Consider the following 114,866-nt stretch of genomic DNA (forward strand, 5'->3'; position numbering starts at 1 on the left):
GGGGTATTCGACTTGGAATACGGCCTGACGCGCCGCGACGAGCACGGCGTCAGCCTCGGCGACGCGCTGGAGCGCATCGGCTACGCCGGCGAGTATCCGGTGGGCGGTACGCCGATCCATGCCGCCTTCGAGTTGCACATCGAACAGGGGCCGATTCTGGAAGCGGAGCATCTCGACATCGGCGTAGTCACCGCCGCACAAGGGCAGCGCTGGTATGAACTGGAGGTCGTCGGCTTCAGCGCCCATGCCGGCACCACGCCGATGGATCGGCGCCGCGACGCCCTGCTCGGCTTTGCGGCGCTGGTCACGGCGGTCAACCGCATCGGTTGGGATTTCGCGCCCGACGCGCGCGCCACGGTGGGCATGGCGCAAATCACCCCCAATTCGCGTAACGTGGTGCCGGGGCGCGTCTTTTTCAGCGTCGAATTCCGCCATCCGCAGGAGGCTATTCTGGCGCAGATGGAGCAGCGCCTACTGGCGGCGGTAAACGAGGTCAACGGCGGCGGCCTGGCCGCCCGGGCCGAGCGCATCTTCCAGTATCCCCCGGTCGCCTTCGATCGGGGCTGCATCGACAGCGTGCGTCACGCCGCGCAGGCGTTGGGCTATCGCCATCGCGACATGATTTCCGGCGCCGGCCACGACGCCTGTTACCTTAATCGCGTCGCCCCGACCGCCATGATCTTCATTCCCTGCGTGGACGGCATCAGCCACAACGAGCGGGAAGATATCACCCCCGCCTGGGCCGCCGCCGGCGCCGATGTGTTGCTCAACGCCCTGCTGGCGCACGCCGACGCCTGATCCTCGCCCCGGTTTGGCGCCGGGGCAAAAAATATTCAACAAAACGGTTGAATATTAGCCCGCCTGATCTATATTCAACCATATGGTTGAATTATCTTCCTCACAGCTGGACGCCATTTTTCATGCGCTGGCCGACCCGACCCGCCGCTCGATGTTACGCGCGCTGGCCGGCGGTGAACGCAGCATCGGCGAACTGGCCGCGCCGTTGCAGATGTCGTTCGCCGGCGCCTCCAAGCACGTGAAAGCACTGGAACATGCGGGCCTGGTGCAACGCACCGTGCAAGGAAGAAACCATATCTGCCGGCTCGAACCCGAGCCTATGGCGCAGGCCATGCACTGGCTGCAAACCTATGAACATTTCTGGACTGAACGGCTGGATGCGCTCGAACAGGCGCTGCTGCAGCCCGAACAGCTTCCTCCCAAGGAGTGAACCATGAATGATTACGGCATGATTATCGAACCCGGTACGCTGCGCATCCAGCGGTTGCTGCCCGGCCCCATCGAGCGGGTGTGGGCTTACCTGACCGAATCCGACAAGCGCGCCACCTGGCTGGCGGCCGGCGCCATGAAGTTGGAAAACGGCGCGCCGCTGGAGCTGGAGTTTCGCAACTCCGATCTGGCGGGCGAGCACGAGCAACCGCCGGCCAAGTACAAACAGCACGGCGGCTGCGTCAGCAACCGCGGCCACATCACCTGCCTGTTCCCGCCGCGCCTGCTGAGCTTTACCTGGGCCGAACAGGATCAGGGGCGCCCTTCCGAAGTGACCTTCGAGTTGACGGAACAGGGAAACGCGGTGCTGCTGACGGTCACCCACCGGCGCCTGGCTAACCGCGACGAGATGCTCAGCGTCGCCGGCGGCTGGCATACCCATCTGGATATTCTGCTGGATCGCCTGCACGATCGGGCGCCGCAGCCGTTCTGGAGCACCCATGCCCGGCTGGAAGAAGAGTACCGCGCCCGCCTGTAATTACGACTCGTCCCTGCGCCTGAACGCCAGATAACCGGCGATCAGCGTGAAACTGCCGACCAGCAACACCAGCAGGATAAAACCGTGGTGATTGCTGGCCAGCGGTATGCCTCCGACGTTCATGCCGAAAAAACCGGCGACGATGTTGATAGGCAACGCCAGCACGGTGATCACCGTCAGGGTGTAAAGCGTGCGGTTATTCTGCTCCATCAGTTTGGCGCCCAGCTCTTCCTGCAGCAGCCGAATGCGTTCGGTCAGGCTGGCGAGATCGTTCAACACCACGGTGAACTCTTCGGTAAACTGCCGCAGATCCTGCACCACCTCACGGCTCAGCCAGCTCGGCGGCCGGTTCAACAGGCGAAACAGCGCGGCCGGCTCCGGCGCCAACAGGCGCTGAAAGCGCAATAGCATGCGGCGCATGCGCCCCAGCTCGGCGCGGTTGCGTTTAACGCGGCTCGTCAGCAGACGATCCTCGATGGTATCGACATACTGGTTGGCCTGCCGCACCACCTGCTCCAGCACATCCTCCTGCTCTTCCAGCAGGTGCGCCAGCAGTTCGGTGGACGACGCCAGCTGCAGCGCCGTCAGGCGGCCCAGCAACCGCTCGATCAATCGCACCGGTTTATGACGCACCGTCACCACCAGCCCACGGCGGCAATACAGCCACAGCGTCGCCGTTTCCGGGTTGTTGTCTTCAGGGTGGAAGATCACGTCGTTGAGCACGGCGAACAGATCGTCGCCCTGCCGCTCGATGCGAGTAGTGTGGGAACCGTGGCGAATTTCGTGAAAGAAAAAATCGGAAATGGCGAAATGGTTTTTCAGCCACTTCTCCGCCGCCGCGTGGTTGAGATTGAGGTGCAGCCAGATAAAACCGTCGCCGGGCGACAACGTTTGGTAAGCCAGGCAAGCCTGCTGCGAGTTCAGGCGCGCCGGCGGCTCGCCGGAGCGAAACGCATGGCCGTAGATCAGCCCGGTCACTTCATCATCAAAATCCAGCTTGTGCATCTTTTCCGCTGCCCTTTGCACCATAACGCCTTATCCTGCCTATTGCCGTTAGCCCAGATCGTCCACGCTGTTATAACAATCTTTATCGCTCGGCGTTAATGATTTTCAACGCTCTTGCTCATTAATATTTCCGTCATAAAAACGTCATTTCATTTTAAAAAGTTTTCATCCCTTGCCCGTTCAGCAACCGCACAATGGCTAAATGAATATAGCGGCTGATACCCTCCATCATGCAAGACACATTCATTTAAGGAACACGCTCAATAAGGAGACAACGACAATGAACAAGTTTATTACGGGCGGATGGAGCCAGTCTCTGGCTGGCCAACCGCATAAAGCGTTCGATGTCATGATGTACGGCATGGTAACCAACCTTGATGGATTAACCACAGGCACCTCAGCCCAGCCAGGATGGAGTCCGGAAAAACAAAACAAACCCGATACGCTTCCCGGCTTTAACGGAAAGACGCTATGGGTTTACGGCGGCGGCGGATGCTCCCCGCAGCAAAAGCCGGCCAATGAGGATGAAGTGTTGAGGATCGTCGCGGCCACGGTCGATCGGGGCTGGGATGGCGTCGATTTTGATGACGAATGCAATATGAACACCGAACGGGTCATCGAAGCCATGAAACGGCTAAAAGAGGCCGGGAAAGAGACCAGCTTTGGTTTTATTGCCGGTTATTCTTACAACCACCCCAATACGGAAAATGGCAACAAGCTCAACGAGAAAGTCAGAAAAATCATTCAATCAGACCAATGCGACCGCTTTATCCATTACTGTTATGCGGCAGCGATGTGGAGCAATGACGATATTCTCGCTAATGTGATCCCGGCATTAAAACAATCGTTGGCGAACGGGGCCGAAAATAAAAAATGCATTCTGGCCCTGACGACCAAAGGATTGACCGACTGGAATTTAAATTACTTTATCGATCAGGTTTTGGACTTTAACCTTGGCGGATTATTTATTTGGAATTACGCTAACCTGACGGATGAGCACGATAAAATTATCCAGCGCCGGCTAGGCAATTAGCGCAGTTCGATTTGTCGCCGCACAACAAGCGGCCGCATTCGCGGTCGCTTTATCAGCTAAAGAAAGGGCTATTCAATAAATCCCAGTTTAAACTGCGCCTTGCCCGCCAGCGACATCAGGCTCGCATCTTCAGGATAGGTCGCCAGCAGCGGGAAAAATACTGCGCCGCCGATAATGCTGCGGCGCTTTGAATCTGCCGGGCGCAGCCCCCAGATATTCTGGTACGTCATCGGCACAACCTGGCCGTCAATGAGCGCATTGCCGATATACAGCATGATATGGCCCGGAATGTAAACCAGCGTGGTGAAGGGTTTGCCGTGATCTTTGAGATAGCGCAGCCGTTCACTGGTGTTCGCTTGAGCAAGATCAACCACCCGGGTGGCCGCCTGTATCTGCGCGGCGGAATTTCTGGGAAGAAAGAGGCCAAAAGGCATCAACAGACTGCGCAGTTCGGCGGAGCAGTCATTATTGAAGTTATAGTTCCCCCAGCCATAAGGTCTGCCGCTCATTGACCGCATCAGTACGGCAAGATGTTCGGGCGTCATTTTCCACGGCATGGCGGCAAATTCCCCCTTCTTGACAACGACCCGGCGCATCTGTGCGCGGCCATCCTCTCGGCGTACCGGCACGGCGACCACAAAAAGGCCCTGTCGGTGACGGTAAAATGGCAGAATCGTGCCGTGGCGCGCCGTAAAATAAAACTGGCCGCCCGTTTGCACCGAAACCGGCTGTTTAATGAATGCCCCCAGATTTTTCCCCGCCAGCGCCAGCCATTCTGAGACAAACCGCTGATCCGCCGCCGCGATGTCTTCGCTATGCACCCAACCGATCACCGTAGGCGACATGACGTATTTCCAGCGTTTATCGCGGCTTTGCGTAATAACGTATACCGGAGTGCCGGGGCGGATAGACGAATCCTGCAAATTATCAAAGGGATAACCTTGCCCAGCCAGGCGAGGATCGTCATAAGCCGGATCGTCCGTCGGCAGGATCCTGACCAGCGTCTCCCTGACCGCAATGCCTCGGGCCGAAGAATGATAAACCTGGCTAATGTCCGTAGAAGCGTTATCTCTGACTTGCTGTTTCCAGCGGTCGGTGTGAGTCCTGAAGTTTTCCCCCCAGGAGACACTTCCACGGCCAAGGTATTTATCCATTGCGGCATCACGGTGGCTTTCCGCTTCGCGGTTCAGGACGGCAGCGATGTAATGCGGATTCCAGGGGGACTCATCGTTCGGCCCCATGCCAAAATAGTGAGATTTGAGGGCGGAAAAATGACGTTGCTGCGTGGCGGCATCCATCACGGGCACCCGCCGCTGCGGGCCGGGCGGCAACCATTTATCGACAGACTGCGAATAGTTCCCCAGCGGGAACAGCGATTTGGTGGCATCGATAGGGGCTGTCGCCATGGCGTCTTGAGGGGGCTGGCTGACCGGCGCGCTGTGGCAGGCCGACAGCAGCAGAAGAGTCATCAAAACAAAGGGTTTTATTCCATTAGGCATTTTTCATCATCTCCGTGACAGGTGAAAATTTCTTCTTTATCCTGACCAGAAATGATTGCAAATGATACTCAATAACACTACTGATTGACGCCAGGTTGAGGAACAAAACGCAAAAGCAAGCTGACCGGCTTGCTCCTGCTCATTCATATTTTCACCATGTCAACAGGCGATCCAGCGCCGCCACAGTATCTTTACGGCCGTTAAACGCCGCCCGATACCAGACAGTGTCATGTGCGGTCACCAGTTGCTCGCTAACCCAGCGTTGCCGAGCCACATCGCGCAACGCGCGCACGCTGTCGACGGTTCTGTACACCAGCCAAACGCCAAACAACGCGCCGGCCAAGGCTACCCACAGATAAGTCGCCGCCGCCAACTGCGCGATCAACAACAGCAACAGCGCCATCTGCAATACGGTTTTACCGGCGAAGGCGCGCAGAAAAAAGATCTGCATCGGGTATTCCAGGGCAAAACAAGGATTGGTTAACACCTGACGGGTTTCCTGTACCGGAATGCCCTGCACATAGACCATCCAGTGCGAATCCCGCCGGGGATTCATCGCCAGGCCCTTTTCCGTCAGTTGATGCAGCCGTATCGAAACGGCGACCGGCCACACAACCCCGAGCAGCAGGCAGTAAAAAATTGCCGCGTTAACGCCACACAGCCCCAAGCCGAGCGCAGCCAGCACCGCCAGCAGAACCTTGCCGGAGTAAAACCAAAATGGCACCACCTGATAATTCATAAAGCTCCCTCTTCGGTGAATTCACAGTTCTGGTAGATTACGCCTTTATCAGGACGATAACCGCTGCGGAACAAAAATTTTCGCTATCGCGCAGAACGCGATCCTGCCGCCTGTTCCGCGCCGCCAAACCTGTTACGCTGCGGGTTTGTTTTTTGACAGGAGTCCTCCATGCGCCAACGCATCATTGTCTGCCCGCTGATTGAAAACGATAACGCCTTCCTGCTGTGCAAAATGGCCGCGCACAAGGGCGTATTTCCCGGCCAGTGGGCGCTGTCCGGCGGCGGCGTCGAGCCGGGTGAGCAGATAGAGCAAGCTCTGCGGCGCGAAGTGCGCGAAGAGCTGGGCCCCGCACTGATCCTCGACAGCATCACGCCCTGGACCTTCCGCGACGATGTGCGCATCAAAACCTACGCCGATGGCAGCCGGGAACAAATCTACATGATTTACCTGATTTTCGACTGCCACGCCGCCAACCGCGACGTGACGATCAACGATGAATTCGACGACTACGCCTGGGTGCCGCGCGAACGCCTGGCGGACTACGATCTGAACGAAGCCACCCGCTTCACGCTGCGGCAAAAGGGATTGCTGTAACAGTTTGAGCGATTATCACCCTATTTCCTTCACATTTGCCGGGCAGACTCTTTTGATATTTTTTAATCACTTAGGGTCACTATTGCCGTCGCTATGCTTTTATTTCTCCCTGTTCTCCGTCTGTCCGTCCGGCGCTTCGGCGCCGCCGCCCTGTTCAGCCTGCTGTTCGTTTTGGCACCCGCCCATGCCGCCGCGGCGCCATTGGTGTTGAATGCCAAATCGGTGCTGGTCGTCAATCAGCGTACCGGAAAAACGCTCTATCAGAAGCAACCGAACCGCGTGCTGCCGATCGCGTCTCTCTCCAAGCTGATGACCGCCATGGTCGCCCTGGACAGCAAACGCCCCATGGGCAGTCAACTCAAAGTCACCGCCGCCGATCGCGATCTGCTGAAGAAAACCCATTCGCGGCTGACCATCGGCTCGGTGCTCAGCCGCCGCGATATGCTGCACATCGCCCTGATGTCTTCGGAGAACCGCGCCGCCGCGGCGCTGAGCCGCAGTTATCCCGGCGGGCGCAAGGCCTTCGTGGCGAAAATGAATCTGAAAGCGCGCGCCATCGGCATGAAACGCGCCCGTTTCTACGATCCGACCGGGCTAACGCCGCGCAACGTAGCCACCGCCAGCGATCTGCTGAAAATGGTCAATCACGCCTATCGCTATCCATTGATTCGCCGCTTCAGCACCGACAAGCAGCAGATCGTGCGTCCTGGCCGCGGCCAGCTGGTCTATCGCAGTTCCAACGGTCTGATCAACAACCCGGCCTGGAAGATCCAGCTGCAGAAAACCGGCTTTACCGACGAGGCCGGTCACTGTCTGGTGATGCGCACCACCATCAAAGGGCAGCCGGTGGTGATGATCTTGCTTGGCGCGCAGCCGCGCTACGGCCACTACCGTGACGCCATTCGTCTGAAGGCCTGGCTGGAGCGGTAAAATCGCGGCGCTTTACCGTTATGCGCATATCCAAATCCGTTTTGGATCAATGGAATATCCTATCGCCAATCAGTATTAAGCCGCGCGCCGCCCGCATGGTATTTGTCAGGCATATCTGATGATGAAAGGAGCGGGAAAAATGGCTTATGCCTTGAGCATATTGGAAAAAAGTCCGATCGCCGACGGGGAAAGCGCCGCGCAGGCGCTGGCGCGCACGCTGCAGCTGGCGCAACGGGCGGAACGCTGGGGGTATCGGCGTTTCTGGCTGGCCGAGCACCACAACACGCCGCAGCTCGCCTGCCCGTCGCCGGAAGTGCTGATCGGCTACCTGCTCGGCCAGACGACGCGCATTCGCATCGGCTCCGGCGGCGTGATGCTGCAGCACTACAGCGCCTACAAGGTGGCCGAAAACTTCAACCTGCTGGCGGCGCTGGCGCCGGGACGCGTCGATCTCGGGGTGGGCAAAGCGCCCGGCGGGCTGCCGCTCGCAACCCAGGCGCTGCAGGCCGCCCACGATCGGCAACGCAAGCCGGACTTTCCTCAGCAGCTGTCGCAGTTGACCGCCTATCTGAACGACGACGCCGAGCCCGGCCTGAGCGCCACACCGCTGCCGCCGCAGGGCGCACAGCGTTTTCTGCTCGGTGCCAGTAAAGAAAGCGCAACGCTGGCGGCCGAGTCCGGCTGGGCCTTCGTGTTCGCCGCCCATTTGAACGGCAATCCGCAGGATATCCGCGACGCGCTGGAGCACTACGCCGCACACAGCGGCGGCCGCAAGGCGCTGCTGGCGGTGGCGGCGATCGTGGCCCCCAGCGAGGAACAGGCCGCGGCATTGGCGGCCGACATTCGGCAATACCGCGTGCACGTTGCCGGTGAGCAGAGTGTGACCGTCGGCAGCCTGGCGCAGGCGGAGAGTTTCGTGCAGCAGGCCGGCGCCACCGACTACCGCATCGAGCCGCGGGAAAGCCATATTCTGCTCGGCACCGCGCAGCAGGTGCATCAGCAACTGGCGCAGCTGCAACAACAGTACGGCGTGGAAGAGTTCATCATCGACACGCCGATCGCCGAACCGGCCGCCCGGTTAGCCTCGCTGCAGTTACTGGCGGAGGAGAGTTTGACGCCGGCTTAGTTGATCGCCGCCGCCGCCCGCATGGCTTCGGACAGATCCTGCGCCAGCGGCGCCAACTGCGACGGCGTGACGTTCGCCAGGCTGACGCGGAGCGCCGGACCACACTTCAGGCGGAAAGGTTCACCGCCCTGCACCAGCCACCCCCGCTGCGCCATCAGTTGCGCGGCGGCGGTTTCCGAGCGCACCGGCACCCACAGATGCAGCCCTTCACCTACCGCCAGCGCCGTGTGATTCAACGCATTGAGCCGCTGGGCCAGCTCATCCCGTCTGGCCTGATACGCCTGTTGCGCCCGCTGCAATTGCCCTTCCTGCAAGGCTTGTTCCCACAGTCTGGCGGCGATCTGCTGCAAGATATGGCTGACCCAGCGTTCGCTGATGTACTGATCGGCGCGCATCGCCTGCAGCAAGGTCGGGCTGCCGCAGGCCAACGCGATGCGCAGATCCGGGCTGAGAAACTTGCTGAGCGACAGCACGTACAGGCCGCGATCGCCGTCGAACGGCAGATGCAGCGGCTGTTGCGACAACGGCCCCCAGAAATCGTCGACGATCGCCAGACACTGCGGATGGCCGCGCAGAAAACCTCGCCACTGCTGCGCACGTTGCGCTGAAAGCGAAGCGCCGGTCGGATTATGGGCGCGCGGCGTCAGGATCACCGCGTCAGCCGCGCCACTCTCCGGCAGCCGACAGCCCTGTTCATCCACCGCCAGCGGCAGCGGCCGCAGGCGCAGGTGACGCAGCAGCGTCAATAGCGGCGGCCAGCAGGGATCTTCCACCCACACCGCCGCCCCAGGCTGGGCATGGCAGCGCAGCGCCTTTTCCATCGCGTCCAACGCGCCGGAAAACACCGCCGGTTCCCCCAGGGCCACGCCCTGGCGCCCGAGCCACTCACGCCCGAGACCGGTCAATACCGGCAGGTCGCCGCTGATGTCATAGCCGTTTTGCTGCGGGAACACCTCCGCCGCGCCGAGCCTCAGCGCCGGCAGCAAAGCGGCATCCAGGTTGCCGCTGGCCAGATCGCACATCCCCGCCGGCACCTGGCGCGGCGCATAGGCCGCACTCACCGCCGCCAGCGGCCGCTCCAGCACCACCGTACCCGCCCGCCCGCGCGTCGCCACCAGGCCCGCATCGCGCAATCTGGCGTATGCACTGGCCACGGTATTCGGATTGACCTCCAGCTCCGCCGCCAGCTGGCGTACCGGCGGCAACAGTTCGCCCGGCCGCAGCGCGCCGTTTTTGATGCGTGCTGCGATCTGCTCGGCAATCTGGACAGCGCCGCCGCCTTTTGCATACAATGAAGTCATACATAAATCCTTTTGTACTAGTTCAAATAAGATTAGCAGTTTCTGCGGCCAAAAGTAAGGGGTTCCATGGATAAACATTACGTGCTCGACATTCAGTATGCAGGAAAAGCCTTTGCCCGCCTGCAGCTGTTCACCCCGTGGGCAGCCGATCAGCTGGAGCAGGCCTGCGCGCTGTTCCCGGCCGCACAGGGTTATCAGGTGCAGCTCAGCCAGGTCAGCGAACGCCGCATCGTCTACCAGAGCGGCGCGCAGGGCATCACGGTGCTGGGCGAGTCGCTGGCGCTGATCCCCTTCACTCACGCTAGCGAGGTTAAACAATGAAAAAAGCCGTCGCCATTCGGCACGTCAACTTTGAAAACCTGGGCATCCTCGGTTCCCTGCTGTCACTGCGCGGCTATCAGATCGATTATTACGATGCCGGCCGCGATGATATTCGTGCTATCAATAATGAAGAGACCGATCTGTTGGTGGTGCTCGGCGGGCCGATCAGCGCCGCTCAGCACTTTTCCGGCGAGCAGCGGTATGATTTTCTCGACCATGAATTCGCGCTGGTCAAACAGCGCCTGGCGCAGCGGCGGCCGACCCTCGGGGTCTGCCTCGGCGCACAAGTGATCGCCCAGGCGCTGGGCGCTGGGGTTATTTCGCTCGGCGTGAAAGAGATAGGCTTCGCCCCGCTGACCACGCCGCCGGCGGAAGAGGAGTCGGTGCTGGCGCCGCTGGCCGACACGCCGGTACTGCACTGGCACGGAGATATGTTCATGATCCCGGACGGCGCCCGCTGCCTGGCCGGCACGGCGGTATGCCCGCATCAGGCCTTCGACTATCAGGGGTTCGCGCTCGGCCTGCAGTTCCATTTGGAGGCGGATTATCGCGATATCGAACGCTGGCTGATTGGCCATGCCTGCGAGCTGGAACTGGCCGGCATCGCGCCCCAGACCCTGCGCGACCAGGCCGCGCGCCACGGCGCGCAGCTGGAACAGCGCGCGCGGCAGGTGTTCGCGCGCTGGCTGGATAACAACGAACCAAGGAAGTAACTCATGCAACAGGCTTCACCTTTGCGGTCACCGTCTATCGACGTGATCAGCATTCAATCTCAGGTGGTCTACGGCAGCGTCGGCAACGGCATCGCCTACCGCGCTCTGCTGAAAAAGGGACTGGAGGCGCTGCAGGTGCCCAGCGTGCTGTTCGGCTGCCCGCCCTATTACGGCAAACCGCACGGCGGCGTCATCTCCGGCGATTGGTTCGGCGGTTTTCTCGACGACCTGATCGCCCGCGGCGTCATGAAGCGCACACGGGCGGTGATCGTCGGCTACCTGGGCGACGTGATGCAGTGCCATATTCTGGCCAACTGGCTGCAGCGGGTGCGCTCGCTCAATCCGCAGATAAACATCTATATCGATCCGGTGATGGGCGATTACGGTGAAGGGATCTACGTGGATGAACGCATCGTCAACTGCTATCGCTCGCCGTTCCTGCGGCTGGCCAACGGCCTGACGCCGAACGGTTTCGAACTGGAGCAGCTGTGCGGCCGGCAACTGAGCAACCGCGAGCAGACGCAACACGCCGCGCAGGCGCTGTTGAACGACACCACCGAATGGGTGTTGGTCACCAGCGCGCCGGGCGTAGCGCAACACGAAGACGAAGTGGGATTGATGCTGGTCACCCGGCAGGAAACGCAGTGCTTTACTCATCCGAAGGTCAAATCGGCGGTCAAAGGCACCGGCGATTTGTTCACCGCGTTGCTGGTCAGCCATCTGCTGCAGGGCGCTGCGCTCGACGCGGCAGTGGTTGCCGCCGGCGATGAAGTGTGCGGCGTACTGGCCGAAGCGGCGCATTTCGGTTGGGAAGAGATCGGCAGCCTGCGGGCGTTAACCTAAACCCTGACCTGGGGCAGCCTGCTGCCCCGCCTCTCCCGTCTTGATTGTTTACCGTGGCAATCATTCCGCTGTGAATTTTATTTATTACTCCGTCAATGATGCGCACAGTAATGCTAAATTAATTCACTATATATAAAAGATTAAACAACTAATGATTAGTGCTATTTAAAACCATAACCATACTCAACACATTGATTTATTAAAATTAAAGCCAACAAGAAAATAGAAACCGCAAAAAACATTCTGTTTTTTTGATTTTTGAAACTATTCCTCTTCTTTTACAACGCCGTGATTTTATTGATTATCTGTTATGCAAGAATAAACACTTAATTTATTTTTATGTATGTGTTGCTTTTTCAAGCGCCATTGCTATTGTTGAATGTGAGTAAAACGCGGCAACAAAGCGATTCACCACCTCCTTTTTATACCATCCTGCGTATAAGGATCTGACTATGCCTATTAAAAAGTATGTCATTCTTGATAGCGCACCCAAAGCTGTCGGCAATTCCGATTTTATTCTATTAGGGTTAAAGAGCGAAGGTTTTGCCAGAGGTTGTCCGATGTTATTTGGCGGCACCGCCGATGCTAAAGATGGCCCGGTCGATGGAAAAAACTTTGCGTTGAATGTAATAAAAAGAGAAACCTGGGAAGAAACCAATCAGAATATTGGCGTGGAACAGGTGGTAAGATATCAGGTTTACCCCAATGACATCAGCGTTTATACCAGTAAAGACTTCACTTTCACCGGAAAAGTGGCCATTGGCGGTGAGTTTGCCTGGATTCGAAAAGTAAGCAAAGGAAAAATAAAAACCTATTTTAAAAACAAACCCGCTGCCACTAAAGACATGTTTGCTCAAGAGCTTTACGCAATGACGCTGGATGTCGATATTGAACCCACCGATGCGGAGTTCGAACAGTATTTATCTTCAGATTGCCTGAGCGCCATTTACGCTTACTGTAAAGAAACCTGCAAATAACGTCTATTAAAACGATGGGCACGCCATGATGATGGCGTGCATCTCTGGCAATGCCATTAATTTATTGGGGCCGATATTATGCTCGCAAAAGATTATACGTCAGATGAGAAACGCATCGTAAAAAACGTTATCGACCGATACGAGAACAGCGGCGTATTTCTTATCGAGCCAGACGATCCGGTTTTAACCGAATTTTATGATATTCAATTAAAACTGGCCGGCGTCACCGCAGCCGCCGCACCGCAATTCAGCCAACTTTGGCAGCAGACGAAACGCGTCAAACGGGTAGCGGGCCGGATGAGCGAGGCCAACACCGGCGGCGCTCAGCCGGTGTACAGCATCGTCAGGCTGGATTCCACCGACGGTAAACGTTATCAAACCGACGCCATCGGTTCTCTGCCGGTTCAGGCGACCAATGTGACGCAAACCCTCGGCCTGTTCGACGGCGGCGCCGATAACGTCGGCAAGGTGGAATACAAAAGCGACTACGTTTACACGGCGGACTGCACCATCGGTGCCAGCGGTGACTATCCGCAAAGCCAGACCGGCGGCAGCTTTCCGGTTACGGTGATCTATACCTTCGCACAAACGGTCGGCCAGCAAACCGTTTACGGCGCCGAAATCGTCACGACGCAAAGCTACCCGAAAGAAATGATCAATGATTCCCCCAGGAATCTGTATAACCAGCGCATGATTAAGATTTGCCTGACGCGTGACGATGGCGACTGTGATTATCGCACCGGCTACGATCAGGACGGCACGGTTAAAGTGCCGATAAAAGGCAATATCACCTATTTTGGCAATATTGATCTCAGCAATGGCAAGCCGGTCAACGCCAGCAATACCATTTATCTTATCCGCACCCGCGCCGGTGGCGATCCGATCACCCCTTACGGCGGCTATAATATTTTTAATTCTGCCGCAACCCGAATCAGCGGGAATAACATCACCTGGGATCTTGACTGGCTGAAATTCAACCGCGTCGATTTTGAATCCGGCGAGATGGTTTATTACGTTTTTAAAATTACGCTTGATGTTGAAGGCCGCAGTATCGCCGCCTTTATTACTAACGCACCCAAAGAAAGCGATCCGGATCGCCGTCTGCTCAATACCGTACAAATCAAACCGATGCAGATTATTTATGGCTGCCTGGCAGAGGGTACATTGATTTTAATGCAGGATGGGACAGAAAAGCCGATCAATGCTCTCACGACGGATGAGTTCGTTATTTGCGGAAATAACCAACCCAAGCGAATTGAGAATATCACCACGGGGCAGGAGCAGCATTACATCGACATTACCGCCCGCGACCAGGCGGCACGTGAATATCGTATAAAAGCCAGCCTGGGGCACCCTTTCGTCACCGCAAACGGTATTTTTCTCGCCCGTGAATTGACCTCAGGCATGTGTCTTAAAACCCGGCACGGTGAGTGCGAGATTACCGCCATCTCTCTCCAGCCCGGTGAGTTAACCGTTTATAACCTGCAACTCGGCGCTGACTCTCCGCTGCAAAAAAACCAATGTGCCCTCAGTACTTTTTATGCTAACGGCGTGTTGGTCGGTGACGCGCTGGTTCAACACCTCTATGAAGACGAATATCACCAACGCCCAAAAAACGTGCTGAAAACGCTACCCGCCGAGTGGCACCAGGATTACCACAATATGATCAATGCAGCGGACGAATAATATCATGTATGAAGGCTATCCCGACTTCCAGCGCATTATTATCTGCGATGATCAACGTTTCGTCGCCGCGTATCGACAAAACGACGCCTATTATTTATATCCGCAGGCGCTCAGCATTCTGGCGGCCGACCCTTTGGCTTTCTCGCTGGATATCGTGCGTAGTTACAGTACCGATAGCCTCTACGGCTGGCTGAATTTCACCACGCAATTGCAGTTCGCCGGTGAACAAAGCCTGCAGGTATTTAAGCAACAGTATCCGGATTGCGCGGTGAAGGCGCTGCCGGTCTTGCCGGGCAGCCTGGGATTCGACGTGCCCATCGATTACCACAGCGATCTGTACGGCCGGCACTACGACACCACCTGGTATTCAGCACAGTGCAGTCAATTCATCATTCTGCTCAATGCGACAAGCACTCAGTTGATCGAGCGCACCCTGCTCGATGAGACGATAGGCTTCAACGCGCGTCTTGACGGTTTCGTCGAAGGCGTATCACCGCGTCTGGCCTACCGGGTGGAATTTGATGCCCGTGCGCTGATCCTGGCCCTGGCCGCCGGCGTGGAGGGCGCCCATGCCGTGGGCGATACCGGGATTGTCTTTCCCTACGACGGGCTGACCCTCTACCTCAGCCGCAACCTCACCCGCTTGCCGCTCGACATCGACCCACCGCCGCCGGCGAACGATCCGGCCGGCGATCTGCTGCTCAGCCAGGCTTTACTCGATCGGCTATACAACCTGTACGGTGCGCCGTCTGTCGGCCCAGCCGCCGGCAATATGGCACAGATCCTTCTGACGCCGCCCCCGCATGCCGGCCGGACCCGGTGCGATCTGGCCAATGTCGCGCTGACTCAGCGGCCGCTTTGCTTCACGCTGGATCCGTTCGCCGCCGCGCAGCAGATCGCCAAAGTTTCGCCCGATACCATTATCCATCGCACCACCGCACCGCCGCTGCCGGCGGGAGAGCGAGAGATCAACGTCTTTTACGCCTATCCGCTGGGGTTGCAATCCGGCGTTTCGATCGATATTCAGCTGACCGTACCGCCCGGCAATATCTACCCGATCGAGCAAACGCAAACGCTGGCGCTGCGGCCCGACCGCTCCTGGTTAACCTTCAAGTTTCACAACAGCGCGCTGGATGCACAGCCGTTTTTCTACCAGATCCGCGTGAATTACCCGCAAGACGGCGTTTACCGCACGCTGCCCGGCGAACAACGTCGCTGCGACGAGGATAACCTGGTACTGGATTACGCCGCGCTGCCTTGCCGCTTCCTGACCCTGTATCTCGACCCAACGTTCGCCCAACAAAGCCGACTTGGCGGCCTCTATCACTCCGCCGACTGGCGCCAAACGTGGACGCTCAGCGCATCGGCGCCCTATTTCAGCGCACCGATCCTGGGCGATCCTACTTTTGCCGAAGCGACCGCCTATTCGCTTTCCGGCGGCGGCGCCGTCCCGTTACCCGCCCCGATCGTGCAAAACGCCACCATCGGCGCCTACAGTTTTCCGCAGTTCGGCGCACAACAGGCGACGATCACCGTTCGGCTGCCGCCGCAGTTGCTCAGCGCCGTATTGAGTTTTCAGCCGCAGGACAGCGAGCGCACCAGCGAGCGCACTTTTACGCATTCGCAGCCGAGCTTCGTCTACAAATGGAACGTCACCTCCATTTTCGCCGCCGGCTTCCGCTACAAGACTCCCACTGGCCCCTGGTCGCCTTATGTCACCGGCGACCAAACGATCGATATCAAGGGTGATACACCATGACCGACGAATTGGATCCACAACGTACGTTGCAAAACTTCTTTCTTCTTGATCGCGCGCTGGCGTTTCACGACCAAACGCGCCCCAGCGGCTGTTACACCTACGGCAGCTATACGCCGCAGGTGGTGCAGGAAACGCCGGCCGGCAAGATCAGCTCGTTGCATTTGCTGACCAGCCCCGGCGGCGGCCTGGCGACCTTCATTGCACCGAAGCTGCCGGTCGACAGGACTGCGATCGAGGACTATATCCGCCGCCATTTCGTTCCCGCTCCGGAAACCATCACCCTGGAGCAGGAGGAGATCCAGCAATCGCTGTGGCTGCACTTCGCGCAACGGCCGGCTACTGCCGCCTACAGCGTCGAATTTGAACAGTCAAAAATGGCGTTGACCCATGAGGAGTCTGGCCGGCTGGCGGGCGCGATCCAGGGAACAAAAGACCAGGTCTATTTTCTCACCCGCAGCCGATTCAGCGTCGACAGCCGCGTCAATGCCCGTTTGCAGGCCGATTGGGTCGCGTTTGTCACCCTGGCCTTCAACGAGCAGGCGCGGCAACCGGAAGCGATCGCCAGGCTGCTGAACCAACAAATCGACGCCGGCGTCGTCATTGTGCAAGCGCAGTTCGACAATGCGCCTTCAGAGCAGACGCAAGCTCGCGTTCGCCAGGCGTTGGTAAACACCGCCTCACTGCTGATTGCCAACACGCTACGCAACATCTCGTCGCCAGAACAAATCCCCAACAAGCTGAATTACCAAATCGAATACGACGACACCGTCCCCCAACGCTATCTGCTGGAGCAGCAACGTGACATTGCTGAATTGCTCAATCGGCTGCCGGCCGACGGCATCATCTCCTTTACCGCTACGCCCCTGCCGGAACCCAGCAGGCCGGATAAGCCGATCGAGCCTCAACGCTGCACCGTCAGCCTGGGATTTGATCCGAAAGGCTTCAATATCATGGCGATAGAGCTGCGCTGGGCAGATCAACAGATGCCGATGGCGTGGCCCAGCTTCCCGCCAGTGACGCTGGAAACGACAGCGGCGGTGAGCGATATCGCACTCAAGGTGACCTTCGCCGATTACACCAGCTTCGAGAGCCGGCTGGCGTGGCAGAACGCCATCGCGCTGACGCCGCAGGATGTAGGTTTCTATAGCCTGCTGTTCGACGCCGAGTCTCTGAAGTCCGAATTCAAAACGATCTCCGGCAGCGCCAGCTATCTCCCGGCGGGCCAGGGCAAGAAACAAAGCTTCACCTTCGCCTTTTCCGCCGCGCAGTGGCAGGCCACCTGGTGGATCAACGCCCATGCCGCCGGCCTCAACGGCCGGGTGGACTATCGCTGGCAAGGGAAAACGGCGGCGCTATTCCCCAAAAACTACGACTCCGGCCCCCTGCAGGCCACCACCGGCCCCATCAAACTGCAATACCACAAGTGACATAAACAAGAGGACCGCCCTATGTTAACCACCGCTTTGCAGCAATCGATAAAAATCGACGTCACCGAGTATTTGGGCGTCAAGGAATACGCGTATACCTGCTACGGCGACAGCGACAGCAAGGATATCTTCTATGTGGTGCCGGAGATCCCGGTGTTTGCCAAACGGGATACCAATACGCCGAGCTTCATGTTTTACAAATACCGCAGCGAAGATACCCAAGGCGGCTACGCGCAATTCACCGTGCAGCTGCCGCAGCCGAATGCGGAAATGAAAGACCGCATCCGCCTGCAGCTGTATAACGGCCTTGGCAGAAAAGACGGCCCGCTGGATAAAAAATCCAAGCTCATTGTCGACTACATCAAGGCGAAACAGGCCTATGAAGCGGACCCGGAAAACAACACCAAGAAGACCGCGATGGACCAGGCGCAGAAGAATACCGGCCTGAGCGATGAACAGCTCAACCGGTTTGTCGCGCTCTACGACGCCAACAAGGGCGACGATCAATTCCTCAGCGAACTGATGCCGGCGGACGCTGCAAAAATCGAACTGATGCAACCGCGCTACACCTCGGCGCAGGCCATGCTGATCCTCGACGGCAACGATAAGTTCTATCGCCAGATCCCAACACCGCTGTCCCCCTCCGGCCTCGGCGACAACAATACCGTATTCAGCCTGTCGCTGACCGGGGAAGGCGCCACGCTGTTTGAACAGGTACTGAAAGGCACCGATAAAAACGCCAGCGTCGGCGTGCGCTTCGATCTCTCCCTGGATGCCTCCATGTCGGCGGCCAAAGTGATCGTCACCTACAACAGCGAGCAGGCCAAGTCCGTAGCGCAAACCATCAACTACCACACCTGGTCCGCCGACGAGAAAAAGATCGAGCAGGAGTTTTACGCCAAGGAAGCGATCAAGGTGGACGTGCAGATCGGGTTGACGGCGCAAGAGATGGGCATGGAACCCGGCGCCTATGAAAAATGGAAGGAGAGTCTGCGAAACTGGGGACAACAGCAGGTCGAGCAGATCCTGAGCAGCCAAACCGGCATCGACATGAGTCTCAATTTGCTGAACGACGCCGGCAGCTTTGAAAAATTCGAGTCCAAAATCTCGCAAACTCAGAGTTTCACCCGCGAATATGAAGAGAACGCCGTGGTGTCCTCCACCATTTACCCGCAAACTCAGCTGCCGTCGATACGCTCAATCGTCGGCGAAGCCGATTTGGATCAGTACTTCAAAGAGTACGATCTCCACGACCCGTTCTATCAGTACATCCAGCCGGAGTTCTTCGTCACCGAAGACATGGCCAAGTATGATATCGCCAATATCGTGGTCACCGCGGTGTACGACGACGATCTCAAGAGCACGCTGACCTTTACGCCGAAGGATCCGGGGCCGAAGAAAACCGACAAGTGGTTTATCAAACCCGAGCTCGGCCGCGCCTACCGTTATCACTACACCGTCAACTTCACCGGCATGCAGGCCAAGCCTTACCTGTCTGGGGACATCCAGGTCAAAGACGATCTGGTGGTCACCATCAACGCGGCGCAAAGCGGCATCGTTTATGCGGATATCTCCACCCTGCTCAATCCGCTGGGCTGGGAGGTTTTCAGTCAGGTCGTGGTCACAACCCTGTACGAAGACAAAGAACATCACGTGTCGCCCAAGCAACACACCCAGGTGATTAGAGTCGATAATCCGCCGGTGCCGTTTATTTATCCGATCGGCACCAACGTGGAAAAGCCGCTTTATTATTCGGCCGACTACTATGCGCTGGACGGCGACAGCCTGACCTACCTCCCGCCGGGCGTGGAAAGCAACCCTCAGCTGCCCGGCTATGGCGAAACGCGCGGCAATCAGATCCTGATCGCCAACGCCCTGCCGAAGCAGCAGAAATACACCATCATCTTCAAACCGTCGCAAAAAGACGTTTCGCTGATCACCTTCGAGATGACGGTGAACTACCCGAAATGGGACTTCTCGCAAACGCAGCCCATTGCGTTAACCGAGTTCGACACCAAGTCGCTCACGCAGTACCTGACATTCAACCTGATGCAGCAAGAGAAAGGCAACGAGCCGCAGATCAACTACGTCGCCACGGTCTATTACGGCGATAACCAGGAGAAAACCGTCACCAAGCCGATCACGGGCACCAGCACCATCGTGGTCGTGACCTTCTGACGGCCGGTCTCCGCCGGAGCAAGCCTGCCTTGCTCCGGCTCCCTCTTCGATGACGTGGGGTTGCCGCTATGCGCGATCAGGTAATCATGCAAGACATCTGTTTTATTCGAGCGGACCCGGATCGGCCCGTGTATTACTACTGTGCCGCCGCGCCGAGCGTACAGGTCGCCGCAGGCAATCAACCCGATGTCCAACTGCAAATTTTCAGAAACCTCAACCAACCGGACGATCTTTACTACGCCACGCTGTCGTTGCAGACCCAGCTGGCCAGTTCGCCCGAAGCGGCGCAACGCGCCGCCGACGCCAGCCCGGACATACCGCGCAGTGCGATCTTATTGCCGCTGCAGGCGATCGCCTGCAGCGCGACGCTGAATATCCCCGATCTTATCCCCGGGCAGACCAGCAAAACCTCGCTGAGCGACCAGCAATATTGCTACCTGTCCGCCAAACTGGACGACGACGACGATATCCTGCTGCTGGCGAGCCTGATGCGCACGCCGGCCTCGACGCCGATCGCCGTCAGTTACAAAATCGACTACCTGCAGCAGCTGCCGCCGGCCACCTTCGAGCTGGAAGCCAACTGGGACCAGGTTTACCGTTACCTGCAGCGCTCGATAGGCTTTAACCTACTGATCTTTAGCGTCGGTATCGAGCAGACATCCACCCAGTTGATCAGCGAGAAAATCGTCACCGTCAAAGTCAGGGACACCGACCCCGACGGCCATATGGCGCAGGCGGCCGCCGAACTGACGCAGATCCTCACCAGCCAGTTCTTCACGCCGGTTATCGCCAACGAACCGCAGCAGACAAGCCCCAAAGCCGGCTTTTATCTGCAACAGGTCTCGGTTGAAAACATCGACCAACGTCGCCTGAGCGGCAAGATCAGCGAAACCACCGTCGTGCAGCGTTCGCTCTATCCGCAGGCCCTGTTCGCCCAGTTGGTCAACGGCACGGACTATCAGGCCGATCGCGCGATCGTCAAACGCGATCTGCAGGATGACTTTTTCGCCTATCGCGAGGTGCGAGTCAGCCTGCTGTCGGATGCCCTTGACGCCAATATCCTGCTGGTGACGGCCCGGTTGCGCTATGGCTCAAACAGCCGACAGCTGAAATTCACCCGCGACGACTTCGGGCCCAAACCGTTTAAGGAACCCAGCCTGATCGACCCGAAAACGGGAAAAATGCTGTGGCCGGTCGAGTATGACTTTACCGTGTACTTCAACCAGTCGATAGGCGGCGTAACTTCGGTCAGCTCCGGTAGCCTGCAAACGGAGATGAGCGAGGTCTTTCTGGACGTCGAGTCGCTCTACGGCCGCTATGATTTCGCGATCGAAGCGGCGCAACAATTTGACTGGCAGCGCTATCAATCCGTGCTGGTCACGCTACGCTATCGCCACCGGCAACAGGCGAACAGCAGCGTGTCGCGCAGCTTCCAAATTGACCATGCCAACCCGCGGGCCCACTACCCGGTCATGCTGCCGGAGCCGGACGAATACCAATTCGACGTCAACAAAACCTACAGCGCCGCCGTCAACTCACCGCATATTTCCGCCGAGCTGCAAGAACCGACCGGCCAGGACGTCTATCTATTCTCGACCCTGTATCGCCAGCGCGTGCTGACGCTGTCGGCCGACATGGACTGGCGCCGGGTGGAAATGGTCATCGTTTCCGCCAGCTACGCCTGCACGCCGGCGGAAACGCTGCAGCAGGTGTTTCAATTCACCGAATCCGACGCCGCCCCGCGCTGTTTCAGCGCCGATCAACTCGATCCCAAGCAGCTGACCGTCGATCTGGATATCTGGTTTACCTATCTACCCGGCGAAGGCGGCGATCGGCCCGAAAACGTGCAGTGCTCGACCGACGCCAACGCTCTCGATCTCGCTACCCTCGGTTAACTAAGGAAACGCCATGTTATTACTCAGAGCCAAAACCGCCACCATCAACAACATCACCTTCTTCGCCGACGATTCAGACGATAACCAGTTCTGGTATCTGCCCGGCGATATCCACATTGCGCAAAAGTCGGGCGAACCGGTGTTTTCGTTGATCAAATACACCGGCGACGCCAGCGACCCGCAAGGGGGATACATCAACTTCGAGGTCAATACGGCGATCGACGAGGCGGTGTTGAACCGTGCCTTTAACGACTATCTGCGCAAACTGAACGTTGATCCCAAGAACGCCCGCAAGGCCCAGGTACCGTATGATAAAGGCACGGTGAACTTCTTCGTGCTCGACGCGGGTGCCGCCAACGGTGAGCTGATCAGCGCCCCTTGCCCAAGCCTGTTCGGCAACAACAGCGCCATTTTCAGCGCCAAGCTGACGCCGTCCCAGGCGGTGATCCTCGAGGCCGCGTTCACCCAGGCCAAGGCGCCGGCCGCCGTCGCCTATAACCTCAGCTTCACCGGCATCACGCCGGCGCTGAAGGTCGAAGTGACCGCACAGTTCGAAAGCATCTACAAAGAGTTCGATCTGAAATTCGGCGCCAACATTCCCATCCCGGTGGAGACGCCGGCCAGCTTCTGGCTGGGCTTCGACAGCGTCATCAAAAAACTGCAGCAGGATCAGAAACTGGTGATCAAGGTCACCGAAAGCATGCCGGGCGACGAAGAGGCCAAAGAGAAAGAGTGGGCGCTGCAGTTCGTCAAGGAAGAGATCCTGAAAAGCTTTTTCAGCGCCACGCTCAAACCTAACGACGACAGCAACCCGCAGGCGAAATCCGCCAGCGACGCCATTCTGGATTCGCTTATCGCCAGCGACAAGAAAGAAGGCGAAGAAGCCGGCAAAGGCGGCCTGTTCCCCAGCGCTTCGCTGGAGATCAAGCTGGTACGGATCGAGGAAACCAAAAGCCTGAACTTCAACTACACCTCGTCGAAAGCCCTCAGCCAGTCCGCCGTGCCGCAAAACTTCATCGGCAGCGATATCCTGCACGCCCAGAAAACCGCGCCCTACTTTATTCAGGTCAACGTCAACGATCCGTTCTTCCAGCAGCTGGATTTGACCGTCCTCGGACCGGACAGCTTCGAGGAGTATGGGATCAAGGCCGCCACCTTTAACATCCGTTACAACAACCAGGTTTATACCGGCGCGCCTTTCACCAACGATGACGGGACATGGACCAAACGCATCGCCCGCAGCAGCGATAAGAACGAGCTGTTCCATGTCACCAGCGAATTCGCTTTCAAATCCGTAGCCTCCTCGGGCTGGGAAGGCAGCAGCAACTATCAGTCGCTGTCCGAATCGGCCTCGACGCTGCTGAACATGGATCCCGGCTCAGTGCTGTCGTTCAACGAGATCAGTATCTTCCTCGATCGCAAATTCTCTTGGGAAAACTGCAACCAGGTCATGGTGGAACTGAGCTATCAGGATGACAAAGGAAGCCGCAAGATCAAGAAATATACCTTTAACCAAGACGCGCACGAGAGCCAAACGTTCAAATACCGCTGTCTGACGGAGAAGCCCTGGGCGGTCAATTACACACTGATCTACTTCCTGGTAGGCGGGGAAACCGTCGAACGCAGCGGCAGCGAAAACCCGCCGGCGATCGTTATCCCCAATCTGGTTTAGGTGTGCGCCATGACCGATCGCAACGCAGTGTTACCCGCGGCATGGAACGCCCTGGTCAGCGCCCTGTGCAAGGAAGCGCCCCATTTGCAAAACACGCTGGCCCCGGACGTCGCCCGCTTCAGCCGTATGAAAGCGACGCCCGGCGGTTTGTCCGCCGCGTTTACCACCAGCCTGCTCGGTTATAACGGCAGCCCGTTGGAGTTCACCGTGTCGTCGGCCAAACCGCAGGGGCTCGCCTGCACGCTGGATCCCTTTTTACCGCGCTACGCGCAGCGGCGCGGCGTCGAGGCGTTTGTCCGACACAGTCAGACGATCACCGCAGCCCCGCTCGCCGATCCCGCCAACAGCCTGGAGGCGGTACGACGCATGCAATGTGCAAGCGTTCAGCCGTTGCGCTTCGGCGCCTGGCTTGGGCGAAAATACGCCCCGGATGCGATCAAAACCAAAGTCTACGTTGAAACCCCCACTGACATGGCGGCCGCGCCCAATGGATTGCAAGGGCCGCTCGCCGCCGAGGCCCGCCGCGCGGCGGGATTGACGCTGCTGATGGTGGGGTATTACCCGGAGTCTGCCGACTCTCCGCGCGAATATTACTACCAGTGGCACAGTGCGCGGATCACGCGCGACGATATCCTCGCCGTCATGCGGCTGTTCGAGGGAGAAAGCCGTTTTTCCGCCCTGATGCCGCTGCTGGACCGCGCGCTGCAGCAGCAGGACAGACGGGACTTCCCCCTGACCACCTACGGGTTCAGTCTGGGATACGCGCCGGACGGCAATTTGGAGAGTTTTACGCTGTTCGCCATGGCGGCAAGTTTTTTCGGCGACAACCGCCGCGTTTTTGACGGCATCACCGCGTTGCTGGCGCCTGATGGCCAAACCCTGCCGCTGCTTAACCGCGCGGTGAGCGAGCAGGTTCCGTTGCAGTACAACGTCGTCGGTTTTTCCTGCGATCGCCAGGGCAATCACAGCGTCAGCTGCACGTTCAGCCCGCAACACGCGCATTTCGAAATCCTGCCATGCAAAGCGCGCGAAACGGCACCGCTTGTGCCATTGCCGTTGGCGGAGCTGCTGGCGCAGCAGTGTGCCAGCGGCGCCTTTCCCTCTCATGTCAGAACGCCGGATGGCCGCTGGCACAAGGATGAAAATGCTTTTGTCACCGCCCAGGTGCTCCGCACGCTGGATTATAGCGCCCAGACCGCGCCCCATATCGAACTGGCGCTCGACTTCTTGCTCGGTTGCGAGAGCCGCCCGCATCACTTCCATTTTTGGCCTGCCGGCAAGCACCCCACCTGGATGGCGGGCCAGCGGATCGACGCTGACATCGACGATACCGCCATTATCACTGAGCTCTTGTATCGATTTCATCGGCGCTCGTTGGCGCAAGCCAAGCAAACGCTGGCGCAGATGCAGGCTTATCAGGTACAGCGCGTCGAACGGCGGCTGAAGACGACGCCCTATCCCTGGGCCGAGTGTTACGCCTTTCACACCTGGATGAAAGACGACGGTGATATCACGCAGTTGGACTGCTGCGTGAATACCAACGCGCTGATTTTAATCCATGCGTTGACCGCCGCTCACGGCAGCCCGCCGCCGGCCTATCCGCGCATTATCCAAATGCTGAATCAGGCGGTGAGCTGGAGCGACGGCGATTACAACCGCCTCAACGCGTTAACGCCCTATTATGCCCACCCGCATGAGTGGCTGAGTACGCTGGAATACGCCAGGCAGCACGGGGTGCCGCAGCTTTCACCGGCGATCGATGCGCTGGCCGCCTGGCGCTTGCCGGCGACCAATGACGAAAGCCCGCTCTATCGCCGTCACGACGGTCATTTTCTTTGGACTTCCGCCTGCCTGAACCAGTTCAGACATCTGGCACGCCTTTCTTCCCTGGAGGATCGCTATGAACATCTTTCTCAATGATCTGGTGACGCTGAACAAGGTCATTTTGGACAACGCGCGCGAACAGTTTCCCGACGCCGAAGCCCCCCGTCTGCGCTACCGCGCCGCGCCCGCGCCGGTGGCCGACGAACTGCAGGCCGATGTTTGTACCGAAGTCGTCTCGGGAGAGACGCGCTATCGCATCGCTACCACCAGTGACGGTACGCGCTGGCATATGACGGTGGATTTCGCGCTCAGCCGCGCCGTTCAGCAGGTGCCCTACGTGGTGCTGACCTTCAGCACTTTCGGCAAGGTCGAAGAAATGATCTTCGAACAGGTTTTGCTGGACGCCCCGCCGACCCGCTACCGCGCCCAGCTCGACCTGGACCGCCTGGAACAGCGTGACGCGCTGCTGCGAGCGCTGTCGGATTATGACTCGCAAACCACGCTGGTGGTCGCCATCGTCACCGATAACGGGCTCCTCAACACCATCACCTCGCCGAAAGTCTTCTACTTCGCCGAGAACTACTATCCCTATATCTATCAGGGCATCCTGCCGCCGCCGCCGCGCCTGCAGCTGATCCTCACGCCGCTGGCCTTCGGGCATCTGTGGTACAACTACTATCAGGACTATGTACGAAAAAACTATCTTTATTACCTGCCGGATACTTTCCTGCTGGCGACCAACGCCGCCGAGGACGACAAACCGATGCTGTCTATCTCGTTTTCTGCAGCGCCGCACGCGACCTCGCTCAACGATGTCGAAGTGACGTTCGACTATTTCCTGTCGCCCAAGGTCAATCAGGCGCGCATCGGCGACGCCACCACACAGTTCACGCAGATGCAACCGGACGGCAAGCTGGCACCGTTCGCCAACGCGGACACCCTGACGCTGCAGCTGGGGCTGCCGGACGGAAAAACGGAGGAAAAAAACGCGCTGATCAATCTGCAGAGCGGCATCGTGGATTCATTCACGCTGCCCGCCAACCAATTTGGATTGATTTGGGATGCCTTCTTCGATCGGTCGCCGCAAAACCTGCTGCTCAAGGGATATCTGGCGGTGCAGTTCACCGGCTTCAACCCGGATAATCTGCCCGTAGCGCTGGCGCTGGATGCCAAATACCAGAACAGGCTGCCGGATTTCATCAAGCAATCCGCACCGGCGGACATCAATAAGACCGTGGAATTCCGCAGCGACGCAGGCGCCTACGATCCTGCCGGACCGCGACCAATCAAGCGCATGCTGGTCAGCATCGACAACCAAACCATTGAGCTGGACAAGGAACATCCCGTTCAATCGGTTAACGTGAAGATTTCCGTGCTGGAACTGATCCTGCATCCGGACAAGAAGCTGGTGTATCACTACGATTTGCAGATTATCTACGTCGACGGCGGCAAAAAGTCCTCCTACGACAATACGTCCAGCTTCGAGATTATTTACGTCCCCTGAACGGGGAAAGAATGGCGGCGCGGCCGGGCGGCATCCAGCCCGGTGCGCCGGAACAGAGGATCAGCGTTTTTTCTTTTTGTTGAAATCCAGCTCGAAGGCGAACACGGCGCTCTGAATTTTGCGCTCCATCGCCAATCCGAGCTTAAGAAAGCGGCATGACAGGCGCGAGAAGTGCACCACCTGGTCGTTATCGTCGGTTTCCTGATCGTCGTTGACCACCACCAGCTCCATATTGACCTTGAAGCTGCCGTAGCTGCCCAGATCCAGCTCCGCTTTCTTGAACTGCAAGCCTGGCTGGAAGAAATCCGGCAGCGGGCCGTCGAAGCGTAAACCGACGCCGCCGGCGGAGAGATCGTGGATCCGCAGCTCGTACGGCGTGCCGTCCGGGTATTCGCCGGTACAAAAGAATTGGCGCCAGTGCGGCGTAGTGATGCGGAATTGACGGCGACGCTGGATATAGACCAGCTCCTGCGGCAGCCGGGTCGAACAGGCCTGTACGCCCTGATGTTCGGTCAGCTCCGCCTGGGGGACGGAAAACTCGATTTTGGCGTCGTTGCTTTCAATCACGATGGTGCAAGCGCCGTCGATGGCGCTCGAGGCTTCCTCACCGCTAAACACGATATTGTCCGGCCCGACGCTCAATAACAGACTTTGAAACCGGTGCTGCTGATTTTCTACGCGCAGCGGCGTGCGTTGTTTGCAAATTTCTCGCAGAATCGCCAGAACTTCAAAACGCTCCCGTTTGATAAACAGTCCGTTATCGCTGTGCTCCACACGTGTCTCCTGACTTTTTTTCTAATGACGTCTTACGTATTCCTTACGGTTATCATCTCTGGGAATATTCCTAAAGTCAAATTTGCCAGCGTTGCCAGGCCTGCGGCAGCAGGCGCGCGAAACGTTTCGCCCATGCCTGTTGCCCGCGTTCGTCAGCGACCAAATCCTGGCGAATTTCGATGCCGACGTAAGGCAAACCGCGGCGCTCCGCGTGCACCGGCAACGTGTAATCGGTGGCGTCCGTCATCGCATAAGGTTCGTTAATACCCACCTGCAGATCCCCCTCTTCACGCAGCAGTTCAGCTAACAGCAGCGCAAATTCCGGGTAGCGGTTAAACAACAGCCCCACCTGCCAGGGGCGCGGTTGCCCCTTGAACACCGGCGTGAAGCTGTGCATGGCGATCACCGCCGTCGGCAGTTCGCGCAGTTGGCGTTGCCCCAGATGCTCGTCGATGGCGTGGTGATACGGCAAAAATACCTCGCGCTCACGCGCCAGCGCGTGTTCGGCGTCGATGCCGATATTGCCGGGGATGGGCGTCAGTTCAGACAAATGCGGGATCGAGCTGGCGATGCCGGGTGCCCGGTTGCAGTCGATCACCAACCGTGAGTAACGCTGATGAATCAGCGTGGCGTCCAGTTGGCGGCTCAGATGGCGCGATACGCCCAGCGCGCCGATATCCCAGCCGATGTGGCGCTCGATCTCCCCCGGCGGTAAGCCGAGATCCCCGAGGGATTGCGGTATCGCCTTGCCGGCGTGATCGCACAGCAGCAAAAATGGCGCTTTGCCGCGCGGGGTTTCAACGGCGGCGGCGGGCGGTTCATCGGCGGACAATAACGGCGGGATAAACGAATGAGGCATGAAAGGCTCCGGCGGTGGAAAGCAAAACGTTTATCGTAGCGCTATCCCGTCGCCGGCCCCAAGGTCGTGCTTAGATCAAAAAGGCATGAGTCAGACGCCGATCATGCCGTCTCGGCTTCCTGCGGCTGATGCACCGCAATATAACGTTGATAACGCGACGGCTTGAGCCGCGAGGTATCCACCAGCACCAGGCCGTCGATGCAGTTGTTGAAGGCCGGATCGGTGCCAAAGTCGATAAACTGCACCCCGCCCGGTTCGCACAGCTCGGTGTACTGTTTGTACAGCGTCGGGATCGAGCAGCCGATGTTGCTGAGCAGGCTCTTCAGCCGCACCAGATCTTCCTGGTAGTTATCCCCGGCAAACTGCGCCAGCACCTGCGGCAACGACGCCGGATAAGGACGACGCGACTGCGCGAAGGCGTGGTCCGGCGAGAAATAGAGCCGATAGAAGGCGATCAACAGATCCCGCGCCGCCAGCGGCATGCCGCCGGAAATGGATACCGGGCCGAACAGATAGCGATACTGCGGGTATTTCGACAGATAGGCGCCGATGCCCAGCCACAAATAGTCCAGCCCGCGCTTGCCCCAATAGGCCGGCTGAATGAAGCTGCGCCCCAGCTCGATGCCCTGCGCCAGGATCGGTTCCATATCGCGATCATAGTGGAACAGGCTGTTGCTGTAGATGCTCTCCAGGCCCTTACGCGCGATTTGTTCGGCGGTGGGGATAAAACGATAGGCGCCGACGATCTCCAGCTCCTCTTCATCCCACAACACCAGGTGATAATAATCGTCGTCGTAGCTGTCCAGATCGCGGCGGCGGCCGGATCCTTCCCCCACCGCGCGGAAAGCGATCTCGCGCAGGCGCCCCAGCTCGCGCAGGATCGGCGTGCGCGCTTCATCGTGACGGCGATAGAGATAGATGGTTTTGCCGTCCGGCGTCACCCCCAGCCGTTCGCAGTTCGCCAGCGCCTTTTTCAGCTCCAGACGCTCTTCCGGCAACGCGATCGGCGATTCGCTGGCGAACAGCCCCGGTTTGCCCTGGCCCAGGCGATACACGTGACGGCGAAAGCGCTCCGCCAGATCCTTGGCGCTGGTGTGGCCATCGTGCCAGTTGGCGAACGGCACGCGGCCGCCGATGCGGATCCTGATGCGCCCGCCCCGCTGCTGGAACATTTCACGCACCAGCAGCAGCGTCGACAGCGGACGGTAGACCAGCGACGTAAAGTAGAACAGGTTGCTGTTGCGCGCGCTGATATGAATCGGCACGATCGGCGCGCGCGCCTTGGCGGCCAGACGCAGAAAACCGGTATGCCAGTGGCCGTCGCGGATGCCTTTCGGGCTCATGCGCGACACTTCGCCGGCCGGGAACAGGATCAGCGCGCCCTGATTGTCCAGCTGCTGCTGCATGCCTTCTATCTGTTTGCGGCTGGTTTTATAAGCGACGTTATCCACCGGCACGAACAGGTTGCGCAGCGGTTCGATGTAAGTCAGCAGTTGGCTGGCCACCACTTTCACATCCGGACGCACCGCCGCGACGGCGCGCAACAGCACCAGTCCGTCGAGCGAGCCGATCGGGTGATTGGCCACGAGCACCACCGGCCCCTGGCTGGGGATGTTTTCCAGATCGCCGTCCACCAGCTCGCAGCTGAGGTTAAAGTAGTCCACCACCTGCTCGATCAGATCGAGCCCTTTCAGGTGGGGATAGTCGGCGGCGAACTGTTTGAATTCTTTTTCGAAGAGAAGGGTTCTTAGCAGGCTGCGCTGCCAGGCAGGGGTATTGCGGTGTGGAAATGCATCTTGCAACAGAGAATCCAGGCTGAACATCGCGTTATCTCCTGACGTAGTCGCTGCAAACTTAAGCCAGAGCCATGACTCTGACATGTCAGTCACATGACAATAAAATGAATCCATCGACTATCAGGTATAGCAAAGTAATGGCGATTTGGGAGCGAAAGACGCATTTTCGCCCCCACTTCCCCTCACATCGGCGCCAGCAACGCTTCAATGCGGCGGTTCACCGCCTCACGCAGGCGCTATCGGCTGCAGATCCTCGCCGGGATGGGCCACGAACGGATCGCCGGAGGGAAACGCATGGCCGCTGTCGTTCACCCTCACCCGCTGCAATGCGGCGCTATTACACGCGCCGGCATAAAAAAACAGTGAAAGCCCGGCGGCTGCCGAATTATCGCTGCGGCTTTCGGCCTCGACGGACTGAATAATTAAATGCCGGGAATTGTCGACTGAAAAATAACGAATTTGCCGTTTTCAGTTTGCGTTGACGCTGCTTTCGGTTGGCGCTCAAATGAAAGCAAAAACAAATATAAGCAACTGATAGATATAGATATTTTAAAATTAATCGATTGCATTTCAGTGTTTCGTTTGCTGTAATTCGCCACGAACAACTGAAAGCGCTCCGGTCGGTATCGCTGCGGCTTATTAAGCCGCGGTCGGGCACGGCTACAGGTAAATCAGGAGTCTGCGTTAATGATCACTACCGCAAAACGCCGGGAATTAATTATCGACCCGCTGTGCCGCGAAGGCGCGGTGCGCGTGGAACCGCTCAGCCAGCTGCTTTCGGTCTCCAGAGCGTCACCATCCGCATCAATCGCGACGTCAAACACATCCTCGCCGACGCCAGCAAATTTGGCCGCACAAGTTTTTGCACGATCGCGACATCGGCCAGATCCACCGCCTGGTCACCGACAGCCGCATTCCGGAACACTGTCTGCAGGCGCTGCACCATTTAGGGATCGACGTGATTATCGCCGACCGTTAACCGAGGCTTTTTAAGGAGCTGTCATCATGGACGCGTATTTCTCTTACGAGGCGAATTGGCTGAAGCAGCGCAACGCCTGGCACACCGCCGCAGAAATTTGGCAACAGCCGGATCTGTGGGCGGCGCTGCACCGGCAGCTGCAGGATCAACAGGCGCAATGGCAGCCGTTTCTGGCGCCGCTGCTGGCCAATCCGCGCCTGCAGATCGTGCTGTGCGGCGCCGGCAGCTCGGCGTTCGCCGGCCGCGCCCTGGCCCCCTGGCTGCGCGAACGCACCGGCCGCGACGTGGTGGCCTACGGCACTACCGATATCGTCGCCAACCCGCTGCAGTATCTCGACCCTGAGCGGCCGACGCTGCTGGTCTCCTTCGCCCGCTCGGGCAACAGCCCGGAGAGCGTGGCGACGGTGGAGCTGGCCGACCAGCTGCTGCCGGAAAGCTACCACATGATGCTGGTGTGCAACCCGGACAGCAAGCTGGCGCAGTATGCGCATCGGCGCGACAACGTCTGTTCGCTGGTGATGCCGCAAGGTTCTAACGATCAGAGCTTCGCCATGACCTCCAGCTTCAGCTGCATGATGCTGAGCGCCGCGCTGCTGCTCGGCCCTCTGTCGCTCGAGGCCGCCCAGGCGCCGCTGCACGCCATGGTGCAGCGCTGCCGCGCACTGCGAGAAACGCTGCAGCCGCAGGTGAAGGCGCTGGCCACCGGCGGCTTCCGCCGCTACATCACCCTCGGCGGCAGCTGCTTTACCGGCCTCGCCGAAGAGGCCTCGCTCAAGATGCTGGAGCTGACCGCCGGGCGCATCGTTACGCGCTACGACTCGCCGCTCGGCCTGCGTCATGGCCCGAAATTCATGGTCGACGGCCAGACGCTGGTGGTGTTGATGTTCTCGCGCGACGACTACGCCCGCCAGTATGACCGCGATCTGTGGAACGAACTGCAGCGCGATGGGCAGGCGATGCAGCTGGTCGGATTGACCGGCGAGCGCCAACCCCTCGCCGATACCCTGCTGCATATGCACGATGCGGCAGACGATATCTGGCTGCTGTTCCCGTATCTGCTGTTCACCCAGATGCTGGCCTTCGAGAGTTCGCTGGCATTGGGGCTCACCCCGGACAACCCCTGCCCGACCGGCGAAGTTAACCGGGTGGTGAAAGGCGTGACGATTTACCGTTTTCCTTCCCCCGAGCTGTAAGGAGATCCCATGTATCTGATAGCCAACCGAGACATGCTGCTCAAGGCGCAGCGCCAGGGTTACGCCGTTCCGGCGTTTAACGTTCACAATCTGGAAACCGTGCAGGTGGTAGCGGAGACTGCCGCCGAGCTGCGCTCGCCGGTGATCATGGCCGGCACGCCCGGCACCTTCAGCTATGCCGGCACCGACTACCTGATCGGTATCTGTCAGGCGGCCGCGCACCGCTACGATCTGCCGCTGGCGCTGCATCTGGATCATCACGAAGAGCTCAATGACATCGAGCACAAGGTGAAAAGCGGCATCCGCTCGGTCATGATCGACGGCTCCCATTTGCCGTTCGAGCAGAATATCGCCAAGGTGGCCGCCGCAGTGGCCCTGTGCCATCGCTACGGCGCCAGCGTGGAGGCGGAGCTGGGCCGCCTGGGCGGGCAAGAGGACGATCTGATCGTCGATACGGCGGACAGCTTCTATACCGACCCGGTGGCGGCACGCGAGTTTGTCGCCGCCACCGGCATCGATTCGCTGGCGGTGGCGATCGGTTCCGCCCACGGCCTGTATCGCGGCGAACCGAAGCTGGACTTCGAACGCCTGGCGCTGATCCGCGAACAGGTGGACGTGCCGTTGGTGCTGCATGGCGCCTCCGGCATTCCGGAAGCGATGGTCAAGCGCGCGATTTCGCTCGGCGTTTGCAAGGTCAACGTCGCCACCGAATTGAAAATCGCCTTCGCCGATGCGGTAAAAAGCTACTTTTCACAGCACCCGGATGCCAACGATCCGCGCAAATACATCGTCCCCGGCAAGCTGGCGATGAAAGAAGTGGTGGCGGAAAAGATCCGCATCTGCGGCAGCAGCGGCATGCTGTAACCCCACGCCCGCCCCCGGTTTCAGTGGCTGCACCACGGGGGCGAAAACATCCCGCCATTTTCCGCTTTCCTGAGAGAACGATCACAGCCTGTTATCCCGCCCGCGCCGGAAATCATTAACCGGTCTTCACTATGATCCAAATCATGGTTTTACTCATCCTACCTCTCTATTATCAAATTCATTGAATGCAGGCAGTAGGATTTTTGCCCATTCGTTTTTATTTCGCCAAGCGAAATAGCTTATTTGATGAAAACAAGCGCGCTTGTTTTTTAATTGGCAGTGTTTTTACTCTGAAAGGAACAGCGTATGAACCATTACTTAGCCGTATTAAGCGCATTGGTCATTCTGCCCTTCGCTCTGCAAGCAAAACCGCTTTCCGGCAGCCAGGTCGCCTCTGGCGTCGTCCGCTTCACCGGCGCCATTACCACGCCTGCATGCACCGTCAAACATCAGGATGAAAAGCTTATCTCCAGCTGCTTCGGTAAAGTGACAGAATATCAGAGCGGGTATATATCCTCTTCGTTAAAAGCGATGCCAAAAGAATTAATTTCTGCCGTCAGCAGTGAGATGGTGAATAACGATCCCCATTTAAAGCGCGTGACCATCAGCTATAAGTAACCACAAAGCGTTACTGCCTGCTGAAATAATAAACAAGACACAACTTGTCTTGATGACTTATAAATTTATTTTATAAATTTATCGCACAATAACTCCCCGCCTTACCGTAAGCCGGCTATTCGGGCGACCCTGCGGTCGCCCATCAGCATGTCCGAAATCCGCCATCGCTCCCTTCCATTTCATGCGATAATCGCCCTACCAAACCGAGGAGTGATCCAGATGCAGACTTTTTTGATTGATCGTACCGCCACGCCGGTGGGAGAACTGGTGCTGATTGCCGATGAACAGGGGCGCCTGCGGGCGATTGACTGGACCGATCACGAAGCGCGCCTGATGAAGCTGCTGAATACCCACTACCGCGCCGATCGGTTCACCCTGCGCGAACAGCGCGATCCCAGCGGGCTGACCGACGCCATGCAGCGCTATTTCGCCGGTGAACTGAGCATTATCGATCGGTTACCGGTGATGACCGCCGGCACCGAGTTCCAACGCACCGTCTGGCACCAGCTGCGCCAAATCCCCTGCGGCGAGATCCTGACCTACGGCCAGCTCGCGCAACGCATCGGCCGTCCGACCGCCTCGCGCGCAGTCGGCATGGCCAACGGTTCAAACCCGATCAGCATCGTCGTGCCCTGCCACCGAGTGATCGGTTCGCAAGGCGCACTGACCGGCTATGCCGGCGGCGTACAGCGCAAACAATGGCTGCTGCAGCACGAAGGCTACCTGCCTAAAAGCCTGCTGTAGCCGCGCCAGGCGATTATCCGGCGCCATTGTTTGGCGACGCTTAATAAAGCCCATTGCTCAACGCCACGCTCGCAGGCCGCTGGGCCCTATGAATAACTTGTGTGAATAAAACGCATAAGTCACAAATAATACTCATAACTTCAGTCCCCTACAGAATAATCGGCGGCATGTGTGCGTAAAATTCGCACACAATGCCCCTATTCAGACTAATGCTACCCTTATCAGCTGCGGCAAAAGATGTTAAAATTGACTCATATCAATTATTGAATGAGCGTAATCTATGATCCCGGAAAAACGCGTGATTCGTCGTATCCAGTCTGGTGGTTGTGCGATCCATTGCCAGGACTGCAGCATCAGCCAGCTGTGCATTCCTTTCACCCTTAATGCCCACGAGCTGGATCAGCTCGACAACATTATCGAGAGGAAAAAGCCTATTCAGAAAGGCCAGACCCTGTTCAAGGCCGGCGACGAGCTGAAATCGCTGTACGCGATCCGTTCCGGGACCATCAAGAGCTACACCATCACCGAGCAAGGCGACGAGCAGATCACCGGCTTCCACCTGGCGGGTGACCTGGTGGGCTTTGACGCCATCGGCGGCCTGAAGCACCCAAGCTTCGCCCAGGCGCTGGAAACCTCGATGGTGTGCGAAATTCCGTTCGAGACCCTCGACGATCTGTCCGGCAAAATGCCGAACCTGCGTCAGCAGATCATGCGGTTGATGAGCGGCGAGATCAAAGGCGACCAGGACATGATCCTGCTGTTGTCGAAGAAAAACGCCGAAGAGCGCCTGGCGGCGTTCGTTTACAACCTGTCGCGCCGCTTTGCGGAGCGCGGTTTCTCTCCGCGCGAGTTCCGTTTGACCATGACCCGCGGCGATATCGGCAACTATCTCGGCCTGACGGTGGAAACCATCAGCCGGCTGCTGGGCCGCTTCCAGAAAAGCGAAATCCTCAGCGTGAAAGGCAAATACATCACCATCGAAAACGCCGACGCCCTGTCGGTGCTGGCCGGTACGCCGCGTATCAACGTGACCGTCAACGCCTGATTCTCCTGCCGGATCACCATTTCCCCGAAATTGTTGATCCGGCACGCTTCTGTTGTTGTTCTGTTTTTCAATGTTGGGTTACTCTGTAAATTAACAGACTGTTGATTTCAGCTGTAAGGAGGCCCTATGGCGAAGTATCAGAATCTTCTGGTGGCTATTGACCCCAATCAGGACGATCAGCCGGCATTGCGCCGCGCCGTGTACCTGGTAAAACGGAACGGCGGGCGCATCAAGGCCTTCCTGCCCATCTATGACTTCTCTTACGAAATGACGACCCTGCTCTCCCCGGATGAAAGAACGGCGATGCGGCAAGGTGTGATCAGCCAACGCGCCGCCTGGATCAACGAGCAGTGCCGCTTCTATCTCAACGACGGCGTGCCGATCGAAATCAAAGTGGTCTGGCATAACCGCCCCTTCGAAGCCATCATTCAGGAAGTGCTTTCCGGCCAACATGACCTGCTGCTGAAAATGGCGCACCAACACGACCGGTTGGAGTCGGTGATCTTTACCCCCACCGACTGGCACCTGCTGCGCAAATGCCCTTGCCCGGTGTGGATGGTGAAAGACCAGCCCTGGCCGGAAGGCGGCAAGGCGCTGGTGGCGGTCAATCTGGCCAGCGAAGAACCCTATCACGACCCGCTCAATATCAAACTGGTGCAAGAAACCGTCGAACTGGCGCAAAACGTCAACCAGACCGAGGTTCACCTGGTCGGCGCCTATCCCGTTACCCCGATCAACATCGCCATCGAATTGCCCGACTTCGACCCGAGCGTCTACAACGACGCCATTCGCGGCCAGCATCTGATCGCCATGAAGGCGCTGCGGCAAAAATTCTGCATTAAGGAAGAGTTCACCCACGTGGAAAAAGGCCTGCCGGAAGAGGTGATACCCGATCTGGCCGAACACCTGCAGGCCGGCGTGGTGGTGCTGGGCACCTTGGGCCGCACCGGCATTTCAGCCGCCTTTATCGGCAACACGGCGGAACATGTGATCGATCATCTGAAATGCGACCTGCTGGTGATTAAACCGGAAAACTTCAACTGCCCGATCGAGGCGGATGAAGACGACGAACACGACGACGAAGATTAAGCTTCGCGCATAAAGAAACGGGCCGCTGAAAAGCGGCCCGTTTTTCTTTGGTTGCCCAATTTTACTTCTGCAATGCCCGCAAAATCGCTTCCACGCTGTCTTTGGCGTCGCCAAACAGCATTTGGGTGTTCTCCTTGAAGAACAGCGGGTTCTGCACGCCGGCGTAGCCGGTGTTCATCGACCGTTTGAACGCGATCACGTTCTGCGCTTTCCACACTTCCAATACCGGCATGCCGGCGATCGGGCTGCGCGGATCTTCCAGCGCCGCCGGGTTCACCGTATCGTTGGCGCCGATCACCAGCACGGTGTCGGTATCCGGGAAATCGTCGTTGATTTCATCCATCTCCAGCACCACGTCGTACGGCACCTTCGCCTCTGCCAGCAGCACGTTCATGTGGCCCGGCAAGCGCCCCGCGACCGGGTGAATGCCGAAGCGCACCTTCACGCCGCGCGCCCGCAGTTTTTCGGTGATTTCCGCCACCGGATACTGCGCCTGCGCCACCGCCATGCCGTAGCCCGGGGTGATGATCACCGAGGTGGAGTTTTTCAACTGCTCGGCCACCTCTTCCGCCGTGGTTTCACGGTATTCGCCCATCTCTTCGGCATCGCCGGTGGATGAACCGTCGCTGCCGAAACCGCCGGCGATCACGCTGATAAACGAGCGGTTCATCGCCTTGCACATGATGTAAGACAGGATCGCCCCCGAAGAACCCACCAGCGCGCCGGTGACGATCAGCAGATCGTTGCTCAGCATGAAGCCCGCCGCGGCCGCCGCCCACCCCGAGTAGGAGTTGAGCATCGACACCACCACCGGCATGTCGGCGCCGCCGATCGAGGCGACCAGATGCCAGCCGAACGCCAGCGCGATCGCCGTCATCAGCAGCAGCGTCACCACCTGCCAGCCCACGCTGTCGGTGCGCACGAACGCCACCAGCAGCAGGAACGAGATCACCAGCGCCGCCAGGTTCAGCTTGTGGCGATTCGGCAGCATCAACGGCTTGGAAGAAATGATGCCGCGCAGCTTGCCGAAGGCGACGATAGACCCGGTGAAGGTCACCGCACCGATAAAGATGCCGAGGAACACTTCGGTCAGATGGATATTCGCCATCACCGGCTCCATCGGCGCACCGTGATCCAGATAGCTGTTGAAACCGACCAGCACCGCGGCCAGGCCAACGAAGCTGTGCAGCACCGCCACCAGCTCCGGCATTTCGGTCATCTCGACCTTCTTCGCCAGATAGACGCCGATCGAGCCGCCGATGATCATGGCGATGATGATCCAGCCGACGTTGCCGGAATCCGGCCCCAGAATGGTCGCGATCAGCGCGATCGCCATGCCGGCGACGCCAAACAGGTTGCCCTGCTTCGACGTTTCATGACGCGACAGGCCCGCCAGGCTGAAAATAAACAAAATAGCGGCAACAATGTATGCAGCTGTAACCAATCCTCCAGACATTTGTTACCCCTTAGTTCTTGCGGAACATCTTCAGCATGCGCTGAGTGACGGTGAACCCACCGAAAATATTGATGCTGGCGATCAGCACGGCGATAAAGGAGAGGAAACTCACCCAGCCGCCGTGGCCAATTTGCAGCAGCGCACCGACCACGATAATCCCTGAGATCGCGTTGGTGACCGACATCAACGGGGTATGCAGCGCATGGCTGACGTTCCAGACCACGTAGTACCCGACCACGCAGGCCAGCGCGAACACGGTAAAGTGCGACAGGAACTCTTTCGGGGCTGCGTCCGCCAGCCAGCCGAACAGCAGGATCGCCAGAGCCATCAGGCCGTACTTCAGCCACGGCGAGGTCGGCTTGGCTTCAGGTTTGGCGACCGGTGCGGCGGCGGGCGCCGCTTTCGGCTGGGCGGAAACCTGGATCGGCGGCGCCGGCCAGGTGATTTCACCGCTGCGCACCACGGTAACGCCGCGGATCACCGTATCGTCGAAATCGATATCGATCTCGCCGTTCTTCTCTTTCGACAGCAGCTTCAGCAGGTTGACCAGGTTGGTGCCGTACAGCTGCGAAGATTGTGTCGGCAAGCGGCTCGGCAGATCGGTATAGCCGATGATTTTCACGCCGTTGTCGGTCACGGTAATGGTGTCGGCCACGGTCAGTTCGCAGTTGCCGCCGGTTTGCGCCGCCAGATCGACGATCACGCTGCCCGGCTTCATCGACACCACCATCTCTTTGGTGATCAGCTTCGGCGCCGGTTTACCCGGGATCAGCGCGGTGGTGACGATGATGTCAACCTCCGCCGCCTGTGCGGCGAACAGCGCCATCTCTGCCTTGATAAAGGCTTCGGACATCACTTTGGCGTAACCGTCGCCGCTGCCCGCTTCCTCTTCAAAATCCAGCTCGAGGAATTCCGCGCCCATGCTCTGCACCTGCTCTTTCACTTCCGGGCGGGTGTCGAAGGCGCGCACGATGGCGCCGAGGCTGCCCGCAGCGCCGATCGCCGCCAGGCCGGCCACGCCGGCGCCGATGATCATCACCTTGGCCGGCGGCACTTTGCCGGCGGCGGTGATCTGGCCGGTGAAGAAGCGGCCGAACTCATGCGCCGCCTCGACGATGGCGCGGTAGCCGGCGATGTTGGCCATCGAGCTCAGCGCATCCATCGACTGGGCGCGCGAGATGCGCGGCACCGAGTCCATCGCCAGCGCGGTGACGTTGCGCGCCGCCAGCTTGGCCATCAGCTCGGGGTTTTGCGCCGGCCAGATAAAGCTGACCAGCGTGCTGCCTTCGCGCATCAAGGCGATCTCGTCGTCTTGCGGCGCGTTGACTTTCAGGATCAGATCCGACTGCCACACGTCGTTTTCGTCGACCAGCGCCGCGCCGGCGGCTTCGTAGGCGACGTCGTCAAAACTGGCCAGTTTTCCCGCCCCGCGTTCAATCGCGACGGTAAAACCCAGCTTCAGCAGTTGTTCCACCGTTTTCGGCGTGGCTGCGACCCGGGCTTCATTGGCCAACCGCTCTCTTGGTACACCAATACGCATAATGTTCCCTTCTCACCTGTCTTGGATGATGTTTATTATTTTCCTGCCCATAGAACGGCGCCATCGGCGAGCGAGGCGTCAACTTGCCCGCACTGATTTCAGACGCCAACTATAACCTACTGAAAATAAGGTCGATGATCCATAATTGCTTACGCATTCAGCCCTGTTTTTACATAAAAACGCCGGGCGCGATATGACAAATCGCAATTTACAGTGAAAAAATGCATACAGAACAGCACATTCTGCATGGTTAGAGGTTTGCGCCCGGCGTAACGATTTATCGCCATGCGGGGCGGGTAAGCATAAAAGTTATCATTTTGTGAATAATTAACACTAATGACACCAAAGCCTTTATTATGGAAACTTATGGCGGCGGCGCCATCCGTGCGACCCGCGTCACCGTCAAGGATTTGTCGCACGGGATAACATAAAATGCTGAGACAGTTTTCAGAATTACATGTAATAATCGACGGCTGAATTACACTTAAACAGTTCAGTACGTTATAAACGTTAATGCGCTAGGCGAAAGGATTTTTTATGAAGCTGAAGACCACGATCATCGCGTCAGCCTTGTTATCACTCACCGCGCTGTCCGCTCATGCGGCGCAAGAGTTAACTCCTGAGAAAGCAGCGGCGCTGAAGCCGTTTGATCGCATCACGATTACCGGCCGCTTCAATGCGATCAATGAAGCCGTCGACGCCGTATCCCGCCGTGCAGACAAACTGGGTGCCGATTCCTTCTATATCCAGGACAGCAACAACAGCAACAACGGCGGCAACTGGCGCGTCACCGCAGACCTTTATCATAAAGATGCGCCAGAAGTGAGCAAAACACCAAAATACCGCGTATTTAACGGCGTGAATGAACTGCCTAAAGAGGAAGCCTACCTGCTTGAGCCTTACGATACCGTGAGCGTCAGCGGTTTCTACCGCAGCCAGCCGGACATTAACGACGCCATCTCCAAAGAAGCGCAGAAAAAAGGCGCCGCCTCGTTCTTCATCGTGCGCCAGGTTGACGCCAACTCCGGCGGCAACCAGTTCGTCACCGCCTACATCTATAAGGCCGATGCGCCGAAACGCCGCGTGCAGAGCCCGGACGCCATCCCAGCCGATTCTGACGCCGGCCGCGCCGCGCTGGCCGCCGGCGGCGCCGCAGCCGCGAAAGTCGAAATTCCTGGCGTCGCGTCTTCCGGTTCACCAAGCCGCGAAGTGGGCCGTTTCTTCGAAACCCAGTCCTCTACCGGCCAACGCTATACCGTCACGCTGCCTAACGGCACCAAGATTCAGGAAGTGAACAACGTCACCGCCGCGCAGATGGTGCCATTCGATTCCGTCACCTTCACCGGCCACTTCAACAGCATGACTGACGTGTCCACCGAAGTGGCGAAACGCGCGGCCGAGAAAGGCGCCAAGTACTACCACGTCACTCGCCAGTGGCAGAACAAGAGCGGCGGCAACCTGACCGTCAGCGCCGATCTGTTCAAATAAAACCCGCTTTTCGGTTTACCATCGGGCAGCCCTTGAGCTGCCCGTTTTTATTGCCGATCTTTTCGCCGCTCGTTGAATAGTTTTTTGTAAATTCCGCATATTCAATCATTGCATCTCTAATCATCCCTCCGTAGAATTTGCGCCAATTTTTAGGGCTATTGTCTATTAGCGCAATGGTTGTTAACACATTGTTGCCGCCAAGCAGTTCCCTTCCAGTTGTTTATTCTGCGTTCAGGATCCGTCATTGGAAAAAAAACTCGGTCTTACCGCGCTAACCGCTTTGGTGCTCAGCTCGATGCTGGGCGCCGGCGTGTTCAGTCTGCCGCAAAACATGGCGCAGGTCGCCAGCCCCGCCGCGCTGCTGCTGGGTTGGGGGATCACCGGCGTCGGCATTCTGTTTTTGGCGTTTGCCATGCTGTTGCTTACGCGTCTGCGCCCGGATCTGGACGGCGGCATCTTCACCTACGCCAAAGAGGGATTCGGCGAGCTGATGGGCTTCTGCTCGGCCTGGGGTTACTGGCTGTGCGCCGTGATCGCCAACGTCTCGTATCTGGTGATCGTGTTCGCGGCATTGAGCATTTTCACCGATCGCGGCGGCAACGTTATTCTCGGTGACGGCAATACCTGGCAGGCGCTGATCGCCGAATCCGCCCTGCTGTGGATCGTGCACGCCCTGGTGCTGCGCGGCGTGCAAACCGCCGCCAGCATCAATCTTGCGGCCACTCTCGCCAAGCTGCTGCCGCTGGGGATGTTCGCCGTTCTGGCGGCGATTGCCTTTAAAATGGACGTGTTCACGCTGGACTTCCAGGGGATCGCCCTCGGCAAGCCGGTATGGGAACAGGTCAAGGACACCATGCTGATCACCCTGTGGGTGTTTATCGGCGTGGAAGGCGCCGTGGTGGTTTCCGCGCGCGCGCGCAATAAGAAGGACGTAGGCCGCGCGACCATGTTGGCGGTGCTGTCGGCGCTGGCGGTGTATCTGATGGTCACCTTGCTGTCGCTGGGCGTGGTGCCGCGCAGCGAACTGGCCGACATGCGCAACCCGTCGATGGCAGTGCTGATGGTGGAACTGATTGGCCCGTGGGGAGACGTAATCATCGCCGCCGGTCTTATCATTTCCGTGTGCGGCGCCTACCTCAGCTGGACCATCATGGCGGCGGAAGTCCCCCTGCTGGCCGCACAGCACGGCGCATTTCCACGCGTGTTCGGCAAGCAGAACCGCCATCACGCCCCATCGTCTTCGCTGTGGCTGACCAACATCGCGGTGCAGCTGGCGTTGGTGCTGATCTGGTTGACCGGCAGCAACTACAACTCGCTGTTGACCATCGCGTCGGAAATGATCCTGGTGCCTTACTTCCTGGTCGGCGCATTTCTGTTCAAGGTGGCTTACCGTCGCCGCGACAAGCGCCTGATCTTCGCCGCCACCGGCGCCTGCGTCTATGGTTTATGGCTGCTGTACGCTTCCGGGCTGATGCACCTGCTGATGTCGGTGCTGCTGTATGCGCCGGGCCTGTTGGTGTTCATGTACGCCCGCCGCGGCCATCAGGATATCAATCTGCTGAATCGCCTGGAAAAAGGCAGCATCTTACTGCTGCTGGTGGCCACGCTGCCCGCCGGCTGGTTTATGCTGCACTAAAGTGTCCCGTCAATGCGGCTGCCCGTCAGCCGCATTTTGCTTCCTCTTTTTCCCCTGCTACCGCGTTCCCCCCCTTTGCACAGTCAGCCATGCGCCACGCTTGCGATCTCAAATGCAATTAATTATCATTATCATTTATTGATTAATGGTAAGACGCGAGTGCCCCTGGCGAGAGGCGTCAGGCGGCGGATGAAGACAGGTTGAATATGGAAGGCATTTCATGGCTGAGAAACTGCTGCACGCATTACCTTTGTTTACCGCTTGGGAGGCGCTGATCGCCGAGGGCAACATGGCGTTTAATCAGCGGCACGATCGCCAGGCGATGACGCGCTATCAACAGGCGCTGGAGGGGGCTCAGGCGATCATCGCCGAGAAGCCCTGGCTGAATGCGGAATATACCGCCAGATTTGAAGCGCTGAATATTTTCGAGTCTGCCCTTGCCGCGCTGATCGTCACGTTCAACAACATTACCCATCTGCGCCTGCGGCAGAAGCCTCTGCGCGGCGTCGAGCTGCATGTTCATCAGGCCCGAGTCGCTATCGAGCAACTGTTGGACGATACGTCGCTGTGCGAACAGATGCAGCAGATCGCCGAACGGCACCTGCTGCGCTTCAGGATTGAAACCCTGCACTTGCTGCGCGAACACCGGTTGCCGGAAACCAGCGTCTGCGCGCCGGCGGCCAACGCTTCCGCTACCTTGCATTAAAAGTGACACACCAATCTGAGGGCCATCTGTAATGAATGAATTGAATGACGAGATGAAGAAGATGCTGGCTAAACAGCTGCCTGTGCAGGCGACCAGCAGCCCGAACGGCGTTCCCGATATCGGCCCCAAGCGCTCTTTGCGCCTCTATGATGACCGTACGCTGATTTACAACGAAAATACCGGTGGCCAAACGCTGAAAAACATCAAGGCCGGCTCGAAAATGGCCGTTGTGGTCATCGATCGCGAGGCGCTGGACGGTTACCGCTTCGTTGGCACGCCCGAACTGTTTCTGGCGGGCAAGCCGTTTGACGATGCGTTGACGTTTGCGGAAAAAAACGGAATGAAGCCGCCGAAGTACGCGGTGTTAATTCATATAGACAGTATTTATACCCTGCGCTCCGGCCCGAATGCCGGGACCCAGCTCTAGACGCCGGCCGTCATGCGGCGTGAGACATCACGTTCATGGTTAGGCCATCGCGACGAGTCAATTGCCTAACCATGAACGGGCGGCCGGGTTGATGCCCGGTCAGCTTTTGGGAGGGATCGCGACGGTCATGCGTTCACCCACCAGAGTAATCGCAATGCCTTCCGCACACTCTTTCTGAATGGCCGCCAGTTGTTGAGCCTCCAGCGCATAAGGCAACTGAATATCAAACACCGCCAGGCCCTGCTGCTGCGCCAGGTCAATCAGGCGCACGATGTTGGTTTCATCGCTGACCTGCGTCGACACCACCTGCAGCGCCAACTCTTTTAACTGCTCTTTGCGCGTTTGCGAGGTGGTCACGCGCGATTTCAACACCATGCCGAAGATCGGCATCACACCATAAATAGCATCAACAAAGCGCCAGTGCTTCCTGCACGATGCGGACAGAAAATCCATATAGTCGAAACAGATTTTCTCACTGCGCGCGATGGATGCAAGGTGATTGCTGTTCATCCCCTCATTCCTCTCATGGCCAGTGTTAACCCGTGGTCTTTCAAGCCGCCGCCGGGGGCAACCTGAAATGCATTGGGGATCTTATATCCAGAAATGGATAATCATGCGAAGCTTTAACGACTTTCCGCCGTATGATGGCATAATTCCCCTATTGTTTGCCAGTCTGTCCAGGAGCTTTAATCAATGGAACACCACAACTCCGCCCCGGTGCTGATTACCGGCGGCGCACGGCGCATAGGGCTGGCGCTCGCCAGAGCGTTTCTCCAGCGCGGCGTTCCGGTCATCATCGCCTACCGCAGCGAATATCCGGCGATGGCCGAGTTGAAAGCCTTGGGCGCCTGCTGCATTCAGGGCGATTTTTCCACCCATGAAGGCATTTATCGTTTCGCCGATCAGGTGCGGCAGGCCGCGCCCAAGCTGCGCGCGGTGATCCACAACGCCAGCGCCTGGCAGGCGGAGTCACCGGAGGTGCCACCGGAACAGGTCATGGCGGCGATGCTGCAAATTCACGTCTACACGCCCTATTTGCTCAATCAACTGCTCGAGTCCTGCCTGACAGGCCAGGGCCAGGCCGGCGCCGACATTATCCATCTGACCGACTATGTGGTGGAAAAAGGCAGCGACAAGCATATCGCCTACGCCGCCAGCAAAGCCGCGCTGGACAACATGACCCGGTCGTTCGCCCGCAAATTGGCGCCCGAAGTCAAAGTCAACGCCATCGCGCCGGCGCTGATCATCTTCAATCCGGGCGACGACGAAGCTTATCGTCGGCAGGCGCTGGCGAAGTCGCTGATGAAGGTCGCGCCGGGCGAGAGCGAAGTGGTCAATCTGGTGAACTACCTGCTGGAGAGCCGCTACGTCACCGGCCGCACCCACGGCGTCGACGGCGGGCGGCCGTTGCGCTGACGCAAAGATCCGCTTGGCGCAACCTCGCGGGCCGCGCTATGCTGAAATCCGCTTTTCTTATTAAAACACGGGCATATGCATAAAATTGTTTTTGTGGAAGACGATCCTGAAGTCGGCAAACTGATCGCCGCCTATCTGGGCAAACACGATATCGAGGTGCTGATCGAACCGCGCGGCGACAGCGCGCAGGCACGCATCGAGCGCGAGCAACCCGACCTGGTGCTGCTGGACATCATGTTGCCCGGCAAAGACGGCATGACGCTGTGCCGCGATCTGCGCCCCACCTTCCCCGGCCCGATCGTGCTGCTGACCTCGCTCGACAGCGACATGAACCATATCCTGTCGCTGGAGATGGGCGCCAACGACTATATCCTGAAAACCACGCCGCCGGCGGTGTTGCTGGCGCGCCTGCGTTTGCATCTGCGTCAACACAGCCAGCAGCCGAAAGAAGAGTCGGCTCAGCCGCTTACCCAGCATAACGCGCTGCATTTCGGGCTGCTGTGCATCGATCCGGTCAACCGTCAGGTTACGCTGGGTGAGGAAACCATCACCCTGTCCACCTCGGATTTCGATCTGCTGTGGGAGCTGGCGACCCACGCCGGGCAGATCATGGATCGCGAGGCGCTGCTGCAAAACCTGCGCGGCGTGAGCTACGACGGCATGGACCGCAGCATCGACGTGGCGATCTCCCGCCTGCGCCGCAAACTGTACGACAACGCGCTGGAGCCTTTCCGTATCAAGACGGTGCGCAACAAGGGCTATCTGTTCGCCCCTAACGCCTGGGCATCGGTGCAACAATGAGAAAACTTTTCGTCCAGTTCTTCCTGTTGCTGTTCGTCTGTTTTCTGGTGATGGCGATGCTGGTCGGCCTGGTGTACAAGGTGACCGCCGAGCGCGCCGGCCGCCAGTCGATGGACGATTTGATGAAAAGCTCGCTGTACCTGATGCGCAGCGAGCTGCGCGAAATCCCGCTGAAGGACTGGAACAAGACTATCGCCACGCTGGATCTCAATCTGTCGTTCAAGCTTCATATCGAACCGCTCGGCAAACAGGAACTGAACGAGGATCTGAAAAAGCGGCTGCGGCTGGGTGAAATCATCGCCCTCGACGATCAGTACACCTTTATGCAACGCATTCCGCGCAGCCACTATGTGTTGGTGGTCGGCCCCATTCCTTATCTGTTCTATCTGCACCAGATGCGTCTGCTGGATCTGGTGTTGCTGGTGTTTATCGGCATGTCGCTGGCGCTGCCGGTGTTTCTGTGGATGCGGCCGCACTGGCAAGACCTGCTCAAACTGGAAAACGCCGCTCAGCGGCTCGGCGCCGGGCATCTGGATGAACGTACCCACTTCGATCCCACTTCCAGCCTGAGCCGGCTCGGCGTGGCGTTCAACCAGATGGCCGACAACGTCAACACCCTGATCGCCAGCAAGAAACAGCTGATCGACGGCATCGCCCACGAGCTGCGCACGCCGCTGGTGCGCCTGCGCTATCGGCTCGAGATGAGCGATAACCTGTCCGAAGGCGAGCAGCAGGCGCTGAACCGCGATATCGGCCAACTGGAGTCGCTGATCGACGAGCTGCTGACCTATGCCCGCCTGGATCGGCCGCAGGTTGCGTTAAACATTGAACCCATCGATCTGCCAAAGTGGCTGGATGACAAGGTCGATGATATCCGCCTTATCCATCAGGAACGCGACATCCAGCTCGACATCCCGCACGTCGGCGACTTCGGCGGCGTCGATCTGCGCCTGATGGAGCGCGTACTCGATAACCTGGTCAACAACGCGCTGCGCTATTCCGAACAGCGCCTGCGCGTTGGGCTGTGGTTCGACGGCGACCTCGCCTGTTTGCAGGTCGAAGATGACGGGCCGGGTATCCCGCCGGAAGAGCGCGAGCGGGTATTCGAGCCTTTCGTTCGCCTCGATCCCAGCCGCGATCGCGCCACCGGCGGCTGCGGGCTGGGGCTGGCCATCGTCCATTCCATCGCCGTCGCCTACCAGGGACAGGTGTTCGTCGAAGGCAGTTCGCTCGGCGGCGCCAGCTTCCGTTTCTGCTGGCCGGTGAAGCCGACATTCAGTTTAAAAGCCGATCTGGCGTAACACCGCCGGACCCTTCTCATTGGAGCCGAATAATAATGACATCTGCACATTCCAACACGTCTGCTTACGATCACCTGCGCGCGCTTTTTAGCCGGCTGTCGCGTTTCGGCCACCTGTCCGCCATCGCCGGTTGGGACATGCAAACCATGATGCCGCCGGGCGGCAGCAAGGCGCGCTCCGAAGCCCTGGCCGAATTGAGCGTGCTGCAGCACCAGATTTTAACGGCACAAAGCACCGGCGCGCTGTTGGATCGCGCGCAGCAAGAGACGCTGGACGAGATCGACCGCGCCAACCTGCGCGAAATGCGCCGCCAGTATGAAGACGCGGTGCTGCTGCCGGCGTCGCTGGTCGAAGCCAAATCGCTGGCCGGCGCCCGCTGTGAACACGCCTGGCGCGCCCAGCGCCCGGCCAACGACTGGGATGGCTTCGCGGAGAATCTGCGCGACGTGGTCAAACTCAGCCGGGAAGAGGCGCAGATCCGCGCGCAGGCGGCCGGCACCAGCCGTTACGATGCCCTGCTCAACCTGTATGAGCCGGGCATGCGCAGCAGCGATCTCGATCGCATCTTCGGCGATTTGAAAACCTGGCTGCCGGATTTGCTGCAGCGCGTGGTGGCCAAACAGGCCAATGAACCCTGCCTGGCGCCTCAGGGCCCGTTCAATGTGGACACCCAGCGCCAGCTGAGCCTGAGCGTGATGAAGCTGCTCGGTTTCAACTTCGACAACGGCCGCGTCGACGTCAGCGCCCACCCGTTCTGCGGCGGCGTGCCGGAGGATGTGCGCATTACCACGCGTTACAACGAGAAAGAGTTCCTGACCGCGCTGCTCGGGATCGTACACGAGACTGGCCACGCCCGTTACGAACAGAACCTGCCGCGCGATCTGCTTGGCCAACCGGTCGCCCTGGCCCGCTCCACCGCCATCCACGAATCGCAGAGCCTGCTGTTCGAAATGCAGCTGGCGCGCGGCAATGAATTCCTGAAAATCTTGCGTCCGCTGGTTACCGCGCAGTTTGGCGAACAGCCGGCGCTGGAAGAAGCCAACTTCATTCGCCTCAACCAGCGGGTGAAACCGGGCCTGATCCGCGTCGACGCCGACGAGGTGAGCTATCCTGCCCACGTCATCCTGCGCTACGAAATTGAAAAAGCGCTGATCGAAGGCGAGATCGAAGTGGAGGACATTCCGGCGCTGTGGAATGAAAAGATGCACGCTTACCTGGGCCTCGATACCATCGGCAACTACCGCAACGGTTGCATGCAGGATATCCACTGGACCGACGGCGCCTTCGGCTACTTCCCGACTTATACCCTCGGCGCGATGTACGCCGCGCAGCTGTTCCACAGCGTGCGTCAGGCCCTGCCTTCGCTAAACGAGGACATCGCCGCCGGCAATCTGCAGCCGTTGTTCCACTGGTTGCAGCATAACATCTGGCGCCACGGCAGCCGTTTCCCGACCGACACGCTGATCGCCAATGCAACCGGTGAAGCGCTCAATCCGCGCTACTTCCGCCAGCATTTGGAAAACCGCTACCTGTAATCTCTCCCCGTGCGCGGCTACGGCCGCGCCCTTTTCCTCTGCTTGACCTAATAATGTTACATAGCGCGCTTTCCTTGCCGGCAACGCCTTGGCTACAGGGTGGCGGGTTGCTACTCACCAATAGTATGTTGTAACTAAAATCATAAACAGCAGCGCCCCTATCTGTCTCTCATCCCAGCGCATGACGGGCGATCATCGTCACCAGTTGTGGTCTCAACGCGGCGGGCAGATCATGCCCCATGCCCGGCATAATCTGCAATCTGGCGTTGGCGACGGCTCGAGCGATCGCCACCCCGCCGGCCTTGCGCACCAGCCGATCGCGATCGCCGTGAATCACCAGCGTCGGCGCGGCGATGCGCCGACTGTAACGCCGCAGATCGCCGCTGCCGAGCAGCGCGGAAAGTTGCCGCTGCATGCCCTCAGGATCCACGCCCCGCTTCAGCAACCGCTTCACCAGGACATCCAGCTCCGCCTCCTCCGGCGGATAAGTCGCGGTGCCAAGCGCGCGCAGAAAGGCCTTCATCCCTTCCTGGCGCTGCTGCAGCGTCATATCGGCGGCAGGCCGGCGCACCAGCAACCACAGCAGCGAAGGCGCCGGCGGCGGTAACAGCGGTTGATTGGTGCTGGAAAACAAGATGCATAACGAGGCGACGCGCTGCGGGTATTCGGCGGCCAACACCTGGGCGATCATCCCCCCCATCGAGGCGCCAAGGACATGAGCCTGAGGAATGCGTAAATGATCGAGCAGATGCGCTGCGTCCGTCGCCATATCCGCCAGAGTATAAGGCACCGGCGTTTGCCAGCCGAGCTGGGCACGCAACATCAACAGCCACAGCGGCGTCTTGCGCCGCGCCCGCGTTTTACCGGAAAGGCCGACGTCGCGGTTGTCGTAGCGGATCACCCGAAATCCCTTGGCGACCAGAGCACGGCAGAAATCGTCAGGCCACAGCAAAAGCTGCGCGCCGATGCCCATGATTAACAACAGCGGCGGATGCGCCTCATCGCCCCAGTCTTCATAGGCCAGCGGCACCTCACCCTGTTCCGTCACGCCACAACGAACCGTTATCTCGTTCATTTTAAATCCCTTTTATCGAGCCTGACGGTCATTATAGCAGCAATCCCTCCTGCCGCCGCCGCCCTGTACATTAGGTTACAAGCCGAAACCAATCACTCACGGAAAGCCGGACGCCGTTTGCCTACTATCATCTCAACGGCCCCGCAGTGGGGTTGATACCCAAAAGTCATGTTGAGGATTCTGCGATGAAAAAAGTATTAGCTCTGGTTGTTGCCGCTGCAATGGGTCTGTCTTCCGTGGCTTTCGCTGCCGAGGCTGCCACCACTACCGCACCTGCGGCTACCGCAACCACCGCCACCGCTGCGCCGGCTAAAGCTCAGATGAAACACCACGGCAAGAAAGCCCCGGTACAGAAAGCTCAGGCGGCCAAAAAGCATCACAAGAAAGCCGGCAAAAAAGCCCCGGCGCAAAAAGCCCAGGCGGCTAAAAAGCACCACAAGAAAGCCAGCCACAAAAAAGCGTAATGTCGTGAGGTTCCCCTCACCGCTTCAGGCTTGACGTGCACGACACCCGGTTCACCGGGTGTTTTTTCATCCGGGGGGTTCTCATTGATGCTGCGCCGCTACCTGTTCGAGATCGTTCTGACCGCCCTGATCCTCTGTGGACTGATCGCCGTCTTTTTTTATCTGTAGCCTGTCGCCTCGCCGGCGGGAAATTATTGAAAAATCAGTTATTGCCCATCCACATGGCTGCTAAATCAGTCTATAGTTAGCATTCAGTGTGTTTATGGATGATCCGTATTTGTCAGGCAAGAGATCTATGCGCATATCCGTTTTACTGTTGCTGTGCTCACTCCCGCTCATCGCCTCCCAGGCGGCACGCGCCGACGGCCCGTCCAAGGCCGAGCAAACGCGTCTGTTTTTCGGCAAAGATGAACGAATCAAGGTCACGGATACCGCCGCCCAGCCGTGGCAAGCCATCGGCCAGGTCGAAACCGCCAGCGGCAATCTGTGTACCGCCACGCTGATCTCCCCACACCTGGCGCTGACCGCCGGCCATTGCGTGCTGGCGCCGCCGGGACAATTGGATAAAGCCGTCGCCCTGCGCTTCGTGGCGGGCGATAAATCATGGCAGTATCAAACCGACAATATTGAAACCCTGGTCGACAGCAAACTGGGCAAAAAACTGAAACCGGACGGCGACGGCTGGATCGTGCCGCCCGCCGCCGCCGCTTATGACTTTGCGCTGATCCGGCTGAAAGACAAAACGCCGCTGCCGATCGCCCCGCTGCCGCTGTGGCAAGGCGACAGCAAGGCGTTGACTCAGGCCCTGAAACAGGCCAAACGGCTGATCACCCAGGCGGGCTACCCGGAGGACCATCTGGATGACCTCTACAGCCACCAAAACTGCAAGGTGACCGGCTGGGCCCAGCAAGGGGTGCTGTCGCACCAGTGTGATACCCTGCCCGGCGACAGCGGCTCACCGCTGCTGCTGAAAACCGCCGACGGCTGGCAGCTGATCGCCATCCAGAGTTCGGCACCGGCGGCGAAAGATCGTTACCGCGCCGATAACCGCGCTCTGGCGGTGCCCGGCATCCGCGAGGCGCTGGACGCCCTGGCGGCAGGCAAGTAGCTCTCGCAACGGCGCATCAAGCGCCGTTGCTGTTTCTCTGTTCCCTGAATTTCAACTTGCGCTGCGCCGGCCGTTTGCCGGCCGGCGCGCCTGAGCTTAGCCCGAAAGCTGTTCGATGGTTTGCAGAATGCGCTTGTCGGAGATCGGGTAAGGTGTGCCCAGCTGCTGCGCGAACAGGCTGACACGCAGTTCTTCAATCATCCAGCGCACCGCTTTCACCTCTTCCTCCTGCTGTCGCTTCGGCGGCAGCTTGTTCAGCCACTGCTGCCACGCCTGCTGCACCTGCTCCACCCGCAGCATCTGCGCGCGATCGCGGTGCGGATCGATAGCCAGTTTCTCCAATCGGCGTTCGATCGCCTGCAGGTAGCGCAGCGTGTCCGGCAGCCGTTTCCATCCGTTGCCGGTGACGAAGCCGCGGTAGACCAGCCCGCCGAGCTGGGTCTTGATGTCCGACAGCGCCAGCGCCAACGACATGTCCACCCGGCCTTTCAGCCGTTTGTTGATGTTGAAGACCGCCGTCAGGATCTGTTCAACCTGCTTGGCCACCTCAACGACCGTGTCGTTCAGCTCGGCGCGGATCTGCTCCTGCAACCGTGCAAAGTCTTCCTCCTGCCAAACCGGGCCGCCGTGTTCGGCGATCAGTTTGTCGATGCCGCACGAAATGCAGTCGTCGATCAGCTCCAGCACCTTGCCGTACGGGTTGAAATAAAGCCCCAGCTTGGCCTTGTTCGGCAGCTTTTCATGCAGATATTTGATCGGCGAAGGAATATTCAACAACAGCAGGCGGCGCGTGCCCTGCCACATCGCCTGTTGCTGTTCGCTTTCGCTGTCGAACAGGCGGATTGCCACGCTGTCCTTTTCATCCACCAGCGCCGGATAGGCTTTCATCGAATAGCCGCCGCGCTTCTGCTCGTAGAACGCCGGCAATTGGCCAAAGCTCCAGACATGCAGGTTGCTCTGCTCCAGTCCGTCATCGGCCACCGCCGACAGCGTCTCCTGCACCTTCTCTTTCAACTGCAGGCGCAGGGCGGCCAGATCTTTGCCTTCGCGCAGCGTCTGGTTTTTCTCGCCCACCACGCGGAAAGTCATTTTCAGGTGATCGGGCACCTGATCCCACTGCCAGTCATCACGTGACACGGTCACGCCAGTCATGCGCCGCAGCTCGCGCTCCAGCGCGTCAAGCAGCGGCAATTCCAGCGCCGTTACGCGGCCAAGGAACGCTTCGGCGTAGTTCGGCGCTGGCACGAAGTTGCGACGCACCGGTTTCGGCAACGATTTGATCAGCGCGATCACCAGTTCACGGCGGATGCCGGGGATCTGCCATTCGAACCCCTGCTCCTCCACCTGATTGAGGATCGGCAGCGGGATGTGCACCGTCACGCCGTCGGCGTCAGTGCCTGGTTCAAACTGATAGCTCAGCCGCAGTTTGAGGTTGCCCTGATGCCAGAAGTTCGGGTAATCCAGCGCGCTGATCTTGTTGGCGCCATCCTTGATCAGCATCTCTTTTTCGAAGTTCAGCAGGTCGGGCTGCTGTTTGGCGGCGATCTTCCACCAGCTGTCGAAATGACGGCCGGACACCACGTCGTTGGGGAGACGGCGATCGTAGAAGCCGAACAGCGTTTCGTCGTCCACCAGAATGTCGCGGCGACGCGACTTATGCTCCAGCTCTTCCACTTCGGCGCGCAGCTTTTGGTTTTCGCGGAAGAAAGCATGGCGCGTCTGCCAGTCGCCCTCCACCAGCGCATGGCGGATAAACAGCTCGCGGCACAGCAGCGGATCGATGGCGCCGTAATTGACCTGGCGCGCCGCGACGATCGGCAGACCGAACAACGTGACCTTTTCGCTGGCCATCACCGCCCCCTGCGACTTCGACCAGTGCGGTTCGCTGTAGCTGTGTTTCACCAGGTGCTGAGCCAGCGGCTCGATCCATTCCGGTTCGATGCGCGCGGCGATGCGCCCCCACAGGCGGCTGGTTTCCACCAGTTCGGCCACCATGGTCCACTTCGGCGGCTTCTTGAACAGGCCGGAGCCGGGGAAGATCGAGAAGCGGGCGTTGCGCGCGCCGGTGTATTCCTGCTTGTCCGCATCCTTCTGGCCGATGTGCGACAACAGGCCGGTCAGCAGCGCGGTGTGGACGCTGCGGTAGTCGGAAGGCGTGCTGTTGATCGGCAGCCCCAGCTCTTTCACCACCTGGCGCAGCTGGGTATAGATATCCTGCCACTCGCGCACCCGCAGGTAGTTGAGAAAATCGTTGCGGCACAGCCGGCGGAACTGGCTGGAGGAGTTCGCCTTTTGCTGCTCCTGCAGATAATCCCACAGGTTGACGAACGCCAGGAAGTCCGAGTCTTTGTCGGCGAAGCGGCGGTGTTTTTCATCCGAGGCCTGCTGCTTGTCCATCGGGCGCTCACGCGGATCCTGAATCGACAGCGCGGCGGTGATGATCATCACCTCGCGCACGCTGCCGCTCTTCTGCGCTTCCAGCACCATGCGCGCCAGACGCGGGTCGATCGGCAACTGCGCCAGCTGCCGGCCCTGCGGCGTCAGCTGATAGTGGCCGTTATCGGCGGTGGTGATCGCCCCCAGCTCTTCCAGCAGGCGCACGCCATCTTGAATGTTGCGTTTGTCCGGCGCCTCGACGAACGGAAACGCGGCGATGTCGCCCAGCCCCAGCGAGGTCATCTGCAGAATGACCGACGCCAGGTTGGTGCGCAGAATTTCCGGATCGGTAAACGCCGGCCGCGAGAGAAAATCCTGTTCGGAGTACAGACGGATGCACACCCCCTCCGACACGCGGCCGCAGCGCCCTTTACGCTGATTGGCGGAGGCCTGTGACACCGGCTCGATCGGCAGGCGCTGCACCTTGGTGCGGAAGCTGTAGCGGCTGATGCGCGCGGTGCCCGGATCGATGACGTATTTGATGCCCGGCACCGTCAGCGAGGTTTCCGCCACGTTGGTGGCCAGCACGATGCGGCGGCCGTGGTGCGACTGGAACACCCGGTTCTGCTCGCTGTTCGACAGGCGCGCATACAGCGGCAGCACCTCGGTGTGCGGCAAATTGAGGCGGTTCAAAGCGTCGGCGGTATCGCGGATCTCGCGCTCGCCGCTCATGAAGATCAGAATGTCGCCCGGCCCTTCGCGCCCAAGCTCATCTACCGCATCGAAAATCGCCTGCAGCTGGTCGCGATCGGTATCGTCGCCGTCGTCGACCACCGGGCGGTAGCGCACCTCCACCGGGTAGGTGCGGCCGGAAACCTCGATGATCGGCGCATTGTTGAAGTGGCGCGAGAAACGCTGCGGATCGATGGTCGCCGAGGTGATGATCACCTTGAGATCCGGGCGCTTCGGCAGCAGTTCGCGCAGGTAACCAAGAATAAAGTCGATATTCAGGCTGCGCTCGTGCGCTTCATCGATGATCAGCGTGTCGTACTGCATCAGCAGGCGATCCTGCTGAATCTCCGCCAGCAAAATGCCGTCGGTCATCAGCTTGACCAGGGTGTTTTCCCCTACCTGATCATTGAAGCGCACCTTGTAGCCCACGCTGCCGCCGAGCGGGGTTTCCAGCTCGTCGGCGATGCGGTTGGCGACGGTGCGCGCCGCCAGGCGGCGCGGCTGGGTATGGCCGATCAGCCCTTTCACCCCACGCCCCAGCTCCAGACAGATCTTCGGCAACTGGGTGGTTTTCCCCGAGCCGGTCTCACCGGCGACGATCACCACCTGGTGGTCGCGGACAGCGTTTAAGATGTCCTGCTTTTTCTGGCTGACCGGCAGGCTTTCCGGATAGGTAATGCGCGGGCAAGACGCGGCGCGCGCCTGCACTTTTTGCCGCGCCGTCGCGATGTCGCTTTCCACTTCGGCGGCGACCGCCAGCTGGGCATCGGGATTTTTGATTTTTCGTGCGCCCTGCAGGCGACGACGCAGGCGTTGTTGATCGCGGAGCATCAGCTCGCCCAGTTGGGCCGGCAGTGCCTCGAGCGGAGATTTCACGTTCGGTGTTCCTTGTTTCATCGTGGCCAAGACCAGGCTTAGCAACGGTTTAATGTTTTTTTAGCGATTTTTTTGCTTTAGCCGCACAGCCTATCACAAACGGCTTTTTCCCCCTACTTTCGCGAGTAACGCCTCGGCAGGTTATTCAATAAAATCGAACGAAGATCTCGAAATATTGCGCTATCACTGTTGGGGGAATGTGAATAGCATGTAGTTCATGCAAGGGACGCTGAGTCCTGATGTCACTGTCACAACGTAAGGAATTATCGATGAGCAACGTATTGGTTCTGAAATCAAGCATCCTGGCGACCTACTCTCAGTCTAACCAACTGGCCGATTTCTTCGTAGAGCAATGGAGCAACGCCCACAGCGGCGACACCATCACCGTGCGCGATCTGGCCGCACAGCCAATCCCGGTGCTGGACGGCGAGCTGGTTGGCGCGCTGCGTCCTTCCGATGCTCCGTTGACTCCGCGTCAACAAGAAGCGCTGGCCCTGTCGGACGAACTGATCGCCGAGCTGCAGGCCAATGACGTCATCGTGATCGCCGCACCGATGTACAACTTCAACATCCCGACCCAGCTGAAAAACTATTTCGATCTGGTCGCCCGCGCCGGCGTGACCTTCCGTTACACCGAAAACGGTCCGGAAGGCCTGGTGAAAAACAAACGCGCCGTGATCCTGACCAGCCGCGGCGGCATTCATAAAGGCACCCCAACCGACCTGGTGGAACCTTACCTGCGTCTGTTCCTGGGCTTCATCGGCATCACCGACGTAGAGTTCGTCTTCGCGGAAGGCATCGCCTACGGTCCGGAAGTGGCGACCAAAGCACAGGAAGACGCCAAAGCGGCCCTGTCTCAGGTGGTTGCCGCGTAAAAGCCTGCGCAGGGGCGCCATGCCCCTGCCGGACAAGAGGCAAGCCTTGTCAAACCTGCACTACCCTCATAATAATCATCTATCCGTATCATTCAGCGCGCCAGACGGCGCGCTTTTTTTTACTTCTTCAGCCACTGGCCGTTGATGCCGCGCACATACTCGCCGCTCTGCGCCCGCGTCACCAGCTTCTGGCCGGCCATGCGCGCCACTTCATCAACGGCGATATGGTTGCCGTCCGCCACTTCCTGATACTTCTCGGCGCGGCCGGCGTTGATGCGCTTCACCAGCGCCAAAGTTTCGGCGTCCTGCTGCACCGGCGCGATGTAGCCGCTCAGGGTTTCCCCCACCCGCCCTTGCTGCTTCGCCTCATCCAGCGTCAGCGCCATCGCCACGCCGCTGAACAGCCAGGCGGCGCCGGCCAACCACAAATAACGTTTTTTCATGTCGGCTCCTAGAACAGACCGCTTTGGGTTTTCAGCAGGTTTTCGACGTCCTTATCCACCTTGATATGAATTTCATGTTCGATCTTGACGTTCATATTGATGGTGATCGGATCCTTAGGCGTCGCCACCTCGATGCGCGGCACGCAGCCGCTCAGCAGCGAAACGCACAGCACCGCTGCCAGCGTCGACACACTCATGATTTTCATTGTTGCTCCCCAGGTTGTGAGAGGGCCTGCTCCAGCCACTCCTGTAAATTGTCGCCGAAGCGCAAACTGCGCCACAGCTGAAACACGTTTTCCTGATGGCGATAGTTCAGGATCACCTCGCGCTTGGCGCTTTTCTGCGGGTTGATGCCGTCGATGCGCGCGCTCAGCGTCAGCTCGCCCAGGTTGTCGAGATCGACCCGGGCTTGCGAACGGTTGATTTCCATGTAGCGCAGCCAGTCGATCGCCGCGCCGGTCGCCAGGTTGTTGCTGCCGATGGCGTCGGCCATGTCTTTGTCCAGGCGCAGCGTCAACGTGCCGGCGTTGGCGATCCAGCCGTTTTGCACCAGCCACTTCGGATGGTTCAAGAACAGCGGCAACTCGCCGTCGACGCGGCCGGACATGGCGAACTGCTTCGGTTTCAGGGCGGTAAACAGCGCGCTGAGATCGACCTTGTCCAGCTTCAGCACCGCGGCGTCATGCTGCGGCAACCGCAGCGCCGACAGGCTGATATGCCCGTTGAGCATGTCCACGCCGACGTTGCTCAACGTCAGCGGCTGCCCTTCGCTATAAGGGTAGGTGCCCTGCAAATCGGCGGAAATGTTCTGCATCTCGAACAGGTTGGTGAAAGACTTGATGCGCAGCGATACCGGCTGTTTAGCTCCCAATTGCCAGTGATGCTGCTTGAACCGGTACGACAGGATGAAATCCAGGCCGCTCATCTCCCCGTCCTTCAGCCACATGCCGCCGTTTTTGACCACCCAGTGGCCACCGGCCTCGAACCCTTGTTCGCGGGCGGCGGAAAACGCCGACTGCGCGTAAAACTCGCCGTCGCGCAGCGTGAGATTGAGATCCGGCGCCAGCAGCGGTTGGAAGACCTTCAGCGACTGTTTCGGCCACCAGCCTTCGCCGCGCAGACGTTCGCCGTCCCAACGGCCGCGCAGCGCGATCGGACCGATCTGTTGCGCCTGCAGCTTGCCCTGCATCTGGAAACTGTCCGGCGAACGGCCGTTCACCTGCAGCGCCAGCACCGGCGCCGGCAGATAGCCGCCATCGCTGAAGCTGACTTTATCCGCCGCCAGCTGCAGCTCACCGTTGAACTGCGGGCTTTGTTCATCACGCCGCCAGCGCAGCGGCTGGTTGAGGCTCAAGCGCGGCGCGGCGACCGTCACCAGGCCGTACTTCAACTTATCGAAGCCGGTGGAGAGTTTATCGAGCACCAACTCGCTGTCGCGCCAGCTGCCGCTGCCGGCCACGTCCCAGGCGGCCTGCAGCGGCGGCAAGCGGCCATTGCCCCAGTAGCGCCATTGCCAGTGGCCCTTGTCCGGCCAGAAATCCTGCGCCTGGCCGTCCAGATGCAGCTTGAAGCGGCCCCAGTAACTGTCGCTGGCGCTCAAAATCGCCTGCAGGCGGCCGGTAATACCGGCGGCGGTCACCTTCACGCCCGCCAGCGGCAAACGCGCCTCTTCCAGCGTCATTTCCGGCGTCACCTTGCCCCACAGGCGCAGCAACGAACCCGGCTGCAGAACCAGTGTCGGATTGAGAATGCTGCCGCCGAGCACGCCCGGGATCGACGCGGTAGCGGAGAAGTCGGCCAGATTGGCCTGGCCGGTCAGTTGGAACCGCAGATCGCTGTCGGTCAGCCCCACCTTGCCCGGCCCGAGGGTGAGCACCGCATTGCCCTTGCCGTTGTGGCCGGCCGTGATCACGTTCAGCCGCGCGCTGATCTCCGTTTCATCCAGTCCCTTGCTCCAGTCGTGCAGCGCGATGCTGAGGCCTCCGTTCAACGGCTGTCCGCTGTAGGGCCAACGCCACTCGCCCTGCTTGATGCTGACCCGCTGCGGGGTCACTTCCCACGGCAGCACCGCCAGCGGCCGATCGTCGCCTTTCTCGCTCACCGTCAACACGCCCTGCTGCTGTTGCCAGCGCATATCCAGCAAAACCGGTTTTTCCAGATAGGCCGTCTGCATTTCACCCTGCAGCGCGCCCTGCGTGGGCAGGCTGGCCAGATCCAGCGGAATGGTTATCTTGCCGGCGAGGCGCAGCGGTTGCGCGCTGTTGGGCGGAATGACGGTCAGGCTGTGCAACGTCAGCTGTTGTTTTTCATCCAGCTGCGCCTCGGCGCTGAGATTCGGCCCCCGATAATGCAGACGTTGCCCGTCAGAGCCGGAGGAAAGCTGCAGCTTCCCGGCATAACGCTGCCAGGGAATGAGCGTGAGGTCATGAATGGTGAGATCCAGCGGCGGCAGCTGCCGCTGCAGTTGATCGAGCGCAAGCGGCGCGCTGTTGGCGTCGCCGCCCGGCAGTTTTGACAAACAGGCGCTATCGACGCTGACCTTATCGCTCGACAGCTGCCAGCGGCCTTGCCGATAAGCCAGCCGCGTCGGCCCGACGCTGGCCAGCAGACAATCTTGCGCGGTGAAACGCGCCCCCGCCAACGTCAGGCCGCCCTGGCGCCAATGCAATTTGCCCTGCAACTCCAGTCGGCTTCCCGCCGGCAACCAATGCGATAACACCCCCGGCAGCCAGCGCGGCAAGGTTTGCCACAACGCCAGCACCAGGATTGCGCAGCCCGCCACCGTCCCTATGAATACTTTCAATCGCCTGGTCATTAAATGATTGCTTCGTTCCTGTGTTAGGCATTGGTTAAGTCTATGCCTGAATTGACAATAATGATGGCACGAATTTGACATAGGGTGAAGCTGAGCGCGGTCGCAGAGGCGATTTGCACCCTTTTGGCGCAAGCGCGCGCGGAGTTGTAGATTTTCGTTACATATACATCACATAAATAGGACAGTTTTCAGACTTTTGTTATTGTTGTTACCGTTGATGATTAATAGTCTTGCAAGCATTCTAATAAAAGTTTAGCTGCTAGCTAACTGTGTACTAGAGAAGCCATTCCCCACACCCCCGTGGGGATTTTTTTGTCGCCCGCCTCACCGTCGCCTTCCCTTCACCGCCGCCAGCCCACAGCAGCCCTGCAGCGTGGCTAACCAATTGTCGAATTTACTAAAATCTGTTAAATTGATCACAAAATCACGGTGGAGAAACCACGATGAAATTGGCGATATACAGCACCAAACAGTATGACCGTAAATATCTCGAACTGGTGAATCAGCAGTTTGGCTATGAGCTGGAATTCTTCGACTTTTTACTCAGTAAAAAAACCGCCAAAACGGCCGCCGGTTGCAAGGCGGTGTGTATCTTCGTCAACGACGACGGTAGCCGTGAAGTGCTCGAAGAACTGGCGGCGCTGGGCGTCGAAATTCTCGCCCTGCGCTGCGCCGGTTTTAATAACGTCGATTTGGACGCCGCCAAAGCGCTGGGCATCAAGGTAGTGCGCGTGCCGGCCTACTCGCCGGAAGCCGTGGCGGAACACGCGGTAGGCATGATGATGTGCCTGAACCGCCGTATTCACCGCGCATATCAACGCACCCGCGACGCCAATTTCTCTCTCGAAGGGCTGATCGGCTTTAACATGCACAATCGCACCGCCGGCGTGATCGGCACCGGTAAAATCGGCGTGGCGACGATGCGCATTCTCAAAGGCTTCGGCATGAAGCTGCTGGCTTACGATCCGTTCCCGAGCGAACAGGCGCTGGAACTGGGCGCAGAGTATGTCGACCTGAAAACGCTGTACGCGCAATCCGACGTAATCACCCTGCACTGCCCGCTGACGCCGGAAAACCACCATCTGCTGAATGCCGACGCCTTCGCGATGATGAAAAACGGCGTAATGGTGATCAACACCAGCCGCGGCGCGCTGATCGACTCTACCGCCGCCATCGACGCGTTGAAGCAACAAAAAATCGGCGCGCTCGGGATGGACGTCTACGAGAACGAACGCGATCTGTTCTTTGAAGACAAGTCTAACGACGTGATTCAGGATGACGTGTTCCGCCGCCTGTCGGCCTGCCACAACGTGCTGTTCACCGGCCATCAGGCTTTCCTGACCGAAGAGGCGCTGACCAGCATTTCGCAAACCACGCTGCAGAACATCAGCCAGTTGGATCGCGGCGAAGCCTGCCCGAACCAGTTGAACGCGTAAATGGCATCTCGGGGCGCCCCTTGCGGCGCCCTGTTTATTTGAGAGCGCGACGATGAGAACAACGATGGCCGCCCTTGCGGCGCTGGTCTTGGGGGGATGCAGCATGAAACCACCCGCGACCGTTACGCCCGGCGATCTGATGCATCATAATTTCGTGTTGCAGAGTGTCGATGGCGAAGCGGCAAAATCTCCAACGGGCGGCGTCCTGCTCAATCTGGAGTTCGGCGAGAACCTGCATGTGTCCGGCGCGATGTGCAACCGCTTTTTCGGCCAGGGGCAATTACGCGACGGCGTACTGACGGTAAAACCGTTGGCCTCGACGCGCAGGCTGTGCCCTGATGAGCAGCGCAATCGCTGGGATCGGGTGATCGGCACCGTGCTGGAAAACGGCGCCGAAGTGACGCTGAGCGCGCAGCAGCTGACGCTCAACGGCAGCGGCCACACGCTGGTTTATGCCCTGCGCGACTGGGTATATTGATTCTGGACGCCAGGCCTGGCGCCGTGGGCTTACCCGGCGCAGCTGCCCAGGCCCAGCGTGCGTTCCTCACACTGTTTGCCGTTCGGCATCTGGCACATGCGCAACGCTTCACCGTTCAAGTTGTGCGCGATGGTGGTGACGCCGCCGACCGCCGCGCAACCGGCGCTGGTCTGCAACGTATTGATTCTGGCACTGTTGCCCTGCTGTAGTGGCTCTTCGTTGTTGCTGCTGCAGGCGGCTAAAAGCAGCACGGCGCTGGCAAGCAGCCATTTTGATGTCGTCATTATCCCACTCCTGAACCCGGAACTGCGCTGTGTAAAATCGCCATTGCCGATAACGCGCGTCACTTGGCGGACACGTTTCGCTATCTTTGATGCAAACTTGTTTAATCTAGCTCGATATATAAATAATGAAAATATATTCCGGCCATTATTTGTGGTTTTTTTGCACCGGCTGGACATTTATTTTGTTTGCAGAATATTTCCGCCCCCATTGCGGGAGGTTAAACGTGACAGCGGCCCCCACCGCCTGCCCCGGCCGCAGAGAGAAAGTGATAACGTCACCGTTGCCGGCGACGGGGTTTCTTCGCATGATATCGGTATTAATTAACCCCGCGTGCTTTCGGCGTGACGGCGCATTTTTTGCTACCGGAGAGGATGATATTTGCGTCTATGCTGACGGCGCTAACTAATTAGCATTCCACTATTTTCAGTGAATGATGGCTGAATTCTTCAACCGGCGCGACTTGCTGTCACGCCGGCTTTTTTTACATCAAAATAACATTCAGTGCACAGAGGCTTTAGACAGTAAATTAATTACCAGCACGCCGGCAATAATTAATCCCATGCCGACAATCGCCGGCCAATCCAATTTTTGCTGATAAACGAATACCGCCGCGACCGACACCAGCACGATCCCCATGCCCGACCAAATCGCATACACAATGCCCAGCGGCATGCTCTTGACCACCATCGACAGCCCCCAAAACGCCACGCCGTAGCCCAGCACCACCAGCAGCGACGGCCACAGACGGGTAAAGCCCTCGGAGGCTTTCAACATGGTGGTGGCGATCACTTCCGCGACTATCGCCATCGTCAAATACATAAATCCGCTCATGGTTTTCTTCTGTCAGTTTACCGATGCGTAATTATGACGCGCCGGAAATAAATTGTCTTTAAACGGCGAAAACAATTTATTGAAGTGAGCTCAACCGACGATGCAAATAGCGATGCTGGATACGCTTGCCGATTTATCGCCCGCCACACAAATGCGATAAAGCCGCGTTCAAACCCTCTGTTAGACTTTTTTCCATTACTGCGAAAGTGCGCTTTCGCGGCTTTGTGAGCAATGAAAAGGTAATGTCGATGATAACTACAGATGGTAATAATGCAGTCGCTTCCGTGGCCTATCGCACCAACGAAGTGATTGCCATCTACCCTATCACGCCAAGTTCCACCATGGCGGAGCAGGCGGACGCCTGGTCCGGCGATGGCCGGCAAAACATCTGGGGTGATATCCCGCGAGTGGTGGAAATGCAGTCGGAGGGCGGCGCGATCGCCACCGTGCACGGCGCCTTGCAGACCGGCGCGCTGTCCACCTCGTTCACCTCATCGCAGGGTCTGCTGCTGATGATCCCGACGCTGTACAAACTGGCCGGCGAGCTGACGCCGTTTGTGCTGCACGTCGCCGCGCGCACCGTGGCCACGCACGCGCTGTCAATCTTCGGCGATCACTCTGACGTGATGGCGGTGCGCCAGACCGGCTGCGCCATGCTGTGCGCCGGCAGCGTGCAGGAAGCGCAGGATTTCGCGCTGATCTCGCAGACCGCCAGCCTCAACGCGCGCCTGCCGTTCATCCACTTTTTCGACGGGTTCCGCACCTCGCACGAGATCAATAAAATCGTACCGCTCAGCGACGATACGTTGCGGCACATGCTGCCGCAGGCGGCGATCGACGCCCACCGCCGCCGGGCGCTGTCGCCGGATCATCCGGTGGTGCGCGGCACTTCCGCCAACCCTGACACCTATTTCCAGTCGCGCGAGGCCACCAACCCTTGGTATGACGCCGCCGACCAGCACGTGATCGACGCCATGGAGGCCTTCGCCGCCCTCACCGGCCGCCACTACCGGCCGTTCGACTATTATGGCCACCCGCAAGCCGAACGCGTGGTGGTGGTGATGGGCTCCGCCGCCGGCACCTGCGAAGAGGTGATCGACACCCTGCTGACCCGCGGCGAAAAAGTCGGCGTGCTGAAAGTGCGGCTGTTCCGGCCGTTCTCCGCCAAACACCTGCTCGGCGCGCTGCCGGACAGCGTGCGCAGCGTCGCGGTGCTCGATCGCACCAAAGAACCGGGCGCGCTGGCCGAGCCGCTGTATCTGGACGTGATGACCGCGCTGGCGGAAGCCTACAGCCGGGGCGAGCGCGCCACGCTGCCGAGAGTGATCGGCGGCCGTTACGGCCTGTCGTCGAAGGAGTTCGGCCCGGACTGCGCGCTGGCGGTGTTTCGCGAGCTGGCCCAGCCGCAGCCGCGCCCGCGCTTCACCATCGGCATCTTCGATGACGTCACCGGCCTTTCGCTGCCGCTGAGCGACGAAGTCCTGCCGCAGCGCGCCTCGCTGGAAGCGCTATTCTACGGTTTGGGCAGCGACGGCTCGGTCTCGGCCACCAAGAACAACATCAAAATCATCGGCAACGCCACGCCGCTGTATGCGCAGGGCTATTTCGTCTACGACTCCAAAAAGGCCGGCGGCCTGACGGTCTCGCACCTGCGCGTCAGCGAGCAGCCGATCAATTCGGCCTATCTGGTCAGCCAGGCGGATTTCGTCGGCTGCCACCAGCTGCAGTTTATCGATAAGTACCAGATGGTTGAGCGCCTCAAACCCGGCGGCACCTTCCTGCTCAATACCCCTTACGGCGCCGACGAAGTCTGGTCGCGCCTGCCGCAGGAGGTACAGGCGCTGTTGCATCAACGCCAGGCGCGTTTCTACATCATCAACGCCGCCAAGCTGGCGCGTGAATGCCGGCTCGGCGCGCGCATCAACACCGTCATGCAGATGGCGTTTTTCCATCTGACGCAGATCCTGCCGAGCGACGTGGCGCTGCAACAGCTGCAGGACGCCATCGCCCGCAGCTACAGCAGCAAAGGACAGGAGATCGTCGAGCGCAACTGGCAGGCGCTGGGCGCCACCCGCGGCGCGCTGATTGAAATCCCGCTGCAGCCGGTCGACGACAGCAGCCCGATGCGCCCGCCGGTGGTCTCGGACGCCGCGCCTGACTTCGTCAAAACCGTTACCGCCGCGATGCTGGCCGGACTGGGCGATGCGCTGCCGGTTTCCGCCTTCCCGCCGGACGGCACCTGGCCGGTGGGCACCACCCAATGGGAAAAGCGCAACATCGCCGAAGCGATCCCGGTCTGGCAGCCCGACCTGTGCACCCAGTGCAACCATTGCGTCGCCGCCTGTCCGCACTCCGCCATTCGCGCCAAGGTCGTGCAGCCGGCGGAGATGGAACACGCCCCCGCCTCCCTGCAGTCGCTGGATGTCAAAGCGCGCGATATGCGTGGGCAAAAATACGTGCTGCAAGTGGCGCCGGAGGATTGCACCGGCTGTAACCTGTGCGTCGAGGTCTGCCCGGCGAAAGATCGCCAGAACCCGGAGATCAAGGCCATCAATATGGCCTCACGCCTCGATAATCTGACGGCGGAAAAAGACAACTACGATTTCTTCCTGCAGCTGCCGGAAATCGATACGGCGCAGCTGGAACGCATCGACATTCGCACCTCGCAGCTGATCACGCCGCTGTTCGAGTACTCCGGCGCCTGCTCCGGCTGTGGCGAAACGCCGTACATCAAGCTGTTGACCCAGCTCTATGGCGACCGTTTGCTGATCGCCAACGCCACCGGCTGTTCGTCGATCTACGGCGGCAACCTGCCGACCACGCCGTACACCACCAACGCCGAAGGGCGCGGGCCGGCATGGGCCAACTCGCTGTTCGAAGACAACGCCGAATTCGGCCTGGGCTTCCGTTTGACGGTCGATCAACATCGCGCGCGGGTGCTGCGCCTGCTGAATTCGCTGGCGCCGCAGCTGCCGGAGCAGTTGGTCAATGCCTTGCAGATGGAAGACGTGGCGTCGGAGCCGCGCCGTAAGCAAATCGCCGAACTGCGCGCGCTGCTGGCGAGTATTGAAGGTGAAGATGCGCGCCAGCTGGCGACCGACGCCGACTATCTGGTGGATAAATCCATCTGGCTGATCGGCGGGGACGGCTGGGCCTACGACATCGGCTTCGGCGGTTTGGATCACGTCCTCAGCCTGACGGAGAACGTCAACGTGCTGGTGCTCGACACCCAATGCTACTCCAACACCGGCGGCCAGCAGTCGAAGGCCACGCCGCTCGGCGCGGTGACCAAATTCGGCGAGCACGGCAAGCGCAAGGCGCGCAAGGATCTGGGCGTCAGCATGATGATGTACGGCCATGTTTACGTTGCGCAGATCTCGCTGGGGGCGCAGCTCAACCAGACGGTGAAAGCGATTCAGGAGGCCGAGGCCTATCCGGGGCCGTCGCTGATCATCGCTTACAGCCCGTGCGAAGAGCACGGCTACGATCTGGCGCTCAGCCACGATCAGATGAAACAGCTGACCGCCACCGGCTTCTGGCCGCTGTACCGCTTCGATCCGCGCCGCAGCGCCGAGGGCAAGACCGCATTGGCGCTGGATTCGCGGCCGCCGAACAGCAACCTGTCGGAAACGCTGCTGAAAGAACAGCGTTTCCGCCGCCTGAACGCGCAGCAGCCGGAGGTAGCCAGCGCGCTGTATCAGGCCGCCGAGAAAGAGCTGAAGGAGAAATACGATTTCCTCAGCCTGCTGGCCGGCAAGGCGGAAAAGTCCGCCGCTGAGTAACCTCCCTCAGGGCGCGAGCGATTCGCGCCCTGATCTTTTACCGCTGACGTAAGGCTTAGCAATAAAACCTGCTGGCATTCCTGCGCGCAATCCGTACCATACAGGCCTCGCGTCGGGCGCGTGGAAGCTGGATGATGAATAATGATCAAAATCGGCCGGTTGAATGGTAAACTCGCGGTCTACAACGCCATGCCCCTAGTGCCCCCCATTGAGAATGAGCACGATTTAAATGTCAGAAAAGCAATCCGTTAGCCAAAAAGAGCAGTACAACCTGAACAAATTGCAAAAGCGCCTGCGCCGCAACGTGGGCGAAGCGATCGCCGATTTCAATATGATTGAAGAAGGCGACCGCATCATGGTCTGTCTGTCCGGCGGCAAAGACAGCTACACCATGCTGGAGATCCTGCGCAATCTGCAGCAGAGCGCGCCGATCAATTTCTCGCTGGTGGCGGTGAATCTCGACCAGAAACAGCCCGGCTTCCCTGAGCATATTCTGCCTGCTTACCTGGAAGGCTTGGGGGTGGAGTACAAGATCGTCGAAGAAAACACCTACAGCATCGTTAAAGACAAGATCCCGGAAGGCAAAACCACCTGTTCACTGTGCTCGCGCCTGCGCCGCGGCATTCTGTATCGCACCGCCACCGAACTGGGCGCCACCAAGATCGCGCTGGGCCACCACCGCGACGATATTCTGCAGACGCTGTTCCTCAACATGTTCTACGGCGGCAAGATGAAAGGCATGCCACCCAAACTGATGAGCGACGACGGTAAGCACGTGGTCATTCGCCCGCTGGCCTATTGCCGCGAGAAAGACATCGAGCGTTTCTCGATCGCCAAAGCGTTCCCGATCATTCCATGCAATCTGTGCGGCTCTCAGCCTAATTTGCAGCGCCAGGTGATCGGCGACATGCTGCGCGACTGGGACAAACGTTACCCAGGCCGGCTGGAAACCATGTTCAGCGCCATGCAAAACGTGGTGCCTTCGCACCTGAGCGATATCAATCTATTCGATTTCAAAGGCATTCACCACGGCAGCGCGGTGGTGGACGGCGGCGATTTGGCCTTCGATCGCGAAGACATTCCGATGCAGCCGGTCGGCTGGCAGCCGGAAGATTCGGACGACGCGGCGCCTGCGCCGGCGCGTTTGGACGTGCTGGAAATCAAATAAGTCCCCTCGCCGCTCGCCACCCTGCGAGCGGCGACCTTTTCCCTCACTCGACGATCTCGATCCTGTTCACAGTTTGCGCATAATTTGCTGGGCGATGCCGTTTTTACCCTATACTGTGCATTTATACAGTCATATGGAGATCGCGCAATGAATATCACCCCCTGCCTGTCCCACGTCTCGCTGGGCTCGAACGATTTCGTCGCCGCCGCGGCCTTTTACGATCGCACGCTGGCCGCCTTGGGTTGCCGACGGGTGCTGGAGCATCCCGGCGCGATCGGTTATGGCCGCGACTACCCGGAGTTCTGGCTGCAGGTGCCGATCGACGGCCAGCCCGCTTCACCCGGCAACGGCACGCACGTCGGTTTTTTCGCGACCAGCAAGCAACAGGTGGATGAATTCCATCGCCAGGCGCTGCTGGCCGGCGCCGTCGATGAAGGCGCGCACGGTTCGCGGCCGCATTACGGTGAGGCTTACTACGGCTGCTTTGTCCGTGATTTGGATGGGCATAAGATTGAAGCCAGCTTCTGGGATGAAAGCGCGGCCTGAGGAAGAGAGAAATCGAATAAAAAAATGCCGGTGATTAAACCGGCATTGTACGAATCAAATGTGCTATGCAGTAATTCAAAAATAAGAAAGTAAGACAATTATGGAGCGCAACGCCCATCGCTTGACGTTGCATTCACCTGCGAGAGAGATCATGCCCCATTTCCCCCGGCTAAATGTTGATTTTGCTCAATGTTAACCGGGTTTTCGCCATTTTCGCCTACAGCCAGCGGCTGCGCTTCAGCCACCAGGCGACGCCAAGCACCAACCCGACCAGCATCAGGCAAAATGCCGCGAAACCGAAGGGGTTGCCGCCGCCCGGTATGCCGCCAAGGTTGACGCCAAACAGCCCGGTCAGGAAGGTGGTCGGCAGAAATACCATCGCCAACAGCGACATGGTGTAAGTGCGGCGGTTCATCGCGTCGGCCATCACAGTGGTAATTTCGTCGGACAAGATAGCGGTGCGCGCGATGCTGCCGTCCAGATCGTCCAACCCGCGCCCCAGGCGATCCGCGATGTCCTGCATGCGGCGGCGATCGTCGTCGCTCATCCACGGCAGGCGGTCGCTGGCTAGCCGTGCGAAAACGTCACGCTGCGGCGCCATGTAACGGCGCAGCACGATAAGCTGTTTACGGATCAACGCCAGCTGGCCACGCTCCGGCACCTGCTGTTCCAGCAAGGCGTCCTCCAGATCGATAATCTTGTCGTGCAGATCCTCAATGAATTCGCTGGTGTGATCGGTCAACGCATCGGAAATCTCCACCAGCCAGTTGCCGCTGTTGGTCGGCCCGGCGCCGCTTTGCAAATCGTTCACCACCTGATCGATGGAATACACCTTGCGGTGCCGCGTGGAGATAATCAGTTTATCGGTGATGTACACGCGAATGGTGACCAACTGGTCCGGCCGTGAGTTGGCGTTAAAGTTGATGCTGCGCAGCGTGATCATGGTGCCTTCGCCCTGGCGGCTGACGCGCGGCCGTGAGCTTTCGCCGGAGAGCGCTTCGCGCACCGAGTCCGGCAGCAGCGGCGTGGTGCTCAGCCATTCGGCGCTGGCCGGGTGCGCGTAATCAAGATGCAGCCAGCAAGGCGCGTCGCAGGTGATCTTGTCATCCCGCTCGATCGGCGTGACGCCGCCCTTGCCATCCAGCTGGTAGGCGTAGACCGCGTCGGCGACCTGCAGCTCGCTCCCCTCAATCACATCCATTCATTTATCCCCTCAGTCTTGCTTATGTTGCTGAGTCTAGCGTTAACGCCTTGGAGATCAAAGACCAAGCTGTAACGCCAGTTTTCATGTTGTCCCATAAGCGTGGTCTATACTTCTGCTGCCAGGAACGCAAGACAGCCCGAGAGGAAACTCGCATGTTACAAATCAGCACCGCAGATATCTTGAAAATCGTCCTACCGACCGTCATTACGCTGTTTATCGCCGTGGTCAAAACGCCTTTTCGCATTCGGCGGGAAAACCACGATAAGCTGTTAAACCTGCTCGAATCCGTCGAGAAGCCCCAAAGCGCCCCCATACGTCTGTTGCGGTTTCGCGACTATATCGGCAACCGCAGCGCCGGCCTTGTTGCGCTGCAGCTGCTGCTGGCATTGCCGGATAGCGTAGCGGCGCTGGAACGCTATCGTTTCACCGGTGGCCGTCAGCAAATCTTGCGCGCCACGCCCGCAGGCTTCGTTTTGCGGCCAAGCGCCAATAACGCGTTCAAGCGTTTCTTGCTTTCCTGTCGCTATTTTTTGCTGTATTTGGTGTTCGTTACGTTGCTGGTGCTGTTCCCTGCGTTGACTCAATGGGGGCTGCAGCAGTTAGGGGTATTGATTACGCCCTATTCACTCCGCTATCTGCCTAATGCGCGCATCACCGACGGCTGGCAGCTGCTGTTCCCCGGTTTATTATTTATTATCATTATGTTCAGCCTGGCATACCTGACCTTCAGGCAGTTGGCACGCGCGGGCAACCTCAGTTCGGAACGCGCCTTTTATCGCTACTATCAACGAGCGCGTGAGGAACAACGATGCCGGGAAGTCCTGAGACAACTGCGCGCTGCGCTGCGCCGAACCTGACGAGAATGCGCCGCCTGCGCTGCATCGCAATGGCCGCCCTGCTGCTGTTCGGCCAATCGGCTCGTGCAGAGCCGGTGTTAGAACGCCTCGCCACACCCTATCACGCGCCGACGGCGGCGGGTTCACTGCCTTATTTTGTCGCTCACGCTCACTCCCCCCAGCCGCGCACCGCGCTGGTGGTGATGCACGGCTACCCGCGCGATGTCGCCAAGACATTGCAAGCGGCGATCGACGCCGCGCAGGGAGCGGGAGACAACAGCTTGCTGGTCGCCCCGCTGTTCCAGGTGCCGGAGACGCTTGCCGCCCGCTGCCGTTCCGCCGGGCTGCCGGCGCCGCAAGAGGGGGACGCCCTGTGGCGCTGCGGCTCCTGGATCGAAGGCGGTTTGGATAATGGCGGGAAAACCGGCTCGTTCAACGCCATGGATAACCTGCTGGCCGATCTGAAACGGCGCTGGCCGTCGTTGCAGTCGATCACCGTCGCCGGTTTCTCCGCCGGCGCCCAATTCGTGCAGCATTATGTCGGCTTCGCCGACCCGCCGGACGGAGTGCGTCTGCGCTATGTCGTCGCCGATCCGGGCAGCTGGCTCTATTTTGACAACCTGCGTCCCCAGCCCCTTCACCCGGAGCGCTGCGGCAGTGAAAAAACCTGTCGCTTCCGCTGGCAAACGCTGGACGCCGGCCAGTGCCCGCAGGCTAACCAGTGGAAATATGGTCCGGAAGCGCTTCCCGCTCACCTGCAGCGCACCGCCGACGCAGCACGCCGGCGCTATGCGGCGGCGGATATCACCTACCTGGCCGCAGACGGTGATACCGGCACCGCGCCGGGGGCCTACTATCGGATACTCGACAAATCCTGCGCCGCCCAGCTGCAGGGCCCCTACCGGTTGCAGCGCGCCCTGGCCTATGCCGACTATGACCGGCGCTATCTGGCGCCGGAGAAGCCGCATCGGTTAACCCTCGTTCCCGGCTGCGGACACAACGTCGCCTGCGTCTTTCCCGCGCCGGCGGCCAGGCAAGCGCTGTTCTCCATTAATGCAGACTAATAATAACGGCATTGAAATAAACCATTGCCGATAAATCAGACAATATCGCCGATAAAGCGCTGGTAATGCCGTTATTATTATGACTTAACATATTGCTATCAATTTTAATTCAAAATGATAATAATAAATCAACAAAAAGCTGTTTCAGCGCAAATTTTAGGGGCATATACTTTTCTCACTACGAGGAGGTAGTTATGTTACGCGACCATTTAAAAATAAACGCCAGCGATACGCTGGAAAAAATCAGCAATATCCATTTGCAAAACCAGGGCCAGGAAGAGATCAGTGAGTTTGTGGTGAAAAACGCCGCCGGCCTGCAGATTGGCAAGGTCTCCGTCCACGATCGTTTCAGTACCCGTCGTTCTTATCCCACCAGCTACCGCATTACTCAGACCGATATGAGTGGCCGCGTAGTGGTGGACGCCATGCGGGACTGTCTGTAAGCGTAACCGCTCTCTGAAATAGACAATATTAATGTGATGATGGCAACCCTGTTTATTATTAAACGGGGTTTATCGCGTGGAAAAATTAATTAGCCTCGTGGTTTCGCCGTCGAGAAAATAACGCCCCCGCATTGCGCGGGGGCGATAAATAAGCCCACTCAGTGTTTGATGATATACATCGTTTGGCTATAGGCCACGTCTTCCGGATTGGTGATCGGGTAGCCTTTTACCCACGGTTTGATCAGGCGGCCGTTGGTGTATTGGTATATCGGCGCGATTGGCGCCTGATCGGCAATGATCTGTTCCATCTTGTTGTAATCGGCAGTCACCGCCGCCGGGTTGGTTTCCCGCCCCGCCTGCGCCAGCAGCTTGTCGTAGTCCGCGTTCTTGAACTTGGCGATATTGCCGCTGTGGGTGGAGGTCAGCAGCGACAGGAAGGTCGACGCCTCGTTATAGTCACCCACCCAGGAGGCGCGGATCACATCAAAATTGCCGGTATTGCGGCTGTCGATGTAGGTTTTCCACTCTTGGTTTTGCAACTTGACGTCAATCCCCAGCTTTTTCTTCCACATCGAGGCCACGGCGATGGCGATTTTCTGGTGGCTCTCGGAAGTGTTATACAGCAGCGTCAGCTTCAGCGGGTTGTTCGGGCCGTAACCGGCCGCCTGCAGCAATGCCTTGGCCTGCGCATCCAGCTCCGCCTGCGGCTGCTGTTGCAGCAAACTCGCCTCGGGTTTGAACCCGGCGGTGACGTCCGGCGTGAAGTGATAAGCCGGTTTTTCACCGGTGCCCAACACTTTCTCCGCGATAATCTTGCGATCGATGGCGTAGGACAAGGCCTGACGCACCCGCACGTCGTTGGTCGGCGCACGCTGGGTGTTGAACGCGTAATAATAGGTGCCGAGCTGATCCGGGGTGTACACCTGCCCCGGGATGTCTTTCAGCAGCTTCTGATACATGTTTTTCGGGAAGGATTCGGTGATGTCGATGTCACCCGCCAGGTAACGCTTGGTGGCGTTGGATTCCTGGTTGATCGGCACGAAGGTCACTTTGGTCAGCACGGTGCGCGCATGATCCCAGTAATGGTCATTAGGCGTCAGCACCAGCTTCTCGTTCACCACCCGCTCCTGCAGTTTGAACGCGCCGTTGCCCACCAGATTGCCGACCTTGGTCCAGTCGTTGCCGTATTTTTCCACCACCGCCTTATTCACCGGGAACAGGCTGAAGTTGGCCGTCAGGCTGACGAAGTACGGCACCGGCTTGTCCAACTGCACCTTGAGCGTGTAGTCATCCGGCGCCGATACGCCCAAGCGATCGGCCGGCAGTTTGCCGCTGATGATCTGCTCGGCGTTCTGGATCCCCGCCAGCTGCGCGAACCAGGCGAACGGCGACAGATTTTTCGGTTCTACCAGCCGCTGCCAGCTGTAGACGAAGTCTTTTGCCGTGACAGGGTCACCGTTTGACCAACGCGCGTCTTTACGCAGATAGAAAATATAAGTCTGATTGTCGCTGGTCTGCCAGCGGGTGGCGACGCCGGGGATCACTTTCCCGTTGGCGTCCTGATTGACCAGCCCTTCGAACAGATCGCGCGCCAGCTGAGCCTCCGGCAAGCCAACCGCTTTGATCGGATCGAGCGAGGCCGGTTCGTCTTTAATGTGGCGCACGATTTCCTGTTTGTCCGCCAGCGCGGTGCCCGGGGGAACCTGCGCCGCCATAGCGCTGCTCATACAGGCGCCGATCGCCGCCGCGCAGAGCGCCAAACGAAAACCCCGTTGCATTTTTTTTCCCGTCATTATGATTTGTCCCCCGTTAACCATCTGAATTTTTTATCATATAGCACAAGATCCATCCGGCCTAGAGCCCGCGGGCGAGAAGTTGCAAAAAGTGCGATTCAGGCGATAAAAAACCCGTGCGGCGCAGGGCGGCACGGGTGGGATTACGGCAGCGACCGTCAGTCGTACAGGTGGATGCTGTTGATGCGGTAGCTGAACTCTTCACCCTCTTCTTCATCGAACACGGTGAAAAAGCCTTTCTCAGCCAGCGGACGGGCCGAGATATCGGTTTTTTGCAGCTGACGCGCATCCGCGTCGTCGTAGCCGTAGTCGAGATAGAAGGCATCTTTCTGGTAATCGATATGCAGGGTGAACGGATAGTTCGATTCGTCCCCGCGCCCGTCGTCATTTTTCACCACGCCGAACCATTCCCCCTGACGGATCTGGTTTTCAGCGTCTACGCCGCACAGCAGCGTGATGGTGTCATTTTCATTTTCGCTATAGCTGGCGATGATTCTGGCTACTGGCATGTTAAATCCTCTTGCGGGTGATTGGCTTAGCTCTGCCGTTAGTATAACAACAGCCTCAGGCCAGGTGCGGTTTAATTGGCGTTTTCGCCGCTACCGCATCACAGATCGCGCAAACGCCGCACAATTGCGATGGGAAAGATGTCTCAAAGCGTAATACACTGAATAAAATGACAATGACTCTCGGCCTTTAACTCAGGGACAACACCATGACCGAACATCGACCGCGCAGTGAACGTGGCCAGTTGGCCGTCGCAGGAGAGAACTACGGCAGCTCGCTGCTGGGCGCGCCGCTGCTCTATTTCCCGGCGGCGGTCAGCGGCCCGGAAACCGGGCTGATCATCGCCGGCACCCACGGCGATGAGAGCGCCGCCATCGTAACCCTGTCCTGCGCGCTGCGCAGCATCGCCCCCGAACAGTTGCGCCACCACGTGGTGCTGGCGGTCAACCCCGACGGCTGTCAGCTGGGGCTGCGCGCCAATGCCAACGGCGTCGATCTGAACCGCAACTTCCCGGCCGCCAACTGGCGCTCCGGGGACACCGTCTATCGCTGGAACAGCGCGGCGCCGGTGCGCGACGTCAGGCTCTCCACCGGCGGGCGTCCCGGCTCCGAACCGGAAACCCAGGCGCTGTGTCATCTGATCCATCGCCTGAAGCCGCATTGGGTGGTGTCGTTCCATGAGCCGCTGGCCTGCATCGAAGATCCCGCCAGCTCGCGGCTCGGCGTTTGGCTGTCGCACAAGTTCGAGCTGCCGCTGGTGACCAGCGTCGGCTATGAAACGCCCGGTTCGTTCGGCAGTTGGTGCGCGGATCTGTCGCTGCCGTGCATCACCGCCGAATTCCCGCCGATCTCCGCCGATGCCGCCAGCGAGCGCTACATCGACGCCATGACCGAACTGCTGACCTACCCGAATTAATCCCTACGGGGCGAGATCGACGATCGCCCCGCATTCGAACGCCAGACCCGGTTCGACGTCCCGCGCCAGCCAGGTCGGGCCGTCCAGATCGACGAAGCGCGCCGCCGGCGCCAGCGGCAAGGCGGCGGATATCGCCCGCGACGTGCACAACATGCAGCCGAGCATGATGGCGAATCCCTGTTCGCGCGCGGCCTGCGCCAGCGCCAGCGCCTCGGTCAAGCCGCCGGTTTTGTCCAGTTTGATGTTGACCATCTGATAGCGTTGCGCCAGCCGCGGCAGATCGGCGCGGGTGTGGCAGCTCTCATCGGCGCAGATCGGCAGCGGATGAATAAAGTGTTCCAATGCGGCGTCGTCACCGGCCGGCAGCGGCTGCTCCAGCATCGCTACGCCGAGATCGGCCAACAGCTGGCAGCGCGCCGCCAGCCCTTCCGCCTGCCAGGATTCATTGGCGTCGACAATCAGCGTCGCCTGCGGCACCGCGGCGCGGATCGCCACCAGCCGCTCGCTGATATAGTGATCGTCGAGTTTGATCTTCAGCAGCGTGGCGCCCTGCCGCTCCAGCTCACGCGCGGCGAAGGCCATCGCTTCCGGCGTACCGATGCTGACGGTCTGCGCCATGCGGATCTGCGCCGGCGCCGTCACGCCGCTGCGCTGCCACAGGCTCTGCCCGTGCAGACGACACTCCAGATCCCACAGCGCCGAGTCCAGCGCGTTGCGGGCCGCGCCCGCCGGCATCCGCGTCAGTAGCTGCTCGCGTGTGATGCCCTGCGCGATCGCCGGCGCCATCTCAGCCAGCTGCGTCATCACCGATTCCTCGCTCTCGCCATAGCGCGGATACGGCGTGCATTCGCCGACGCCGCGCACGCCCTGCTGTTCGATTTCGACCACCACCACCCGGGCTTCGGTGCGGCTGCCGCGCGCGATCACGAAGGCGGTGTGCAGCGGCCAGGCTTCCGGGTAAAAACGCATGTCTCTCATAACGGCTCCTGAACGAAAACTGCGCATCCAGGCAGGCTGATGCGCCGGTGATGTTTTATAGAACAGCCTAATATATACAACTATTTAGCAAACTTTGATATCCAATCCGCCCCGCTTGTCATAAACTGGCGTCAGGGTGTGAACCTGATGTTAACAGCCGTCGCCGGCGCGCCGTTTCATCAGGTTCATACCCTTTGTATAAACACCTGTAAAAGGAATCTAGCAATGACTCAGACAGTACATTTTCAAGGCAATCCGGTCAGCGTAGCGGGCAAACTGCCACAGCAGGGCGAACAGGCCAAGGCCTTCTCGCTGGTTGCCAAAGACCTGTCAGACGTAGCGCTGAGCAGCTTCGCGGGTAAACGCAAAGTCCTGAACATCTTCCCAAGCATCGATACCGGCGTCTGCGCGACGTCGGTGCGTAAATTCAACCAGCTGGCCAGCGGCCTGGATAACACCGTGGTGCTGTGCATCTCCGCCGATCTGCCGTTCGCCCAGTCTCGTTTCTGCGGCGCGGAAGGCCTGAGCAACGTGGTCACGCTGTCCACCCTGCGCGGCGCCGAGTTCAAACAGGCGTACGGCGTTGAAATCGCCGAAGGTCCATTGGCGGGCCTGACCGCGCGTGCGGTCGTAGTGCTGGATGGCCAGGACAACGTGCTGTACAGCGAGCTGGTGAACGAAATCACCACCGAGCCGGATTACGACGCGGCGCTGGCAGCGCTGAAATAACAAAGCCGGCGAACGCCGGCTTTGGATACACGGGAAGGCGCCGCAAGGCGCCTTTTTTATTCTTCGCCCTCAGCGCCGCCTTTGCGGCTGCTCAGGCCATACTCGCGCAGCTTGTTGGCGATGGCGGTATGGGAAACGCCCAACCGCTTCGCCAGCTTGCGGGTGCTGGGATAGGTGCGATACAGACGCGTCAGCACCGAGCGCTCGAAACGCTTGCTGATGTCGTCCAGCGAACCGTCCAGCACCTCGTCGCCCAGCGACATCTCCACCTCGAACTCCGGCAACACGATATCCTGCGGCCGCAGTTCGTAGCCTTCGGTTTGCGTCAGCGCGCGGTAGATGGCGTTTTTCAGCTGGCGCACGTTGCCCGGCCAGCCGTATTTGCTGAGGAAACTGCCCAGATCGTTCGCCAGCTTGGGCCGCGCCACGCCCTGCTCATCGGCGAAGCGCGCCACGAACAGCTCGGTCAGCGGCATGATGTCCTGCGGACGTTCGCGCAGCGGCGGAATGGTGATGGTCAGCACGTTGAGGCGATAATAGAGGTCTTCGCGGAATTCGCCGCGCTGCACCAGCTCGGTCAGGTTCTTCTGGGTGGCGCAGATCACGCGCACGTCGACGTGCACCTCATGCTCTTCGCCGACCCGGCGGAACGTGCCGTCATTGAGAAAACGCAACAGTTTGGTCTGCATGCGCGGCGACATTTCGCCAATCTCATCCAGCAGCACCGAACCGCCGTTGGCCTGCTCGAAGAAGCCCTTTTTACCTTCCAGCGCGTTGGGATAAGCGCCCGGCGCATGGCCGAACAGCTCGCTCTCCACCACGTCATCCGGCAGCGCGGCGCAGTTCAGCGCCAGGAACGGCTGTTTGCCGCGCGGGCTGCGCAGGTGGCAGGCGCGAGCCAGAATATCCTTGCCGGTGCCGGTATCGCCCACGATCAGCAGCGGCGCATCGAGCATCGCCAGTTTGCGCGCCTGCTCCAGCACGTGACGCATCTTGGCGCTCACCGCGACGATGTGATCGAATTCGGTATCGTCGTTCACCGACAGATTTTGCAGTTGGCGGCCCATGCGCGCGGTGGACTTCAACATCACCACTGCGCCGACCGCAGCCGGCTGTTGCTGTTCGTCTTCCAGATAGATAGGCGTAATGTCCATCAGGAAGTCCTGGCTGCGGATCACCACCCGTTCTGAGTGCGGCGCCGTATGCTCACTCTCCAGCCAGCGGCTGAAGTTATAGCCGCCGATCAGCGCCCCGGCGGTCTGGTTGCGGATCTTGTCTTCGTTCAGGCTGAACAACGCCAGCGCCGCCGGATTGGCCAGCTCGACCTTGCCCTTCATGTCGATAGAGAACACCGGCTCCGGCATCGACTCCAGCAGCGCACGCAGCGCGCGATGCTCGCGTTCGGAAGGCATAAAGCTGACTGTGCGCACGTCGGTCACGCCGGCGATGCGGCGGATCTCCGCCATCAGCGCGCGGAAAGTATCGAAGTCCAGCTGGGAGAAATTGAGGTAAATGCGGCCGATGGGATCGATCTCGATGCCACGTAAGTCAATGCTGCGCGATACCAAAAGATCGAGTAATTCTCGAGTGAGACCGAGGCGGTCTTCGCAAAATACTTCCAAACGCATCAGTGTTGGCCTTATCTCTGCAGGTGCGGGGATCGTTAGCGATGATGATACTCCCTCGCACCGGGCGGTAGAAGCGATCTGTCAGCAAAAGTTGACAGAACTCTGATTTATTGCCGTGGTTGCTGATTTTAAACGCAAGCGAATAACAGCATCGGCGTCATTTTAGCCCACAAACAGAGAGTTATCACAAACAGATTTAATTTTGCAGATATTTATCACGCAATCACAGGGGGATCGACTATCGTCAAGTCTCGATTACGTCCGGCGTTGGCGCCGGTGAAATAACGGCGCTGCCAGGAGCGCCGTCGCGGGGTTATTTGGCCTTGCCGTCGCTCTTTTTCAGCGTGTCTTTCAATTGGCCGATCAGCTGGCTGCGGAAATCGCCAAGCTTCGGTTTTTCCCCTTCCAGCCACGGCAGCGGGCGACACAGTTCCATCGCCTTGATGCCCAGCCGCGCGGTCAACAACCCGGCGCCGATGCCCTGCGCCGCGCGCGCCGACAGCCGCGCCGCCAGATCCTGCGACATCCAGTCCATGCCCACTTCGCGCACCAGTTCGGAGGCGCCGGCGAAGGCGATGTTGAGCAGCACCAGCCGGAACAAACGAATGCGGCTGAAGTAGCCCAGTTCGATGCCGTACAGCGCGGCGATGCGGTTAATCAAACGGATGTTGCGCCAGGCGATAAACGCCATATCCACCAGCGCCAACGGGCTGACGGCAATCATCAGCGTCGATTCGGCGGCGGAGCGGCTGATTTCGCGCCGCGCCTGATTGTCGAGCACCGGCTGCACCAGTTTGGCGTACAGCTCCACCACTTCACGGTCATTTTGGGTTTCATGCAGCGAGGCCTGCCAACGCTGCAACGCCGGATGCCCCTGATCCAGCCCGGCCTGGCGCGCCAGTTTCTCGCAGAATTCGCGCCCTTGCCCCAGTCCGTGGCTGTGCAACAGCTCGCGCGCCACGTCGCGCTCTTCCGCACGCTGGCGCAGCCGATACAAACGCCGCCATTCGGTGACCACCGAACCGACGCCGGCGAACACGATCAGGCCGCCGGCCACGCCGCCGCCCATGGCGATCCAGTCCTGCTGCACCCAGGCGGTATGCACCCACTGCACGCCCTGCGCCACCACGCTGACGCCGAACAGCGCCAGCCCGGCGGTGACCATTTTGCGCCACAGGCTGCGTTTCGGCTTCAGCGCAGCGTTAATGATGCCCTCGGCGCGCCCTTCTTCCTCCTCCTGCTGCAGCTCCGGCGCCGCCGGAAAGAAGCTCTCCGCCTGCTCGGCGTCGAAAGCGACGCCGGCGCGCAACGCCGGTTCCTGCGGCGGCTGCAACGGCTCGTCAAAATCGATACGCGGTTTGATCGGCTCGCTCATCGCAATTTGTCTCCCAGTAAAAATTCCATCACCGCATCCAGACGGATATGCGGCAACGGGCTGTCCACGCTCATGGCGCGCGGGCGAAACTCATCGAAGTGAAATCCCTGGCTCTGCCAGAACGCCGGCCCCGGCAAACGGGCCGGCACTTCGCCGGGGAACACCGTCAGCGGCGCGCCGTCGCTGAGGCGATTGCCCTTCAGCGCCGGAATACGCTGCCCCTGATGATCGACAATGCCGCTCTCGGTCGCCTGCACCGAGGCCAGGCCGACGCAATCCATGCTGATGCCTTCGAACGCCGCGTTCTGCCACGCCTCTTGCACCAGCTGCTGCAGCAACGACACCAGATTGGCGTGCTGATCGGCGGTGATGTGGTCCGCCTTGGTGGCGGCGAACATCAGTTTGTCGATGGTCGGCGAGAACAAGCGGCGAAACAGCGTGCGTTTGCCGTAATGGAAACTCTGCATCAGTTGGGTCAGCGCCAGGCGCATGTCGTTGAACGCCTGCGGGCCGCTGTTGAGCGGCTGCAGGCAGTCAACCAGCACGATTTGCCGATCGAAACGGACGAAATACTCTTTATAGAAGTTTTTGACGATCGACTGGCAGTAATAATTGAACCGAGCGCGCAGCATGCCGATATTGGTGTGTTTGTCGGCCTGCGCCAGTTTCGATTCGCCTACCGCGGCAACATCGGGCCACGGGAAAAACTGCAGCGCCGGTGCGCCGGCCATGTCGCCCGGCAGCACAAAACGGCCCGGCTGAATGAAGTGCAGACCTTCGCTTTTGCAGCGCAACAGATAATCGGTGTAGGCCTGGGCGATCGCCGCCAGGCGATTTTCGTCGGCCGGGGCCAGCGGATCGCAGGTTTTACACAGGTCAAGCCAGGGCTTGGCCCATTCGGCGCGTTCCCCCTGCAGCAGCCCGGTCATCTGCCGCGACCAGGCCAGGTAATCCTGCTCGAGCATCGGCAGATCCAGCAACCATTCGCCCGGATAATCGACGATCTCCAGGTACAGCGTGGAGGTGTCTTTGAAATGGCGCAGCAACGAGTCGTTGGAGCGGTAACGCAGCGCCAGTCGGATTTCGCTGACGCCGCGCGTCGGCGTCGGCCAGGCCGGCGGCGCGCCGTACAGCTGCGCCAACCCTTCGTCGTAAGTGAAACGTTGGATGCCGAGATCGCGCTGCGGGATGCGCTTGACGCCCAGCAGGCGTTCTTCGCGCACCGGTGAAAACAGCGGCATGCGCGCGCCGCTGTGCACATGCAGCAGTTGATTGACGAAGGCGGTGATAAAGGCGGTTTTGCCGCTGCGGCTCAGGCCGGTCACCGCCAGGCGCAGATGGCGATCCATTCCGCGGTTGACCAGCGAGGTTAACTCATTTTGCAGTCGTTTCATTGCTCTCCTTGACGTAACGCCCGAATGCCTTGTTCAGGCCTTTACGGAACAGCGGTTCCAGCACCAGCGCCAGCACGAAGCGCACCGGTTTGCGGCCGACGGTCTTCAACAGCCAGCCGGCGGCGCCCGCCGGGCCATAGTTCAATAACGCTATGATGATGACTTTAGCCAATGTCTTCAACATTGCCGCCGCTCCTGATTTAAATCCACCCGTTCTGGTGGCGTTCGCGACATCAATTTTATTCATGACAATGCCCTCCGGCACAAGACGATTAAGATAACCTTCAACGGGATGACGGCGGCGAGATACCCGGCCTGCACAGGCCGGATATCGCAAGAAGAGTTACAGCTTGCGGAAGCGGCTCTGAACGCCGAAGGTGTCGGACGTCACGTAACGCTCGACCTGACGCAGCTGCTGTTCGCCGCTGCCCAGCTCATATTCCAGCTGATCGAGCAACTGGCGCGGCGTCTTCTGATGCTCGCCCTCGAAACGGCTGGCCGGCGCTTCGTCCAACACGAACACCAGCGCGATATAGGCCACCAGCGTGAAGAAAAACAGCCCAAAGAACAGCGACAGCACCACCATCACGCGGATCAGGCGCACCGGCACGTCGAAATAGTGGGCCAGACCGGCGCAGACGCCTTTTACCATGCCTTCTTCGGGTACGCGATAAAGCTTTTTACTGCCCAGCGTCATGCTCATCAGGACTGTCTCCAGTTCGGGTGTTCCGCATCGAGGATCTCTTCCAGCGCCTGAATGCGTTCACGCATGCGTTTGGCGTCTTCCGCCAGCTGCGCCAGGCGCTGCATTTCTTGCTGACTCAGCTGGATGCCGGTCTGTTGCCGATTGCTGTAATGCAGCCAAAGCCAAATCGGCGCGACAAACAGCACGAAAATTGTCAGCGGAATGGCAAGTAATAAAGCACTCATTGTTATTCCTTCTTATCGGATCCTGGATAGGCGGCCACCTCCGGCGTGTGGCCGCGGTTCGCCTTACTCGGAGCGGTTCATCTTGGCTTTCAGCGCCGCCAGCTGCTCACTGATGGCGTCGTCGGCTTTCAGCTCGGCAAACTCCTGGTCCAGCGACTTCTTTTTACCGATGCTGATGCTTTCCGCTTCGGCTTCCATATGGTCGATGCGACGTTCGAACTGTTCGAAACGCGCCATCGCCTCATCCAGCTTGCCGCTGTCGAGCTGACGGCGCACCTCGCGCGAAGAAGATGCGGCCTGATGGCGCAGCGCCAGGGCCTGCTGCCGCGCGCGGGTTTCGGTCAGCTTGTTTTCCAGCTCACCGATTTCGCTCTTCATGCGCGCCAGCGTTTCTTCTACGGTCGCCACTTCCTGCGTCAGCGTGGCGATCAGGTCGGCAACCTTTTGTTTTTCGATCAGCGCCGCGCGGGCCAAGTCTTCTTTATCTTTGCGCAGCGCCAGCTCGGCTTTTTCCTGCCAGTCGCTTACCTGGCTTTCACCCTGCTCGATGCGACGCAGCAACTGCTTTTTCTCCGCCAGCGCGCGCGCCGACGTAGAACGGACTTCAACCAGCGTGTCTTCCATCTCTTGGATCATCAACCGCACCAGCTTCTGCGGATCTTCCGCCTTGTCCAGCAGGGTGTTGATGTTGGCGTTCACGATGTCGGCAAAACGAGAAAAAATACCCATAATTCACTTCCTCTTGGTTCTGATGGCGTCTGAAGCGCCGCGTTAAGTCGTACAGCTTGCCCAAAGAGATAATCAAAACCCGTGCCAACTTTTATCTAATTGAAAAACAACAACTCTTTATTTTTGACTCTCTGCGCGCTTGCTGTAGAGTGATTATTTTCACCAAACATTGGCGAATTTCATCATGAACGAACAGCCAGAGAATTTGTTGGGCGAAGCAAACGCCTTTGTCGAAGTATTGGAGCAAGTCTCCCAGGTGGCAAAGCTGAACAAACCGGTGCTGGTGATCGGCGAGCGCGGCACCGGTAAAGAGCTGATCGCCCATCGTCTGCACTACCTCTCCAACCGTTGGCAAGGGCCGTTCATCTCGCTCAACTGTGCGGCGCTGAATGAAAACCTGCTGGATTCCGAGCTGTTCGGCCACGAGGCCGGCGCCTTTACCGGTGCGCAGAAACGTCATCTGGGCCGCTTCGAGCGCGCCGACGGCGGCACGCTGTTCCTCGATGAGCTGGCGACCGCGCCAATGCTGGTGCAGGAGAAATTGCTGCGGGTGATCGAATACGGCCAACTGGAACGCGTGGGCGGCAGCCAGCCGCTGCGGGTAGATGTGCGCCTGGTGTGCGCCACCAACGACGATCTGCCGGCGCTGGCGGCGGCGGGCAAGTTCCGCGCCGATCTGCTGGATCGGCTGGCGTTCGACGTGGTGCAGCTGCCGCCGCTGCGGCAACGCCGGCCCGATATCATGTTGCTGGCCGAGCACTTCGCCATTCAAATGTGCCGTGAGCTGGCGCTGCCGCTGTTTCCCGGCTTTACCGAACGCGCCAGGCAGACGTTGCTCAACTACGGCTGGCCGGGGAACGTGCGCGAACTGAAAAACGTGGTGGAACGTTCGGTCTATCGTCACGGCGACAGCGACAACCCGCTGGATGAGATCGTCATCAACCCGTTTGCGCCACGCGAGGCCACGCCGCTTACGCCTGCCCCTGAAGGCGCCGGCGCGTTGCCGGCGCTGCCGCTCGAGCTGAAAAACTGGCAGTTGGAGCAAGAGAAGGCGCTGATCGAAGCAGCGCTGCAGCAAGGGCGATTCAACCAGCGCAAGGCGGCGCAGCTGCTGGGGCTCACTTACCACCAGTTGCGCGGCATGCTGAAAAAGCATGCGCTGCTGCAAAACGGCGAGCAAGACGAGGAATAACAGGCAAAAAAAAAGCCAGCACCCGAGCTGGCTTAAAAAACACTGGAAGCAATGTGAGCAATGTCGTGCCTTCCACATCAGAGCCGCAAACTGTGGCCTTCCGTGAACTGCCAGGTGATGATAATAGTTATCAGTATCGTCTGTAAAGCACTTTGTTGAGAATTTTTCTCATTACCATACGAAGATTGCGCAATTACCACTCAGGGAACGGGTCTGCCATCTCCAGCCAATAGTCCACGCCGGCGGCCATTTCGTCGTCGCTCAGCAGGCAGTCGTCCAGCAGACGCACGATCGCCGCCTGTTGCAAGTGCTGGCCGATAAACACCAGCTCCTGGCGCATGTCGCCGAACGGCTCCACCCATTTCTCCTGTATATGCGCCCGCGTTTGCGGATCTTGCGGCCAATTGTCTTGCGGGATCGCGCGCCAAAAGGTGCCCGCCAGGCCGTAATGGGCGATGCCGCCGGCCTGGCTCCACTGCCCGGCCTGCCGCGGCCGTGTCGCCAGCCAGAAGAAGCCTTTCGAACGCAGTAGCTTACCGCCGCCCCAGTCGCCGTTGATCACGCGGTAGAACTTGTCCGGCGCAAACGGCCGCCGCGCCTGATAGACAAAGCTGCTGATGCCGTAGCTTTCCGTCTCCGGCACGTGTTCGCCGCGCAGCTCTTTCAGCCAGCCGGGCGCCTGCTGCGCCTTTTCAAAGCTGAAGCTGCCGGTATTCAGCACCGCCTCCAGCGGCAGTTTGCCCGGCGCGATCGGCACAATGCGGGCGTCGGGATTCAGGCTGGCCAGCAGCGCCATCACTTCGCCCTGCTGCGTTGGCGTCAACAGATCGGTCTTGCTGACCAGGATCACGTCGCAGAATTCAATTTGTTCAATCAACAGGTCCGCCACGCTGCGCAGATCGTCCTCGCCGAGACTTTGACCGGCCTCCTGCAGGCTTTGCGCCTGTTGGTATTGCCGGATGAAATTCACCCCGTCGACCACCGTCACCAGGGTATCCAGCCGGGCGAACTGCGACAGGCTTTCGCCCGTTTCATCCTCAAAGGTAAAGGTTTCCGCCACCGGCAGCGGTTCGGAGATGCCGCTCGATTCGATCAACAGATAATCGAAGCGCCCGTCCTGCGCCAGCTCGCGCACCGACACCAGCAGGTCTTCGCGCAGCGTGCAGCAGATGCAGCCGTTGCTCATCTCCACCAGCTTCTCCTGCTGGCGATCGAGGCGCACTTCATTCTCCACCAGCGCAGCGTCGATATTCACCTCGCTCATGTCGTTGACGATCACCGCCACGCGCATGCCCTGCCGGTTGTTCAGGATGTGGTTCAGCACCGTGGTCTTGCCGGCGCCGAGAAAGCCGGAAAGCACGGTCACGGGAAGTTGTTTCATGGGGACCTCATTAAAATTCATTGCGTAATGCCTGGTAACCGCGCACCAGCTCGACGTTGGTGGCGGCCACTTCTTCCGAAAACTGCAGCGCGCCGCGATCGACCTGGCGATAGCGCGACAGGTCGCTGTCCGGCCCCACGCGCTCGGTCGAGGGGATATAGCGGTTTTCCGGCAGCGTTACGCCGTCCACCACCGCGTTGTAGCGCACCACGCAGCCGGACTGAACGTGGCAGTTGAACAGCACGCTGTTGAAGCCGATAAACACCCGATCGTCGATGCGGCACGGGCCGTGCACGATGGCGCGGTGGGCGATCGAGCTGTAACGGCCAATAGTCACCGCCGCCCCGCTCTTGGAATGGATCACCACGCCGTCCTGAATATTGGAGTGCGAGCCGATGACGATCGGCTCCATGTCGCCGACGGCGTTCAACTCATCGGCGCGAATTACCGCATAAGGGCCGACGTAAACGAAATCCTCAACGATCACCCGGCCGCAAATAATAGCGGTGGGATCGATGTAGGCCAGCGGCGAGACCTGCGGCAGATGGCCGCTGGGATTTTTACGCAGCATGGTGTTCTCCCCGCCAGCTCAGCTCCGCCACCGCATTGTGGGCATGCAGGCTCTCCTGATGCTCGACGCGCAGCGAAAAAGCGCGGTAGTCGCACTGGCTGCGCAGCATGCGATACAGACGGCGCGCCGCGTCCTCGCAAAACATCAGATTCTGACCGTTGGCCAATGCGAAGGCCTGTTCGTCGCAGCGTTTCACCAGCGTTTGCACCGGCGTGCCCAGCGCGTGTTCGATGCGATCAATCAGTTTCACCGGCTCAAACGCCCGTTCATTCTCGGGCGTCACGGTGATCCAGGCCCAGCTGCGCTGGCTGTGGGGGGTGGCCGGCATCCCTTGCTCCAGTAGCCACTCGCTCACCTGCCGTTGGCTGACCCGCTCCACCGCCTGTTCAAAATCAAACTGGAACTGTTGCTGCGCCAGCTGACGGCTGAGCGCCGCCGAACTCGGGCAGGTGGAGGAATAAGGCACGCCGACGGTCAGTGCCAGCGTCAGCGTATCCGTCAGGGTGGCCTCAATGCGCAGCGGATAGGCTTTCCAGCCGCGCTGCGGCGACAGCAGCGCCGGGCGTGACAGCAACAGCTCGCCACTGATCGACAAGCTGGCGCGATCGCTGTGTTCCGGCTGCGAAGCCAAAAAGGCCTGCAGCGTAAGGCCGATGCGCTGCGGCGTCAGCTCGCCCTGCGTCAACTCGTCCAGCGCCAGATACAGCCGCGACATGTGAATGCCGCGCTCGCCCGCCGCTTCGGCGCGCAGGTTGATACCGGCGTCGACCTTCGCCATCAATGGCTTGCCGGCCAGCTCCAGCGGCAGCGCGATCCCTTGCATCCCGACCCAATCGAGCCCGACATCACTCATTTCGCCGCGCCATGCCTGAGCATCCGGCAGCGAACGGCGTGGTGGAAGTGCAACTTCGTTCATACATCCCCTTGCGTTATTGTGACTTTGCCGGGGAACGGTAACATGATTTTGTTATATTATAACATAACATAAAAAACTTTTTTCTTGCCGCTGAACGGGCTGATTAATCAAGTCGCAGAAAACTCAGCGATTTTGCTCAATGGATTGGGCTGCTGGTCAGAGTGCGATACACTAACGCTATTGCTGATTAACCCATGAGCCTCTATGCGTGGTTTACCCTTTTGGATACTGTCGTTGTGCCTGACGGGCTCTGCCCTGGCCGCGACAACACCGCCCGCGCCCAGCGCGGCGCCGCTGCCGGACATTCGCCAGAGCGGCTTTGTTTATTGCGTCAGCGGCATACTGAATACCTTCAACCCGCAAATGGCCAGCAGCGGCCTGACGGTGGATACCCTGGCCGCCCAGCTGTACGATCGCCTGCTGGACGTCGACCCCTACACCTATCGCCTGATCCCCGAGCTGGCGCAGAGCTGGGAGGTGCTGGACAACGGCGCCACCTACCGCTTCCATCTGCGCAAGGACGTGCCGTTTCAGACCACCGCCTGGTTCACGCCCACCCGCAAGATGAACGCCGACGACGTGGTATTCAGCTTCGCCCGCGTATTCGATCAGAAACACCCGTATCACGACGTGAACGGCGGCGAATACCCCTATTTCGACAGTCTGCAGTTCGGCGATTCGGTGCAGAGCGTGAGAAAGCTCGACGACTATACGGTGGAGATTCGCCTGCAGTCGCCGGACGCCTCGTTCCTGTGGCACCTGGCGACCCACTACGCGCCGGTGCTGTCCGCCGAGTACGCCGATCTGCTGACGCGTGAGGGCCATCAGGAGCTGATCGACCGCGAGCCGGTCGGCAGCGGCCCGTTCCTGCTCAACGAATACCGCTCGGGGCAATATATTCGCCTGGCGCGCAACGCCGCCTACTGGAAAGGGCTGCCGCGCATGCCGCAGGTGGTGATCGATCTGGGCGCCGGCGGCACCGGCCGCCTCTCCAAGCTGCTGACCGGCGAATGCGACGTGCTGGCTTATCCGGCGGCCAGCCAGCTGTCTATCCTGCGCGACGATCCGCGCCTGCGCCTGACGCTGCGTCCGGGGATGAATATCGCCTATCTGGCGTTCAACACCCGCAAACCGCCGCTCGACAACCTCAATGTGCGCCAGGCGATCTCGCTGGCGATCAACAACCAGCGGTTGATGCAGTCTATCTATTACGGCACGGCGGAAACCGCCGCCTCGATCTTGCCGCGCGCCTCCTGGGCCTATGACAACGACGCGCACGTCACCGAGTACGATCCGGCCAAATCTCGCGAGATGCTGCGGCAGGCCGGCGTCGGCCAGCTGAACCTGAAGCTGTGGGTGCCGACCGCCTCCCAGTCTTACAACCCGAGCCCGCTGAAAACCGCCGAGCTGATCCAGGCCGACCTCGGCCAGGTGGGCATCAACGTCACCATCGTGCCGGTGGAGGGTCGCTTCCAGGAAGCGCGCCTGATGGAGATGAACCACGATCTGACCCTGACCGGCTGGGCCACCGACAGCAACGATCCGGACAGCTTCTTCCGGCCGCTGCTGAGCTGCGCGGCAATCCGTTCGCAAACCAACTATGCTCACTGGTGTGACCCGAGCTTCGACGAAGTGCTGCAGAACGCGCTGCTGTCGCAGCAGCTGTCTCAGCGCATCGACAACTACCGCAAGGCGCAGAAAATCCTCGAGCAGCAATTGCCGGTGCTGCCGCTGGCGTCTTCCCTGCGCCTGCAGGCCTATCGTTACGACATCAAGGGATTGGTGCTGAGCCCGTTCGGCAACGCCTCGTTCGCCGGGGTGTACCGTGAATCCGCGCCGGAGGTGAAAAAGTGATTATCTTTACCCTGCGCCGCATTCTGCTGCTGCTGATCACGCTGTTCTTCCTGACGCTGGTCAGCTTCAGCCTGAGCTATTTCACGCCGCGCGCGCCGCTGAACGGCGCCGCCCTGCTGGACGCCTATCAATTCTACTTCGTCAGCCTGCTGCACTGGGACTTCGGCGTCTCCAGCATCAACGGCCAGGCGATCAGCGAACAGCTGCGCGAAGTGTTCCCGGCCACCATGGAACTGTGCCTGCTGGCCTTCGCCCTGGCGCTGTTTATCGGCATTCCGCTGGGCATCATCGCCGGCGTGCTGCGCGGCAAGTGGCAGGACACCGCCATCAGCACCTTCGCGCTGCTGGGCTTTTCGATGCCGGTGTTCTGGCTGGCGCTGCTGCTGATGCTGTTCTTCTCGCTGCATCTCGGCTGGCTGCCGGTTTCCGGCCGTTTCGATCTGCTGTATCAGGTGAAGCCCATCACCGGTTTCGCGCTGATCGACGCCTGGCTGTCGGACTCGCCGTATCGCGCCGAGATGATCGGCAGCGCCCTGCGTCACATGATCCTGCCGATCGCCGCGCTGGCGGTGGCGCCCACCACCGAAGTGGTGCGGCTGATGCGCATCAGCACCGACGACGTGCTGAGCCAAAACTACATCAAGGCCGCCGCCACCCGCGGCCTGTCGCGCTTCACCATCATTCGTCGCCACGTGTTGCACAACGCGCTGCCGCCGATCGTGCCCAAACTGGGGCTGCAGTTCTCCACCATGCTCACGCTGGCGATGATCACCGAAGTGGTGTTCAGCTGGCCGGGCCTCGGCCGGTGGCTGATCAACGCCATTCGCCAACAGGACTATGCGGCGATCTCCGCCGGCGTGATGGTGGTCGGCACGCTGGTGATCACCATTAACGTTCTGGCCGACATTCTGGGTGCGGCAACCAACCCGCTGAAACATAAGGAATGGTATGCCCTTCGATAACGTATACCGCGAGAAAAAGATGCCGAGCCCGCTGCGCTACACCTGGCGGATTTTCTACGGCGACGCGCTGGCGATGATCGGTTTTTACGGCGTGATCGCCCTGTTGCTGCTGTCGCTGTTCGGCAGCCTGCTGGCGCCCTACGCGCTGGATCAGCAGTTCCTCGGCTATCAACTGCTGCCGCCGTCCTGGTCGCGCTACGGCAACGTGTCGTTCTTCCTCGGCACCGACGATCTCGGGCGCGACATCCTCAGCCGCCTGTTGACCGGCACCGCCGCCACCTTCGGTTCCGCGCTGGCGGTGACGCTGGCCGCGGCGTTCTGCGGCGTGATCCTCGGCGTGTTCGCCGGCGTCACCCATGGGCTACGCTCGGCGGTGCTCAACCACATCCTCGATACTCTGCTGTCGATTCCGTCGCTACTGCTGGCGATCGTGGTGGTGGCGTTTATCGGCCCCAAACTTGAACACGCCATGCTGGCGGTGTGGCTCGCCTTGTTGCCGCGCATGGTGCGCACCATCTACAGCGCGGTGCACGACGAACTGGAGAAAGAGTACGTGGTGGCGGCCCGGCTTGACGGCGCCTCCACGCTGCAGATCCTGTGGTACGCGGTCATGCCGAACATCGCGGCGGTGCTGGTGACCGAGTTCACCCGCGCGCTGTCGATGGCCATTTTGGATATCGCCGCGCTCGGCTTCCTCGATCTCGGCGCGCAGTTGCCTTCGCCGGAATGGGGAGCGATGCTCGGCGATTCGCTCGAGCTGGTGTACGTCGCGCCCTGGACGGTGATGCTGCCCGGCGCGGCCATCCTCGTCAGCGTGCTGCTGGTTAACCTGTTGGGCGACGGTATGCGCCGCGCAATCAATGCCGGGGTGGAATAATGCCGTTACTCGATATCCGCAATTTGACGATTGAATTTATGACCGCCGAAGGGCCGGTCAAGGCGGTCGATCGCGTCAGCATGACGCTGACCGAGGGCGAAGTGCGCGGGCTGGTGGGCGAATCGGGCTCCGGCAAGAGCCTGATCGCCAAGGCCATCTGCGGCGTAACCAAAGACAACTGGCGCGTTACCGCCGATCGCTTTCGTTTCGACGACATCGATCTGCTGCAGCTGAGCCCGCGCGAGCGGCGCAAGCTGGTGGGCCACAACGTCTCAATGATCTTCCAGGAGCCGCAGTCCTGTCTCGACCCTTCCGAGAGCATCGGCCGTCAGCTTGCGCAGGCCATCCCGGGCTGGACCTATAAGGGCCACTGGTGGCAGCGCTTCAACTGGCGCAAACGCCGCGCCATCGAATTACTGCACCGCGTCGGCATCAAGGATCATGACGACATCATGGGCAGCTTCCCGTACGAGCTGACGGAAGGCGAGTGCCAGAAAGTGATGATCGCCATCGCGCTGGCCAACCAACCGCGCCTGCTGATCGCCGATGAGCCGACCAACGCCATGGAACCGACCACGCAGGCGCAGATTTTCCGTCTGTTGGCGCGCCTCAACCAGAACAACAACACCACCATTCTGCTGATCAGCCACGACCTGCAGATGATGAGCAAGTGGGCCGATCGAGTGAACGTGCTGTACTGCGGGCAAACGGTGGAGAGCGCCCAGTGCGAAGAGTTGCTGGCGGCGCCGCACCACCCTTACACCCAGGCGCTGATCCGCGCCATGCCGGACTTCGGCCGCTCGCTGCCGCACAAAAGCCGGTTGAATACGCTGCCGGGCGCCATTCCTTCGCTGGAACACCTGCCGATCGGCTGTCGCCTGGGGCCGCGCTGCCCTTACGCGCAGAAGAAGTGCATCGAAACGCCGCGCCTGCGCCCGGTCAAAAACCACTTCTTCGCCTGCCACTTCCCGCTGAACATGGAGGAGCAATAACATGGAAACGCTGTTGGAAGTGCGCAACCTGAGCAAAACCTACCGCTACCGCACCGGGCTGTTTCGCCGCCAGCACGTCGAGGCGGTGAAATCAGTCAGCTTTACCCTGCGCGAAGGCCAGACGCTGGCGGTGATCGGCGAGAACGGCTCCGGCAAATCCACGCTGGCGAAGATGCTCTCCGGCATGGTGGAACCCACCGCCGGCGAGCTGCTGATCGACGATCATCCGCTGGCGTTCGGCGATTATCGTTACCGCAGCCAGCGTATTCGCATGATTTTTCAGGATCCGAGCACCTCGCTCAACCCGCGCCAGCGCATCGGCCAGCTGCTGGATGCGCCGCTGCGGCTGAACACCGATCTTGAGCCCGCCGAGCGCGAGCAGCGCATCAACCAAACGCTGCGCCAGGTCGGCATGCTGCCGGATCACGCCTACTACTATCCGCACATGCTGGCTTCCGGGCAAAAACAGCGCGTCGCGCTGGCCCGCGCACTGATCCTGCAACCGAAGGTGATCGTCGCCGATGAGGCGCTGGCGTCGCTGGACATGTCGATGCGCTCGCAAATCATCAATCTGATGCTGGAGCTGCAGGAAAAACACGGCATTTCCTATATTTATGTCACCCAGCACCTCGGCATGATGAAGCATATCAGCGACCAGGTGCTGGTGATGCACGAAGGGGAAATCGTCGAGCGCGGCAGCACCGCGGAGGTGTTGGCGGCGCCGCTGCACGAATTGACCAAGCGCCTTATCGCCAGCCACTTCGGCGAAGCGTTGACCGCCGATGCCTGGCGGCGCGACGGCGGCCGCTTCTGAGTCACGCCTTCACCTCAAACCCGCTGCGGCGGGTTTTTTATCGCCTTGCGCTCCTGCCGCTTAGCAAGAAAGCGCACATGCAAATTACATTCTTGTTATATATCCTTATATTTTATTCCTTTCAGTTATTGATTAGTCCGTAACATTATTTTATCTCGCCAGGGCGATCGGTGAGGATATCCCCTACGTTGCACTTCTCATACGACAGGATATCGCACTGATGAACAGCATTCGCCATCGCCGCCTTACGCAGTTTCTGCTCACGCTGGCAGCCGGTTTTTCTGTTTACGGCCACGCCCTCTGCTGTGATGAGCTGCGCTAAAACCGCCTTTCGCCCCGCCTGCGGGCATGTTGCCTCTTTGTCCAGCCGACGCTGCCGCGCGCAGCGGCGGTTGTTGATCATGATTAAGGATTGACCCTATGGAACGACTCCGTCGACAACATAATGCCCAGTGGTATCACGAAACCCAAAGCAGCGTGCGGGGCGATGCGCCGCTGGAACCCCAGGCGGCCACCCTTCGCGATCGCTTTCTGCTGGGGCTGGGCGCCTTCGCCGATGAAGCCTTAAACAATGCGCTCAGCGCTCGCGCCGGGGTGTTCAGCGCCTCGTTGGCCGGTTACCACGCGCTGTTTCCCGACCAGGTGCCGCTGTCACGATACGTGACATTGTCACTCTACGATCGTCTCAGCACCGCGTTGACCGTCGCTCAGGTGACGGGCGTGCAATCGCTTTGTAGCCACTACGCCGCCCGCCTCGCCCCGCTGCACAGCCCGGACGCCTCCCGGGAAAGCAACATCCGCCTTGCTCAGATCACCCAATATGCCCGTCAGCTTGCCAGCCAGCCCACGCTGATTTGCCGCAAGGCGCTGCAACAGCTCGCCGACGTCGGGCTGAGCCCGGCGGATATTGTCACCTTTTCGCAGGTGATCGGTTTTGTCAGCTATCAGGCGCGCGTGGTCGCCGGCGTCGCGGCGTTGGCCGGCCGGCCGGCGGTGGTGGTGCCCGGCTTTCCTAACGTCGAAGACGCCGATGGCATCGCTTTCAGCGCCGACGAACTGACTTGGTCTGCCCGCCTGCCGCCGATCAACGCGGAAACCGCCGCCGCCGAACAGCTTGATGTGTTGGATCAAAGTCACCCGCAGGCGCGCGCCGAATCTTATTATTTGCTGTTAGCCCACGACGCCGCCACCCTGCGCGAGCGCAACGGGGTGTTCAACGGCATCAATGCCGAAGGATATGGGTTATCGAGTCGCCTCAAGGCCCTGGCGACGCTGGCGGTCTCGCGCATCAACGGCAGCCGTTACTGCGCGGCCACCGTCGCGCAAGAATTGCAGGATGAAGGATTGGTTCAGGCGCTGTTCGCCGGGCTGCCTCAGGGGCTGGCGTATACCGAAGATTCGGTAAAACTCGCAGTGATGCGCACCGCCGCCGAGCTGACTCGCGCACCTGAGAAGTTCACCCCGCAGAGCGTGCAGCCGCTGTTCAACAGCGGCCTGGATCAGGCGCAGGCGCTGGAGGTGATCCTCACCGTCGCGCTCTACGCCTGGGAAAACCGCCTGCGCCAAACGCTGGGCGATGCGGAATCTTTCAGCGCTATCGACTGAATACCACTACGCGGCTAATACTGGCCGCAATACATTCTTCCTTCAGATATTTTGCCGCCGCAACCACTCGCTGGCGGCATCGAAAAACTTCTGCGCCAACGGCGTGGCGCGCTCCGACATATCGACCACCACCGCCGCATGACGCGGCATGGCGGCGATGGCCACCGGACGCCGCTGCAATGCCGGCATCAGCGGCGATTGCAGTTGGCCGCGCGGGAACAACCCGCAGCCCAACCCGACGAAAATCCCCTCCAGCAGTTGGAAGATAGAGGTAGTTTCCAGCCGCGGGTGCAGCGTCAATCCAGCGTCGCGGAAATGCTGATCGAGATAGCGGCGGAAATAACGCGTCGGCTCGGCCAGACACAGCGGCAAGGCAGCCACCGCCTCCAGCGGCAACGGCGCATCCCCCACCAGCTTAGGGAAATGCTGCGGATGAAACACCAGCTCGACGCCGGTTTCCACCAGCGGCTGCGATTGGAAATGCAGTTCTTTCAAGGTCGACAGCTCGAAAAAGCCGATGCCGATATCTACGGTGTGCGCCGTCAGCGCCTCCAGCAGCTGATCGGCGCTCAGCACCGCCAACCGATAATCAAGATGGGGATAACGTTCGCTGACCGCCTTGAGCATTTCCGCCACCGAGATGCTGCACTGCGGCACCACACCGAGGCGCAACGTGCCGTGCAAGCCGTGCTTGAGCGACTCCACCTCCAGTTTCAGCCCTTGGTAGACCGAGACGATCTCGCGCGCCCACGCCAACACCCGTTCTCCCTCGGCGGTAAAGCCGCCGAAATGGTTGCCGCGGTTAATCAGCGAAACGCCCAGTTCTTTTTCCAGATTTTTCAATCGCATGGACAGCGTCGGCTGGCTGACGAAGCTGGCTTCCGCCGCCCGACCGAAGTGGCGCTCCCGTTCTAAATTACACAGATAAATCAGTTGTTTAATATCCATAGCGCGGCTCAATGATCGGCATTCGCACCAGTATACCACCGGGCGCCGCCGCCCGCCCGGTGAGTCAGAGTTTGAGCTTCACGTAATCCGCCAGGCGCGAGAACACGCCGCCCTGCGGCACCGCCCGCAGCGCCACCAGCGGCAGGGTTTTCACCACCTGGCCATTGTCGTTGATGCGGATCTCGCCGACGATTTGTCCTTTGTTGACAGGCGCTTCCAGCCGCGCAACGTTGAGCACGTACTGCGCCTTCAGCTTGTCCGCCTCGTTTTTCGGCAGGCTGAGCGACTGGTCCTGCGCGCTGCCGACCGGCAAGCGGTGGCTTTCGCCGTACCAGATCGGCTCTTCCTCCAGGCTCTGGCCGGCGCTGAACAGGTGTACCGTGCTAAAGTCGCGCAGCCCCCAGCTCAGCAGCTTGCGCGCCTGTTCCTCGCGGCCTTTTGAACTTTTGCCGCCCATCACCACGGCGATCAGACGGCGATCTCCTTCGGTGGCGGAAGCGATGATGTTGAAGCCGGCCGAGGCGGTGTGTCCGGTTTTCAGGCCGTCGACGTGCAGGGTCTTATCCCACAGCAGGCCGTTGCGGTTCTGCTGCGTGATGCCGTTCCAGGTCAGCGATTTCTCGCTGTACATATGGTATTCCGCCGGCTCGCTCATGATGATGGCACGTGCAATCACCGCCAGATCGCCGGCGGTGGTGAACTGCCCCGGCGCATCCAGCCCGTGTACCGTTTCGAAATGGGTGTTCTGCAGGCCCAGCTGCGCGCTCTTCTCGTTCATCAGCTTGACGAAGTTGGCCTGGCTGCCCGCCACATAGTCCGCCATCGCCACGCAGGCGTCGTTGCCGGAATCGATGATGATGCCGCGGCTGAGATCGCGTACCGTGACCCTGTCACCAGGCTTCAGGAACATCAGCGAGGAGCCTTTGAACACCGGGTTGCCCTGCGCCCAGGCGTCTTTCCCCACGGTGACGACATCGTCGAGGCCAATCTTATGCTCATCGAGCGCATGATCGATCACCAAACCGGTCATCAGTTTGGTCAGGCTGGCCGGATTGCGCCGCTCGTCGGCATTGCCGGCAGCCAGCACCTGGCCGGTGGTGTAATCCATCAATACGTAAGAGGCGGCGTCTATCGCCGGTGGAGTCATGGTGGGAAAATGGGACGCCGTTTCCGCCGCCTGCGCTGCTAAAGGCAGTAAGATACCGCCGATCACCACTGATACTGAACGCTTCACGCTGTGTTCCTCAGGCCCGCAGGCTAAATAAAATGCCAATATAATCCGCGAGATAGACTGCATGAATTCACTTTCAGGCGAAACCATTACTCTTTTGCAGCGGGTGTCTTTATGCAACCATTTGTTTAGGTCAGCGTCCGCCTGCGATAGATATGCTCTATGCCGCCATTGCCCCATTCGATTAGACGCCTGCCTGCCGCGCCCCTAAACTTGTGACATAAATACGCAAGACGCATAAAAAAGCGTTTACTTTTTAGCTACAACCACCTGCGAAGTGTCACCATGAAATTCAAACCGTCAATCAAGCCTTATACCGGCCCAGCGGGCGGCTGGGGTTCGCTTGAAGCCACCACCCGCTTTGTCCTCGACAGTAAACAAACCCTAAAAAACATGCGCAACCTGATGCGCGTCAACAAGGCGCGCGGCTTCGACTGCCCCGGTTGCGCCTGGGGCGACGACAACCACAGCACCTTCAGCTTCTGTGAAAACGGCGCCAAGGCAGTCAGTTGGGAAGCGACGCGCAGCGCCGTCGAGCCAGAGTTCTTCGCCGCGCACAGCGTCAGCACCCTGCAGCAGCAGAGCGACTATTTCCTCGAATATCAGGGGCGCCTCACGCATCCGATGCGCTACAACGCCGAAACCGACCACTATGAGCCTATTCATTGGCCGGACGCGCTGGCGCTGATCGCCAGGCACATCAACGCAATGGACAACCCGAACCAAATCGAGCTGTATACCTCGGGCCGCGCCAGCAACGAAGCGTCGTACCTTTATCAACTGTTCGGCCGCATGCTCGGCACCAGCAATTTCCCCGACTGCTCCAACATGTGTCACGAGGCGAGCGGCGTCGGGCTGAAGCAAAGCATCGGCGTCGGCAAAGGCACCATCCGCATCGATGACTTCGAAAAAGCCGACGCCATCTTCGTGTTCGGTCAAAACCCCGGCACCAACCACCCGCGCATGCTGCACAGCCTGAAAAACGCCGCCCGACGCGGCGCGCGCATCGTCAGTTTCAACACCCTGCGCGAGCGCGGGCTGGAAAGATTCGCCGATCCGCAGGATCCGGTGCAGATGCTGACGCCAAAATCCTCGCCGATCAGCTCCTCCTATTACCAACCGAATCTGGGCGGCGATATGGCGGCGGTGCGCGGCATGGTGAAAGCGCTGCTGGAAACCCACCGCCAGCGGCTGGCCGCCGGTGAGCCCCCCCTGTTCGACCTGGCGTTTATCGAACGGCACAGCGTCGGCGTGGAGGCATACCTGGCGCAGGTGGATGCGACCGAGTGGCGGGCCATTACCGCGCAATCGGGCCTGAGCGAAGCGCAATTGCGCCAGGCGGCGGCCACTTACCAGGGCGCCGAGCGGGTGATCTGCACCTGGGCGATGGGCGTGACTCAGCATAAGCACTCTATTGCGACGGTGCGTGAAATCACCAACCTGCAGCTGCTGTTCGGGCAACTGGGCAAACCGGGCGCCGGTCTGTGCCCGGTGCGCGGCCACAGCAACGTCCAGGGCAACCGCACCATGGGGATTGACGAGAAGTCGCCCAAGGGGCTGCTCGACAGCCTGGAACGCCACTTTAACTTCACCGCCAATCGCGCGGTGGGCCACAACACGGTGGAAGCGATCGAAGCGATGTTGCGCGGCGAAGTGAAAGTGCTGATCGCGCTGGGCGGCAATCTGGCCGCCGCGGCGCCGGACACCGAGCGCACCGCCCGCGCCCTGCGCAACTGCGATTTGACGGTACACATCAGCACCAAACTTAACCGCAGCCACCTGGTGACCGGCAAAGACGCGTTGATCCTGCCGACGCTGGGCCGCACCGAATTGGACATGCAGGCCAGCGGCTCGCAGTACATCACGGTCGAAGATTCTTTCAGCATGGTTCACGCTTCGGAAGGCATCGGCAAACCGCTGGCGGATACCCAACGTTCGGAAACGGCGATCGTCTGCGGCATCGCCGACGCGGTGCTGGGCACGCAGCAGCTGGACTGGCTGGAGTTGGCCGACGACTACTCGCTGATCCGCGATCATATCGCCGCCACCATTCCCGGCTTTGAGGATTTCAACCGTCGCTGCGAGCAGCCCGGCGGATTCTACCTGGGCAATGCCGCCGCCGAACTGCGCTTCGCCACGCCGAGCGGCAAGGCGGAATTCAGCGCCGCCGCGCTGCCGGCGACCCTGTTCCCGCAACTGGGCGACGTGCAAGCGCCGTTTACCCTGCAAACGCTGCGCTCGCACGATCAGTACAACACCACCATCTATGGCCTGGATGACCGCTACCGCGGCGTTTACGGCCAGCGCGAAGTGTTGTTCATCCATCCGGAAGATCTGGCGGCGCTGGGCCTGCAGGATGGCGAACGGGTTGAGATAGAGACTCTGTGGAACGATGGCGTGGTGCGTAAAGTGGACGGATTCAAGCTGGTGAGTTACGACATTCCGCGTGGCAACCTGGCGGCCTACTACCCGGAAACCAACCCGCTGGTGCCGTTGGCCAGCTTCGGCGACGGCACCGGCACCCCGACGTCGAAGTCGATCCCGGTGGCGATTCGCCGCAGCGAACAGCAACCCTCGCTGCGCATTGCCTGAAAACGCGCGCCCGGTTCACGCCGGGCGCTTCAATATCGCCAGGATGGTCTGTAATTCGTCGGACAGCTGATGCCGTCGCCAGACGAAGTACAGATCGCTCACGCCCTCCTCGCCCATTTCCACCACCTTCAGCCCCGGAGCGGGCAAAATCTGCGGCAGCAAAGAACCCGGCACGCAAGCGACGCCGCAACCTGCCTGCACGCAGGCCGCCATCGCGGCATAAGACTCCATTTCCAGCGTCATGCGCGGTTTCAGCCCGCGCGAGGCCAGCCAGTGATCCACCTTCAGGCGGAACGAGCATTCTCGGCTGAACGTGTAAAATTCCAGCGCCGCCAGCGTGGCGGCATCGGGCTGCCCGGCATCGGCCGGCATCAGCATCACCAGCCGTTCGTCAAACGCCTTTTGGCTGGCCAGCAACGGATGTTCAATCGGGCCGTCGGTGATCGCCAGATCGAGGGCACTGTCGATCAGCATGCGCTCCAGCACCAATGAATCGCGGCTGAGCACGTTGATCTGCAGATGGGGTTGTAAACGGCGCAGCCGGGCGATGCGCGCCGGCAAATGGCTGACCAGCGAGAAATCCAGCGCCCCGAGGTTCAGCAGCCCATGCTGATGTTCTCCGGCGAACAGCTGCTTACTGCGCTCCGCCTGCGCCACGATGTCGCGCGCCTGTTGGTAGAACAGCCGGCCTTTGGGATTGACGTACAGCCGGTTTTTATCGCGGAAAAACAGCTCGCCGCCCAACGTCTCTTCCAGCTCGCGCAGCCGCAGCGTGACGTTGGAAGGCACGCAGTGCAGCTCACGGGCGGCGGCGGCGATGGTTTTGTGTTCCACCACGGTGCAGAAAAACTTCAGCTGGCTCAGCTTCATCTATCATTCACTTTTAGTTAGCGTTTTAGTTAAAAACAATCACTTTAGATTAGCATCGATTTCACCTACAGTCTGTCGACACCCTGAGGAGGATCACTGATGCCACTGAATGATTTACTGACGCTGCCCGGCGTGGCGGCCCAACCGGACGCGGTAACCGACGGTTACGTGTTCAACCACACCATGATCCGCGTGAAAGACCTGACCAAAGCGCTGGATTTCTACACTCGCGTACTGGGTTTTACCCCGGTCTATCTGGAAGAATTCAAAGAGGCCGCCTTCACCATCTGCTACCTGACGCGCAGCCCGCGCGAGCAGATCCCGCAGGATGACGACGAACGCAAACGCTGGGCGCTGAGCCAACCGGGCATTCTCGAGCTGACCCATAACCACGGCACCGAAAATCAGGCGGATTTCCATTACCACAACGGCAACGGCGAGCCGCGCGGCTTTGGCCACCTGTGCGTCACGGTGCCGGACGTGCGCGCCGCCTGCGAGCGTTTTGAGCGCCTGGGCGTCACCTTCCAGAAACGCCTGCATGAAGGCCGCATGAACTACGTCGCGTTCATTCGCGATCCGGACGATTACTGGATTGAAATCCTGCAGCCGACGCCGCTGCAGGACTGATTGCCCCCCTCCTTCACCCCGGCCTGCGCGCCGGGGTTTTTCATCGTTCGCCCTTCGATTGACCAATCTTGCGCAAAATCGCGCGGCAACGCGGGGTTCCGTGACGTTAGGCTTGCTCGCAGCGGGTGATTCGCGTAAAACTGTCAGCCGCAAATCTTGCCACTCACAACCCATTCACTGGACGATATGTTTCAAGATAACCCGCTGCTGGCGCAGCTAAAACAGCAACTTCACTCTCAGACCCCGCGCGTTGAAGGCGTAGTGAAAGGGACTGAGAAAGGCTTTGGCTTTCTTGAAGTAGACGGTCAAAAAAGCTACTTCATTCCGCCGCCGTACATGAAGAAAGTCATGCACGGGGATCGCATTATCGCCACCCTGCACACCGAGAAAGAGCGCGAAATCGCCGAGCCGGAAACCCTGGTCGAGCCATTCCTGTCGCGCTTTGTCGGCCGCGTGCAAAAGCGCGACGATCGTCTGTCCATCGTGCCCGATCATCCGTTGCTGAAAGACGCGATTCCGTGCCGCCCGGCGCGTGAACTGACCCACAACTTCCAGGCCGGCGACTGGGCGGTGGCGGAAATGCGCCGCCATCCGCTGAAAGGCGATCGCGGCTTCAACGCCGACCTGACCCAGTTTATCACCGACGGTGAAGACCATTTCGCCCCGTGGTGGGTGACGCTGGCGCGTCACAACCTGGAAAAAGAGGCGCCGGAGATGCAGGCCCTCAGCGAGCCGGACGCTGCGCTGGTGCGTGAAGATCTGACCGCGCTCGAATTCGTCACCATCGACAGCGCCAGCACCGAAGACATGGACGATGCGCTGTACGTGACCGACAACGGTGACGGTTCGCTGCAGTTGACCATCGCCATCGCCGATCCTACTGCCTACGTAGAACAAGGCAGCAAGCTGGACGATATCGCCCGCGTGCGCGCCTTCACCAACTATCTGCCGGGCTTCAACATCCCGATGCTGCCGCGCGATCTGTCGGACAACCTGTGCTCGCTGCGCCCTAACGAGCGCCGTCAGGTGCTGGCTTGCCGCGTGACCATCGCCGCCGACGGCGCGCTGGGCGAAGATATTCAGTTCTTCGCCGCCGAGATCGAATCCAAAGCCAAACTGGTGTACGACGAAGTCTCCGACTGGCTGGACGGCATTGCCGGCTGGCAACCGCCGAGCGACGCCATCGCGCAACAGATCACCCTGCTGAAACGCGTTTGCGACGCACGCAACGCCTGGCGCCACCAGCATGCGCTGGTATTCAAAGATCGCCCGGACTACCGCTTCGTGCTGGGTGAAAAAGGCGACGTGCTGGAGATCGTTACCGAGCAGCGCCGCAGCGCCAACCGCATCGTTGAAGAGTGCATGATCGCCGCCAACGTCTGCGCCGCCATCGTGCTGCGCGATCGCCTGGGCTTCGGCGTGTACAACGTACACACCGGTTTCGATCCTGCGCTGGTTGAGCAAGCGGTCACCGTACTGCAGGCCAACGGCGTCGAAGCCGAAGCCGAGAAGCTGCTGACCCTCGACGGTTTCTGCGAACTGCGCCGCCACCTGGATGCGCAGCCGACCCAGTTCCTCGACAGCCGCATCCGCCGCTTCCAGACCTTCGCCGAGATCAGCACTACGCCGGGGCCACACTTCGGTCTGGGGCTGGAGGCTTACGCCACCTGGACATCGCCGATCCGTAAATACGGCGATATGGTCAACCACCGCCTGCTGAAGGCGATCATCAACCAGCAGCCGGCGGAAAAACCGCAGGATGACGTGACGGTGCAGCTGGCGGAACGCCGCCGTCTGAACCGCATGGCGGAACGCGACGTCGGCGACTGGCTTTACGCCCGCTTCCTGCAGGACAAGGCCGGTACCGATACCCGCTTCAACGCCGAGATCATCGACGTGACACGCGGCGGCCTGCGCGTGCGCCTGCTGGACAACGGCGCGGTTGCCTTCATCCCGGCGCCGTTTATTCACGCGGTGCGTGACGAGATGCAGTGCAGCCAGGAAACCGGCACCGTGCAGATCAAAGGCGAAGTGGTTTATCGCCAGAGCGATACCTTGCAGGTCACCATCGCCGAAGTGCGCATGGAAACCCGCAGCGTGATCGCCCGGCCGGCGGCCTGAACGCCAGCCTGAAACGGTAGCGACGCCAAACGCCGACGGTGAAAACCGCCGGCGTTTTTTTTCGCCCGCACTCGCTAACGCAATGGATCGCCGCCGGTTTCACGCAGCAATGGCAGCACCGCCAACGAAGCCAGCGTCGCCAGCATCAGGTAGACGGCGGGCGCCAGCAGCGAGCCGCTCAACGCGATCGACTGCGAGGCGATATATTGGGCGAAGCCGCCGAAAATCGCCACGCCGAGGCTGTAGACCAACGCAAACCCCAATGCGCGAATGCGCTGCGGAAACAGCTCCGAAATCATCAGCATGGTCGGCACCGAGCCGAGCGTGGTCAATCCGACCAATATCGCGACAATCAGCAGCAGCACCGCCGGATGCGGCGCGGCGCTCAGCCACCAAAACGCCGGCAAGGCCACGATCAAGATAGCGATGCGCGAGCCTCGGATCAGTGGCAAGCGACCATAGCGATCGCACCAGTGCCCAACCAACAGGCTGCCGCCGAAGGTCACCAGCCCCGCCAGCAGCATCGCGGCATAGCCGTAGGCCTGCGGCATGCCTAAGTATTTCACCGCGTAAGTGCCGAGATAATACATCGAGATGTAAGTGGCGACGGTGGCGCCAATGGTCAGCATCACGCCGAGCACCACCGCCCGCGAGTGCCGTCGCAGTTGCGCCGGCGGTTCATGGGCCCGCGACACCGGCAGCCGGTCGCTTTCCAATCCGAGACGCAGCCAGCAACCGAGCGGCGCCAGCGCCACGCCGATAAAGAACGGAATGCGCCATCCCCACTCGGCCATGGCATTCGGCTCGCCGGAGATCGCCGGCAACGCCGTGCTGAGCGCCAGCGCGGTGACGCCGCCGACCACGGTGGCGATGCCCTGCGTCGCCAGCGACCAACTGGAATAGAAGCCTCGCCGGTTAGGTGGCGCCGACTCCACCAGCAACGACATCGATGCGCCCACCTCGCCGCCCGCCGCCACGCCCTGGATCAAACGCGCCGCCACCAGCGTGACGGTTCCCCAATAACCGGCGCTGGCGTAGGTCGGCGCAAAGCCGATCATCGCCGTGCCGAGGCTCATCAGTGAAATCGTCAGGATCATCGCCGGCTTGCGGCCATGGCGATCGGCATAGGCGCCGATCAGAATGCCGCCCAGCGGCCGCATGAAAAAACTGACGCCAAACGTGGCGAACGCCAACAGCAACGCCAAATTGGGATCGCTCGAGGGGGGAAAAAACAATACGCTGATATAAATAACGAAGAAGTTATAGATACCGAAATCGAAAAACTCCAGCGCATTGCCGAAGGAGGCGGCAAATATCACTTTCTTGCCGCCTACCCTCGCGGGCGCGTTTATTGTTGATTGCGTCGCCGCCGTATTTTCACTCATCATTATCTTCCCTGTTATTACTCTTCGAATTTATTTTAAATACGCTTCCGCCAACGCTCCCCAATACTGGCTGCCGGCCGCCAGACACCCATCGTTAAAGTCATATCCCGGGTTATGCACCATGCAGCTTCCTTCGCCGTCACCGTTACCGATGATCAGGTAGCAGCCTTGCGGATGCGCATCGAGCATAAAGGCGAAGTCTTCGCTGCCCATCAGCGGCCTGGCGCCGTAGTGCGCGCGGGCGGCGCCGAACTGCTGCTGCGCCAGGCGATGGGCGAAACGGGTCATCGCTTCGTCGTTGACCAACACCGGCGTGCCGTTAACGTGTTCCACCACCGCGTGGGCACCGAAGCTTGCCGCCTGCGCTTCGATCAGCGCCGGAATGCGCGCCAGCAGGGTTGCGCGCGCCTGGCGATCCAGAGAGCGTACGCTGAGCTTCATTTCCGCGCTGTCCGGGATCACGTTGGCCGCCTCGCCGGCCTTGATGCTGCCGACGGTGATCACCGCCGCCTCCAGCGGATCGATATTGCGCGAAACGATGCTCTGCAGCGCGACGGTGATATGCGAGGCCACCAGCACCGGATCGACCGCCAGCTGCGGGATGGCGCCGTGGCCGCCGCGCCCCTGCACCCGCACGTTGAACTGATCCATCGAGGCCATGAACGGGCCGTGCTGGAAGAAGAACTCGCCGAGCGGCATCCCCGGCATGTTGTGCATGGCGAAGATGGCATCGCAGGGGAAGCGTTCGAACAGCCCCTGTTCCACCATGCGCGCGCCGCCGTTCAGCATCTCTTCCGCCGGTTGGAAAATCAGGTGCAGCGTGCCGTTGAAGTTGCGCGTTTGCGCCAGGTAACGCGCGGCGCCGAGCAGCATGGTGGTATGGCCATCATGGCCGCAGGCGTGCATGCGGTTGGCCACGCTGCTGCTCCAGGGTTTGCCGTTGTTTTCCTCGATCGGCAAGGCGTCCATATCGGCGCGCAGTCCGAGGCGTTTAACGCCGTCGCCCACCCGCAGCGTCCCCACCACGCCGGTGCCCGCCAATCCGCGGTGTACCTCATAGCCCCACGAGCTTAGATAATCCGCCACCAGATCGCTGGTGCGAAATTCTTCAAAACCCAACTCGGGATGCTGGTGAATATCATGCCGGATGGCCGTAAGCTGCGGTAAATACCCTTCAATGACTTTATTTATCATAATTAAATTCCTTTCGTAGCTTTATTATTTATTTAATGAATGAATAAAAGTGCGAATTGAAATAAAGGTATAACACGGCATGAGTAATTTTATTTCGGCGCGCCTCGCCAGATAAAATAATAGGCCGCCAGACGCCGTGCTCTGATAAAAAACGGCGATGATTCGCTGTATGCGAAGTGAAAGTGCAGAATGAACTTCTGCCGGGAAGCGCATGGGCCGCAGCCTGCGCCAGCGGTGTTTCATCACATTGTTTTTACACTAAAACCCCACCTGCTTCACATTTCTCATCCGACCTGCCACGGTTCGGCGGCAAAACTTCTACTGTTAAAACGTCATTCCTAATAACAACGTCGATTTTACCTCTGCACGCCAAGGAGTTATTTCATGAGAAACATCAGGTCCGGATTTATCTGGCTGCTGGTGGCGTTGGTCGGCGCCTTCGCCTTCGCCATGCTGGCGCTCAGCCGCGGCGAGCACGTCAACGCCGTCTGGCTGGTGGTCGCCGCCGTCGCCTGCTACAGCATCGCCTACCGCTTCTACAGCCGGTTCATCGCCGACAAGGTCTTTGAACTGGATGACCGCCGTCTGACCCCGGCCGAACGCCACAACGACGGCCTGGACTACGTGCCCACCAACAAATGGGTGCTGTTCGGCCACCACTTCGCCGCCATCGCCGGCGCCGGGCCGCTGGTGGGGCCGATCCTGGCCGCGCAGATGGGCTTCCTGCCGGGAACCATCTGGATCCTGGTCGGCGTTATGTTGGCCGGCGCGGTGCAGGATTTTCTGGTGCTGTTCATCTCCACGCGCCGCGACGGACGTTCGCTGGGGGAAATGGCCAAGCAAGAGCTGGGCGCGTTCGCCGGGGTGATCACCATGCTCGGCGCGCTGGGGGTGATGATCATCATCCTGTCAGCGCTGGCGCTGGTGGTGGTAAAAGCGTTGGCCGACAGCCCGTGGGGGCTGTTCACCATCGCCGCCACCATCCCGATCGCCCTGTTCATGGGCATCTACATGCGCTTTATCCGGCCGGGCAAGATCGCTGAAATTTCGGTGATTGGCTTCGTGCTGATGCTGCTGGCGATCGTTTACGGCGGCAACGTGGCGCAAGATCCCTATTGGGGGCCGTTCTTCACGCTGCACGGCACCACCCTGACCTGGGTGCTGGTGATCTACGGCTTCGTCGCCTCGGTGCTGCCGGTGTGGCTGCTGCTGGCGCCGCGCGATTACCTTTCCACCTTTATGAAAATCGGCGTCATCATCGGCCTGGCCATCGGCATCGTCTTCGCCATGCCGGAGATGAAAATGCCGGCGGTCTCGCGCTTCATCGACGGCAGCGGCCCAGTGTTCGCCGGCGCCCTGTTCCCGTTCCTGTTCATCACCATCGCCTGCGGCGCCATTTCCGGCTTCCACGCGCTGGTCTCCAGCGGCACCACGCCGAAGCTGGTGGAGCGCGAAAGCCACATCCGCTTTATCGGTTACGGCGCCATGCTGATGGAGTCTTTCGTCGCCATCATGGCGCTGATCTGCGCCTCGGTGCTGGATCCGGGCGTCTACTTCGCCATGAACTCACCGGCGGCGCTGATCGGCACCACGGTGGAAAATGCTTCGCAGGTCATTAACAGCTGGGGCTTTATCGTCACGCCGGAGACGCTGGCGCTGATCGCCAAAGAGGTGGGCGAGAGCGCCATCCTGTCGCGCGCCGGCGGCGCCCCGACCTTCGCCGTGGGCATGGCGCACATCATCAGTGAGGTGTTCAACAGCCGGGCGATGATGGCGTTCTGGTACCACTTCGCCATTCTGTTCGAAGCGCTGTTCATCCTGACCGCCGTCGACGCCGGCACCCGCGCCTGCCGCTTTATGGTGCAGGATCTGGTGGGCGTGGCGGTGCCGCAGCTGGCCAATAACCGCTCCTGGTTCGGCAACCTGGCGGGCACCACGGTGGCGGTGGCCGGTTGGGGTTTCTTCGTGTATCAGGGCGTGGTCGATCCGCTCGGCGGCATCAATACCCTGTGGCCGCTGTTCGGTATCGGCAACCAGATGCTGGCGTCGATGGCGCTGATCCTCGGCACCGTGGTGCTGTTCAAGATGAAAAAGCAGCGCTACGCCTGGGTGACTATTCTGCCGACCGCCTGGCTGTTCGTGACCTCCATGACCGCCGGCTGGCAGAAGATCTTCCACGAAAAACCGAGCATCGGCTTCCTGGCGCAGGCGAAGAAGTTCTCCACCGGCATCGAGCAAGGCACGATCATTGCGCCGGCCAAATCGTTGAAAGACATGGAAACCATCGTGTTCAGCAACCAGATTAACGCCGCGCTGTGCGGGTTCTTTATGCTGGTGGCGGTGACCATGCTGATCGCCGCCTTCTTCGCGATCCGCCGGGCGCTGCGCGCCGAACAGCCGACGGCGCACGAGGTCGGCGCCGCGCTGAGGGAAGAGGCCGGCCGCAGCTAAACGAACCGAGCATCAAGCAAGGGCGCCGCGGCGCCCTTTTTACTGGCTTTAGCCTAACAGCGTGGAGCCGAACGCCCCTTGCCAATCCTGTTCGAATTTCTCGACCGCGGCCTGCACTGCCGGCGCGTTCAGGAACTGCTCCGCGACGTCCACCGGCAGCGTGATGGCCTGGCAGCCCGCCAACAGGCACTCCAGCGCCTGGCGCGGCGTTTTGAAACTGGCGGCCAGCACCTGCGCCGACGGCGCATGCAGGCTCAACAGCTGCTGCAGCTCGTGCACCATTTCGATGCCGTCGCCGCCCTGCGCGTCCACCCGGTTGACGTAAGGCGCCACATATTCCGCCCCGGCCAAGGCCGCCAACAGCCCCTGTGCAGCGCCGTACACCGCGGTGCCCAACGTCGGAATGGACATCGTTTTAAGCTTCTTGATCGCCGCCAGCCCTTCGGCGGTCGCCGGGATTTTCACCACCAGCCCCGGTACCCGCTGGCTGAGCAGCGCCGCCTCCGCCACCATACGTTCCGCATCGGTCGCCATCACCTGTGCAAACAGCTTGCCGGTGCCGCCGAGGGCGTCGCGCAGCGCGGGCAGCACTTCCCAGATCGGCTTGCCTTCCTTCGCCACGATGCTCGGGTTGGTGGTGACGCCGTGCAGCGGCAGAATGCGCGCCAGGCGTTTTACCGCGGTCACATCGGCGGTATCGAGATAAAGCTCCATCACGGACTCCTGTGTCATGTTCTGTAGGCGGACTCAAACTCTGATCATCATAGGGCAAAAACCGCGCTAACTTTTGATCAAAATCAATTCAACTTTCATTCGAAACATCTTTAATGGCGTAAGATACAGCAACGCCAAACGGGTGACTCATGATCTTCAATCTGCAGCGCTACTCGACCCATGACGGCCCGGGCATCCGCAGCGTGGTCTTTTTAAAAGGCTGCCCGCTGAGCTGCCGGTGGTGTCAGAACCCGGAAAGCCGCTCGCGCCACGCAGACCTGCTGTTTGACGAACGCCTGTGCCTGAGCGGCTGCACGCTGTGCGCCGAGCGTTGTCCGCAAGGGCTGCAACGCACCGACGGGCCGCTGACGCTGCAACGCGAGCTGATTAGCGCAGACGATTATGCCGCCCTGGCCGCCGCCTGCCCGACCGGCGCGCTCAGCCTGTGCGGCAGCCCGATCAACCCCGACGATATCATGGCCGAGGTGATGCGGGATAAGCCTTTCTACCTGCGCAGCGGCGGCGGTTTAACGCTGTCCGGCGGCGAACCCTTTATGCAGCCGGACATCGCGGCGGACCTGCTGCGGCGCGGCCGCGAGGCCGGCATCCACACCGCCGTCGAATCCTGCCTGCACGTCCCATGGCGTTATATCGCCCCTTCGCTGCCGTGGCTGGATCTGCTGCTGGCCGATCTCAAACACACCGACGAAGCGCGCTTCAGAGCCTGGACCGGCGGTTCCGCCCGCCGGGTGATGAGCAATTTTCGTCGGCTGGCGGCGCACGGCGTACCAATGACCGTACGCGTGCCGCTGATCCCCGATTTCAACGCCGATCGCCGCTCTGTCCGTACCATCGTCGACTTCGCCGCCGACGAGATCGGCGTGTCGGAGATCCACTTTCTGCCGTACCACACGCTCGGCATCAACAAGTACCACCTGCTCGGCGAACCCTACCGTGCCGCCCGCACGCCACTGGACGCACCCGACCTGCTGGCCTTCGCCGAAGACTATGCCGGCGCCAAGGGCCTGACCGCCATTTTGCGAGGATAACACCATGACCACGTTGGATTTGACTACCCTGAGCGCCCGTATCCAGGCGCATAAGAATGCGCTGATTCACATCGTCAAACCGCCGGTGTGCACCGAACGCGCGCAGCACTATACCGAGGCCTATCAGCAGCATCAGGACAAGCCGCTGCCGGTGCGCCGCGCCCTGGCGTTGGCCAACCATCTGGCGAAACGCAGCATCTGGATCGCCAACGACGAGCTGATCGTCGGCAACCAGGCCAGCGAGCTGCGCGCCGCGCCGATCTTCCCCGAATACACCGTCGGCTGGATAGAAAACGAAATAGACCAGTTGGCCGACCGGCCGGGCGCCGGTTTTTCGGTCAGCGACGAGAACAAGGCAATTTTGCATCGTCTGTGCCCCTGGTGGCGCGGCCAAACGGTGCAGGATCGCTGCTACGGCATGTTCACCGACGAACAAAAGGCGCTGCTGGCCACCGGCATCATCAAGGCCGAGGGCAATATGACCTCCGGCGACGCCCATCTGGCGGTCAACTTCCCGCTGCTGCTGGAGTTAGGCCTCGATGGCCTGCGTGAAAAGGTGAACGCGCGCCGCAGCCGCCTGCGTCTGACCGAGTGGGAAGATCTGCACAAGGCGCAGTTTCTCAACGCTATCGATATTGTGCTGACGGCGCTGAGCGAACACATCCTGCGCTTCGCTCGCCTGGCGCGCGACATGGCGCAAAACGAAGCCCGCGACTGGCGGCGCGCCGAGCTGCTGGCTATCGCAGACAACTGCGACCGGATCGCCCATCGCCCGCCGCACACCTTCTGGCAGGCGCTGCAGCTGTGCTATTTCATCCAGCTGACGTTGCAGCTCGAATCCAACGGCCATTCGGTTTCCTTTGGCCGCCTCGATCAGTATCTCTATCCCTGGTATCGGCGTGACGTGGAGCTGGAGCAAAACCTGGCGCGGGAAAACGCCATCGAGCTGCTGCACAGCTGCTGGCTGAAGCTGCTGGAGGTCAACAAGATCCGCTCCGGCTCGCACTCCAAGGCCTCCGCCGGCAGCCCGCTGTACCAGAACGTTACCATCGGCGGGCAAAAACTGGTCGATGGCCGGCCGTGCGACGCGGTCAATCCGCTGTCCTACGCCATTCTCGAATCCTGTGGCCGCCTGCGCTCCACACAGCCCAACCTCAGCGTGCGTTACCACGCCGGGATGAGCGCCGATTTCCTCGACGCCTGCGTACAGGTGATCCGCTGCGGTTTCGGCATGCCGGCATTCAATAACGACGAAATTGTCATTCCCGAGTTCATCAAGCTGGGGGTCGAACCGCAGGACGCTTACGACTACGCCGCCATCGGCTGTATCGAGACCGCCGTCGGCGGCAAATGGGGCTATCGCTGCACCGGCATGAGCTTCATCAACTTCGCCCGCGTGCTGCTGGCGGCGCTGGAACAAGGCCGCGACGCCACGTCCGGGCAGATCTTCCTGCCGCAGGAACAGGCGCTGTCCAAAGGAAACTTCGCCGATTTCGAGCAGGTGATGGCCGCCTGGGATCGGCAAATCCGCTACTACACGCGCAAGTCAATTGAGATCGAGTGCGTGGTGGACAGCGTGCTGGAGGAGAACGCCCACGATATCCTCTGCTCCGCGCTGGTGGATGACTGCATTGAACGCGGCAAAAGCATCAAACAAGGCGGCGCCAAATACGATTGGGTTTCCGGGCTGCAGGTCGGCATCGCCAACCTGGGCAACAGCCTCGCGGCGGTGCGCAAACTGGTGTTCGACCAAGGGGCGATCGGCCAGCAGCAGTTGGCGACGGCGCTGGCCGAAGACTTCTCCGGGCTGGATGGCGAACAGCTGCGTCAGCGGCTGCTTAACGCTGCGCCCAAATACGGCAACGATGTGGACGAGGTCGATCGGCTGCTGGTGCGCGCCTACCAAACCTACATCGAAGAACTGAAGCAGTATCGCAACACCCGCTTCGGCCGTGGGCCAATCGGCGGCGGCTATTACGCCGGCACCTCGTCGATTTCGGCCAACGTGCCGTTCGGCGCTGCCACCCTGGCCACGCCGGATGGCCGCAAGGCGCACACGCCGCTGGCGGAAGGCGCCAGCCCGGCGTCCGGCACCGACCACCTGGGGCCGACGGCAGTGTTCAATTCGCTCGCCAAGTTGCCGACCGAGGCGATCCTCGGCGGCGTGCTGCTCAACCAAAAGCTGAACCCGGCGACGCTGGACAACCCGCGCGATCGGGAGAAGCTGATGCTGATGTTGCGCACCTTCTTCGAGAGCTATCGCGGCTGGCATGTGCAGTACAACATCGTGTCGCGCGAAACGCTGCTGGCGGCGAAGCAACACCCTGACCAATATCGTGATTTAGTGGTTCGCGTAGCTGGCTATTCCGCCTTCTTTACCGCATTATCCCCTGAGGCGCAGGATGATATTATTGCGCGCACAGAACATACTCTTTAAACCTTTGACTCTTAGCGGCCGCGCCTTGGCGGCCGCATCATCAGGCCGATATGAATTTACGACAACAGACCATATTGCAGTTGGTTAACGATCGCCGCCGGATCAGCGTCAATGAGCTGGCGCGCGCTTCGGGCGTCTCGGAAGTCACCATCCGGCAGGATCTCAACCTGCTGGAAAAACGCAGTTATCTGAAGCGGGTGCACGGCTCCGCCGTGGCGTTGGAAAGCGACGACGTCGACGCCCGCATGATGTCCAATTTCACCCTTAAGCAACGATTGGCGCAGTACGCCGCCGCGCAGGTCAACGACGGCGAGACGATTTTTATCGAGAGCGGCAGCGCCAATGCCCTGCTGGCGCGCTACATCGCCGAACGCAAGCGCATTACGCTGATCACCGTCAGCCACTACATCGCCAACCTGCTCAAAGAAACCGACTGCGACGTGATTGTGTTGGGCGGCATGTATCAGAAGAAAAGCGAGACCGTGGTCGGCCCACTCACGCGGCTGTGCATTCAGCAGGTGCATTTCAACAAAGCGTTTATCGGCATTGACGGCTTTCAGGCCGAAACCGGCTTTACCGGCCGCGACATGATGCGCGCCGATGTGGTCAGCGCGGTGCTGGCCAAGGGCGTGGAGAATATCGTGCTGACGGATTCCAGCAAATTCGGCCAGATCCAGCCTAACCCGCTGGCGCAGCCGGGGCAAATCAGCCGGGTGATCACCGATTCACGTTTGGCGCTGGAGTATCAGCATCAGCTGAAACGTCAGGGCGTACAGGTGGAGCTGGTCAACGAATAACGCGCCGCGCGGGCCACGCCGCCCGCCGTTTCCCTTGCGCAGCGGGATTTTAAGACTATTTACCTATTTATCCTTCCCGAGAAACCTATACTCAGCTTCGGTAACTTTTGGGCCGTAACCCGCTAATTATTCGGCCGTTAACAAAAAATGCCATTTTTTATATCGATACCGTATGGGAATCAACAGCAGGCCTGATTTATGGTTAACGCCTATACTTATAGGGCACTTCCATATAGCCAATGCTAAGGAGAAGTCATTATGATGATTATCAATAAACGTTTCGCCACCGCCGCTCTGGCTCTGACTCTGGCGTTTTCACTGAGCGCCTGTTCCAACATGTCCAAACGCGATCGCAACACCGCTATCGGCGCCGGCGCCGGTGCAGTCGGCGGCGCAGTGCTGACCAACGGCAGCGCTTTGGGCACGCTGGGTGGGGCTGCGGTGGGCGGCATCATCGGTCACCAGGTTGGCAAATAACCTGCCCGATGCTCCTCCGCCGACAGGCGGGCAAAAGCGCCTCGGCGCTTTGACGTATTAACCAATAACGATGATTTCAGGTCTGTTTTACTTTAAGTCTATGGTTCTTTCGCCGTTAACGGGTTAACCCCCGGCAGCAACAACCTCTAGCCATGCCGCAGCATTGCACTGCGGCATGGCGATTCGCCTCAACCGCCCGCCAGTTTGACCTTCATGCCTTTGGCTTCCAGCAGCTGTTTGAGCAGATCGCGTTTATCGCCCTGGATCTCGATGACTCCCTCTTTCACCGAGCCGCCGCAGCCGCATTTCTTTTTCAGTTCGGCCGCCAGTTTGTCGAGCGCGGCATCATCCAGATCGACGCCGGTAATCAGGCACACGCCCTTCCCCTTGCGGCCGCTGGTCTGGCGCTGGATGCGCACAACGCCATCGCCCTTGGCGCGTTGCGGTTTAACCTCTTCCTGCTTGATGCGACCGGTGTCCGTGGAATACACCAGACGGCTGTTATCGTCATTCATCATCGCTTCCTCAGGCCAAAGAGGCGCGGATCGCGCGCAGCGTCGCGGCCGGATCCGCAGATTGGGTGATCGGACGCCCAATCACCATATAGTCCACGCCGGCGGCCTGCGCCTGCACCGGCGTCATAATACGACGCTGATCGCCCGCCGCGCTGCCTTCAGGGCGGATCCCCGGCGTCACCAGTTGGAAAGCCTGCCCGCAGGCGGCCTTCAGGCACTGCGCTTCGTGTGCCGAACACACCACGCCGTCCAGCCCGCAGTCGCGGGTCAGGCGCGCCAGGCGCTCGGCGTGTTCTGCCGGACTCGCCTCGATGCCGATGCCGCGAAGGTCTTCCGCTTCCATGCTGGTCAGCACCGTGACGGCGATCAGCAGCGGCGCATCCGCCCCGTATGACACCAGCGCTTCTTTAGCGGCGGTCATCATGCGCGCGCCGCCGCTGGCATGCACATTGACCATCCAAACGCCCAGCTCGGCCGCTGCGGCTACCGCATGCGCCGTGGTATTGGGAATATCGTGGAATTTCAGGTCAAGAAATACGTCGAAGCCGCGCCCGTGCAGATCGCGCACCAGCTGTGGTCCAAACAGCGTGAACATTTCTTTGCCCACTTTCAGCCGGCAGTCTTGCGGATCGATACGGTCGGCGAACGCCAGCGCAGCGTTCTTATCGGCGTAATCCAACGCCACAACGATTGGAGATGATTTTAAGTCATTGTTATTAGCGTTATTTTCAGACTTCATTTCTTCTACCTTCTGTAAAATGGAGATAATCAGGGACTCACCCGCGAAACTGACCGCCGCATTCTACATGCCAGGGGCCAGAAATCCCAGCCACAGCGCGCACCGGCGCTCTGTCATGTTACCTTGCGTCTTTGTCATGGCGCGTCAACGTAAGCGCGTCAGCAATAAACCACGCAGCGTAAAACGCCGTAAAGATGCGTAAATTATCGATCAAATATTTTGAACAACTTGCTCAGCATTATCAGATTTTCAATCGGCCCAGATGCTTTATTATTCACCACATCGGAAGCGAATGGCTTCCTTCCTAAATAAACAGACTGGAGTCACCCATGAAAACCATCAAATATTTTGCAGCCGCTGCCGCTATCGCACTGACCTCTTTCGCCACTTTGGCCGCTGAGCCTATCAACAGCCAGCAGGCCGATAGCCTGACCGCGACCGGCGTCGTTTCCGCAGGCCACGCAACCACCCTCAGCAGCCTGGAGAAAAAACTGGCCGCTAAAGCAGATGCTCAGGGCGCCAGCAGCTACCGCATTATCTCCGCCGGCGGTAACAACATGTTGAGCGGCACCGCGATCATCTACAAATAAGGTTTCCGGTACAGGGCCCGAGATTTCGGGCCCTGCCTCTATTTCCCGCTTAAAAACCCGCCTTTGCCCCGCTCTTTATTGTTACAAAAAT

At 59.8% G+C, this 114,866-nt stretch carries 103 protein-coding genes and 1 pseudogene (1 of these 104 cut by a window edge); 63 read left to right on the forward strand and 41 right to left on the reverse strand.

Annotated features, from left to right (window positions below; translation table 11 throughout):
• The 3 genes from ACJ8IP_RS04290 to ACJ8IP_RS04300 form a co-directional block, all read left to right on the forward strand.
• A protein-coding gene (locus ACJ8IP_RS04290) for a Zn-dependent hydrolase (protein WP_108680803.1) crosses the window boundary here: on the forward strand, positions 1-798 show its 3' portion. The gene continues 429 nt to the left of window position 1, outside the view; only the last 798 of its 1,227 coding nucleotides appear in the window; its start codon lies off the left edge, out of view; its stop codon occupies positions 796-798.
• 82 nt (positions 799-880) lie between these two features.
• Positions 881-1,228 carry an ArsR/SmtB family transcription factor gene (locus ACJ8IP_RS04295; protein WP_004938187.1) on the forward strand — a complete coding sequence of 116 codons (348 nt, stop codon included), beginning with the start codon at positions 881-883 and terminating at the stop codon, positions 1,226-1,228.
• A gap of 3 nt (positions 1,229-1,231) precedes the next feature.
• Complete coding sequence (locus ACJ8IP_RS04300) at positions 1,232-1,765, forward strand: SRPBCC family protein (protein ID WP_016927616.1); 534 nt, start codon at positions 1,232-1,234, stop codon at positions 1,763-1,765.
• Here ACJ8IP_RS04300 and ACJ8IP_RS04305 read toward each other — a convergent pair whose 3' ends face one another.
• Positions 1,766-2,794 (reverse strand): transporter, encoded by a 1,029-nt coding sequence (locus tag ACJ8IP_RS04305; protein WP_103681792.1) that lies wholly within the window; start codon positions 2,792-2,794, stop codon positions 1,766-1,768.
• A gap of 256 nt (positions 2,795-3,050) precedes the next feature.
• Here ACJ8IP_RS04305 and ACJ8IP_RS04310 point away from each other — a divergent pair, with 256 nt between their 5' ends.
• On the forward strand, positions 3,051-3,803 hold the full coding sequence (locus ACJ8IP_RS04310) for a hypothetical protein (RefSeq protein WP_033643192.1): 753 nt from the start codon (positions 3,051-3,053) through the stop codon (positions 3,801-3,803).
• A gap of 68 nt (positions 3,804-3,871) precedes the next feature.
• Here the strand turns inward: ACJ8IP_RS04310 and ACJ8IP_RS04315 are convergent, their stop codons facing one another.
• Both ACJ8IP_RS04315 and ACJ8IP_RS04320 read right to left on the reverse strand, forming a co-directional pair.
• Positions 3,872-5,302, reverse strand: coding sequence for an SH3 domain-containing C40 family peptidase (locus ACJ8IP_RS04315; RefSeq protein ID WP_147880461.1), 1,431 nt, complete (start codon positions 5,300-5,302; stop codon positions 3,872-3,874).
• 151 nt (positions 5,303-5,453) lie between these two features.
• Positions 5,454-6,041: a hypothetical protein gene (locus ACJ8IP_RS04320; protein WP_147880460.1), complete on the reverse strand. Its 588-nt coding sequence runs from the start codon at positions 6,039-6,041 to the stop codon at positions 5,454-5,456.
• 168 nt (positions 6,042-6,209) lie between these two features.
• On the opposite strand from ACJ8IP_RS04320, the gene nudI reads away from it, so the two are divergent.
• The 3 genes from nudI to ACJ8IP_RS04335 all read left to right on the forward strand — a co-directional run bounded on the left by nudI (position 6,210) and on the right by ACJ8IP_RS04335 (position 8,691).
• Positions 6,210-6,635: a nucleoside triphosphatase NudI gene (nudI, locus tag ACJ8IP_RS04325; RefSeq protein ID WP_033650314.1), complete on the forward strand. Its 426-nt coding sequence runs from the start codon at positions 6,210-6,212 to the stop codon at positions 6,633-6,635.
• 93 nt (positions 6,636-6,728) lie between these two features.
• Positions 6,729-7,565 (forward strand): D-alanyl-D-alanine endopeptidase, encoded by an 837-nt coding sequence (gene pbpG, locus ACJ8IP_RS04330; protein WP_164106232.1) that lies wholly within the window; start codon positions 6,729-6,731, stop codon positions 7,563-7,565.
• Positions 7,566-7,704: 139 nt separating this feature from the next.
• The gene (locus ACJ8IP_RS04335) at positions 7,705-8,691 is read left to right on the forward strand and encodes an MsnO8 family LLM class oxidoreductase (RefSeq protein WP_033650312.1); all 987 of its coding nucleotides are present in this window, start codon (positions 7,705-7,707) and stop codon (positions 8,689-8,691) included.
• On the opposite strand, the gene ACJ8IP_RS04340 is transcribed toward ACJ8IP_RS04335, so the two are convergent.
• Complete coding sequence (locus ACJ8IP_RS04340) at positions 8,688-9,992, reverse strand: aminotransferase class I/II-fold pyridoxal phosphate-dependent enzyme (protein WP_164106231.1); 1,305 nt, start codon at positions 9,990-9,992, stop codon at positions 8,688-8,690. The genes ACJ8IP_RS04335 and ACJ8IP_RS04340 overlap by 4 nt on opposite strands.
• Before the next feature lie 66 nt (positions 9,993-10,058).
• Between ACJ8IP_RS04340 and ACJ8IP_RS04345 the strand changes: the two genes are divergently transcribed.
• The 12 genes from ACJ8IP_RS04345 to ACJ8IP_RS04400 all read left to right on the forward strand — a co-directional run bounded on the left by ACJ8IP_RS04345 (position 10,059) and on the right by ACJ8IP_RS04400 (position 26,791).
• On the forward strand, positions 10,059-10,313 hold the full coding sequence (locus ACJ8IP_RS04345) for a hypothetical protein (protein WP_033643198.1): 255 nt from the start codon (positions 10,059-10,061) through the stop codon (positions 10,311-10,313).
• Positions 10,310-11,026, forward strand: a complete 717-nt coding sequence (locus ACJ8IP_RS04350; protein ID WP_164106230.1) for a glutamine amidotransferase — start codon at positions 10,310-10,312, stop codon at positions 11,024-11,026. Before ACJ8IP_RS04345 ends, ACJ8IP_RS04350 begins: the two co-directional genes overlap by 4 nt.
• A gap of 3 nt (positions 11,027-11,029) precedes the next feature.
• A complete protein-coding gene (locus ACJ8IP_RS04355) occupies positions 11,030-11,869 on the forward strand; it encodes a PfkB family carbohydrate kinase (RefSeq protein ID WP_164106229.1) in 840 nt (279 codons plus the stop codon).
• Between the two features lie 452 nt (positions 11,870-12,321).
• Positions 12,322-12,846, forward strand: coding sequence for a hypothetical protein (locus tag ACJ8IP_RS04360; protein WP_047026045.1), 525 nt, complete (start codon positions 12,322-12,324; stop codon positions 12,844-12,846).
• Positions 12,847-12,924: 78 nt separating this feature from the next.
• Positions 12,925-14,532, forward strand: coding sequence for a hypothetical protein (locus ACJ8IP_RS04365; protein ID WP_164106228.1), 1,608 nt, complete (start codon positions 12,925-12,927; stop codon positions 14,530-14,532).
• 4 nt (positions 14,533-14,536) lie between these two features.
• Positions 14,537-16,291, forward strand: coding sequence for a hypothetical protein (locus ACJ8IP_RS04370; RefSeq protein WP_164106227.1), 1,755 nt, complete (start codon positions 14,537-14,539; stop codon positions 16,289-16,291).
• Entirely contained in the window at positions 16,288-17,718 is a 1,431-nt protein-coding gene (locus tag ACJ8IP_RS04375; RefSeq protein ID WP_047026043.1) for a hypothetical protein, read from the forward strand. Before ACJ8IP_RS04370 ends, ACJ8IP_RS04375 begins: the two co-directional genes overlap by 4 nt.
• A gap of 21 nt (positions 17,719-17,739) precedes the next feature.
• Positions 17,740-19,896, forward strand: coding sequence for a hypothetical protein (locus ACJ8IP_RS04380; RefSeq protein ID WP_164106226.1), 2,157 nt, complete (start codon positions 17,740-17,742; stop codon positions 19,894-19,896).
• 128 nt (positions 19,897-20,024) lie between these two features.
• On the forward strand, positions 20,025-21,791 hold the full coding sequence (locus tag ACJ8IP_RS04385; RefSeq protein WP_442524320.1) for a hypothetical protein: 1,767 nt from the start codon (positions 20,025-20,027) through the stop codon (positions 21,789-21,791).
• A 13-nt stretch (positions 21,792-21,804) separates the two neighbouring features.
• A complete protein-coding gene (locus tag ACJ8IP_RS04390; protein WP_164106224.1) occupies positions 21,805-23,463 on the forward strand; it encodes a hypothetical protein in 1,659 nt (552 codons plus the stop codon).
• Between the two features lie 9 nt (positions 23,464-23,472).
• A complete protein-coding gene (locus ACJ8IP_RS04395) occupies positions 23,473-25,383 on the forward strand; it encodes a hypothetical protein (RefSeq protein WP_164106223.1) in 1,911 nt (636 codons plus the stop codon).
• Positions 25,364-26,791 carry a hypothetical protein gene (locus ACJ8IP_RS04400; protein WP_164106222.1) on the forward strand — a complete coding sequence of 476 codons (1,428 nt, stop codon included), beginning with the start codon at positions 25,364-25,366 and terminating at the stop codon, positions 26,789-26,791. Before ACJ8IP_RS04395 ends, ACJ8IP_RS04400 begins: the two co-directional genes overlap by 20 nt.
• Positions 26,792-26,851: 60 nt before the next feature.
• On the opposite strand, the gene ACJ8IP_RS04405 is transcribed toward ACJ8IP_RS04400, so the two are convergent.
• From ACJ8IP_RS04405 to ACJ8IP_RS04415, 3 genes are all read right to left on the reverse strand, one after another.
• Positions 26,852-27,565, reverse strand: coding sequence for a flagellar brake protein (locus ACJ8IP_RS04405; RefSeq protein ID WP_033643201.1), 714 nt, complete (start codon positions 27,563-27,565; stop codon positions 26,852-26,854).
• 76 nt (positions 27,566-27,641) lie between these two features.
• Entirely contained in the window at positions 27,642-28,424 is a 783-nt protein-coding gene (locus ACJ8IP_RS04410; protein ID WP_033650300.1) for an N-formylglutamate amidohydrolase, read from the reverse strand.
• A 101-nt stretch (positions 28,425-28,525) separates the two neighbouring features.
• On the reverse strand, positions 28,526-30,247 hold the full coding sequence (locus ACJ8IP_RS04415) for a lysophospholipid acyltransferase family protein (RefSeq protein ID WP_033643203.1): 1,722 nt from the start codon (positions 30,245-30,247) through the stop codon (positions 28,526-28,528).
• A gap of 788 nt (positions 30,248-31,035) precedes the next feature.
• Here ACJ8IP_RS04415 and ACJ8IP_RS04420 point away from each other — a divergent pair.
• From ACJ8IP_RS04420 to uspE, 7 genes and pseudogenes are all read left to right on the forward strand, one after another.
• A pseudogene (locus tag ACJ8IP_RS04420) lies at positions 31,036-31,199 on the forward strand (transcriptional repressor AgaR); the annotation flags it as partial.
• 26 nt (positions 31,200-31,225) lie between these two features.
• Positions 31,226-32,392 (forward strand): SIS domain-containing protein, encoded by a 1,167-nt coding sequence (locus ACJ8IP_RS04425; protein WP_164106221.1) that lies wholly within the window; start codon positions 31,226-31,228, stop codon positions 32,390-32,392.
• Positions 32,393-32,401: 9 nt separating this feature from the next.
• Positions 32,402-33,256: a tagatose bisphosphate family class II aldolase gene (locus ACJ8IP_RS04430; RefSeq protein WP_147837987.1), complete on the forward strand. Its 855-nt coding sequence runs from the start codon at positions 32,402-32,404 to the stop codon at positions 33,254-33,256.
• 306 nt (positions 33,257-33,562) lie between these two features.
• Complete coding sequence (locus tag ACJ8IP_RS04435) at positions 33,563-33,874, forward strand: hypothetical protein (protein WP_147837988.1); 312 nt, start codon at positions 33,563-33,565, stop codon at positions 33,872-33,874.
• A 219-nt stretch (positions 33,875-34,093) separates the two neighbouring features.
• Positions 34,094-34,618: a methylated-DNA--[protein]-cysteine S-methyltransferase gene (ogt, locus tag ACJ8IP_RS04440; RefSeq protein ID WP_072627599.1), complete on the forward strand. Its 525-nt coding sequence runs from the start codon at positions 34,094-34,096 to the stop codon at positions 34,616-34,618.
• Positions 34,619-34,898: 280 nt separating this feature from the next.
• Positions 34,899-35,663, forward strand: coding sequence for an FNR family transcription factor (locus tag ACJ8IP_RS04445; protein ID WP_004938278.1), 765 nt, complete (start codon positions 34,899-34,901; stop codon positions 35,661-35,663).
• 126 nt (positions 35,664-35,789) lie between these two features.
• Positions 35,790-36,752, forward strand: coding sequence for a universal stress protein UspE (gene uspE / locus ACJ8IP_RS04450; protein ID WP_004938281.1), 963 nt, complete (start codon positions 35,790-35,792; stop codon positions 36,750-36,752).
• Positions 36,753-36,813: 61 nt separating this feature from the next.
• On the opposite strand, the gene pntB is transcribed toward uspE, so the two are convergent.
• Complete coding sequence (gene pntB / locus ACJ8IP_RS04455) at positions 36,814-38,208, reverse strand: Re/Si-specific NAD(P)(+) transhydrogenase subunit beta (protein WP_025159771.1); 1,395 nt, start codon at positions 38,206-38,208, stop codon at positions 36,814-36,816.
• A 10-nt stretch (positions 38,209-38,218) separates the two neighbouring features.
• On the reverse strand, positions 38,219-39,748 hold the full coding sequence (gene pntA, locus ACJ8IP_RS04460) for a Re/Si-specific NAD(P)(+) transhydrogenase subunit alpha (RefSeq protein ID WP_164106220.1): 1,530 nt from the start codon (positions 39,746-39,748) through the stop codon (positions 38,219-38,221).
• A gap of 537 nt (positions 39,749-40,285) precedes the next feature.
• Between pntA and ydgH the strand changes: the two genes are divergently transcribed.
• On the forward strand, positions 40,286-41,236 hold the full coding sequence (gene ydgH, locus ACJ8IP_RS04465; RefSeq protein ID WP_025302966.1) for a DUF1471 family protein YdgH: 951 nt from the start codon (positions 40,286-40,288) through the stop codon (positions 41,234-41,236).
• Here the strand turns inward: ydgH and ACJ8IP_RS04470 are convergent.
• On the reverse strand, positions 41,229-41,423 hold the full coding sequence (locus ACJ8IP_RS04470) for a hypothetical protein (protein ID WP_147837989.1): 195 nt from the start codon (positions 41,421-41,423) through the stop codon (positions 41,229-41,231). The genes ydgH and ACJ8IP_RS04470 overlap by 8 nt on opposite strands.
• A gap of 57 nt (positions 41,424-41,480) precedes the next feature.
• On the opposite strand from ACJ8IP_RS04470, the gene ACJ8IP_RS04475 reads away from it, so the two are divergent.
• From ACJ8IP_RS04475 to ACJ8IP_RS04485, 3 genes are all read left to right on the forward strand, one after another.
• Complete coding sequence (locus ACJ8IP_RS04475) at positions 41,481-42,872, forward strand: amino acid permease (protein ID WP_033643208.1); 1,392 nt, start codon at positions 41,481-41,483, stop codon at positions 42,870-42,872.
• Positions 42,873-43,092: 220 nt separating this feature from the next.
• A complete protein-coding gene (locus tag ACJ8IP_RS04480; protein WP_442524321.1) occupies positions 43,093-43,578 on the forward strand; it encodes a hypothetical protein in 486 nt (161 codons plus the stop codon).
• Positions 43,579-43,609: 31 nt separating this feature from the next.
• Entirely contained in the window at positions 43,610-44,005 is a 396-nt protein-coding gene (locus tag ACJ8IP_RS04485; RefSeq protein ID WP_033643210.1) for a pyridoxamine 5'-phosphate oxidase family protein, read from the forward strand.
• A gap of 99 nt (positions 44,006-44,104) precedes the next feature.
• Here ACJ8IP_RS04485 and ACJ8IP_RS04490 read toward each other — a convergent pair whose 3' ends face one another.
• Positions 44,105-44,515, reverse strand: a complete 411-nt coding sequence (locus ACJ8IP_RS04490; RefSeq protein WP_033643211.1) for a hypothetical protein — start codon at positions 44,513-44,515, stop codon at positions 44,105-44,107.
• A gap of 183 nt (positions 44,516-44,698) precedes the next feature.
• On the opposite strand from ACJ8IP_RS04490, the gene folM reads away from it, so the two are divergent.
• The 4 genes from folM (at position 44,699) to ACJ8IP_RS04510 (ending at position 49,058) form a co-directional block, all read left to right on the forward strand.
• Entirely contained in the window at positions 44,699-45,421 is a 723-nt protein-coding gene (gene folM, locus ACJ8IP_RS04495) for a dihydromonapterin reductase (RefSeq protein ID WP_033643212.1), read from the forward strand.
• Positions 45,422-45,496: 75 nt separating this feature from the next.
• Complete coding sequence (gene rstA / locus ACJ8IP_RS04500; protein ID WP_042784624.1) at positions 45,497-46,222, forward strand: two-component system response regulator RstA; 726 nt, start codon at positions 45,497-45,499, stop codon at positions 46,220-46,222.
• Entirely contained in the window at positions 46,219-47,523 is a 1,305-nt protein-coding gene (gene rstB, locus ACJ8IP_RS04505) for a two-component system sensor histidine kinase RstB (protein WP_442524322.1), read from the forward strand. The genes rstA and rstB overlap by 4 nt, the downstream gene beginning before the upstream one ends.
• Positions 47,524-47,558: 35 nt before the next feature.
• Complete coding sequence (locus ACJ8IP_RS04510) at positions 47,559-49,058, forward strand: carboxypeptidase M32 (RefSeq protein WP_033650292.1); 1,500 nt, start codon at positions 47,559-47,561, stop codon at positions 49,056-49,058.
• Between the two features lie 169 nt (positions 49,059-49,227).
• Here ACJ8IP_RS04510 and ACJ8IP_RS04515 read toward each other — a convergent pair whose 3' ends face one another.
• Complete coding sequence (locus tag ACJ8IP_RS04515) at positions 49,228-50,133, reverse strand: alpha/beta fold hydrolase (RefSeq protein ID WP_442524323.1); 906 nt, start codon at positions 50,131-50,133, stop codon at positions 49,228-49,230.
• 185 nt (positions 50,134-50,318) lie between these two features.
• Between ACJ8IP_RS04515 and asr the strand changes: the two genes are divergently transcribed.
• Both asr and ACJ8IP_RS04525 read left to right on the forward strand, forming a co-directional pair.
• Positions 50,319-50,597, forward strand: a complete 279-nt coding sequence (asr, locus tag ACJ8IP_RS04520) for an acid resistance repetitive basic protein Asr (RefSeq protein ID WP_164057205.1) — start codon at positions 50,319-50,321, stop codon at positions 50,595-50,597.
• 295 nt (positions 50,598-50,892) lie between these two features.
• Positions 50,893-51,705 (forward strand): trypsin-like serine peptidase, encoded by an 813-nt coding sequence (locus ACJ8IP_RS04525; RefSeq protein WP_033650290.1) that lies wholly within the window; start codon positions 50,893-50,895, stop codon positions 51,703-51,705.
• Positions 51,706-51,801: 96 nt separating this feature from the next.
• On the opposite strand, the gene hrpA is transcribed toward ACJ8IP_RS04525, so the two are convergent.
• The gene (gene hrpA / locus ACJ8IP_RS04530; protein WP_164106217.1) at positions 51,802-55,689 is read right to left on the reverse strand and encodes an ATP-dependent RNA helicase HrpA; all 3,888 of its coding nucleotides are present in this window, start codon (positions 55,687-55,689) and stop codon (positions 51,802-51,804) included.
• Between the two features lie 269 nt (positions 55,690-55,958).
• On the opposite strand from hrpA, the gene azoR reads away from it, so the two are divergent.
• Positions 55,959-56,564 (forward strand): FMN-dependent NADH-azoreductase, encoded by a 606-nt coding sequence (gene azoR, locus ACJ8IP_RS04535; protein ID WP_015377994.1) that lies wholly within the window; start codon positions 55,959-55,961, stop codon positions 56,562-56,564.
• Between the two features lie 119 nt (positions 56,565-56,683).
• Here azoR and ACJ8IP_RS04540 read toward each other — a convergent pair whose 3' ends face one another.
• Genes ACJ8IP_RS04540 through ACJ8IP_RS04550 form a run of 3 tightly spaced genes read right to left on the reverse strand, consistent with a single transcriptional unit; the run spans position 56,684 to position 59,822 of the window.
• The gene (locus tag ACJ8IP_RS04540) at positions 56,684-57,007 is read right to left on the reverse strand and encodes a YdbL family protein (RefSeq protein ID WP_164106216.1); all 324 of its coding nucleotides are present in this window, start codon (positions 57,005-57,007) and stop codon (positions 56,684-56,686) included.
• Positions 57,008-57,015: 8 nt separating this feature from the next.
• Positions 57,016-57,213: a YnbE family lipoprotein gene (locus ACJ8IP_RS04545; RefSeq protein WP_025302979.1), complete on the reverse strand. Its 198-nt coding sequence runs from the start codon at positions 57,211-57,213 to the stop codon at positions 57,016-57,018.
• The gene (locus ACJ8IP_RS04550) at positions 57,210-59,822 is read right to left on the reverse strand and encodes a YdbH family protein (protein WP_442524324.1); all 2,613 of its coding nucleotides are present in this window, start codon (positions 59,820-59,822) and stop codon (positions 57,210-57,212) included. Before ACJ8IP_RS04550 ends, ACJ8IP_RS04545 begins: the two co-directional genes overlap by 4 nt.
• A gap of 443 nt (positions 59,823-60,265) precedes the next feature.
• Between ACJ8IP_RS04550 and ACJ8IP_RS04555 the strand changes: the two genes are divergently transcribed.
• On the forward strand, positions 60,266-61,258 hold the full coding sequence (locus ACJ8IP_RS04555) for a 2-hydroxyacid dehydrogenase (protein ID WP_033650287.1): 993 nt from the start codon (positions 60,266-60,268) through the stop codon (positions 61,256-61,258).
• 52 nt (positions 61,259-61,310) lie between these two features.
• Complete coding sequence (gene hslJ / locus ACJ8IP_RS04560) at positions 61,311-61,736, forward strand: heat shock protein HslJ (protein WP_033643221.1); 426 nt, start codon at positions 61,311-61,313, stop codon at positions 61,734-61,736.
• Between the two features lie 29 nt (positions 61,737-61,765).
• Here the strand turns inward: hslJ and ACJ8IP_RS04565 are convergent, their stop codons facing one another.
• Both ACJ8IP_RS04565 and ssmE read right to left on the reverse strand, forming a co-directional pair.
• Complete coding sequence (locus ACJ8IP_RS04565) at positions 61,766-62,020, reverse strand: DUF333 domain-containing protein (protein ID WP_164106214.1); 255 nt, start codon at positions 62,018-62,020, stop codon at positions 61,766-61,768.
• Between the two features lie 499 nt (positions 62,021-62,519).
• Positions 62,520-62,852, reverse strand: a complete 333-nt coding sequence (gene ssmE, locus ACJ8IP_RS04570) for a multidrug efflux SMR transporter SsmE (RefSeq protein ID WP_033632935.1) — start codon at positions 62,850-62,852, stop codon at positions 62,520-62,522.
• Positions 62,853-63,100: 248 nt separating this feature from the next.
• Between ssmE and nifJ the strand changes: the two genes are divergently transcribed.
• The 3 genes from nifJ (at position 63,101) to ACJ8IP_RS04585 (ending at position 68,348) form a co-directional block, all read left to right on the forward strand.
• Positions 63,101-66,634, forward strand: a complete 3,534-nt coding sequence (nifJ, locus tag ACJ8IP_RS04575; protein ID WP_164106213.1) for a pyruvate:ferredoxin (flavodoxin) oxidoreductase — start codon at positions 63,101-63,103, stop codon at positions 66,632-66,634.
• Positions 66,635-66,863: 229 nt separating this feature from the next.
• Complete coding sequence (gene ttcA / locus ACJ8IP_RS04580) at positions 66,864-67,802, forward strand: tRNA 2-thiocytidine(32) synthetase TtcA (protein ID WP_033643222.1); 939 nt, start codon at positions 66,864-66,866, stop codon at positions 67,800-67,802.
• Positions 67,803-67,949: 147 nt separating this feature from the next.
• Positions 67,950-68,348 carry a VOC family protein gene (locus ACJ8IP_RS04585; RefSeq protein ID WP_442524325.1) on the forward strand — a complete coding sequence of 133 codons (399 nt, stop codon included), beginning with the start codon at positions 67,950-67,952 and terminating at the stop codon, positions 68,346-68,348.
• A gap of 217 nt (positions 68,349-68,565) precedes the next feature.
• Here the strand turns inward: ACJ8IP_RS04585 and zntB are convergent, their stop codons facing one another.
• Positions 68,566-69,549 carry a zinc transporter ZntB gene (gene zntB, locus ACJ8IP_RS04590; RefSeq protein ID WP_033643224.1) on the reverse strand — a complete coding sequence of 328 codons (984 nt, stop codon included), beginning with the start codon at positions 69,547-69,549 and terminating at the stop codon, positions 68,566-68,568.
• 50 nt (positions 69,550-69,599) lie between these two features.
• On the opposite strand from zntB, the gene ACJ8IP_RS04595 reads away from it, so the two are divergent.
• From ACJ8IP_RS04595 to ACJ8IP_RS04605, 3 genes are all read left to right on the forward strand, one after another.
• Positions 69,600-70,409: a hypothetical protein gene (locus ACJ8IP_RS04595; protein ID WP_223524914.1), complete on the forward strand. Its 810-nt coding sequence runs from the start codon at positions 69,600-69,602 to the stop codon at positions 70,407-70,409.
• Complete coding sequence (locus ACJ8IP_RS04600) at positions 70,361-71,452, forward strand: hypothetical protein (protein WP_164106212.1); 1,092 nt, start codon at positions 70,361-70,363, stop codon at positions 71,450-71,452. Before ACJ8IP_RS04595 ends, ACJ8IP_RS04600 begins: the two co-directional genes overlap by 49 nt.
• A 194-nt stretch (positions 71,453-71,646) precedes the next feature.
• A complete protein-coding gene (locus ACJ8IP_RS04605; RefSeq protein ID WP_004930507.1) occupies positions 71,647-71,895 on the forward strand; it encodes a hypothetical protein in 249 nt (82 codons plus the stop codon).
• Between the two features lie 158 nt (positions 71,896-72,053).
• Here the strand turns inward: ACJ8IP_RS04605 and ACJ8IP_RS04610 are convergent, their stop codons facing one another.
• Both ACJ8IP_RS04610 and ACJ8IP_RS04615 read right to left on the reverse strand, forming a co-directional pair.
• The gene (locus ACJ8IP_RS04610) at positions 72,054-73,688 is read right to left on the reverse strand and encodes a peptide ABC transporter substrate-binding protein (protein WP_069100752.1); all 1,635 of its coding nucleotides are present in this window, start codon (positions 73,686-73,688) and stop codon (positions 72,054-72,056) included.
• Positions 73,689-73,846: 158 nt separating this feature from the next.
• On the reverse strand, positions 73,847-74,197 hold the full coding sequence (locus ACJ8IP_RS04615; protein WP_015378006.1) for a hypothetical protein: 351 nt from the start codon (positions 74,195-74,197) through the stop codon (positions 73,847-73,849).
• Between the two features lie 206 nt (positions 74,198-74,403).
• On the opposite strand from ACJ8IP_RS04615, the gene mpaA reads away from it, so the two are divergent.
• Positions 74,404-75,111, forward strand: coding sequence for a murein tripeptide amidase MpaA (gene mpaA / locus ACJ8IP_RS04620; protein ID WP_033643228.1), 708 nt, complete (start codon positions 74,404-74,406; stop codon positions 75,109-75,111).
• Positions 75,112-75,114: 3 nt separating this feature from the next.
• Here mpaA and ycjG read toward each other — a convergent pair whose 3' ends face one another.
• A complete protein-coding gene (gene ycjG, locus ACJ8IP_RS04625) occupies positions 75,115-76,089 on the reverse strand; it encodes an L-Ala-D/L-Glu epimerase (RefSeq protein WP_163965413.1) in 975 nt (324 codons plus the stop codon).
• Between the two features lie 225 nt (positions 76,090-76,314).
• On the opposite strand from ycjG, the gene tpx reads away from it, so the two are divergent.
• Positions 76,315-76,818: a thiol peroxidase gene (gene tpx / locus ACJ8IP_RS04630; RefSeq protein ID WP_004930536.1), complete on the forward strand. Its 504-nt coding sequence runs from the start codon at positions 76,315-76,317 to the stop codon at positions 76,816-76,818.
• Positions 76,819-76,874: 56 nt separating this feature from the next.
• Here the strand turns inward: tpx and tyrR are convergent, their stop codons facing one another.
• From tyrR to pspA, 7 genes are all read right to left on the reverse strand, one after another.
• Positions 76,875-78,446, reverse strand: a complete 1,572-nt coding sequence (tyrR, locus tag ACJ8IP_RS04635; protein ID WP_033643230.1) for a transcriptional regulator TyrR — start codon at positions 78,444-78,446, stop codon at positions 76,875-76,877.
• Between the two features lie 313 nt (positions 78,447-78,759).
• Positions 78,760-79,821, reverse strand: a complete 1,062-nt coding sequence (locus ACJ8IP_RS04640) for a YcjF family protein (protein ID WP_004930545.1) — start codon at positions 79,819-79,821, stop codon at positions 78,760-78,762.
• Complete coding sequence (locus tag ACJ8IP_RS04645) at positions 79,818-81,215, reverse strand: YcjX family protein (protein ID WP_072627584.1); 1,398 nt, start codon at positions 81,213-81,215, stop codon at positions 79,818-79,820. Before ACJ8IP_RS04645 ends, ACJ8IP_RS04640 begins: the two co-directional genes overlap by 4 nt.
• The gene (pspD, locus tag ACJ8IP_RS04650; protein ID WP_071991647.1) at positions 81,196-81,462 is read right to left on the reverse strand and encodes a phage shock protein PspD; all 267 of its coding nucleotides are present in this window, start codon (positions 81,460-81,462) and stop codon (positions 81,196-81,198) included. Before pspD ends, ACJ8IP_RS04645 begins: the two co-directional genes overlap by 20 nt.
• Before the next feature lie 96 nt (positions 81,463-81,558).
• Positions 81,559-81,918: an envelope stress response membrane protein PspC gene (gene pspC, locus ACJ8IP_RS04655; protein WP_033643233.1), complete on the reverse strand. Its 360-nt coding sequence runs from the start codon at positions 81,916-81,918 to the stop codon at positions 81,559-81,561.
• Entirely contained in the window at positions 81,918-82,145 is a 228-nt protein-coding gene (gene pspB / locus ACJ8IP_RS04660) for an envelope stress response membrane protein PspB (protein WP_004930553.1), read from the reverse strand. Before pspB ends, pspC begins: the two co-directional genes overlap by 1 nt.
• Positions 82,146-82,208: 63 nt before the next feature.
• Positions 82,209-82,874, reverse strand: coding sequence for a phage shock protein PspA (gene pspA / locus ACJ8IP_RS04665; protein ID WP_004930555.1), 666 nt, complete (start codon positions 82,872-82,874; stop codon positions 82,209-82,211).
• Between the two features lie 184 nt (positions 82,875-83,058).
• Between pspA and pspF the strand changes: the two genes are divergently transcribed.
• Positions 83,059-84,066: a phage shock protein operon transcriptional activator gene (gene pspF / locus ACJ8IP_RS04670; RefSeq protein ID WP_033643234.1), complete on the forward strand. Its 1,008-nt coding sequence runs from the start codon at positions 83,059-83,061 to the stop codon at positions 84,064-84,066.
• A gap of 193 nt (positions 84,067-84,259) precedes the next feature.
• On the opposite strand, the gene zigA is transcribed toward pspF, so the two are convergent.
• From zigA to folE2, 3 genes are read right to left on the reverse strand one after another with little or no spacing between them, the layout of a single operon-like run.
• Positions 84,260-85,447, reverse strand: coding sequence for a zinc metallochaperone GTPase ZigA (gene zigA / locus ACJ8IP_RS04675; RefSeq protein ID WP_047026024.1), 1,188 nt, complete (start codon positions 85,445-85,447; stop codon positions 84,260-84,262).
• Positions 85,448-85,457: 10 nt separating this feature from the next.
• Positions 85,458-86,018, reverse strand: a complete 561-nt coding sequence (locus ACJ8IP_RS04680) for a carbonate dehydratase (RefSeq protein WP_033643236.1) — start codon at positions 86,016-86,018, stop codon at positions 85,458-85,460.
• Positions 86,008-86,934, reverse strand: a complete 927-nt coding sequence (folE2, locus tag ACJ8IP_RS04685; protein ID WP_033643237.1) for a GTP cyclohydrolase FolE2 — start codon at positions 86,932-86,934, stop codon at positions 86,008-86,010. The genes ACJ8IP_RS04680 and folE2 overlap by 11 nt, the downstream gene beginning before the upstream one ends.
• A gap of 204 nt (positions 86,935-87,138) precedes the next feature.
• Here folE2 and sapA point away from each other — a divergent pair, with 204 nt between their 5' ends.
• Genes sapA through sapF form a run of 5 tightly spaced genes read left to right on the forward strand, consistent with a single transcriptional unit; the run spans position 87,139 to position 92,433 of the window.
• Entirely contained in the window at positions 87,139-88,788 is a 1,650-nt protein-coding gene (gene sapA, locus ACJ8IP_RS04690; protein WP_033643238.1) for an ABC transporter substrate-binding protein SapA, read from the forward strand.
• Positions 88,785-89,750 carry a putrescine export ABC transporter permease SapB gene (gene sapB / locus ACJ8IP_RS04695; RefSeq protein ID WP_004930575.1) on the forward strand — a complete coding sequence of 322 codons (966 nt, stop codon included), beginning with the start codon at positions 88,785-88,787 and terminating at the stop codon, positions 89,748-89,750. The genes sapA and sapB overlap by 4 nt, the downstream gene beginning before the upstream one ends.
• Complete coding sequence (gene sapC, locus ACJ8IP_RS04700; protein WP_004930580.1) at positions 89,737-90,627, forward strand: putrescine export ABC transporter permease SapC; 891 nt, start codon at positions 89,737-89,739, stop codon at positions 90,625-90,627. Before sapB ends, sapC begins: the two co-directional genes overlap by 14 nt.
• Positions 90,627-91,619 carry a putrescine export ABC transporter ATP-binding protein SapD gene (gene sapD, locus ACJ8IP_RS04705; RefSeq protein ID WP_016927551.1) on the forward strand — a complete coding sequence of 331 codons (993 nt, stop codon included), beginning with the start codon at positions 90,627-90,629 and terminating at the stop codon, positions 91,617-91,619. The genes sapC and sapD overlap by 1 nt, the downstream gene beginning before the upstream one ends.
• A 1-nt stretch (position 91,620) precedes the next feature.
• Positions 91,621-92,433 (forward strand): putrescine export ABC transporter ATP-binding protein SapF, encoded by an 813-nt coding sequence (sapF, locus tag ACJ8IP_RS04710; protein WP_016927550.1) that lies wholly within the window; start codon positions 91,621-91,623, stop codon positions 92,431-92,433.
• 145 nt (positions 92,434-92,578) lie between these two features.
• Here sapF and ACJ8IP_RS04715 read toward each other — a convergent pair whose 3' ends face one another.
• Entirely contained in the window at positions 92,579-92,836 is a 258-nt protein-coding gene (locus ACJ8IP_RS04715; protein WP_046898217.1) for a hypothetical protein, read from the reverse strand.
• 17 nt (positions 92,837-92,853) lie between these two features.
• On the opposite strand from ACJ8IP_RS04715, the gene ACJ8IP_RS04720 reads away from it, so the two are divergent.
• Entirely contained in the window at positions 92,854-94,038 is a 1,185-nt protein-coding gene (locus tag ACJ8IP_RS04720) for a CMD domain-containing protein (RefSeq protein WP_164106210.1), read from the forward strand.
• A 42-nt stretch (positions 94,039-94,080) separates the two neighbouring features.
• Here ACJ8IP_RS04720 and ACJ8IP_RS04725 read toward each other — a convergent pair whose 3' ends face one another.
• Both ACJ8IP_RS04725 and dacD read right to left on the reverse strand, forming a co-directional pair.
• On the reverse strand, positions 94,081-94,986 hold the full coding sequence (locus ACJ8IP_RS04725) for a LysR family transcriptional regulator (protein ID WP_033650272.1): 906 nt from the start codon (positions 94,984-94,986) through the stop codon (positions 94,081-94,083).
• Between the two features lie 64 nt (positions 94,987-95,050).
• Positions 95,051-96,220: a serine-type D-Ala-D-Ala carboxypeptidase DacD gene (gene dacD, locus ACJ8IP_RS04730; protein ID WP_164106209.1), complete on the reverse strand. Its 1,170-nt coding sequence runs from the start codon at positions 96,218-96,220 to the stop codon at positions 95,051-95,053.
• 282 nt (positions 96,221-96,502) lie between these two features.
• Here dacD and ACJ8IP_RS04735 point away from each other — a divergent pair, with 282 nt between their 5' ends.
• Positions 96,503-98,809, forward strand: coding sequence for an FdhF/YdeP family oxidoreductase (locus tag ACJ8IP_RS04735; protein ID WP_147838004.1), 2,307 nt, complete (start codon positions 96,503-96,505; stop codon positions 98,807-98,809).
• 15 nt (positions 98,810-98,824) lie between these two features.
• Here ACJ8IP_RS04735 and ACJ8IP_RS04740 read toward each other — a convergent pair whose 3' ends face one another.
• The gene (locus tag ACJ8IP_RS04740; RefSeq protein WP_089194821.1) at positions 98,825-99,679 is read right to left on the reverse strand and encodes a LysR family transcriptional regulator; all 855 of its coding nucleotides are present in this window, start codon (positions 99,677-99,679) and stop codon (positions 98,825-98,827) included.
• Between the two features lie 99 nt (positions 99,680-99,778).
• Between ACJ8IP_RS04740 and gloA the strand changes: the two genes are divergently transcribed.
• Entirely contained in the window at positions 99,779-100,306 is a 528-nt protein-coding gene (gene gloA, locus ACJ8IP_RS04745; protein WP_019452681.1) for a lactoylglutathione lyase, read from the forward strand.
• Between the two features lie 186 nt (positions 100,307-100,492).
• Positions 100,493-102,427 (forward strand): exoribonuclease II, encoded by a 1,935-nt coding sequence (locus ACJ8IP_RS04750; protein WP_042784655.1) that lies wholly within the window; start codon positions 100,493-100,495, stop codon positions 102,425-102,427.
• A gap of 74 nt (positions 102,428-102,501) precedes the next feature.
• Here the strand turns inward: ACJ8IP_RS04750 and ACJ8IP_RS04755 are convergent, their stop codons facing one another.
• Together ACJ8IP_RS04755 and ACJ8IP_RS04760 are read right to left on the reverse strand one after the other, a co-directional pair.
• The gene (locus tag ACJ8IP_RS04755) at positions 102,502-103,812 is read right to left on the reverse strand and encodes an MFS transporter (protein WP_033650268.1); all 1,311 of its coding nucleotides are present in this window, start codon (positions 103,810-103,812) and stop codon (positions 102,502-102,504) included.
• Positions 103,813-103,842: 30 nt separating this feature from the next.
• Positions 103,843-105,006, reverse strand: coding sequence for a M20 aminoacylase family protein (locus ACJ8IP_RS04760; RefSeq protein ID WP_164106207.1), 1,164 nt, complete (start codon positions 105,004-105,006; stop codon positions 103,843-103,845).
• 384 nt (positions 105,007-105,390) lie between these two features.
• On the opposite strand from ACJ8IP_RS04760, the gene ACJ8IP_RS04765 reads away from it, so the two are divergent.
• Positions 105,391-107,457: a carbon starvation CstA family protein gene (locus ACJ8IP_RS04765; RefSeq protein ID WP_442524326.1), complete on the forward strand. Its 2,067-nt coding sequence runs from the start codon at positions 105,391-105,393 to the stop codon at positions 107,455-107,457.
• A 48-nt stretch (positions 107,458-107,505) separates the two neighbouring features.
• Here the strand turns inward: ACJ8IP_RS04765 and fsa are convergent, their stop codons facing one another.
• The gene (gene fsa, locus ACJ8IP_RS04770; RefSeq protein ID WP_033643250.1) at positions 107,506-108,171 is read right to left on the reverse strand and encodes a fructose-6-phosphate aldolase; all 666 of its coding nucleotides are present in this window, start codon (positions 108,169-108,171) and stop codon (positions 107,506-107,508) included.
• Between the two features lie 149 nt (positions 108,172-108,320).
• Between fsa and ACJ8IP_RS04775 the strand changes: the two genes are divergently transcribed.
• The 4 genes from ACJ8IP_RS04775 (at position 108,321) to osmB (ending at position 112,931) form a co-directional block, all read left to right on the forward strand.
• Positions 108,321-109,220, forward strand: a complete 900-nt coding sequence (locus tag ACJ8IP_RS04775) for a glycyl-radical enzyme activating protein (RefSeq protein WP_033643251.1) — start codon at positions 108,321-108,323, stop codon at positions 109,218-109,220.
• A gap of 4 nt (positions 109,221-109,224) precedes the next feature.
• Positions 109,225-111,657 (forward strand): formate C-acetyltransferase/glycerol dehydratase family glycyl radical enzyme, encoded by a 2,433-nt coding sequence (locus ACJ8IP_RS04780; RefSeq protein ID WP_164106205.1) that lies wholly within the window; start codon positions 109,225-109,227, stop codon positions 111,655-111,657.
• Positions 111,658-111,707: 50 nt separating this feature from the next.
• A complete protein-coding gene (locus ACJ8IP_RS04785; protein WP_004930631.1) occupies positions 111,708-112,454 on the forward strand; it encodes a DeoR/GlpR family DNA-binding transcription regulator in 747 nt (248 codons plus the stop codon).
• A 258-nt stretch (positions 112,455-112,712) separates the two neighbouring features.
• On the forward strand, positions 112,713-112,931 hold the full coding sequence (gene osmB, locus ACJ8IP_RS04790) for an osmotically-inducible lipoprotein OsmB (RefSeq protein ID WP_004930634.1): 219 nt from the start codon (positions 112,713-112,715) through the stop codon (positions 112,929-112,931).
• A 188-nt stretch (positions 112,932-113,119) separates the two neighbouring features.
• Here the strand turns inward: osmB and yciH are convergent, their stop codons facing one another.
• Both yciH and pyrF read right to left on the reverse strand, forming a co-directional pair.
• Positions 113,120-113,446, reverse strand: a complete 327-nt coding sequence (gene yciH / locus ACJ8IP_RS04795) for a stress response translation initiation inhibitor YciH (RefSeq protein ID WP_004930637.1) — start codon at positions 113,444-113,446, stop codon at positions 113,120-113,122.
• Positions 113,447-113,456: 10 nt separating this feature from the next.
• Positions 113,457-114,185, reverse strand: coding sequence for an orotidine-5'-phosphate decarboxylase (gene pyrF, locus ACJ8IP_RS04800; protein ID WP_042784665.1), 729 nt, complete (start codon positions 114,183-114,185; stop codon positions 113,457-113,459).
• 329 nt (positions 114,186-114,514) lie between these two features.
• On the opposite strand from pyrF, the gene bhsA reads away from it, so the two are divergent.
• Positions 114,515-114,775, forward strand: coding sequence for a multiple stress resistance protein BhsA (gene bhsA, locus ACJ8IP_RS04805; RefSeq protein ID WP_033643254.1), 261 nt, complete (start codon positions 114,515-114,517; stop codon positions 114,773-114,775).
• Positions 114,776-114,866: the final 91 nt, after the last annotated feature.

This window comes from Serratia sp. CY52157, assembly GCF_052168495.1.
In the GTDB taxonomy this organism is placed as follows: Bacteria; Pseudomonadota; Gammaproteobacteria; order Enterobacterales; family Enterobacteriaceae; genus Serratia; species Serratia ureilytica.

Excerpts from the sequence above, each read along its gene's own strand:
- ACJ8IP_RS04295 (WP_004938187.1), top strand. The coding sequence starts at position 881 with ATGGTTGAATTATCTTCCTCACAGCTGGACGCCATTTTTCATGCGCTG.
- ACJ8IP_RS04300 (WP_016927616.1), top strand. The coding sequence starts at position 1,232 with ATGAATGATTACGGCATGATTATCGAACCCGGTACGCTGCGCATCCAG.
- ACJ8IP_RS04305 (WP_103681792.1), bottom strand. The coding sequence starts at position 2,794 with ATGGTGCAAAGGGCAGCGGAAAAGATGCACAAGCTGGATTTTGATGAT.
- ACJ8IP_RS04310 (WP_033643192.1), top strand. The coding sequence starts at position 3,051 with ATGAACAAGTTTATTACGGGCGGATGGAGCCAGTCTCTGGCTGGCCAA.
- ACJ8IP_RS04315 (WP_147880461.1), bottom strand. The coding sequence starts at position 5,302 with ATGCCTAATGGAATAAAACCCTTTGTTTTGATGACTCTTCTGCTGCTG.
- ACJ8IP_RS04320 (WP_147880460.1), bottom strand. The coding sequence starts at position 6,041 with ATGAATTATCAGGTGGTGCCATTTTGGTTTTACTCCGGCAAGGTTCTG.
- nudI (WP_033650314.1), top strand. The coding sequence starts at position 6,210 with ATGCGCCAACGCATCATTGTCTGCCCGCTGATTGAAAACGATAACGCC.
- pbpG (WP_164106232.1), top strand. The coding sequence starts at position 6,729 with ATGCTTTTATTTCTCCCTGTTCTCCGTCTGTCCGTCCGGCGCTTCGGC.
- ACJ8IP_RS04335 (WP_033650312.1), top strand. The coding sequence starts at position 7,705 with ATGGCTTATGCCTTGAGCATATTGGAAAAAAGTCCGATCGCCGACGGG.
- ACJ8IP_RS04340 (WP_164106231.1), bottom strand. The coding sequence starts at position 9,992 with ATGACTTCATTGTATGCAAAAGGCGGCGGCGCTGTCCAGATTGCCGAG.
- ACJ8IP_RS04345 (WP_033643198.1), top strand. The coding sequence starts at position 10,059 with ATGGATAAACATTACGTGCTCGACATTCAGTATGCAGGAAAAGCCTTT.
- ACJ8IP_RS04350 (WP_164106230.1), top strand. The coding sequence starts at position 10,310 with ATGAAAAAAGCCGTCGCCATTCGGCACGTCAACTTTGAAAACCTGGGC.
- ACJ8IP_RS04355 (WP_164106229.1), top strand. The coding sequence starts at position 11,030 with ATGCAACAGGCTTCACCTTTGCGGTCACCGTCTATCGACGTGATCAGC.
- ACJ8IP_RS04360 (WP_047026045.1), top strand. The coding sequence starts at position 12,322 with ATGCCTATTAAAAAGTATGTCATTCTTGATAGCGCACCCAAAGCTGTC.
- ACJ8IP_RS04365 (WP_164106228.1), top strand. The coding sequence starts at position 12,925 with ATGCTCGCAAAAGATTATACGTCAGATGAGAAACGCATCGTAAAAAAC.
- ACJ8IP_RS04370 (WP_164106227.1), top strand. The coding sequence starts at position 14,537 with ATGTATGAAGGCTATCCCGACTTCCAGCGCATTATTATCTGCGATGAT.
- ACJ8IP_RS04375 (WP_047026043.1), top strand. The coding sequence starts at position 16,288 with ATGACCGACGAATTGGATCCACAACGTACGTTGCAAAACTTCTTTCTT.
- ACJ8IP_RS04380 (WP_164106226.1), top strand. The coding sequence starts at position 17,740 with ATGTTAACCACCGCTTTGCAGCAATCGATAAAAATCGACGTCACCGAG.
- ACJ8IP_RS04390 (WP_164106224.1), top strand. The coding sequence starts at position 21,805 with ATGTTATTACTCAGAGCCAAAACCGCCACCATCAACAACATCACCTTC.
- ACJ8IP_RS04395 (WP_164106223.1), top strand. The coding sequence starts at position 23,473 with ATGACCGATCGCAACGCAGTGTTACCCGCGGCATGGAACGCCCTGGTC.
- ACJ8IP_RS04400 (WP_164106222.1), top strand. The coding sequence starts at position 25,364 with ATGAACATCTTTCTCAATGATCTGGTGACGCTGAACAAGGTCATTTTG.
- ACJ8IP_RS04410 (WP_033650300.1), bottom strand. The coding sequence starts at position 28,424 with ATGCCTCATTCGTTTATCCCGCCGTTATTGTCCGCCGATGAACCGCCC.
- ACJ8IP_RS04415 (WP_033643203.1), bottom strand. The coding sequence starts at position 30,247 with ATGTTCAGCCTGGATTCTCTGTTGCAAGATGCATTTCCACACCGCAAT.
- ACJ8IP_RS04425 (WP_164106221.1), top strand. The coding sequence starts at position 31,226 with ATGGACGCGTATTTCTCTTACGAGGCGAATTGGCTGAAGCAGCGCAAC.
- ACJ8IP_RS04430 (WP_147837987.1), top strand. The coding sequence starts at position 32,402 with ATGTATCTGATAGCCAACCGAGACATGCTGCTCAAGGCGCAGCGCCAG.
- ACJ8IP_RS04435 (WP_147837988.1), top strand. The coding sequence starts at position 33,563 with ATGAACCATTACTTAGCCGTATTAAGCGCATTGGTCATTCTGCCCTTC.
- ogt (WP_072627599.1), top strand. The coding sequence starts at position 34,094 with ATGCAGACTTTTTTGATTGATCGTACCGCCACGCCGGTGGGAGAACTG.
- ACJ8IP_RS04445 (WP_004938278.1), top strand. The coding sequence starts at position 34,899 with ATGATCCCGGAAAAACGCGTGATTCGTCGTATCCAGTCTGGTGGTTGT.
- uspE (WP_004938281.1), top strand. The coding sequence starts at position 35,790 with ATGGCGAAGTATCAGAATCTTCTGGTGGCTATTGACCCCAATCAGGAC.
- pntB (WP_025159771.1), bottom strand. The coding sequence starts at position 38,208 with ATGTCTGGAGGATTGGTTACAGCTGCATACATTGTTGCCGCTATTTTG.
- pntA (WP_164106220.1), bottom strand. The coding sequence starts at position 39,748 with ATGCGTATTGGTGTACCAAGAGAGCGGTTGGCCAATGAAGCCCGGGTC.
- ydgH (WP_025302966.1), top strand. The coding sequence starts at position 40,286 with ATGAAGCTGAAGACCACGATCATCGCGTCAGCCTTGTTATCACTCACC.
- ACJ8IP_RS04480 (WP_442524321.1), top strand. The coding sequence starts at position 43,093 with ATGGCTGAGAAACTGCTGCACGCATTACCTTTGTTTACCGCTTGGGAG.
- ACJ8IP_RS04485 (WP_033643210.1), top strand. The coding sequence starts at position 43,610 with ATGAATGAATTGAATGACGAGATGAAGAAGATGCTGGCTAAACAGCTG.
- ACJ8IP_RS04490 (WP_033643211.1), bottom strand. The coding sequence starts at position 44,515 with ATGAACAGCAATCACCTTGCATCCATCGCGCGCAGTGAGAAAATCTGT.
- folM (WP_033643212.1), top strand. The coding sequence starts at position 44,699 with ATGGAACACCACAACTCCGCCCCGGTGCTGATTACCGGCGGCGCACGG.
- rstA (WP_042784624.1), top strand. The coding sequence starts at position 45,497 with ATGCATAAAATTGTTTTTGTGGAAGACGATCCTGAAGTCGGCAAACTG.
- rstB (WP_442524322.1), top strand. The coding sequence starts at position 46,219 with ATGAGAAAACTTTTCGTCCAGTTCTTCCTGTTGCTGTTCGTCTGTTTT.
- ACJ8IP_RS04510 (WP_033650292.1), top strand. The coding sequence starts at position 47,559 with ATGACATCTGCACATTCCAACACGTCTGCTTACGATCACCTGCGCGCG.
- ACJ8IP_RS04515 (WP_442524323.1), bottom strand. The coding sequence starts at position 50,133 with ATGAACGAGATAACGGTTCGTTGTGGCGTGACGGAACAGGGTGAGGTG.
- asr (WP_164057205.1), top strand. The coding sequence starts at position 50,319 with ATGAAAAAAGTATTAGCTCTGGTTGTTGCCGCTGCAATGGGTCTGTCT.
- ACJ8IP_RS04525 (WP_033650290.1), top strand. The coding sequence starts at position 50,893 with ATGCGCATATCCGTTTTACTGTTGCTGTGCTCACTCCCGCTCATCGCC.
- azoR (WP_015377994.1), top strand. The coding sequence starts at position 55,959 with ATGAGCAACGTATTGGTTCTGAAATCAAGCATCCTGGCGACCTACTCT.
- ACJ8IP_RS04540 (WP_164106216.1), bottom strand. The coding sequence starts at position 57,007 with ATGAAAAAACGTTATTTGTGGTTGGCCGGCGCCGCCTGGCTGTTCAGC.
- ACJ8IP_RS04545 (WP_025302979.1), bottom strand. The coding sequence starts at position 57,213 with ATGAAAATCATGAGTGTGTCGACGCTGGCAGCGGTGCTGTGCGTTTCG.
- ACJ8IP_RS04550 (WP_442524324.1), bottom strand. The coding sequence starts at position 59,822 with ATGACCAGGCGATTGAAAGTATTCATAGGGACGGTGGCGGGCTGCGCA.
- ACJ8IP_RS04555 (WP_033650287.1), top strand. The coding sequence starts at position 60,266 with ATGAAATTGGCGATATACAGCACCAAACAGTATGACCGTAAATATCTC.
- hslJ (WP_033643221.1), top strand. The coding sequence starts at position 61,311 with ATGAGAACAACGATGGCCGCCCTTGCGGCGCTGGTCTTGGGGGGATGC.
- ACJ8IP_RS04565 (WP_164106214.1), bottom strand. The coding sequence starts at position 62,020 with ATGACGACATCAAAATGGCTGCTTGCCAGCGCCGTGCTGCTTTTAGCC.
- ssmE (WP_033632935.1), bottom strand. The coding sequence starts at position 62,852 with ATGAGCGGATTTATGTATTTGACGATGGCGATAGTCGCGGAAGTGATC.
- nifJ (WP_164106213.1), top strand. The coding sequence starts at position 63,101 with ATGATAACTACAGATGGTAATAATGCAGTCGCTTCCGTGGCCTATCGC.
- ttcA (WP_033643222.1), top strand. The coding sequence starts at position 66,864 with ATGTCAGAAAAGCAATCCGTTAGCCAAAAAGAGCAGTACAACCTGAAC.
- ACJ8IP_RS04585 (WP_442524325.1), top strand. The coding sequence starts at position 67,950 with ATGAATATCACCCCCTGCCTGTCCCACGTCTCGCTGGGCTCGAACGAT.
- zntB (WP_033643224.1), bottom strand. The coding sequence starts at position 69,549 with ATGGATGTGATTGAGGGGAGCGAGCTGCAGGTCGCCGACGCGGTCTAC.
- ACJ8IP_RS04600 (WP_164106212.1), top strand. The coding sequence starts at position 70,361 with ATGCCGGGAAGTCCTGAGACAACTGCGCGCTGCGCTGCGCCGAACCTG.
- ACJ8IP_RS04605 (WP_004930507.1), top strand. The coding sequence starts at position 71,647 with ATGTTACGCGACCATTTAAAAATAAACGCCAGCGATACGCTGGAAAAA.
- ACJ8IP_RS04610 (WP_069100752.1), bottom strand. The coding sequence starts at position 73,688 with ATGACGGGAAAAAAAATGCAACGGGGTTTTCGTTTGGCGCTCTGCGCG.
- ACJ8IP_RS04615 (WP_015378006.1), bottom strand. The coding sequence starts at position 74,197 with ATGCCAGTAGCCAGAATCATCGCCAGCTATAGCGAAAATGAAAATGAC.
- mpaA (WP_033643228.1), top strand. The coding sequence starts at position 74,404 with ATGACCGAACATCGACCGCGCAGTGAACGTGGCCAGTTGGCCGTCGCA.
- ycjG (WP_163965413.1), bottom strand. The coding sequence starts at position 76,089 with ATGAGAGACATGCGTTTTTACCCGGAAGCCTGGCCGCTGCACACCGCC.
- tpx (WP_004930536.1), top strand. The coding sequence starts at position 76,315 with ATGACTCAGACAGTACATTTTCAAGGCAATCCGGTCAGCGTAGCGGGC.
- tyrR (WP_033643230.1), bottom strand. The coding sequence starts at position 78,446 with ATGCGTTTGGAAGTATTTTGCGAAGACCGCCTCGGTCTCACTCGAGAA.
- ACJ8IP_RS04640 (WP_004930545.1), bottom strand. The coding sequence starts at position 79,821 with ATGAGCGAGCCGATCAAACCGCGTATCGATTTTGACGAGCCGTTGCAG.
- ACJ8IP_RS04645 (WP_072627584.1), bottom strand. The coding sequence starts at position 81,215 with ATGAAACGACTGCAAAATGAGTTAACCTCGCTGGTCAACCGCGGAATG.
- pspD (WP_071991647.1), bottom strand. The coding sequence starts at position 81,462 with ATGAATAAAATTGATGTCGCGAACGCCACCAGAACGGGTGGATTTAAA.
- pspC (WP_033643233.1), bottom strand. The coding sequence starts at position 81,918 with ATGAGCATGACGCTGGGCAGTAAAAAGCTTTATCGCGTACCCGAAGAA.
- pspB (WP_004930553.1), bottom strand. The coding sequence starts at position 82,145 with ATGAGTGCTTTATTACTTGCCATTCCGCTGACAATTTTCGTGCTGTTT.
- pspA (WP_004930555.1), bottom strand. The coding sequence starts at position 82,874 with ATGGGTATTTTTTCTCGTTTTGCCGACATCGTGAACGCCAACATCAAC.
- pspF (WP_033643234.1), top strand. The coding sequence starts at position 83,059 with ATGAACGAACAGCCAGAGAATTTGTTGGGCGAAGCAAACGCCTTTGTC.
- zigA (WP_047026024.1), bottom strand. The coding sequence starts at position 85,447 with ATGAAACAACTTCCCGTGACCGTGCTTTCCGGCTTTCTCGGCGCCGGC.
- ACJ8IP_RS04680 (WP_033643236.1), bottom strand. The coding sequence starts at position 86,018 with ATGCTGCGTAAAAATCCCAGCGGCCATCTGCCGCAGGTCTCGCCGCTG.
- folE2 (WP_033643237.1), bottom strand. The coding sequence starts at position 86,934 with ATGAACGAAGTTGCACTTCCACCACGCCGTTCGCTGCCGGATGCTCAG.
- sapA (WP_033643238.1), top strand. The coding sequence starts at position 87,139 with ATGCGTGGTTTACCCTTTTGGATACTGTCGTTGTGCCTGACGGGCTCT.
- sapC (WP_004930580.1), top strand. The coding sequence starts at position 89,737 with ATGCCCTTCGATAACGTATACCGCGAGAAAAAGATGCCGAGCCCGCTG.
- sapD (WP_016927551.1), top strand. The coding sequence starts at position 90,627 with ATGCCGTTACTCGATATCCGCAATTTGACGATTGAATTTATGACCGCC.
- sapF (WP_016927550.1), top strand. The coding sequence starts at position 91,621 with ATGGAAACGCTGTTGGAAGTGCGCAACCTGAGCAAAACCTACCGCTAC.
- ACJ8IP_RS04715 (WP_046898217.1), bottom strand. The coding sequence starts at position 92,836 with ATGATCAACAACCGCCGCTGCGCGCGGCAGCGTCGGCTGGACAAAGAG.
- ACJ8IP_RS04720 (WP_164106210.1), top strand. The coding sequence starts at position 92,854 with ATGGAACGACTCCGTCGACAACATAATGCCCAGTGGTATCACGAAACC.
- ACJ8IP_RS04725 (WP_033650272.1), bottom strand. The coding sequence starts at position 94,986 with ATGGATATTAAACAACTGATTTATCTGTGTAATTTAGAACGGGAGCGC.
- ACJ8IP_RS04735 (WP_147838004.1), top strand. The coding sequence starts at position 96,503 with ATGAAATTCAAACCGTCAATCAAGCCTTATACCGGCCCAGCGGGCGGC.
- ACJ8IP_RS04740 (WP_089194821.1), bottom strand. The coding sequence starts at position 99,679 with ATGAAGCTGAGCCAGCTGAAGTTTTTCTGCACCGTGGTGGAACACAAA.
- gloA (WP_019452681.1), top strand. The coding sequence starts at position 99,779 with ATGCCACTGAATGATTTACTGACGCTGCCCGGCGTGGCGGCCCAACCG.
- ACJ8IP_RS04750 (WP_042784655.1), top strand. The coding sequence starts at position 100,493 with ATGTTTCAAGATAACCCGCTGCTGGCGCAGCTAAAACAGCAACTTCAC.
- ACJ8IP_RS04755 (WP_033650268.1), bottom strand. The coding sequence starts at position 103,812 with ATGAGTGAAAATACGGCGGCGACGCAATCAACAATAAACGCGCCCGCG.
- ACJ8IP_RS04760 (WP_164106207.1), bottom strand. The coding sequence starts at position 105,006 with ATGATAAATAAAGTCATTGAAGGGTATTTACCGCAGCTTACGGCCATC.
- ACJ8IP_RS04765 (WP_442524326.1), top strand. The coding sequence starts at position 105,391 with ATGAGAAACATCAGGTCCGGATTTATCTGGCTGCTGGTGGCGTTGGTC.
- fsa (WP_033643250.1), bottom strand. The coding sequence starts at position 108,171 with ATGGAGCTTTATCTCGATACCGCCGATGTGACCGCGGTAAAACGCCTG.
- ACJ8IP_RS04775 (WP_033643251.1), top strand. The coding sequence starts at position 108,321 with ATGATCTTCAATCTGCAGCGCTACTCGACCCATGACGGCCCGGGCATC.
- ACJ8IP_RS04780 (WP_164106205.1), top strand. The coding sequence starts at position 109,225 with ATGACCACGTTGGATTTGACTACCCTGAGCGCCCGTATCCAGGCGCAT.
- ACJ8IP_RS04785 (WP_004930631.1), top strand. The coding sequence starts at position 111,708 with ATGAATTTACGACAACAGACCATATTGCAGTTGGTTAACGATCGCCGC.
- osmB (WP_004930634.1), top strand. The coding sequence starts at position 112,713 with ATGATGATTATCAATAAACGTTTCGCCACCGCCGCTCTGGCTCTGACT.
- yciH (WP_004930637.1), bottom strand. The coding sequence starts at position 113,446 with ATGAATGACGATAACAGCCGTCTGGTGTATTCCACGGACACCGGTCGC.
- pyrF (WP_042784665.1), bottom strand. The coding sequence starts at position 114,185 with ATGAAGTCTGAAAATAACGCTAATAACAATGACTTAAAATCATCTCCA.
- bhsA (WP_033643254.1), top strand. The coding sequence starts at position 114,515 with ATGAAAACCATCAAATATTTTGCAGCCGCTGCCGCTATCGCACTGACC.